Origin of the sequence: Nocardioides sp. URHA0032, assembly GCF_000620645.1 — a bacterium.
GTDB lineage: Bacteria > Actinomycetota > Actinomycetes > Propionibacteriales > Nocardioidaceae > Nocardioides.
Map to the genome: position 1 here is coordinate 393,467 of NZ_KK211159.1, position 115,343 is coordinate 508,809.

The window sequence follows — 115,343 nt, forward strand, 5'->3', positions numbered from 1 at the left end:
ACCGACGCGGACGGGGTCGACAACGCGGTGGACAACTGCCCGGCTGTGGCCAACGGCGGCCAGGCTGACGCCGACGGTGATGGGGTCGGGAACGCCTGTGACTCCACCCCGACCGGCAACCCCCAGTGCGCGGACGGAGCCGACAACGACGGAGACGGGTACACCGACTACCCCGCCGACCCCGGTTGCGCCTCGGTCTCCGACGACACCGAGTCGCCCAATCCGAGCAACGCGCCGAGCTGCGACGGCCGTCGGGCCACCGTGTACGTCGCGAACGGGAGGATCGTCGGCGGACCGGACTCCGGCCAGGCCTACACCGGTACCCTGCGCGGAACCGCTGGTGCGGACGTCATCAGGGCGACCGCGAGGGCTGACACGGTGGTGGCGGGCAGCGGCAACGACTCGGTGTGCGCTTCGGGGGGTGCCGACACCGTCCTCGGCGAGGCAGATGCTGACCGGCTGTTCGGCGGAGGCGGGAACGACAACGTCTCCGGCGGCACCGGCGCCGACAGGCTGCAAGGCGCAGCTGGGAACGACACGCTGACCGGGGGAGATGGTCCTGACCGCTTCATCGGCGGCAGTGGCACCGACACCGCCACGGACTACAGCCGTGCGCAAGGAGACACCCTCACCAGCGTCCCCTAGGCATTGCCCACTCCTGGCTCTCGTCCGGAGGGGACCTGCCGGACGGCGCGCACGCTCCGCGGCAGATCCGCCCTTCGAGACCACGTGCGTGATGCCGCCGGCGCTCCCGCGACGGAGTTCGGCTGGGACGTCGGCCGCCGGTGGTCCTCCTCGCGGGGTCGGCCGGATGAGCTCGAGGCCAGGGGATGGATGGCCGTGGGTTTCCGGCCCTGGGTGGTGGCGACCGAAAGGCAGCAAACGGAACGGTGGGCGGGTGGTCGGCGCCGGCCCCCGGCCTGCGGATCCGATGGCCGCGCCGGCTGTTGAAAGCGGCTCGGAATCGTGACCTGTTCGTTACCCAGGACCCTGTGGAACAAGGGGTTCTGGGCCTCTCAGTGTCGGTGGCCGGTGCTTGAGTAGAGCCATGACAGCGATGGCCACACCTCGGCACCGGGTCTCGGTCGCGGTTGCGCAGATGCGTGACCTGGCTGGCTCGGTGACCGATGCGTCGGTGTGGTCCATGGACGCCGCGGAGACCACCACGACGCTGATCCAGCTGGCCCGGTTGAAGGCGCAGGTGGCCGAGCTCGAGGCCCGGGTCGGCGAGCACGCCGACGACGAGACCGTGGACGCGTGGGCGCACCGGACCCGGCAGACCAAGCCCGCGGTGCTCGGCCAAGTGCGGCTCGGCCAGGCGCTGGTGGCTCGGGGCCATGTCCGCGACGCGCTGGCCGCGGGTGACCTGGTGGTCGAGCAGGCGCGGGTGATCGTCGCCGCCCTGGACCAGCTGCCCGGGGACCTCGACCCGGCCCTGGTCGACCGGGCGGAGCGGCACCTGGTGGCCGCCGGACGGGAGCACACCGCCCCGACGTTGCGGATCCTGGGCAAGCGGCTGATGGACGTGGTGGCACCGGAGCTGGCCGATGAGTACGAGGCCCGGCAGCTCGCACGGGAAGAGAGTGACGCGCTGCTGGCTACCACGTTCACGATGGTCGACGACGGGCACGGCAAGTGCCACGGGAAGTTCACCGTCCCGTCCTTGCACGGTGCCGCGCTGAAGAAGATGCTGCTCGCGATCGCCGCCCCCAAACGGCAGGAACGTCCAGAACCCGGGGTTCCGCTGCGCCCCGGACCCGAACGCCGGGGTCGGGCTTTCTGCGAGCTCATCGAGCGCTACCCGGCCGACCAGCTCCCGCAGACCGGCGGAGTGTCCGCGACCGTGGTGGTCACCATGACGCTCGACAGCCTGCTCGGGAAGCTCGAGCAGGCCGCGCTCCTGGACACCGGGGAGCGGATCACCGCGGCCACCGCCCGCCGGCTGGCCTGCGAGGCCGGGATCATCCCCGCCGTGCTCGGCGGAGCCTCGGAGGTCCTCGACCTGGGCCGCGCCCGCCGGTTCCACACCAAGGCCCAACGGGTCGCGATCGGCCTCCGCGACAAGGGCTGCACCGAACCCGGCTGCGACTGGCCGCCGGCGATGTGCCACGTGCATCACGACATCCCCTGGAGCCGAGGCGGACCCACCGACGTCGAGCACGGCCGGCTCCTCTGCCCGAAACACCACACCAGGTTCCACCGACAAACCTAGGCCGACCGGCCCGACGAAGCACCACCACAGACCCGCCGACGGGCGCGGTCCCGCCTGCGAGCACCCAATGCCGCGAACCGCGCGGAATGCGGCTTGATCCGGATGCTTTGTGCGCGCCCTACTCAACATCGGCGAGGCACCAGAAGGAGCGCTGTGGAATGTTCCGAGGCATCGGTCACCGGGGATTAGGCGTAGCGGCCGCATCATGACAGTCCAACCGAGACGCTCGCTCGGCCCGTTGCCTCACTGGGGCCCTGTCCTGGCCATGGCGCTGACCCTCTTGGTGGCTGCCGCCGCGGCATACGTCTGCGCGGGCTACCAGGCGGCTCATCAACTCACCGCGTGTCAACGGGTCGCCTCGCACCAACCGATGGACAGCTCGACCGTGCCACCACCCTCAGGTGAGGACGTACTGCAGTGTCTTGGCACTGACCAAGTCGCGGGGGTCGGATGGTCCGGGTGAAAGGCGCCAAGCTCCGCTCATCGGCTGCGTGCGTCCGACGTGCAACCCGACTCGCCACCACCGACGAGCGGGAAGTTCACTGGCGACGGGCCCGAAGGACGTAGGTGCCTCCTTCGACGTCCACGATCCCGCCGTGGCGTTCGATCGACTCCCGCAACGCTGACCTGAGGCGATGGAGGATCTCCGGTCGGAGTCGGCGGTGATCAGCGAAGGTCGCGACGAGGTCAGCCCACTGGCCACCGGTCAGGCGGCGCTGCCAGCGGTACGTGCGTGGCGCGGACGCGGTGAAGGCGGGGTGGCTGGTGAACGGATCGGGAGCGTCGGGGACCCCGCCGGGGTCGCCACCGATCACCGTGGCGGCCGGAGCGAGGTCGGCGTAGATCGCCCGGAACTCGGTGAGCAGGTCCGCGGGGACCACGTGGTAGTTCCAGAACCTCGCCAGCCGGCCGCCGGGCTCGAGCAGCCGTGCAGCCTTCTCCAAGCCAGGGACGGGATCGATCCAGTGCCAGGCGTGTCCGCACGTGATGAGGTCGAATCGGCGTCCCGCGTCGTCCCAGTCCTCGAACCGGCCGATCTCGACCGTGATGCCGTGCTGTCGGGCGACCGCCGCCATGCGGGGGTCGGGGTCGACGCCGAGGACCGGTACTCGTCTGCGCGCGAGCTCGACGGCCACCTTCCCGGTGCCACATCCCACGTCGAGCGCCGCGATCACCGGGACGACGACGAGGTCGTCGAGGAGGGCCGCGGGGTAGCCGGACCGCGACCGGTCGTACGCGGACGCGTCCACCCCGAACGACAGTGCTCGGTCGCGCTCCGGGTGCAGGTCCTCCAGCGGCACACCTCCAGTCTGGCCCTCGGCAGTCGAGGACGTCCCGCCCGAGGGTCGTGGGAGCTAGGCTCGTGTCCGGAGCCGAAGGCCCAGGAGGTGTCTCATGAAGATCGAGTTCATCGCCAGTGTCGCCGTCATCACGCCCACACCGTCGGAGAGCCGACGGCTGTACATGGACGCGCTCGGTCTGCCGCTCAAACAGCTCGATGGCGAGTACTTCGCCAGCGAGGAGATCGGCGGTTGCAAGCACTTCGGGGTGTGGCCGCTCGAACAGGCCGCCCAGGCGTGCTTCGGCCAGAGCTCATGGCCCGATGACGTAGCGGTGCCACAGGTGAGCCTGGAGTTCGAGGTGGCGAACGCCGACGCAGTCGCCGCGGGTGCTGATGAGCTCCGAGCGAGTGGATACGAGCTGCTGCACGACGCACGTGAGGAGCCGTGGGGTCAGACAGTCGCCCGTCTGATCTCGCCCGAAGGCACCGTGGTCGGGTTGTCGTACGCGCCGTCGCTGCACGGATAGCAGCACCCGTTCAAGCCCCTCCATCAGCGGTGGAGGCAGCCCCGTGGATCACGGTGACGAGCTGGTCCCGGCTGGGCCCGGGGGCGTACGACGGCCGCCAACCCGATTCGTAGACAGCTCGAGCCAGCGGCTCGGCCGGTTGGAGACAGGTCGGGAGTGCGGTCATGGCCCAGTAGGGTTCGGCGTACTCGTTGATCCGGGGGTCGGCCTGGGCCGCCTCGCAGATGCGCTCGGTCGTCAACGGGCCGGTCAGGTCGAGCGCCGCACCTTGCCAGCGCGCCACTGCATCGGTGTCGATGGCGATGTGGTCCTCGACCCAGGGCCGGACGAACTCGTCGCACCACGCGCCGAACGGGTGGACGAGGGAGCCGGGATCGGCGCCGTCGTCCATCAGCTCCAGGAGGGCGTCGACCTGCGAGAACGCCATCGCAACCCCGCGTCCGCGGGTGGGGGTCGTCGTTGCCACGGCATCGCCGACCGAGACCAGCCCGGCGAGCCGGCGCTGCGATCGGTAGACGTTGCGCAGGGCGCCGCCCACCATCACCGGGCTGGTCGGCCTCGCTCGGTCGGGGTCGGTCCAGACGGCGAGCGCGGGAACGGCGCGGCAGGCCTGGTCGAACACGGCGTCGAGCCGAAGCGGCTTCAACGCGTCGTCCGCGGTCGGGCAGACGAAGAGCACGGAGAAGTGTCCGGCCTCGTGCAGGAACACCAGGACCTGGTAGCCGTCGTAGCTGTTGAAGCTGCCGAGCGGATTGTCCATGGGACCCGGTTCGGCTCCGGGCAGCAGCTGGTAGGTGCGGTCGACGTAGGTCAGCCCGCACAGGCCCTCCAGCTCCGGATCGGTCGTCCGATCGATCCGGCTCGAGCGACCCGACGCATCAACCACGAGGTCCGCCGTCAGTGGGACCTTGTCGACCACGGCACCCGTGACCCGCCCGCCGTCGGCGAGCAGCCCGTCGACGTGTCCGGTGCGAAGCGTCAGCCCGGGCGTGTCCGAGGCGGTGCTGCGAAGGGCTCGCTCCAGGACTGAACGACGCGAGCGGTTGCCGATGGTCCGGGTGCCCGCACCCGGGACCTCGACGACCATCGGCTCGGCGCCGGCGCCCGTCCACGCGTCGTACGCCGCAGCCCACCGTCGCTGCAACACGTCGGCCACCTGCGGCCGGAACCCGTGGGCATGCTCGAACTGCATGACTCCGCGGCGCCGCCAGGTGCCGTCCGCGGACGGACCGGGGTCGCGGTCTACCGAGGTGACGTCGTGCCCGCGCTCCGCCAGCGCCGCGCCGACCAGCATTCCGGTCGGCCCGGAGCCGAGGACGAGGACCTTCATGTCGAACCACGGTCCGCCTCGGGCCGCGGGGTGTCAACGCGATTCGGACCGAGTGCGCGCCGCCGCTCTCGGGATCGACTCCCGCCAGGTCCGCCGCGAGACCTCGTCCCCGTCCAGCGTGGCAACCGTCTCGATCTCCACGCCGTAGCCGGACCCGGTGACCGCGACATCCATCGTGGACACCACCTGCACGGCAACGCCCGGCCACGTCAGGTCGTACGTCGTGACCGCGTGGGCGGTCTGCTCCCAGGTACGCCGGTCCACGGTCACCTCGCCGCGGTAGTCCTCGCGGGCCCAGCCGTCGTACGGCGTGTCGTAGTCGGCGACGGTGTGCGTCCGGGCGGTGGTGGTCCGGCGCAGGACGTCGTCCTCGATCGACCATCCGACGCCGTGCATCGACTCCGACGAGTGCTCGGCACCCGGCGTGAACGTGGGCACCGGGAAGGAGCCCGCCAGCAGCGGCAGGGAGACCGAGCCGGCATGGACGGTCAGCGTGACGGGGGCGGGCGGTGCGATGGTGTTCGGCCAGTCCGAGCCGGCGACGCTGACGCGGAGGCGGTTGCCGGGGGACCACTGGAAGGCGCAGGCGTCCAGGTCGAGCTCGACGTCGTACTCCTGGCCGGGCACGAGCGACGCCGGCCGGCCGTGCACCCCGTCGCGGAAGGCCAGGTCGAGGGTGCCGCGGGTGACCAGGGCGGAGGTGCCGTCGGGGAAGACGTCGCACAGCTTGACCGAGAGCGAGGCGACGGGCTGGTCGACGCTGATCCGGAGCACCGCGCGGGGCTGGCCGACCACGGGGTCGTGCGGGGGTGCGGTGTCCCAGGTCAGTGACCGGGCGTCGTCGAGGCGCTGGTCGCCGGACTGGCCCCAGGGCAGGTGGCCGGCACAGTCGATCCAGGCGGCGGTCCCCGTGTCGGGTACGACGGTCAGCACGGACGGGCCGGGCAGCGACACCGACCACGGCCGCGTCGGCGGGACCGACGGCAGCGAGAGCCAGTAGCCCTCGTGCAGGTCCAGGTCGGGCTCGGGCCCGGTCGACGTGCGGACGAACACGTCGCAGCCGGATGTGAAGCCGGAGGTGGAGTCGGAGGTGGAGCCGCGCAGCCAGCGGTCGAACCAGGCCGCCATCTCGACGTCCAGGTCGATCCGGGGCCCGGGCATCGCGACCTTCGGGTCGGCGTGGGCCCACGGCCCCGCGAGCAGGCGGTGCGGCACGCCGGAGGCAGCGAGCGCGGCGACGGTGCGGAAGGAGTTGTTCCGGTAGCCGTCCGCCCAGCCGGCGACCAGCATCGTGGGGACGTCGATCCGGTCGTAGCCGTCGCCGGCGGCGCCGAGGCGCACCGACCCGCCGCGCCAGTAGTCGCCGTGCGCGTTCTCCCGAAGCCAGGTCAGCACCCACGGCTCGTTGGTCGCGAGCCGCCGCGACCACTCGTCCCGCCACCCGTCGCCCCACACGGCGGGCACGGGTGGCAGCACGCACATCGGCGTCATGTAGTGGTTGTAGTCGACGAGGTCGACCAGCTTCAGCGCACCGCCGCGCCAGTGCACGTCGTCGGTCCACCGGTCGTCGCTGCTGTAGATCGCGAACACCGCACCCAGCGCCGGCGGCCGCTCGCAGGCGAGCTGCAGTGAGTTGAAGCCGGAGTACGACGTGCCGAACATGCCCACTCGCCCGTTGCACCAGTCCTGTGCCGCGAGCCAGGCGATCACCTCGGCCAGGTCCGCCTGCTCCTCGGGCGGGTACTCGTCGGTCGCGTCTCCCGACGACGACCCGGTGCCGCGGACGTCGACCCGGCAGACCGCGAACCCGAACCGGTCGCGGAGGTCCTCGTAGCCGGCGGCGTACGACGAGGTCAGGTCGTCCTTGCGGTACGGCAGCGCCTCGAGCAGGCACGGCTGCGGGCCGGTGGCCGGGTCGGGCAGGTAGAGCGTCGCCGCGAGCTCGACGCCGTCCCGCACCCGGATCCGGACCTCCCGGGATGACGCGGTCATGCGAGCATCGCCAGGACGTCGGGGGAGTGCAGCGACTCGCTGGTGTTGCCGTCGCGGCCGACCGTGGTGGGCGCGGTGAACATCGAGTTCAGGACGGCCTCCTCGGCGGCCTCGACGACCGCGGCGAACAGCGGGTCGAGGGCGCGGCCGCCGAGTGGCGTATCGTCCAGCGCCTGCTCGCGGTCCATCCGCAGCCCGAGGCCGAGACCCAGGAAGATCTCGCCGCTGCCGTGGTGCGCCACCGACCCGGCGCGGGCCAGCCCGAGCCCGACCCGGCGGGCCAGCCGGGCGCACGCGGCGCCGTCGACCGGCGCATCGGTCACCACGAGCCCGATGCAGGAACCCGCCGGCCGGGCGGGCGCGGACGGCGCCGGCGGCAGCCGCCGGCCCACGGGTACGCCGATCACCACCAGGTCCTCACGCGCGCCGAAGTTCGTCAGCAGCAGCACGGCCACGGTGTGGCCGCCCACGACCCGCGACGACGTGCCGATGCCGCCCTTGAAGCCGAGGCACGTCATGCCGGTCCCGGCACCGACCGCGCCCTCGTCCGGAGCGGACGACGAGCCGCGCGAGGCGAGCGCCGCGTCGTGCGCGGCGACGACGTCGGAGGAGGTCACGTGCATCCGGCGGCAGTCGTTGAGGAACGAGTCGTCGCACTCGCCGACGACCGGGATCACCACGTCGTCCGCGACGCCGCCGTCGCGGTCGAGCTCGATCTGGCACGCGGCGTCGTACACGCGGCCGAGCTGCATGGTCGAGGTCAGGTAGACCGGCGTCTCCGCCGCCGCCCACTCGGCGGCGGTGATGAACCCGGTGCACTCGCCCGCGCCGTTCAGCACCGCGCCGCCGGCGGGGACCGGCCGACGGTACGCGTCCTCGGCGAGCAGCAGGCAGCTGACGCCGGTGCGCGCGACCACCGGGTCGTCGCGCCACACGGTCGCGTGCCCGAGCCCGACGCCGGCGACGTCGAGGACCGAGTTCGTCGGGCCGGTGGGCAGCACGCCGACCCGGATCCCCAGCTCCCGTGCGCGCGGCATGCCGACATCCTGCCGGAGCCCCGCGCGAACGGGTGGGATGCTGACGCCGTGCGCATCCCCGTGGTCTGGTCGCCGGCGACCAGGAAGCACGTGCCGGAGCACGAGGTCTGGGTCGGCGTGCCGACGCCCGGCACCGAGCTCCCCGAGCGCGTCGACGTCATCCTCGCCGCCCTGCAGGCGCACCCGCTGCACCAGGCGACCCCGCACGACGACCGGCTCCTGACCGCCGTCCACGACGAGGCGCTGCTGGAGTTCCTCGCGACCGCCGCCGACGACTGGGCCCGCGGTCCGTACGACGAGCTGGTCGGCCAGGACCGCGTCGTGCCGTACTTCTTCCCGACCGACGCGCTGCTCGCCGGCATGCCCCCGACACCGCCGGCGGCGCTGCACGGCAGGGCCGGCGTGTACTGCTACGACACGATGACGCTGGTCGGACCCGGCACCTGGGAGGCCGCCCGCGCGGCCGTCGACGTGGCGCTCACCGCGGTCGACCTCGTGACCGCGGGGGAGCGGGCGGCGTACGCGCTCTGCCGTCCGCCCGGCCACCACGTCACGCCGCGCGGGTACGGCGGCTCGTGCTACCTCAACAACGCGGCGGTCGCCGCCGAGGCGCTACGCGCCGCCGGCCACGAGCGGGTCGCAGTCGTCGACCTCGACGCGCACCACGGCAACGGCACGCAGGCGGTGTTCTGGGAGCGTCCCGACGTCCGGTACGGCTCGCTGCACGTCGACCCCGCCGCGGGCTGGTTCCCGCACGTGTTCGGCCACGCGACCGAGACCGGCGCGGGCGCGGGAGCGGGTACGACGCGCAACCTCCCGCTGCCCGAGGGCACCGGTGACGACCGCTGGGTCGGGTCCGTCGGCGAGCTCGCGGACTGGGCGTCCGACTGCGACGCGCTGGTCGTCTCGCTCGGGGTCGACGCCGCCGGTGACGACCCCGAGAGCCCGCTCCAGGTCACCGCGGACGGCTTCCGCGCCGCCGGGCGGCTGCTCGGGGCGCTCGGCGTGCCCAGCGTGCTGGTCCAGGAGGGCGGCTACGACCTCATGAGCATGGGCGGGCTGGTCGCGGCGTACCTCGACGGCCACGCCGGCTGATCGCCACGCACCCGGACCCGACCTGGGACGGTGTCCGGTACGTACTGGGTAGGGTGCGTGCACGGGGGAAAGGGTTCGATGAGATTCAGGTACCGGCCGTTCCAGGCCGCCGTGATCGGGTTGCTCGCTGCCCTGATCACGGCCTGCGCCGCGTTCGCCCCGCTGTACGACCGCGCGATGCGCCAGGCGCTCTCCGACATCGTCATCGACCAGACCCCGCCGGCGCTGAGCGGTCTCCAGGCGTCCGCCGCCTACACCCAGCAGGGCGGCTTCGGCTTCCACGAGCAGGCTCCGCCGCCGCCCCCGGACGTGGTGCTCTCGAAGATCCCGCCCGATCTGCGTGCCCACTACCGCGACCCGATCGCCGGCTACACCGCCGCGGTCACGAAGAACCCGGCCGGGCCCGCCGACCCGGGCTCGAACCTGGTCTGGCGCGACGGCGAGTGCGAGCACCTCGAGCTCGTCGACGGCGTGTGTCCCTCCCGACCCGGCGAGATCGTCGTCAGCGAGGCCGACGTCGACAACTTCGGGTTCACGACAGGCACCACGTTCACGGTCGCCGGCATCCCCAGGAACGCCGAGGGCGGCGGGCACGCAACGCCGACGAACGTCCACCTGACCGTCACCGGTGTCTACCGCCAGGTGCCGAGCGACTACTGGTTCGGACTGCTGCTCACCGGTCGCTCGGGTACGACGGACCCGCTGCCGCCGAACCACCTCCAGGCCGACGTCTGGCTCACGTCCCGGAAGACGTTCGAGTCCCGCAGGCTCCCGACGTTCCCGCAGGAGACGTCGACCGTCGCCCTCCCGCTGGACCGGGAAGCCGTCGGCGTCGACGACCTGCTCACCATCGGGACCGCGATCGACGAGCTCGAGAAGCACCCGAGCGCGATCTCGGGCGCCACGGTCACGTACCTGTCGGGCATGTCCGACCTGGCCCAGAACGTGCGCGACCAGACCGACCAGTCCCGGGTCACCGTCCCCCTGCTCATGGCCCAGCTCGGCCTGCTCGCGGTCGTCGTCCTCTGGCTGGTGCTGCTCGCCGTCACGGAGCAACGACGTCCGGAGGTGGCACTGGCCCGCCTGCGCGGCCGCGGACGTCGCGGTGCCCGCAGGCTCCTGGCCGGCGAGCTGCTGCCGGTGGCGCTGGCCGGAGTGGTCCCCGGCGTGCTGCTCGCCCTGCTCGGCACCTGGTTCGCCCGTACGGCCGTGCTGCCCGGCGATGCGCCGTTCGAGCTCCGCACACCCCTGCTGTACGCCGTCCTGATCGCGGTCGGCGTGCTCACGCTGGTCACGGTCCTCGCGGTCGTGCGGGTCTCCCGCGAGCCGGTCGTCACGCTGCTGCGCCGGGTCCCTCCCCGGCGTACCGGCTGGAGCCTGGGCGTCGCCGACGCGCTGGTGATCGCCGGCTGCGGCGGCGTGGTCGTCGTCTTCGCGACCGGGGGCCTCGACGGCCCGATCGCCCTCGCGGCGCCCGGCCTGCTGGCCATCGTGGTCGGGCTGGTGCTCGCGCACCTGACCACCCCGACCGCCGCACTCGTCGGCGGTCGCCTGCTCCGGGGCGGCCGGGTGCGGGCGGGCGTGAGCGTGGTCGACGCGGCCCGCAGTCCCGCGACCCGCCGGATCGTCGCGATCGTGACCCTGGCGACCGCCCTGTCGGTCTTCTCCGCCGACGCGCTGCTGGTCGGCGACCGCAACCGCGCGTCCGCGGCCGAGCAGCAGGCCGGCGCTCCGGTCGTCGCCGAGGTGACCGGCGTCGACGTGCTCGCGGTCCGCGCAGCGCTCGCCGACGTCGACCCCGACGGCACGCTCGCCACCCCGGTCGTCCGCACCGTCCCCGCGAACAACACCGCACGGGTGACCGTGGCGGTGATCCCGGACCAGTTCCGGCGGATCGCGCTGTTCCCCGGTGGGGGCCCGTCGGACGAGGTGTGGAAGCGGTTGCGCGCGCCCGACACCGCGCCGATCGCACTCACCGGCGAGCACGTGGACCTGACCCTGACCGACAGCTCCCTGCGGTCCCAGCGGGTCGGCGGCGACCCGCAGCCGATCACCTTCGGCGTCGACCTGGAGGTCGTCGACACCGGCGAGACGCTGCACGTCGCGCTCGGCGACATCCCGAAGCCCGCGAAGACCGTGCACCTGAGCAGCGACGTCAGCTGCAGCGCCGGATGCAACCTGACCGGCATCTGGCTCGGCACCCTGCCCGGCGCCACGATGAGTGGCCACGCAACGGTCGGCGCCCTGACCACCGGCGACGACTCGATCCCCCTCGGGCCATCGGGTCAGTGGAACGGCTTCCAGGACGCCAGCGAGGGCAGCATCCAGGCGGACGAGGGCAGCAGCCCCGACGACTTCGTCCTGCGGGTGGACGGCCGGGGTGCGTCCCAGCTGAGCATGTCGCAGGCATGGGTACCCGGCCAGCTGCCGGCGCTGGTCGCGGGCTCGTTGCCCCCGGGCAGCGCCGAGAACCGGTTCACCCTCAGCGGGCTCGACGGCGAGGACCAGCCCGCAGCACGCGCGGGCACCATCGAGCGGGTGCCCGCGGCGGCGCCGCAGACCTCGGTCGTCAACCTCGACCTGGCCGAGCGCGGCACCGAGCTGGCGCCGACCGACCGGGTCTCGGTCTGGCTGGCGAACGAGGACCCGGCCCTCCTCGCCGAGGTCCGCGACGCGCTCGCCGACCACCACGTCCGGATGGCCGCGATCCGCAAGCTCTCCGACGTCCGCGAGTCGTACGACGAGTCCGCTGCCGCCTGGAGCCTCCAGCTGGCGGCCTTGATCGGCGCCGCCGCGCTGCTGATCGCGCTGCTCGTGCTCGTCGTGAGCGCGGTGAGCAGCTGGCGGTTCCGCACCCGCGACCTCGCGGCGCTGCGGATGGCCGGCGTCCCCCGCCGCTCGATCGACCGGATGTCGGTGGTCGCCCAGCTGCCCGCGGTCGTGATCGGCGTGGTCGCCGGCACCGCCGTGGGGCTGTACGGCGCCCAGCTCGCGCTGCCGATCGTGCCGCTGTTCGCCGAGGACCCGCTGGTCTCGACGCTGGACCTCGACGTCGCGTGGGGCGCGGTGCTGGTCGCGGCGCTCGCCGCGCTGGTCGTGCTCGGCCTGGGTGCCGTGCTGATCGGCCGCGCGATGGCGCGGCGCTCGGAGCTCCGAATCCTGAGGGAGGGCGCTCTGTGACTGTGACGTCTGCCGTAACCACCACGGGCATGCGAGTGAGTACTTCCAGACTTGTTCACATCTACCGGTCCGAGGGGCACGAGGTGGCGGCGCTGTCGGGTGTCGACCTGGACGTGCCGGCGGGCGGCATGGTCGGCCTGCTCGGACCGTCGGGTGCCGGCAAGTCGACGCTGCTGAACCTCCTCGCCGGGGTGTTCCGGCCCAGCGCCGGCAAGATCTTCGTCGGGGGCCTGGAGCTGTCGGCGGCGTCGGACCGGCAGCTGGACGGGATGCGCGCCCAGGACGTGTCGTTGATGCTCCAGGGCGCGCACCGCAACCTGCTGCCGTACTACACGCCGTACGAGAACGTCCGGTTCGCCCAGGGCGCGGCCCGCCGGGCCGGCAAGGACGTCCCGGATCCGGACGAGGTCCTGGACCAGGTCGGGCTGGCCGACGACGCCCACGAGCCGCTCGCCTCGCTGACGCCGGGACACCTCCAGCTGGCGGCGCTCGCCGTCGCCATGGCCCCGCGGCCCGGGCTGCTGCTCGCCGACGAGCCGACCAGCCAGCTCGACCATCCCGCCCGGGACCGGGTGCTGGAGCGGATGTCGGTCGTGAACCGCGAGCTCGGCACCACGGTCGTGCTCGTCACGCACGACCCCGACGTGGCGGCGTACCTCCCGCGCACGATCACGATCCGCGACGGCCGGGTCGGCGGCGAGGGGCGCAGCGGCGAGGAGTACGCCGTGATCACGCCGGACGGCTTCCTGCCGTTGCCGCTGCACATCCGCGAGGAGCTCGCCCCGGGCACGCTGGTCCGGTTCCACCGCAACGAGGACGGCGACTTCGTCCTGCTCACCGAGGAGGGCCACCACCATGGATGAGCTGCGCGCCGAGGCCGTCCGGGTGGAGTACGCCGACCTGGTGGCGGTCCGGGACGTCGACCTGGTCGTGCACCCGGGCCAGCTGATCTCGGTCACCGGGCCCTCCGGCGCAGGCAAGTCGTCGCTGCTGTGGGCCCTCGCGGGCGCGCTGCGGCCGGCCGCGGGGCGGGTGCTGCTCGCCGACGAGCCGCTGGGGAACCGCGAGCAGGCGGCCGCGCGCGGGGTCGCGCTGGTGCCGCAGGGCAACGGGCTGGCCTCCTCGCTGACCGCGGCGGAGAACGTGCTGGTGCCGCTGCTGTCGGGCGGGGTCGCGGCCGACGAGGCGTACCGGCGTACCGGCGAGGCGCTGACGCTGGTCGGCCTCGAGGAGTCCGGCAACCACCTGATCGAGGAGCTCTCGGGCGGCCAGCAGCAGCGGGTGGCGCTGGCGCGGGCGTTCGCGGCGCAGGCCACCGTCCTGCTCGCCGACGAGCCGACGAGCGACCTGGACGCCGCGAACCGGGAGCGCGCCGTGGCCGCGCTGCGCGCCGAGGCGGACCGCGGCGCGATCGTGGTGATGGCCACGCACGACCCCGAGGCGGCCGAGCAGACCGACGCGGAGCTGCACCTCGACGAGGGCGTCGCGACCTGGGTGCGGACGCCGGTCTAGCCCGGAGTCAGCCCCGGAGCGGCATCTCCTGGCCGTCGCACGTCATCACGGGAGCGTCGGCGCCGGTCAGGATGACCACGCACTCGGTGTTCTTGCCGTCGACCTTCCACTGCGTCGCGCTGCCGAGCGGGGCGCCCCAGGCCTGCACCTTCACGTCGTACTTGGCGAGCACCGCCTGGCGCTTCTCCACCTCCCACTGGCTGCTCACCCGGCCCATCAGCACCAGCGCGGCGACGAACGCCACGCCGGAGAGGACCAGGAGCAGCACCCCGAGCCGCGGCCTGGAGATCACGAACGCCCCGACCGTGAGGCCGAGCAGGAGGAAGCCGCCGACGGTCGCGGCGAGCAGGAGGGTCTCGGAGTGGCTCATCAGCGCTGAATCTACTTCAAGCCGGTTCCCAGTCGGCCCCAAGTCCCCCCGCGCAGAGTGCTCCCACCGATCACCATCACCTCTGAGCAGGGAGCAGCACCGTGAACCGCATCCTCTACCGCCTCGGTCGCAGCACCGCGGCGCACCCGTGGCGGACGATCTCCGCCTGGATCGCCGCCGTGGTCGTCGCGTTCGTCGCTGCGGGGGCCTTCGGGGGCGCCTTCCACGACGACTACAACGTCGAGGGCGCCCGCGCCCAGACCGGCGTCGAGCAGCTCCGCGCGCACGTCCCCGACGGGGGCGGTGCCACCGCACAGGTCGTCGTGCACGACCGGTCGGGCGGCAGTCTCGACGCGGGCGACCTGGACGCGCTCGTCCAGCGCCTCGGCGGCGTCGACCACGTCTCCTACGTGTCGACCCCGCGGATGTCCGAGGACGGCGACACCGCCCTCGTCACGCTGACGTACGACGTCCCGACGACGGACGCCGACCTGGTCGGCGCGAACGGCTACGACCCGCTCGAGGACGCGATCGCGCCGTTGCGCGACACCGGCGTCCAGGCCGAGCTCGGCGGTGAGCTGCCGAGCCAGAGCGAGTCCACCATGAAGGGCACCGGCGAGCTCGTCGGCGTGATCGCGGCGCTGGTGATCCTCGTCGTCGCGTTCGGGTCGGTCGTGGCCGCCGGCCTTCCGCTCGCGGTGGCTCTGCTCGGCCTCGGCGTGGGCTCGTCCGGCGTCGCCCTGCTCGCGGCCACCACGGACGTCAGCACCGCCGCCCCGACGGTCGCCACGATGGTCGGCCTGGGCGTCGGCATCGACTACGCCCTGCTGCTGGTGACCCGGCACGTCGAGTTCCTCGGCGAGGGCCTGCACAAGCACGAGGCCGCCGGCCGCGCGATGGCCACCGCCGGCCGCTCGGTCGTCTTCGCCTCGGTCACCGTGCTGATCTCCCTGATGGGCCTCAAGCTCGGTGGCCTCCCGGTCTACGCGACGTTCGGCTACGCCACCGCGATCACCGTCGTCTCCGTGCTGGCCGCCGCCGTGACCCTCGTGCCGGCGCTCTGCGGGCTGGCCGGCCACCGGCTGCTCCCGCGGCGTACCCGCAAGGGGCGGACCCGTGCCGAGAGGATGCCGCTCACCGCCCGCTGGGCGCGCCGTGTGGTCAGGCGTCCCGTGGTCGCCGCGCTCGCCGCGCTGATGCTGCTCCTCCTGCTCGCCGCCCCGGTCCTCGGGATGCGCACCTGGCCGCAGGACGGCAGCAGCGCCGGTCCCGACACCTCGACCCGCAAGGCCTACGACCTGATCGACGCCGAGTACGGCGCCGGCGCGAACGGGCCGTTCACGATCGTCGTCGACACGGCGCAGGCCGACCCGGCGGCCGTCGCCGCCACGGTGGCGGACGTGCCCGGCATCGTCGGCGTCACCCGGCCGGTCACCACGCCCGACGGCGCGATCAGCGTCTTCGATGCGGAGCCGGCGTTCGGCCCGGCCGACGAGCGCATCCCCGGCCTCGTCGCGGCGGTCCGCGCGGACCTGCCCGCGGGCGTCGAGGTCACCGGCGAGACGCCGTTCTTCTCCGACATCGTCGACCTGCTCGGCGCGCGGCTGTGGCTGGTCGTGAGCTTCGTGGTGGGCGTCTCGGTGCTGCTGCTCGCGATGATGTTCCGATCGGTCGTCGTCCCGGTGAAGGCCGCCGTGATGAACCTGCTGTCGATCGCGGCGTCGTACGGCGTCCTGGTGATGATCTTCCAGTGGGGCTGGGGCGGCAGCGCGCTCGGCGTCGACCACGCCGTCCCGGTGTCGAGCTGGATCCCGATCCTCAACTTCGCCATCCTGTTCGGCCTGTCGATGGACTACGAGGTGTTCCTGCTCTCGCGGATCCGCGAGGACTGGCTGCGCACCGGCGACGCCCGGGGCAGCGTGGAGCGCGGCCTGGGCGCGACCGGCCGGGTCATCACCTCGGCCGCCGCGATCATGGTGGTCGTGTTCCTCGGGTTCTCGACCGAAGCGGACACGGTGGTCAAGCAGCTCGGCTTCGGCATGGCCGTCGCGATCGTGCTCGACGCGACCGTCGTGCGGATGGTCCTGGTCCCCGCGACCATGACGCTGCTCGGGAAGTGGAACTGGTGGCTGCCGGCCCGGCTGGACCGCCTGCTCCCGACCGTGCCGGCCGAGACGGAGGAGTCCGAGGAGCTGTGGTCCGAGCTCGACGCCCGCGAGTCCGAGGTGGTCGTCCGATGACGACCCAGCCCACCACCTGGCCCCGGCAGCTCAGGCTGCCGGGCCAGGCGGCGGCCCCCGAGGGTCCGATCGACATGCAGACGATGTACCTGATGCACCACGCGTTCCGCCGCGACCTGGACGCGTTCGCCGGGGCCGTGCGGAGCACGCCGGCGGGCGACCGGCGTACCTGGAAGGCGCTCGCGGACCGGTGGGAGCTCTTCGCCGCCGTGCTGCACAAGCACCACCTGGCGGAGGACGACCACATCTGGCCCGCGCTGGTCCAGCTCGGGACGCTCGAGGACATCGCGGTGCTCGAGGCCATGGAGTCCGAGCACGGCGAGATCGACCCGCTCCTGGAGTCGTGTGCCGCGGGCTTCCGCCGGCTCGCGCGGCGCGCCGACGAGGACGCCCGCGCGGCGCTCGCCGTCCGGGTCTGCGCCGCGCGGGAGTCGCTGCGCCGGCACCTCGCCCACGAGGAGACCGAGGCGATCGCGATCATCCAGCGCCTCATCGACACCGCGCGCTGGGCCGAGATCGAGGCAGGGATCGGCAAGGGCGCCTCCCTGCGCGAGGCCGTCCGGACGGTGCCGTGGGTCGGGTACGGCGTCCCGCGGGAGGCCCTGGAGCGCGTCCTCCGCGACGTGCCCACGCCGTTCCGGGTGATCTGGTCGCTCACCCGTCGGGGCTTCGCGCGCCGGGAGGCCCGGACGTTCCGGTTCGCCTGAGCGTGTGCTCGGGTGGTGCGCGCCCAGACCGACGCTCAGAAGCCGAACGTCGCTCGCTCGCGGCGGACCCAGTCCGCAGCGAGCGGCACGTCCCAGGCGTCGCAGAGCTCCAGCGCGCGGTCGGCGTGCCTGGTGGCGAGGTCGTCCTCACCGGTCGCGTGCGCGGCCATCGCGAGGAACATGTCGATCGGGCCGATCGCGGTGCCGGAGCCGGCACAGGCGGGGCGGCCGGCGAGGTCGCTGAGCAGCTGGTACGCCGTCGCGGCGAGCTCGGCGTCGCCCAGGTAGCAGGCGGTCTCGGCGCCCATGCTCCAGGCCATGGGGGAGTACCAGGTGTTGCTGTCCATGGCCGCGGTGACGTCGTCGCGGTGCGCGTCGTACCAAGTGCGGGCGTCGTCGACGTGGCCGGTGCGGCACTGGATGGCGACGATCGAGGTGGCGATGGGGAGGAACGTCTGGCCCTCCATCGACAGCATCGCGGCGGCGAGCTCCTCGTCGCGGCCCTGCCACAGCAGCAGCATGAGCAGCGCCCCGGCGACCGACTCGGCGTACCCGGTGATCGAGACGACCTCGCCGATGCCCCGCATGTGCTCGATGAGCTTCTCGACCTCGTCGAACCGGCCGCGCATCGCGCACCACGACACCTCGAGGGAGTCGAGCACCAGCTGCGCGTAGATGTGTCGCAGCCGGTCCGCCTCGGCGCGGCCGGCGGCGATCGCGTCGTCCATGATCGCGAGCTCGCCGAGCTCGCCGGCGGCGACCGCTTGAAGGGTGAGCGCCGAGGCCAGGCTGACGCCGTCGCCGAGCTCGCGGGCGATGGCGACCGCCTCGGTCGTGAGGTCGAGGCGCCACCGTGCGGTGCCGCCGCGCCAGACGGCGATGGCGGCGTTCAGGCACGCGTCGAGCGTCAGCTCGGGGTCGCCGATGCGGTGCGCCATCGCGACCGCTTCGTCGGCGAGCGCCTCCCGCTCCTGCGGGGTCGAGCCGTAGTAGATCTCGCCGGCCAGCGCCAGCATGGTCCGGCAGCGCCGCGGGTCGTCACCCGGCGGGAGCCGGTCCAGCGCCCGGCGCAGGGCGTCGACCACCAGCGGGTCGACCTCGGCGTGCGCGGCCGCCTGCCACAGCGCGCCCGTGCTGGTCATGACTCCCGCGAGGATCAGCAGCTCCAGGTCGCCGAGGTCGTCGGCCACCTCGACCGCCTCGTGGGTGACGCCACGCAGCTCGATCCAGCGACCCGCCCGGCGCAGCACGTCGGCGAGGTCGGTGAGCAGATCGAAGCGGGCGTAGTCGTCCGATCCGGGGTCGGCGTCCTGGGCGCGGAGCGCGTGCTCGAGCATCTCCAGCGCCTCGACGTACGCGAACACCTCGGTCGCGCTCCGCGCCGCGGCCTGGGCCGCCGGCCAGGCGTCGCCGAGGTGGCGGGGCCCGGCGGCGAGCCAGTGCCGGGCGGTCTCGGCCTCGTGGCCGGCCCGGCCGTCGAAGGCAGCAGCCGCGCGGGCGTGCACCCGTGCGCGCCGGGACGCGGGCAGGCCGGAGAGCACGGTGTCGCGGACCAGCGCGTGGGTGAACCGGAACCGGTCCACGCCGTCCTCGTCCACCAGGCCCGCGGCGAGGGCCGGGTCGAGCGCGTCGAGCACGGCGTCCTCGTCCGTGCCGGCGGTGGCGGCGAGGGTGCCGAGCTCGAAGATCCGGCCGATCACGCTCGCGGACCGCAGCACCTCCCGGGTCTCGTCGGACAGCGTCGCGAGCCGGCGCGACAGCACCTCGTGCACGGCCGCCGGCGGCTGGGCCTCGGACAGCAGCGCGCCGAGGTCCCCGCGGTCGCGGGCCAGCCGGGCGTACTCGACGAGGAAGAACGGGTTGCCCTCGGTACGCCGCCGCAGCGCCTCGGTCTCCTCCGCGGTCGGCTCCGCCTCGGAGATCTGACCGAACAGCTGCGCGGTCGCCGCCGCCGAGATGCCGCGCAGCTGGAGCCGGAGCGCGTGCTTGCGAGCCAGCGCCTCGGCGACCTCGGCGAGCGCCCCGTCCGGTGGCGGGTGCTCGCGCCAGGTGGTGACGACCAGCAGCCGCGGCCCCGGCCCCTCGGCGACGGCAGCCTCGGTCAGCAGCCGGAGCACCCGCAGGCTGGAGGTGTCCGCCCAGTGCAGGTCGTCGATCACGAGCATCAGCGGGCCGGCCGTGGCCGCGGCCAGGACCCGGTCCACCACGACCTCCCAGGCCTGGAACGCCGCGCCGCTGTCGGCGTCCGCGCCACCACTGGGCAGCTCGGAGCCGAGCCGCTCCAGGACCGTCGCCCACGGCCACAGCGCCGGTGCACCGTCGTCCTGGGAGCACCGGCCCCAGGCGATGGACATGCCCTGCTCCGCGGCGTACGTCGCCGCCTCGATGGTCAGCCGGCTCTTGCCGATGCCGGGGTCGCCCGTGAGCGCGGCGAACGCCGGCGCGCCGCCGGTGCCCGCGACGGTGCTGTCCACCAGCCCCTTGAGGGCCGCGAGCTCGTCGTCGCGGCCGGCCAGAGACCAGCCCCACAAGGTCGGGAACGGCAGGGGCGCGGCCTCCTCGGTCGCCGCGGGCGGGGGCGCGGGCGCCGGCTCGGGGACCGGCGTCCCGGTCTCCTGACGCAGCACCGCGGTCTGCACCGCCCGGAGCTCCGGGCCGGGCTCGAGGCCCAGCTCCTCGTCGAGCACGTCGCGCACCTGGCGGAGCACCGCCAGGGCGTCCGCCTGCCGGCCCGACCCGGCGAGGGCGAGGGCCCGGAGCGCCCAGGCCCGCTCGCGGAGCGGGTGCTCCCGGGTGAGCGCGTCCAGCGCGGCGGCGACGGTGGCGTGCAGGCCGAGCAGCAGGCCCAGGGCGGCGTGGTCCTCGCTCGCGAGCACCCGCAGCTCCTCGAGCCGGGCGCGCTCCGCCTCGGCCGCCGGGGAGTCGCCGAGGTCGGCGTACGGCACGCCGCGCCAGAGCGCGAGGGCGTCCTCGAGGGCGCGGTGCAGCGCGTCCAGGCCGCCGGCGTCCGCTGCGCCTGGATGCAGTGCCCGGCCGCGGCAGAGCGCGTCGGCCAGGGGAGCGACCGCCGTGTGGGCGGACGCGACCGCCGCCTCGAACGCGGTGGCGTCCAGGTCCGCCTCGGGGAGCCGCAGCGCGTAGCCGGGTTGCTCGGTCACCAGCAGGGTGCCGCCGCCGCGCGCGGTCCGGTCCGGCTCGAGTGCCCGGCGCAGCCCGGCGACGTACCCCTGCATGGTGCCGGAGACGCCCGGCGGCGGCGTGCCGTTCCAGACCACGTCGGCGAGGGTGTCGACCGCGACCGCGCGGCCGCGGTGCAGTGCCAGGACGGCGAGCAGGGCGCGCTGCTTGGGACCGCCGAGGCCGACCGGGCCGGAGGAGTCGGAGGCCACGGTCGTGCCGAGCACGCCGATCCGCATGCGGGAAGGATAGGGGCGCTCAGCGCAGCGTGTCCGCGGAACCGATCCGCCACACGGCCAGGCCGCGGACGCCGTACTCACGGGCGAGCGCGACGCGCCTCGCGTACGACCTGCGGTCGGACCACCAGAGCCGGGTGCCGTTCGAGAGCGTCGCGGTCCACTCGCCGGGGCCCGGACGCCAGTGGGCGGTGGCGCCGTCCCGGTGCACCAGGGCGCGCGCACCGCGGTCGGTGACGGCGTGGCCGGTGCCGCGCCGCGGCCAGGTGTAGCCGTAGCCGGCCACCCCGAGCTGCACCCGGCCCGCCGGTACGACGGAGAGCAGCGCGTCGAGCGCGTCGCGCTGCCAGCCCAGGGCGCCGACCGGTCCGGGTCCGGACCAGGGGCCGTGCAGGTCGTAGGTCATCACGTCGACGACGTCCGCCGCCGCGGCGAGGCCGGCCAGGCGATAGCCGCGGTCGCGGTACGCCCGGACCGACGTGGCCGCGCTGATGTCGATCGACACGGTCCGCTCGGCCGGCATCGCGTCCTGCAGCTCCTCGACGAGCCGCACGAGCCCGTCGCCGTCGGCGGCCCGGACCCGCTCCAGGTCGACGTTGACACCGTCCCAGCCCTGGTCGGCGACGAACCCGGCCAGCCGGCTGGCGACGCGATGGATCCGCGCGTCGCTCGAGAGCAGCCGGTGCAGCCGGACCGGGTCGAAGTCACCGCTCCGGTTGCTGTAGTTGCTGACCAGCAGCTCGGCGGCCAGCCCGTGCCGGTGCGCGGTCGCCAGCAAGCGCTCGTGGTCCCGTCCGGGGCGCGCGACGCCACCGCCGGACGCCGTGACCGACACGCCGGCGACGCTCAGGGTCGTCAGCCCGCCGGCGTTCCGCGCGACCACCGTGCTGCCGGTGCCCAGGAGGACCCACCCGGTCACCTCGAGCCCGTCGGGCACCCGCGCGGCGGCCGGCGCGGCGGGGGAGAGCAGGGCCAGGGCGAGGACCAGGGCCACGAGGCGCATGCCGCTAGCGTGACACGTGTGCAGCGGTTCGCGTCCGTCATCCTCGTCGACCCCCGCGGCTGGCTGCTCCTCCAGGAACGCGACGAGCTCGCGGCCATCGCCCCGGAGAAGTGGGGGCTGGTCGGCGGGCACGTCGAGCCCGGCGAGGAGTTCGAGACGGCGGCGTACCGCGAGCTCGCCGAGGAGACCGGCATCGACCTGCCCGCCGGTGCGCTGACGCTCTGGCGGGAGCCGCGGCGCTACGGAGCGTCGTTCTCAATCTGGTACGCCGGGGTCGACCTCACCGACACGGACGTGGTGGTCGGGGAGGGGCGCCAGATCGTCTTCGTCGACCCGGCCGCGATGCTCGGTCTCGACCTCACCGACCTCGCGCGCTGGATGCTCCCGGAGTTCGTCGCGTCCGCGCAGTACCGCGACCTGCGTGAGGAACTCCTCGGTTGACCGGTGGCCTCGACCCGGGCGTGTTCGCGCTGGTCTTCCTCGCCGTGCTGCTCGGCTCGACCGTGCAGGCGGTGGTCGGCCTCGGCATCGGGCTGGTCGCGGCCCCGGTGATCACGCTGCTCGCGCCGCAGCTGATGCCGGGCGTGCTGATCTCGCTGGCGTTCGTGCTGCCGATCATCACGCTGGTCGAGGAGCGCCGCGACATCCACTGGTTCGGCCTCACCTGGTCACTCCCGTCCCGGGTGCTCGGCACCGGCATCGGGGTCTGGGTGGTCGCGACGTTCTCCGCCGACCAGCTCGGTGTGTTCATCGGGACGATCGTGCTGCTCGCGGTGCTGCTGACCTGGCACGCCGTCGAGGTCCCGGTCAACCGCGGCACGCTCGGCGCCGCCGGGTTCGTCGGCGGCGTCACCGGGACGGCGACGTCGATCGGCGGGCCGCCGTTCGCGCTGCTCTACCAGCACCGGCCGCCGCGCCAGATCCGCACGACGATGGCCGTGTACTTCGTGGTCGGCGCCGCGATCAGCCTGATCGGTCTCACGCTCTCGGGCGAGCTGCACCGCCACCAGGTCGCGGTCGCGGGCCTGCTGCTGCCCGCGATCGTGCTGGGCGTGGTCGCCGGCGCGCCGCTGCGGCGGCTGCTCCCCACCCACCGGGTGCGTGGCGCCGTGCTGCTCGTCTCGGGCGCGTCGGCAGTGGTGCTGGTGGTCCGCTCGCTGCTCTGATGGGCCGTCGGCGACCCCGGCGTCGTCCTTCAGGACGGGTGGCCGGCGTCACACCAGCTCGGGGTGGAGGTTGCCCTCGTACTTCCAGTCGTCCTCAGCCGGGTCGTAGTGGCCGAGCTTCTCGGTGCGTTGCAGGACCTTGCCCGACCGGTACAGGAGTCGTCCGCGGTGGATGGGGTCGCCGTACTCGAGCTCCGTGCGCTGCCACTTCGCCTCGTCGGTCGACCACAACGTGCGCGCGTGGCTCGCCTTCGTGACCGACATCTCGTAGTAGTCGAGCTCGGTCGTCCCGTCCGCGAAGACCTGACCGACCAGGAAGTTGAAGGCATACCTGAAGATCGACCCGTGGCTGATCTGGACCGGACCTCGGGCGTGCGGTCGGATCACCGTGGTGTCGTGCACCTCTCCGGAGAAGTAGAAGTCCGCTCCCTCATCGACGAGCGCCCGGTACAGCGGCGAGTTCCGGCCTTCGGGCGCGTGCAGGTTGCCCGTCGCCAGCGTCCGGTACGGAGCTATCAACGGGATGTGGCCCTGGACGACGACCACGCGTCCCTGCCGCTTCGCGGCCCGGACGGTCCGGCGCACCCACTCGAGCTGCTTCCCGAAGACGCCGAGGCGTACACCGCCCGGCGTCCGGGTGAAGACGTCGACCGTGATGACGCGCAGCTTCGGTCCGATGTCGACGGCGTACGCCGTCGACTCAGCGGCGCTGCGGGTCGGACGCATCCCGAAGCGGGGGTGCCCGCCGCGCGTCTTCGTGAAGTGGTCGGCCCACACTGCCTTTGCATGTGGAACGAGGTAGTACCGGTTGTCCGGCTCACCCTCGTGCTGCCCTGCCAGGATCCGTCCGCCGGGGGACCAGCGGTCGTTGAGCGGCCCGCTCCGGTCATCCATCAGCTCGTGGTCGCCGACCGCCGGAAGCAGCCGGAGGCCGCGACTGCGGAACATCTCGCGATAGTGACCGTAGTAGACGCCACCGGCAGCGGTGATGGCCTCGCGACACCGCCGGAGGCTGTCGGCGTCGGTCCCCTGGCTGACCTCGCCGAACAGGCGTCGATCCGTCGTGTCCAGGTTCCACCGGCCCTCGACCAGGTCGCCGGCGACGAGCACCGCCTGCGGATCGTGGGACGCCAGCGCGCCCAGGCACTTGTCGATCGCGAGCTCCCATGACTCGTTGATCGAGTTCGGACCACCGTCCCATGTCGGCAACGTCGTCAGGTCACCGACGTCCCCGTTGAACAGGTCGGGGGTCGAGACGAAGGTCGCGACGGGTGCCCCGCCGGGGCGAGTGGCCGAACCGGAAGGTCGTGCCTGGTCGCACCCGACGCAGGCGGCCGGGACCGCCAACCCGGACGCCAGGAGGCGTCGCCGCGAAATCACCCTGAGAGACCCATCGTCAGAACATCGGGCGGACCGCCCGCCGATCGAGCATAACGGCGATCGCATGGCGGGCCGTGCAGGTGCCGGACACTCGCCCCGCCTCGCGATCAGCCGGGCAGGCGCTCGCCGCCAACAGCTGGAGCTCAGCTGCTTGAGCCGGGGTCCGCTGGCTGCTCTGATGACCCCATGAGCGACCTCACCGTCATCCCTGTCCCCGGCTCCGGCGCGGAGGACGTCGTCGTGGCCGCCGACGGTTCGGTGTACACCGGCACCGAGGACGGCAGCATCTTCCGGGTCTCGCAGGACGCGGGCCGGGTCGACCGGGTCGCGCACACCGGGGGCCGCCCGCTCGGCATCGAGATCGACCTCGACGGCCGGCTGCTGGTCTGTGACGCGCACCGGGGCGTGCTCCGTGTCGACGTCCGCACCGGCGGCGTCGAGGCCGTGACCGACCGGATCGGTCGAGCGCCGATGATGTTCTGTAACAACGCCGCCATCGCCTCCGACGGGACCGTGTGGTTCTCCGACTCGTCGCTGAAGTTCGGGATCGAGCAGTGGAAGGACGACTTCGTCCAGGACACCCGCACCGGCCGGCTCGCACGGATGGGCGAGGACGGCGTGCCCGAGGTGGTCATCGACGGGCTGGCGTTCGCCAACGGGGTCGCGCTGGCCGCCGACGAGTCGTACGTCGCCGTCGCCGAGACCGGGGCGCGCACGGTGGTCCGGTGGTGGCTGACCGGGCCGAAGGCGGGCACCCGCGACTTCCTGGTCACCGACCTGCCGGGCTACCCCGACAACATCGCGCGGGGGAGCGACGGGCTCGTCTGGGTCTCGATCGCCAGCCCCCGCGACCCGGTCGTCGAGCGGCTCCAGCGCTCGCCGGGGCGCGTGCGCCGCGCGGTGACGAGGATCCCCGAGCGGCTCCAGCCCAAGCCGAAGCGGACCGTCCGGGCGCAGGCGTACGACGACGCCGGCACGCTCGTCCACGACCTCGACCTGCCCGGCACGGACTACCACATGGTCACCGGCGTGCGGGAGCACGACGGCCGGGTCTGGCTCGGCAGCCTGCACGAGCCCGCGGTCGCGGTCGTCGACCTCTGAGCCCGTAGACTCAGCCACCATGGGCACCCTGGACTCGATCACGTCGCCACGCGACCTGCGCGACCTCGACGATGCGCAGCTGGACGCGCTCGCGAGCGAGATCCGGGACTTCCTGATCACCACGTGCGCGCGCACCGGCGGCCACATCGGCCCGAACCTCGGCGTGGTCGAGCTGACGCTGGCGCTGCACCGCACCTTCGACTCCCCGCGCGACCGGATCGTGTTCGACACCGGTCACCAGGCCTACGTCCACAAGCTGCTCACCGGGCGCCAGGCCGGCTTCGAGAAGCTGCGCCAGCAGGGCGGGGTCAGCGGCTACCCCAGCCAGGCGGAGTCCGACCACGACGTCGTCGAGAACTCCCACGCCTCCACCGCCCTCAGCTACGCCGACGGACTCGCGAAGGCGTACACGATCCGCGGCGAGGACCGGCACGTCGTCGCCGTGGTCGGGGACGGCGCGCTCACCGGCGGCATGGCCTGGGAGGCGCTGAACAACATCGCGGTGGCCAGCGACAGCAAGCTGGTGATCGTGGTCAACGACAACGGCCGCTCGTACACCCCGACGATCGGTGGCCTCGCGAACGCGTTGACCGCCCTGCGCACCAACCCGCGCTACGAGCACGTGCTCGACATGGTCAAGCGCCGCCTGAACGCCGTGCCCGGGGTCGGGCCCGCGGCGTACGACGCCCTCCATGCGATGAAGAAGGGCCTCAAGGACGCCCTCGCGCCGCAGGGACTCTTCGAGGACCTCGGCCTCAAGTACGTCGGCCCGGTCGACGGCCACGACCGCGCCGCGATGGAGCAGGTGCTCGCGCAGGCCAAGCGTTTCAACGGCCCGGTGATCGTGCACGCGCTGACCCGCAAGGGCTACGGCTACGACCCGGCGGAGCGGCACGAGGCCGACCAGTTCCACGGTCCGGGCCCGTTCGACGTGCAGACCGGCGCGGAGAAGCCGAAGGGCCGCATCTGGACCGACCACTTCGCCGACGCGATCGTCGAGATCGGCCACCGCCGTCCCGACGTCGTCGGGATGACGGCGGCGATGATGCACCCGGTCGGCCTCGACAAGTTCCAGGCCACCTTCCCGGGGCGCACCTTCGACGTCGGCATCGCCGAGCAGCACGCCGCGACGTCCGCGGCCGGCCTCGCGATGGGCGGCCTGCACCCGGTGGTCGCGCTCTACGCGACCTTCCTCAACCGCGCGTTCGACCAGGTGCTGATGGACGTCGCGTTGCACAAGTGCGGCGTGACCTTCGTCCTGGACCGCTCCGGCGTGACCGGAGACGACGGCGCGAGCCACAACGGCATGTGGGACATGTCCATCCTCCAGGTGGTGCCGGGGCTGCGGCTGGCCGCGCCGCGGGACGCGACCCGGTTGCGCGAGCTGCTCGGGGAGGCCGTCGACGTCGAGGACGCACCGACCGTGGTGCGGTTCCCGAAGGGCCCGCCGCCCGCGGACATCGACGCTGTCGGCAAGGCCGGCGGCTGTGACGTGCTGGTGCGCAACGGACCGAAGGACGTGCTCGTGGTCGCGGTCGGGGCGATGGCGACCGTGGCCGTCGGCGTCGCCGAGCGGCTCGTCGCCCAGGGAATCGGCGTCACCGTCGTCGACCCGCGCTGGGTCAAGCCGGTCGACCCGGCGATCCTCGACCTCGCCCGTGAGCACCGGCTCGTCGTCAGCATCGAGGACAACGGCGAGACCGGCGGCTGTGGTGCGGTTCTGCTCCAGACGCTCAACGCGGCCGGCGTGCACACGCCGTTCCGCCTCCACGGCATCCCCCAGGAGTTCCTCGGTCACGCCAAGCGCGACGCGATCCTCGAGCGGATCGGCCTGACCCCCCAGGCCCTGGCGCTCGGCATCGTGGAGGACATGACCTCCCTCGCAGAAGGTCGTTCTCCGATCGATGTCGAGCAGATCACCTAGCCTCGTCCTCGCCGCGGCCCTGGTGGTCGCGGCGCTCGCGGGCTGCTCCTCGGGCGACGACTCCGAGGACCCCAGCGCGCCACCGCACGACGTCGCCAAGGCGATCGGCCGCGCCCTCGACTCGCGTGCCCGCGTCGTACGCCGCGCCGACGACGCGGCGTTCACGCGCCTGGTGGGCGGCGACCGCGCGTTCCGGGACGCCCAGCGCACCTGGTTCGGCAACCTCACCCAGCTGCCGATCGCGAGGCTCCGCTACCACGTCGACCCCGGCACCCTGGTCCGCGACGGGGACAGCTACTCGGTCACCGCGGCCGAGGTGCTCCAGCTCGACGGGTACGACGACGCGCCCGTGAGCAGCGCGGAACGCTTCGAGTTCCGGGCCGCCGACCGGCACCCCGGACGGTTCCTGCTGATCGCTGTCGACCCCAGCGACCCGCAGCCGTGGGACCTCGGGCCGGTGCAGGTGCAGCAGGGCAGCGGCATCCTCGGCGTCTTCGACGCCGGCAGCGTCGACGCGGCGCCGGCCCTGATCTCGTCCGTCGAGAGCGCGATCGCGTCCGTGTCCGCTCAGGTGCCGTACGACTGGAGCCGCTCGGTGGTGCTCTACGCGCTGTCCGACCCGACGTTCCTCGACGGCCTGCACGACGTGCCGGGTGACGACCCCGAGGACCTCGACGCGGTGGCGTTCCCGGTCGGCGGCAGCACCCGCTTCGCGCTGAACCCGCGGATGCTCGACCAGCCGGGTCGCGAGCGGGACCGGCTGGTCCGCCACGAGCTCACGCACGTCGCCGTCGGCACCCGTGACGACCGGGTGCCCGTCTGGCTCTCCGAGGGCCTCGCCGAGTACGTGTCCGTCCGGCCGCTCCCTCCGCAGGACCGCCGGATCCCCGAGGCGGCCGTCGTGGCCGCCGAGAACGGCGCCGCCGACCTGCCCGACGACGCCTCCTTCAACGACCAGGACTCCGAGGCCCACTACGGGCTGTCCTGGTGGGCGGTGGAGTACCTCGCGGACGCGTACGGCGAGGACGCGCCCTGGCGGCTGCTCGACGCGATGGGACGACCCGGCGCCGACCCGGACGACGTGCTGCGCGAGCAGCTCGGCACGAGCACGCACCAGCTCGCGGAGCACGCCGACCAGCTGATCCTCCAGCTCTACGACCCCAGCGGCTGACGGGGTTTCGGCGCCGCGACCCGGGGACAACGCCTACTTGTGGGCGTGCACGTGGAGCTTGACCGCCTTGGCCGACGACCGCTTGACCGTGCCGCTCCCCAGGAAGGTCGCGTGCACCTTGAAGGCACCCGCGTGCTTGAGGCGGGGGAGCCGCAGCGTCGTGGTCCCGTGCTCACTCCTCGAGAGCTTCGTGACGACCCGCCGGCCGGCGACCCGGACCGCGATCCGGCCGGCCACGTCGGAGACGTACGGGCTGGCGACCTTCACCTTGAGGGTGGCCCGCTTCGACGGCGTGACCTTGCCCTTGCCCAGGCTCGCCTTGGTCGACGAGACCACCGTGCCCTGCCGAGCGAGTGCGATCGTGCCGAGGTCGCGGATGCGGCCGGCGGCACGAGAGGCCGGACGGAACATGACGGGTAGCCCGTTGCCGTACTTCTTCATCCGGAACGGGTCGCCGTCCTCCTGACCGTTGACGGTGGAGAAGGTGATCACGAAGGCGTGGTCGCTGGGGACCTCGAGCAGGAAGAACCCGTGCAGCGACGCCGGGTCGTTCGGGTCGCCGCCGTAGGTGAGGGCCGAGGCGGCCGGCGCCGTGGCGGAGGCGTCGTTCGCCCACGCCTCCACGTTGACGTTGTCCTGGCCGGTCGCTGCCTGGTCGGTGATGACTCCCTCGATCCAGGTCATGCCGTCCGGCGGCGTCGCCGGGTCGTCGCGGTGGGCGGCACCACCGATGGCGGCCGCGCGCTGGCCCATGGTGGGCGATGCCAATGCGGACTGGGCGATCAGCGCCACTGCCGTCGCGACCACCATGAGCAGCGGGACGCTCCTCACCGGCCAGCGACGGACGGAGGTCCGGCCTGACGGTGACTCGTCCGGTTCGTACATCTGGGTTCCTCCTTCGTCGGCGCCGTGCAGCCACGGCGACACCTCCCTGGACGGACGTGCCCGTGTCGGTACTCGTCCGCAGTCACCACGATTCGCGAACGCGGCCGTGCGGGCATCGCTGCCAGCGGCCGCCCGTCGCCCCTGCTAGCAGGAAGCGGCGTCTGCCGGGTCCAGGGGGTCGACCGATGACCAGGTGAGCTCCGACTCGATCTCCTTGAGCCAGGTGTAGGCGTCCTCGGCCCGCAACCGCCGTGCCGGGTCCTTGTCGAGGAGCCCATCGACCACCTGACCCAGCGGAGCTCCGCCGAGGGCGGGATCGGGGGAGTCGTGCAGGACGGCGAACGTCGTGGCCACGGGATCCCCGGCCTGGAAGGGGCGGACGCCCTCGACCGCGTAGTAGAGGGTCGACCCCAGTGCGAACAGGTCCGACGCTGGAGTCCGCACGCCGCTCCGGACCACCTCGGGGGCTGTGTGGGCAGGACTGCCCACGACGTACCCTCCGTCCTGCCACGCGCGCGACCCGCTCCCGATGGCGAGCCCGAAGTCGGTGAGCACCGGTCTCCCGGACGCGGTCAGGTGGACGTTGCCCGGCTTGACGTCGCCGTGGACCAACCCGCAGCCGTGCACCGCCTGCAGCGCCTCGAGCAGGCGGAGGCCGAGGTCGACCGCATGCGTCACCGAGAGGGGACCCCGCCACTGGACGGTCTCGGCCAGTGTGTGCCCGGTCAGCGCCTCCATGACGATCCACCGGCGGCCGCCGTCGGTCACGAGGTCGTGGACCTGCACCACGCCCGGGTGGCTGATCGCGCACGCTGCGCGGGCCTCGCGCAGCTGGGGATCGTCCGCACCGTCTCCCGTGCAGACGCGGCTTCGCATGGACTCCTTGAGGGCGACGGTGCGTGCGAGGACGCAGTCGACGGCCAGCCACACGGCTCCCATCCCGCCCCGGCCCAGGAGCCGGAGGATGCGGTACCGCCCCGCGACGAGCCGTCCCGAACGGTCCTCGTCCGGGATGTCGCGACTCGGCAGGACGTCCACGTCGTACGCCGTCATGCTGCTCAGCGTCACCCGAGGAGGTCCGCTCGTCTGCGCGGTCAGCGGCCGGACGGCGGTGGGGGTGGCGCACCGCGCGACCTACCGGCCAGCACCACGCGATGGGCCATACTGGATCATGGACAGCCCGCTCGAGAGACCGCTCCGAGTGGTGCTCGCCGATGACGACGTCCTGCTCCGTTCCGGTATCGCCAGCCTCCTGAAGAGGCCGCGGTTCGACGTGGTCGGGGAGGCGGGCGATGCAGCGGGGCTGCTGATGCTGGTCCGGGAGCGGCGGCCCGACCTGGTGGTGGTCGACGTGCGGATGCCACCCACGCAGACCGTGGAGGGGCTCGTGGCGGCCGCGACCATCCGCGAGGAGCTGCCCGGGATCGCCATCGTGGTGCTGTCCGCGCACGTCGACGTCGAGCACGCCATGACGTTGCTGTCGACCGGCCGCAGCATCGGCTATCTCCTGAAGAGCCGGGTCGTCGGCGTGGAGGACTTCCTGGACAGCCTGGTCCGCGTGGCGCACGGCGCCTCGGTGGTCGACACGGCGCTGGTGCAGGAGCTGATCGCGGCGCGCGGGCGCACGGACCCGCTGGGATCGCTGAGCCCACGCGAGCGCGAGGTGCTCGCCCTGATGGCCCAGGGGCGCTCGAACCTCGGCATCGCGCAGGCGCTGTGGGTGACCGAGGGGACCGTCGAGAAGCACGTGCGCAGCATCCTCACGAAGCTGGACCTCGACGAGGCGCCCGTCGACCACCGGCGGGTGCTCGCCGTGCTCGCCTTCCTCAGCTCAACGTGAGCGCAGCGCTGCCGGCGGCCGCTCACCGCCGCCGAACACGGCCTGCATGCTCGCCTGCGTCCGCGTCACCACCTGCTGCGCGCGGGTGAGCGTCGTGCGCCCACGTGAGGTCAGCAGGCTGCCGTCGAGCTGTGCCCCGATGGCCGAGACCTCCGCGTCGTAGCTGGGCAGGGTGTCCGACAGCCCGTCGACGTAGTCGTCGCGCTTGCCCGGCTTCAGCGCGATCACCTTGCCCAGCATCGTGTCCCGGCAGGCCACGACCTGGATGGTCGCGCGGGAGAGCGGCTTCTGCACCGCCTGCCCGTGCGGGTCGGCGAACAACGGGACGAGCGCCGTCACGACCCGGTGCTCCAGGCCCGCCACCTTGAGCACCGCACCCGGCCCCGGTGGCTCGTCGGACTCGGGGTCGCTCGGCGGGCGCCCGATGAGGGCCGTCGCCGTCGCGTGGGCGTTCTGCGCCTGACGGCGCACCACCCTCAGGTCGCGCGCGGCGGACTGCGCGCGTCCCGCGCCGATGTCGGTGAGGGCCTTCGCCAGCGCGGCCTTCGCCTTCGCGACGGCAGCCTTCGGGTCCGAGGCCGCCGTGCCCGGCACGCAGGACGGGTCGGTCGTCGTCGCCGCGCTCGCGGCGGCCGGGGCGGCCAGGGCTGCGCCCTGCGCGGGCACCGCGCCGAGGACCAGACCGAGGACCGGACCGAGGACCAGACCGAGGACCGCGCCGATCTCGCGTTGCTTCATGGTGATCTCCTCTCAGGATCCACCTAGCGTCCGTCCCGGGAGCGGGCCTGTCGGCGCCGCCAGCGGGAAGGGGTGACTACCGGGTAGCCGGTAGGCCCGGTACCGGCTGGCCGGAAGGTTTGCCGGGCTGGGAAAGAACCCCGGCTGCTTTCGTTGTCGGTGCGAAAGGGCGCCGGTACTTTCGCACCGCATGAGGGGTCACCTCACCGTGGACGAGGCGGCCCGCGCCCTCGGCACGAGCCCCCAGACCGTCCGGACGCTGCTGCGCACGAGCCAGCTCCAGGGGAGCAAGCGCGCTTGGGGCTCCCGGTACGTCTGGGAGGTGAGCGACGAGGGGCTGGAGACGTTCCTCGCGCGCTACGGCCGGCTGGACGGCGTCCGTCGCCGTGGGCCGGTGGCGCCGGCAGCCCTGGTCCTGCGGGACGAGCGGGCGCTCGTGCCGCTGGTACCGGACGGGGAGCCGGAGCCGGAGCCAGAGCCGGAGGAGCCGGAGGAGCCGCCCGATCTCCGCCCGCTGCTGCTCCGCCCTCGCGCCCGGGCGACCGCGATGGTCGTGGTGCTCGGACCCGTGCTGCTCGTCACGTACGTCGTCATGCGGACGCTGCCGGACGTCCTCTGGTTCCGCGAGGTCGGGCAGAGTGAGGTGTTCACCCGGACGCTGGTCGCCCGGTTCGAGTTCCGCCTCCTCGTCCTGGTCCCCGTCGCGTTGTTCACCGGCGCCAACCTCGCCGTCGCGCTCCGCGGCGCGCCGCCGACGTACCGATGGGTCGTGCGGATCGGGCGGCTGGCGGCGCCCCTCGTGATCGGCGGGATGTTCGCGTCGGCGGTGGACGGACGCTGGCAGACCTTCGTGCTCTGGAGGCACCGGCAGACGTTCGGGGTCGCGGACCCGGTGCACGGCAAGGACGTCGGGTTCTTCGTGTTCTCCCTCCCGTTCGAGCGGCTGGTCGTCGACCTGTTGCTGTGGCTGGTCGTGGTCGCCGCGGCCTGCGTCGCGATCGCGTACAGCGTGCGCGGGAAGCTCAGCTGGCGGCGCCGGCGACTGACGCTCGATGCCCAGCAGCACCTGGCGTTCCTGGCAGCGGCGTTCCTCCTGACGATCGCCTGGCGACTGCACCTGCAGACCTACCTCCTGGAGCTGCAGCAGCCCTCACCCGACGACTCGGACTCCTTCGCGGGGGCCGACTACGTGGACGTGCACGTGCGGATGCCCGGACTCACGAACCTGTCGATGCTGGCGGTCGTGCTCGCCTTCGCGTGCCTGGCTGCGCCGCTGGTGGCACGCCGCGGCCGCCGTCGGAGGGCGCGGGTCATGGTGGGGGTACCTCTCGTCCTCCTCGTGGCCGGCTCCATGCTGATCGCGTTGGTGGTCCCGCCCGTGGTGCAGCGGTTCGTCGTCGATCCCAACCCGCTCCTGCGTGAGCAGGCGCTGGTCGCGCAGTCGATCGCGGGGACCCGGGCCGGGCTCGGGCTCGACGGCCTGGATGCGCGGACCTACGCGCCCACCCACCGGTTCACGGCGGCCGACTTCGGCGCACTCAGCCCGCGCCTGCGCAACGTGCAGACCTGGGACAACGACCTGCTCGGGTCGCGGATGCGCGAGCTCGTGACCGACACGCCCTACTTCCGCCCGGAGGACGAGGCCCTCGACGTCGTCAGGAGGGACGGACGACGGCAGCCGACGGTGGTGAGCACCCGTGAGCTCGACCTGGCGGGGGTGCCGGAGAACGGCGGGACCTGGGAGAACGACCGGCTCGCGTACACCCACGGCTCGGGCCTGATCCGCTTCTCGGCGACGCAGACGGGCGAGGACCGCGGGCCGCGGCTGCTCGCGGGCGGCGTCGGGCTGTCCCAGCCGCGCATCTACTTCGGAGACTTCGCGCCCGTGGCCGGGGGTGTCCAGGACGCCTCCTGGGTGCTGGCCGACACCCGCCGGGCGGAGGTCGACGGACACTCGGCCGCAACGCCGGGAGGTGCGTCGTACCACTACACCGGGACCGGTGGGATCGCCATGTCCAGCTGGGTCCGCCGGGCGGCGTTCGCCGCAGCGCTCGGCAGCAAGCAGATCCTGCTGTCCGACGACATCACGCCGGAGTCGCGCATCCTCCTGCACCGCGACGTCCACGACCGCCTGGACACCCTGGCTCCCTTCATCCACTGGGACTCCAGCGCCGTCCCCCTGACCAGCGACGGACACATCGAGTTCGTCGTCGACGGCTACACGACGAGCTCGTACTACCCCTTTGCGCAGAGGTTCCAGATCGGCGATGCCGCCGTGAGCTACGCGCGCGCGTCGGTCCGCGCGACGGTCGACGCGTTCTCGGGGCGCGTGCGCCTCTACCTGGTGGATCCCGACGACCCGGTCGTCCGGGCCTGGGCCGCCGCGTACCCGTCGCTGTTCCTGCCGGCGGACGCCATGCCCCAGGACCTGCAGGACCGGTTGCGCTACCCGACCCAGCTCTTCACCGCGCAGGCCACCGCGTACGAGACCTACCACGCCCTCGATCCGGGGGTGTTCACGAGCGACTCCGACGCGTGGTCCCGACCGATCGCCCTGTCCGGCCCGATCGAGGTGGCCAGCGGCGTCGACTTCGACCAGTCGGACGAGGACGACCTCCGGCTGACCATGCAGCCGTCGTACTCGTTCTCGTCCCCGCCGGGCGCGACCGAGCCCGGACTGGCGCTCACGACCTACTACGTGCCGAGCCAGGGGCAGAACCTGGTGGCGACGCTCACCGGCTGGATCGATCCGTCGGGCCGTCCGCGCCTGACGGCGACGACGCTCCCGCGCGATCCCGTCACCCTCGGCCCCGCCCAGGTGAGCCGGCTGGTCTTCGCCACCCCGCGGGTCAGGAACCTCCTGGGACTGCGGAACCTCGAGGTCCGGGACCTGGACAAGTCCTCGATCGACTCGGTGATCCTCGGACGGCCGCACCTGTTGCTCCTGCCCGGTGGTGTCCTGCAGACGCAGAGCCTGTACGAAGGCTCCCGGGGACCGGGCGCGGCCCGGCTGCTGGGCGTCACGGCGTACATCGACGGACATGCCGGCCTGGGCCCGGACATCGTCAGTGCTGTCCGGCAGGCACTGAACGAACCGCCGGTCGTCGAGCTGCGCAGGCCGCGGGACCCGGCCACGGTGCACCAGTCCGTCCCGATCTCCTTCGACGTCGGGAACGCGGCGCGGGAGACCGTGACCGTCACCTCGCCTGCCGGCCGGGAACAGTTCCGGCGGCACCTGGCCAACGGAACGGGCACGATCCGGTGGACGCCGTCGGCCGCGGGCTGGGCGCACCTGAAGGTGTCGGTCATCGGCCTCGACGAGACCGTCGTCACCGACTCGGCGTCGGTCCGGGTCCTGGGGCACCCACCGTCGGTCCGCTTCCTGGGGAGCCCGGGACGGGCCGAGGTGGGCGATGCCGTCCGGGTGCCCTTCCGCATCCTGTTCGGCCACCGTGCGGTCGTGACCGTCTCCACCCGGTCCGGGATCGCGTTCGAGCGACGGTACGACCTCACCGACGGGCGGGGGGTCGTGTCGTGGACACCCGACGTGCCGGGCCGCGCGACCATCCGCATCCGAGCGCGTGGACAGCAGGACCAGGCGACCACCGTGACGCTGCGGCTCCTGGTCCACGAGCCCCAGGGTGCCGTCGCGCCCCCGCCCGTCCAGCTCCTCCACGTGCCACAGCACCCGACCGTGGGTGTCGCCGGCAGCTATGCGTTCGGGGCCGCCGGCTGCAGCACCGCCCTCGTCGAGATCGAGGGACCGAGCGACGACGTGCCGACCTGGCGGTTCCCCTGCCCGGTCGGTCGCGCCGAGTTCGCCTGGACGCCGGCCCTGCCGGGCCACTACCGGCTCACGACATCGTCGCGCGCGGGCGGCGGACTGACGTCGACCCAGACCCTGCGCATCGACGTGGCGGCCACGCCGGATCCGCAGCCCGGACCGACAGCACTGGAGGACGGCCGTGCCGAGACCTGACCAGCGTCGAGTCGTGCGTCCGCACACGGAGGCGCCATGGGTGCGACACCTGATGACGGCGTCGGGGTGTGCCGGCCTCGGGGTGGCGGTGCACCTCGCGGGGCCCTTCCTCCCCGTCCTGCTGACGACCGCCGGGCTCGGTGCGGGGCTGATCGGGGCGTCCTTCCTGCTGGCGTGGGCGGCGGACGCCGGGGAGGCGGTCTTCTCCGGCGGACTCGTCCTCGCCGCGGTGGCGCTCGTCGGCGTCCTGCCCGAGCTCACCATCGAGGTGCACTTCGCCTTCATCCAGCGGGCGGACCTCGTCACCGCGAACCTGACCGGCGCGACCCGGCTCCTGCTCACCGGCGCCATCGCACTTCCGCTCCTCGTCGCGTTCAACGCCCAGCGCCGGGGCCACACTCCACCGCCGGCCGTCCGGGTGGCGGGACATCGACGTCTGGAGCTGGGGATCCTGCTCGTCACCGCGGTCTTCGCGGTCCAGATCATCGTCCGGGGCAGCCTGTCCGTGCTCGACGGCGTCGTCCTCCTCGGTCTGTACGTGTGGTACGCCCGCCGCGTCCAGGGCTCTCCCGACGAGGAGCCGGCCGTCGCCGGGGTGCCGGCGGGCCTGCTGTCGCTCCCGCCGTCCTACCGGCGTCCTGCGGTCGCCGCGCTGATCATCGGGGCGGCCCTCGTCGTCGTCACGATCGCGAGCCCGTTCACCCATGCGCTGCTCCTGACCGGCTCGTCGATCGGTGTCGACCCCTACGTGATGATCCAGCTCGTGGTGCCGGTCGCCACCGAGGCGCCCGAGGTGATCGTCGTCGCGGTCCTGGTGGCCAACCGGCGGCCCGCGCAGGGTCTCGCGCTCTTCCTGGCGTCGTCGGTGAGTCAGTGGACGCTGGGCCTCGGCTCGCTGCCGATCGCGTACCTGGCGGGAGGAGGCGGGTTCTCGCTGCCCCTGGCCGGGCGCGAGCAGCTCGAGCTGGCGCTCACCGGCGCGGTGACGCTCTTCGTCGTCGCGGCGCTCGCGACGTTGCGGCCGGCGCGTGTCGACGCGCTCCTCGCCGCGGGCGTCTACGCCGCGGAGGTGGTGTGGCCGACCACTCCGGTCCGGTTCGCCGGGACCTTCGTGCTGGCCGTCTTCGCGCTGAACCTGCTCCTGGCGCGTCGCCGCCGGCTGCGTGGGCTCCTGCGGGCCGCGTTCGGCAGGGCGCACGCCGCCCCGCCGGCCGGCTGAGGGGCCGCGTCGCTCTCAGGCGGCGAACGGCAGGGTCGCGCGGATCGTGGTCCCCTCACCGGGACGGCTCGACACCGCGATGCTCCCGCCGAGGATCTCGACGCGGTCCCTCAGCCCGATGAGCCCGGAGCCTCGCGTCGGGTCGGCTCCGCCGACGCCGTCGTCGCGGACGGCGACCACGACGGCCCGGTCCCGGACCTCCGCCTCCACCCGCACCAGCGATGCTCCGGAGTGCTTCGCCGCGTTGGTGAGCGCCTCGGAGACGAGGTAGTAGGCCCCGACCTCCACGGGTTCGGGCGCCCGTTGTTCCAGGTGCGCGTTCACCTCCACCGGCAACGGGGACCACCGGGCGAGCGCCTTCAGCGCGGGCTCCAGGCCACCCTCGGAGAGGACGGCGGGATGGAGCCCGCGGGTGAGCCTGCGGAGCTCCTCGAGGATCTCGACCAGGTCGGCGCTGATCCGGCCCAACCGCGAGCGCAGCTCGGTCAGCTCGGGCGGGGTGACCTCCACCGCCCCGTGGACCTCGAGGCCGAGCGAGACCAGTCGTTGCTGCGCGCCGTCGTGCAGGTCCCGCTCGATCCGCTTCCGGACGGCGACCTCGTCGACGGGGGCGGCGCTGGCTTCCACATCACGTCGTCCGATGGTCCCGAGCTGAACGGTCATTCCGGCCACCCGCTGTTCAGGATGACCTCCACGAAGTCCTCCCGCGCGAACGTCGGGTCGTAGTGCTCGAGGACGTCCGCGTTCGGCGTCCCGAAGGTGCTGGCCGGCCGCTGGCGCATGCCGGCGGTGAACGCCGCCAGGATGCGCCGCTTGAAGTCCGGCCGGGGATGCACGGCGACGACCGCCTCCCGGGCCTCGGCAGCGAGGAGCTCGAGACCGATCCCGAGCACGTCGGTCTCCACGCCGGCGGTGACCAGGGCGACCTCGGGTTCGAGGAACTCGGGGATGCCGGGGGTGGTGTGGAGGGCGATGCCGAGCCAGACCCTGCGGGCGAGGGCAGCGTCGACGCCGCGCTCGACGAGGAAGTCGCGGGCGGTGTCGGCGCTGTCGACCTCGAACCGCGCCGACGAGGTGCTGCGGTAGGGCTCGGTCAGCCCGACGTCGTGGAACATCGCCCCGGCGTAGAGGAGCTCCAGATCGGGCTCCAGGCCACGCCGGCGGCCGTGCAGCGCACCGAAGAAGTAGACCCGGCGCGAGTGATCGAACAGGAGGTCGTCCTCGACCTCGCGCACGTACTCGGTGATGTCCCGGGTCAGGGGCGTGTCGGGAACCGGGGGGCCGGCGACGCCGTCAGCTGCGTGAGTGACCACGGCGGTACTCCTCTGGGGGTGGTGGTTCGGCAACGATCGCCGCCGGGCACCAGCCGTCGCATCCGCCACTGGCCAGCCTCACGTACGCATCTACGTCAGTCGTCCGATACCGGATCCGTCCGCCGACGGGCAGCGTTCCCCTCATGGGAGATCGTGAGCACCGGAGCCCGCTGACGGGCCGGGACAGTGAGAAGGCCTTCCTGGACCAGCTGGTCGCCGACGTCCGGTCCGGGGCCAGCCGATCACTGGTCGTCCACGGCGAGGCGGGCGTGGGCAAGACCGCCCTGCTGGAGTACGTCGCCGCCCGCGGTGCCGACGGCAGGCTGGTGCGCGCCTCGGGCGTGCAGTCGGAGATGGAGCTCCCCTTCGCGGCCCTGCACCAGCTGTGCGGTTCGATGCTCGGAAACCTCGACCGCCTCTCGGGCCCCCAGCGCGACGCGCTCGCGACCGCGTTCGGACTGGCGGCGGGCCCGCCGCCGGACCGGTTCCTCGTCGGGCTCGCCACGCTCGGCGTGCTCGCGGAGGAGGCGGCCCAGGGCCCGTTGCTCTGCCTCGTCGACGACCACCAGTGGCTCGACCAGGAGTCCCGTCAGGTCCTGGCCTTCGTCGCCCGGCGTCTCGGGGCCGAGTCGATCGGCCTCGTCTTCGCAGCGCGCGTGCTGGACGACGAGCTGTCGGGCCTTCCGCAGCTGCCGGTCGACGGGCTCGAGGAGCCGGATGCGCGCGCACTCCTGGACTCGGTGCTGACCGGCTCGCTGGACGAACGGGTGCGCAACCAGATCGTGACCGAGACCCGCGGCAACCCCCTCGCCCTGCTGGAGCTGCCGCGGGGCCGCACGGCCGACGACCTGGCGGGCGGGTTCGCGATCCCCCACGGCAGCGGGATCGCAAGGACGGTCGAGAACGACTTCCGCCGTCGGATCAGGGCGCTGCCGGACGACACCCGCCGACTCCTCGTGCTCGCGTCGGCGGACCCGACCGGGGACTCCGGGCTCGTGTGGCGGGGAGCCCGGCACCTGGGCATCAGGGGAGACGCCGCGTCGGCTGCTGCCGACCACGGGCTGGCCGAGTTCGACAGCCGGGTCAGGTTCCGTCACCCGCTGGCGCGGTCGGTGAGCTACTGGTCGGCACCGGCTGCGGAGCGCCAGACCGCGCACCGCGCGCTGGCGGAGGAGACGGACCGGGCCGCGGACCCGGACCGCTACAGCTGGCACCTCGCGCACGCCACGCCGGGCCCCGACGAGGAGGTCGCCGACGAGCTGGAGCGATCCGCTGCGCGGGCCGGGGCCCGGGGCGGCCTGGCCGCGGCGGCGGCGTTCCTCCAGCGATCAGTGGCTCTGACGATCGATCCGAGGAAGCGCGCCCAGCGGGCGCTGACCGCGGCCGTGGCCCAGTTCCAGGCCGGCGCGTTCGCGGCCACCACCGAGCTGCTCGACCTGGCGGAGGCAGGCCCCCTCGAGGAGCCCGAGAAGGCCCAGATCAGCCTGATCCGCGCCCAGCTGGCCTTCGTCCTCCACCGCGGTGGGGAGGCGCCGGCACTCCTGCTCGCCGCAGCCGTGGAGCTCGAGGCCATCGACCCCGGGTCCGCACGGGTGGTGTACCTCGGTGCCCTGAACGCGGCGACCTTCGCCGGCCGGGCAGCGACCGCGCGCGGAACCGTCCGGGAGGTGGCCCGGACGGCGGGCGTCGCAGCGCGGTCGGGGGACCCGACCGAGCCGACCGACTGGCTGCTCCTGGCACTCACGGCGAACTTCAACGAGGGGTACGCCGAGGGCGTCCCGCACTTCCGCCAGGCGCTGGCGTCGTTCGGTTCCGACACGATGACGCCGGACCAGGAGCTGCGGCTGCTGTGGCCGATCAGCTCCGCGGCCCTGCACCTGTGGGAGGACGACCAGTGGTTGACGCTGTCCCGCCGCTACGTGGACCTCGCGCACGCCACGGGCGCCCTGAGCGAGCTGCCCCTGGCACTCAGCACCCGCGCGATGGTGCTGCTGTTCGCGGGCGACCTGACCACCGCGGCTGCGCTGGTCGAGGAGCAGGAGACCGTCACCAGCGCCACCGGGAGCCAGCTCGCGCCGTACAGCGCGATGTGCCTCGCCGCGATGCGCGGCCAGGACGAGACGGCGGAGCGGCTGGTCGAGCTGACCGGCCGCGATGCGGTCGCCAAGGGCGAGGGCATCAGCATCGCCGTGGGGGAGTGGACGCGAGCGGTGCTGTACAACGGCCAGGGCCGGTACGCCGAGGCGGCCGCGGCGGCCCGGGAGGCGCTGTACCACCAGGAGTACCCGGAGCTGCGCTACCCGGGCATCGCCAACTGGGCGGCGGCCGAGCTCATCGAGGCCGCGTGCCGCTGCGGCGACGATGCCCAGGCCGCGGAGGCGGTGGAGTGGCTCACCGAGATGACCTCAGCCAGTGGCACGCCGTGGGCACTCGGCGTGCAGGCGCGGTCGCGTGCGCTCGTGAGCAGCGGGAAGGCGGCGGACGCCGCCTTCCTGGAGGCGATCTCCTGGCTCGAGCACACCCAGGTGCGGGCCGAGCTCGCGCGGACCCACCTCGTGTACGGCGAGTGGCTCCGCCGTGGGCGCCGCCGCACGGAGGCGCGGGAGCACCTGCGGACTGCGCACGAGGCCTTGGACGCCATGGGCATGGAGTCGTTCGCAGCCCGAGCCCGGCGTGAGCTCCTGGCCACCGGCGAGACAGCACGCCGGCGCTCCGCGCCCGCCACCCAGGAGCTGACGCCCCAGGAGGTCCTGATCGCCCAGCTCGCGCGCGAGGGCCTCTCGAACCCGGAGATCGGGAGCCGCCTGTTCATCAGTGCCCGGACGGTCCAGTACCACCTGCGGAAGGTCTTCGCGAAGGTCGGCATCACCTCCCGCAGCCAGCTCGACCGCGTCGAGCTCACGAGCTGAACCCCCGGTCCTCCGTCGCCGGACGAGATGGCTGTCCGGTGGCGGATGCGAAGCAACAGGCGTCCGGGACAGCGTGGTTCCCCGAACCGGTGGGAGCCGGACAGAGGAAGGAAGGAGTCGTCGCATGCGTGACCACGTGGAGGGCTCGAACACGATGAGACCGGACCGGACCCTCGCCGCAGGGCCGGACCCCGCTCGCCTGTGGGTCGCCCGGATCGCCCTGCTGGCGCTGGCCGCAGCCGGTCTCTACCAGGGACTGTGGGCGCAGCTCGCGCCGCAGTCCTTCTTCCAGGACTTCCCGAACGGGATGGGCTGGGTCGCGACCGAGGGACCGTACAACGAGCACCTCGTCCGGGACATCGGAGGGCTCGTCAACGGCATGGCCGTGGTGGCGCTGGTGGCCGCGTGGCGGCCGTCCCGTCCGTTGTTCCTGGCCGCCGGCCTCGGGTGGCTGGTGTACAGCGTCCCGCACTTCGTCTTCCATCTCAGCCACCCGCTCGACGACTCCTCGATGCAGGCACTCAACGTCGTCGTCCTGGTGACGGAGATCCTGCTCCCGCTGCTCGGCCTCCTCGGCGCGACCGCCTCGGCACGGGAGACGAGATGACCACGATGACCGCGGTCCGGGCGCACCGTCGCGGCGGACCGGAGCAGCTGGTCCTCGAGGAGGCCCCGCGGCCGGAGCCCGCAGCCGGTGAGGTCCTGGTCGCCGTGCATGCCGCGTCGATCACGCCGGACGAGCTGACCTGGGACGCCACCTGGACGGACGCGATGCTCCCGGGTGGGCGGGACCGGACCCCGATCATCCCGTCGCACGAGTTCTCGGGCGCGGTGGTGAAGCTGGGTGCGGGCGTCCGTGCGCCGCTGCTGGCCGAAGCCGTCTACGGCCTGATCCCGTTCGTCCGGGACGGCGCCGCCGCGGAGTACGTCAGCGTCCCGGCGGAGGTGCTCGCGACCAGGCCGGCCAGTGTCGACGACGAGCAGGCCCGGCGCGCCGCACTCGACCGGTCGGTCTGGGCCAGGGCGTAGGCGGCGGACTGCGCGGCGCGCGCCTGGACGGACACGTCCTCGGCCTCCAGCTCGAGCCGGCCACCGGCCTCGACCACCCAGTCGAAGCTGCCGGCGTTCACGCTGATCTGCAGGGCCCAGAGCAGCCGCTCCTCGCGGTCGGACCGGTCGGGGCTCAGCTCGGAGGCTCGCGCCATCAGCCGCCCCGCCTCGGCGCTCGCTCCTCGACGGGTCGCCAGCGACGAGGCGGTGACGAGCGCCCGGGCCACGTCCTCGTCCGGCACCACCGTTGCCTCGGCGCGGTGCCAGGCAGCACGCTCGACGTCGTCCTCGTAGGCGGCGGCCAGCGCGGCGTGGGCCGCCATCCGGTCGGTCGTGGTCGCGAGACCGCCCACCGCGGCGGCCACGAGCGGATGCCGGAAGGTCACGACGTGGTCGACCACGGTGACGAGACCGGCCGCCTCGGCCGGCGCCAGCGCCGCGACGAGCTCGGCGGGGTCCGTGGTCCGGCCCAGGACCGCGAGATCGCCGACACCGGTCGCCGCCAGGAGGAGCGCCGACCGGGTGGCGGCCGGCAGCTCGGCCACCTGTTCTCTGAACGCCGTCTCGACGCTCGACGGGGCCGTCTCGCCGGCGCCGTCGGAGGCGGCTCGACCGAGCTCGAGCAGCGCGAGCGGGTTCCCGGCGGCTCGCTCGATCACCCACGCCGGCGGGCTGGCGAAGCCGGCCCGCCGGAGCAGTACCCGCGCGTCGCGGTCGGTCAACCCGGGCAGCGCCAGGTGCGTGTGGTGCCGCAGCGGTGCGGGCGGGACGTCCGCGCGGGTCGCGGCGAGGACGGAGATGTCCGACCCCGCCAGCCGGTTCGCGACGAAGCCGAGCACCGACAGCGTGCTGTCGTCACACCACTGCAGGTCGTCGGCGACGAGGACGACGGGCCGCGACTCACTGACCTGCTCGAGCCAGGCGAGGACGTCGAGCCGGAGCCGCAGGGGGTCCACGACCGTGGCCCGGTCCGGGTCAGGCACGACGTGGTCGAGGACCTCCTCGGCGTCGGGCGCGCTGGCGAGCAGGTCGACGAGGACGCCGAACGCCAGGTCGCGGTCGCTCTCGTACCCGGTCATGCGCAGCACGAGCCAGCCGTCGGCCGCCAGGGCACGCGCGGCCACCGTCAGCACCGAGGTCTTCCCCGAGCCCGGCAGGCCCGTGAGCACGACCGTCCGGTCGCCGGCGGCGAGCAGGTCACGCACGGCGACCAGGACCGGGTCCCTCCCCACGAGGCCGTCGAGCTCGCCAGCCCAGAATCCGCTCCCGTACGGGCTCACCCATGCACCATAGGTCGCGAAGCTCGCTTCGTGGAGGGTCGGCGTCGACGGACGCGACGTGCGGCTCGCCTACCGGCCGGCGCCGTGGTCGGTGATCTCGGCTGTCGCCGGCCACTGGGTGGAACGGAACAGCCACACCAGGGGCGGGAGCACGACGACGACGGCGAGACCGACCGCGACCAGCAGGCCGACGAGCGTCGCGCGTGCGCCCGCTCCCTGCTCGATGGTGACCTCGTCGACCAGCAGCCACGGGTACTGCCCGAGGCCCCAGCCCAGCAGCACGGACCCGACCGCGAGCACGGCGGCGACCCGGGCGGCGGCGTACCGGTGCCGGACGAGCAGCACGAGCGTGGCGACACCGGCCAGCCCGGACAGCGCGACGAGCGGAGCGGCGCGGCCGGTGAGGCCGTCGGCCAGGGTCGGCGCGTCGTGGAGGATCGGGACCAGGGCCGCGAAGACCAGCGCACCCGTGGCCACGCCGACGCCCACGGTCCGCCGGCGGAGCGTCCGTGCCAGCGCGACGCGTCCGGCCCGGGCGGCGTCCGCCGTCAGGAAGACGCCCGCGAGGAAGGCGCAGGTCCCGACCGCGATCGCACCGCCGAAGAGCGACGTCGCGTTCAGCCAGGAGTGCCAGCGGTCGCCGTACCCCTCGGCGGGCACCCGGCCGGAGGCGATCGCACCGGCGATGGTCCCGAGGAAGAACGGCGCGAGCAGGGACGAGGCGGCGAAGACAGCGCCGAAGACCCGCGCCTGGCCGAGGGTGCCGGAGTACTTGCGGAACGCGAACGCCGCCCCCCGCAGCACGATGCCGAGCAGCGCGAGCAGGAACGGTACGAAGAGCGTCGTGGTTGCTGCGGCGAACGTCTCCGGGAAGCCGGTCCACCAGGTCACGAGCACGTAGACCAGCCACACGTGGTTGGCCTCCCAGACCGGCCCGATGCTCTCGTCCACCTGGGTCCGGACCGCGGCGCCGCGGGCGCTGCCCCCGGCGGTGAGGTCGAACCAGCCGGTGCCGAAGTCGGCGCCGCCGAACAGCCCGTACGCCAGCACCCCGGCGAAGAGCGCCGCGGCCACGAGCTCGGGGAGGCTCACCGTGGAACCTCCTCCGGTCCGTACGGACTCGGCAGGTGCTCCTCGCCGGCCCGCCAGCGCCGCGCCATCGAACGCAGCACGACGTACGCCGCGACGGTCATGCCGAGGTACAGCAGGCAGGCACCCGCGAAGCTCCACCAGATGCCGGGGTTGTCGGTCGCCGCGTCAGGGGTGCGCAGCACGTGCCACACGGTCCACGGCTGCCGCCCGACCTCGGTGGCGACCCACCCGCTCTCCAGGGCCAGGACTGCCAAGGGCCCGGCCAGCACGGCTCCCAGCAGCACCGGTCGGTGGGCGAGCGGGTCCCGGCCCCGCCAGCGGGCGATCCAGAAGACGACCACGGCGACCGCGAGCAGCGTGCCGATCCCGACCATGGTCTGGAAGGCCACGTGGGTGACGTTCACCGGCGGCCAGTCCTCCCGCGGCACCGTGTCGAGCCCGGCGACCGGCTTGCGGAAGGAGCCGCGCGCGATGAACGACCCCCAGCGGGGGATCGCCAGGTAGAAGCGCGGGTCGCCGTCGACGAGCAGCCCGCCCATGCGCAGCGGTGCGGGCTGCTCGGTGGTGGTGGCCAGCTCGAACGCCGCGAGCTTCGCCGGCTGCGTCTCCCCGAGCCGCATCCCGAGCACGTGGCCGATCACCGGCTGCACGACCGCGGCCACCGAGGCGAACCCGAAGGGCACCGTGAAGCCGAGCCGGTGGTGGTCGTCGCGGCGGCCACGGAGCATGCCGGCGGCGTAGACGGCGGCGACGACGAAGCCGACCACCATGAACGCTCCCACCCACATGTGGGCGAAGCTCAGGACGGTGCCGCTGCTGAACAGGACCGCCCACGGGTCGACGTCCGTGACCTGGCCGTCGACGACCCGGAACCCGGTGGGCATGTTCATCCAGGCGTTCACCGAGATCACGCAGTAGCTGCCGACGATCCCGGCGACCGCCATCGGGAGCAGCAGCAGGAGGTGCCGTCGCGGCGGCATCCGGTCCCAGCCGTAGAGGTAGAGACCGAGGAAGATCGCCTCGACGAAGAACGACAACCCCTCGAACGCGAACGGAAGGCCGAGCACGTCGCCGTACGGCCCCATCAGCCCGGGCCAGAGCAGCCCCATCTCGAAGCTGAGCACGGTGCCGGACACCGCCCCGATCGCGAACAGCACCGCGGCGACCTTCGACCATCGCCGTGCCAGCCGCAGGGCGACGGCGTCGTCGCGGACCACGCCGCGCCGGTGGACGACGAAGATCATCGTGGGGAACGCGACACCGAAGCAGGCCAGCACGATGTGCCAGCCCAGCGAGACGGCCATCTGCTCGCGCGCCGGTAGCAGGCCGGCGGGGTCGGCGGTGAGCGCACCGAGCAACAGGTCCGGCATGCGCGGCCGGTACCCGACTCACGTCCTCCCACGCGCGTGCTCGCGCGCCGCTGCGGGCACCGTCACGTCATGGCTGACCAGCTCGACGCCTACCGCCACAAGCGGGACTTCGCACGTACCCCCGAGCCCGCGGGAGAGGTCGCGGCCGACGGTGCGGGACGGAGGTTCGTCGTCCAGCGACACCGGGCGAGCCGCCTGCACTACGACCTGCGGTTCGAGATCGACGGCGTCCTGGTCAGCTGGGCGGTCCCGAAGGGACCGACGCTCGACCCCGCGGCCCGCCGCTTGGCGGTGCACGTCGAGGACCACCCGGTGGAGTACCTCCACTTCGAGGGCGTGATCCCGTCGGGGGAGTACGGCGGGGGCGACGTGATCGTGTGGGACACCGGCACCTGGGAACCCGTGCACACCGCGGACCCGGGCGCCGCCGTGCGGTCCGGCGAGCTGCACGCGGAGGTGCACGGCGAGAAGCTGCACGGCCGCCTGGTCCTGGTCCGCCGCGGCGAGGGTGAGGAGTGGATGCTCCTGCACAAGCACGACGCGCACGCCGTCGACGGCTGGGATCCGGAGGACCACCCCCGCTCGGTGCTCAGCGGTCGCACCAACGAGGAGGTCGAGGCGGATCCGGACCGGCTCTGGCGGTCCGACGCTCCGGCCGCGGAGGCGAGCGTGTCGCTGCTCCCCGAGCCGCTGCCGGACGCCGCCATCGACGCCCTCGGGGCGCTTGGACACCAGGGCACGTGGGAGGTCTTCGGCCGCCGGGTGAAGGTCACCAACCTCGACAAGGTGCTGTTCGGGGGAGACCCGCCGATCACCAAGCGGGAGCTGCTCGCCTACACCGCACGGATCGCGCCGTACGCGCTGCCGTACCTGGAGGGGCGCCCGCTGAACATGCACCGCTACCCCGACGGCGCCGACGGCAAGGGGTTCTGGCACAAGCAGCGCCCGGAGCACGCTCCTGAGTGGCTGAGGTGCTGGGAGAACCCCGATGCGGACGAGGGCGAGACGACGGCGTACGTCGTGCCGGACGAGCCGGCCGCACTCGTCTGGGTCGCCAACTTCGGGGCGCTCGAGTGGCACCCGTGGACCTCGCGCGCCGAGGCCCCGCACGAGCCGACGTACGCCCTCGTCGACCTGGACCCGGGGGAGCGGACCAGCTGGGACGAGCTGCTGGTGCTGGCGCGGCTGCACCGCACGGCGCTGGAGCACCTCGGTGTGGCGGCGCGACCGAAGGTCACCGGGCGGCGCGGGATCCAGGTGTGGATCCCGCTCGTCGCGGGCTACACGTTCGACGACACCCGGGCCTGGGTCGAGAAGCTGTCGCGGACGGTCGGGAAGGTCGTCCCCGAGCTGGTGAGCTGGAAGTGGGAGGTCAAGGCGCGCCGGGGCCTGGCGCGGCTCGACTACACGCAGAACGCGATCAACAAGACGCTGGTGGCGCCGTACTCGCCGCGGCCGGCAGCCGGCGCCCCGGTCTCGGTGCCGATCGGGTGGGACGAGCTCGACGACCCGGACCTCCGGCCCGACCGGTGGACCATCCGGACGGTCCTGGACCGGCTCGCCGATCGCGGCGACCCGTTCCGGGCGCTGCTCGGCGCCGCCCAGGAACTGCCCGAGATCAACTGAGCAGTGCTCCCTACCGCGACCCGGTCGCCCGGAGCCTGGTGGAGATCGGCTCGAGCGCGATGACCAGCTCGCCGAGCTCGCCCTCGTCGAGCCCGGCGTACGGCGGCTCCGCCAGCGCGTCGGTCAGGGCCTCGATCCGCTCCTTGGTCGCACGCCCGGCTCCGGTGAGGTGGCCGGAGGCATCGACGAGGCCGCGGTCGCGCAGCCCGCCCATGACCGTGGCCAGCCTGGCTCGGGGGAGGTGGTGGATGCGGCCGAACGACTCCGCCGGGTGGATGCCCATCTCGAGGGCGCTGAGCACGTGGGCCTCGGTACCGCCGATCCGCTCCGACACCAGGGCCACGATGTGGCCGTCCCCGCGGTGTTCGCGCAGCATGTTGGCGGCGTGCCACAGCCGGGCCACGGGCTCCTCGGGCACCGGCAGCGCGCGCAGGCCGGCGTACATCACGCGTCCCTCGGTCGGCGCGCTCGTCGAGGCCCGGGCGAGGAGGTCGCCGGCCCGGGCGAACCCGGCGGTCTCCACGAGGTCGCCCAGGATTCGGCGCAGTGCCGTCACGCAGCCCTGCTCGCGCGCGGCGTGCGCTGCCGCCGGCGTGGTCGTGTCCCAGACCCGGGGGATGTGGCGGGCCGCCTCGCCGTCGGCGAAGTTGTAGAAGGCCGCATGGACCACCTCGGCGGGGACCAGTCCGAGCGGCGCCGCGCGACCGGCGAAGTAGCCGTCCCAGTAGTTGTCGAAGCCGAGCGCCGCCATCGAGTCGTTCGGCTCCTCGGAGAAGAAGTTGACCAGCGAGATCGGCTCGGTGAGGTCGTACAGCCGCCTGGCAACGGGCTCTCGGTGCTGCATCCTCGTCGTCTCCTGTGCTCGTGGTGGCCGTCTGTCACGAGTACCACGAACAGGTCGAACCCGATACGACAGCTACCCGCGTCGTACGGCGAGGGCCGCCACGTCGTCGTCGCGGGTCGGGTCGCGCACCTCGTCGACCACGGCCTCCAGCCAGGTGTCGAGGGCGGGGGCGTCGATCCGCCGGCACGCGTCGACCAGGCGGTCCATGCCGGCGTCGGTGTCCTCACCGCGCCGTTCGACGAGCCCGTCGGTGAACAGCAGGGCGACGTCGCCCGGGTCGAACGGGACGGTCACGACGTTGCGGGCACCGCCGCCGGCGCCGAGGAGCATGGTCTCCGCATGGGTGACCACCTCGATCGAGCCGCCGGGGCGCAGCAGCAGCGGGGCGGGGTGCCCCGCACTGATCAGCTCCAGGGTGCCGGCGGCCGGGTCGGCGAGGGCGTAGGCGATCGTGACGAGGTGCTCGAGGTCGAGCCGGTCGAAGACCAGGTCGAGGCCGGTCAGCACCGACTCCGGCGCCGGGTCGAGCGCGATGAGGGTGCGGATCGCCGACCGCATCTGCGCCATCACCGAGGCGGCCTGCACGCCCCGGCCCATCACGTCGCCGACGAACGCCGCGATCCGGCCGCCGCCGAGGTCGACCACGTCGTAGAAGTCACCGCCGGCGTCGGTGCGCCCGGAGGGCTGGTAGACGACCGCGGTCTCCCAGCCGGCCAGCCGCGGCAGCCGTTCGGGCAGCACGGCGTGCTGGAGTCGCAGCGCGACGTCGCGGACCTCGGAGTGCAGCTGGGCGTTGTCGATCGCGATCGCCGCCCGCCTCGCCAGGTCCTCGGCGAACGCCAGGTCGTCGGCGTCGAAGCGCCGGCTGCCCTCGCCGGCGACCCAGGTGACCACGCCGAGCGCGCGGTCCCCGGCGATGAGCGGGCAGGACATCATGCTGCGCGGCGCGACGTCCCGCAGCAGCCGGAGGTGCTCGTCGTCGACCGCCCGAGCCTCGAGCATCTCGTCGGTGATGTCGGGCACCAGCACCGACTGGCCGGTGCGCAGCACCTCGCCGGGGCTGGCGTACGCGTCCGGCTCGGGCGGGTAGTCGGTCTGCAGCCGGTCGACCAGGTCGCCCTGCCCGGTGTCGGCGTGCGCGAACGCGATCGTGCGCAGCCGGCCGTCCTCCGCCACCACCACCGCGCACCAGTCCGCGAACCAGGGCACCGCGGCCTCGGCCACGGCGGCGAGGGTCGTCTCGTAGTCGAGGTCGCCCGAGAGCCGGACCGTGGCCTCGGCGAGGAACGCCAGCTTCGTCTCGCGGTCGTGGGCGGCTGCCTGCGCCTGGATCCGGTCGATCGCGTGGGCGCACATCTCGGAGAGCAGCGTGAGGAACGCGAGCTCCGGGGCGTCGAACCGACGCCGGCCCGGGAACGACATGGTCACCGCGCCGAGCTCTCGGTCGCCGACCACGAGCGGCAGGCACACCATCGACCGCTCCCCGGTGGCCGCGCGCTCGAGGTCCGGGTAGCGCGCGGCGATCTCGTCGCGCCCGTGCAGCACGAGGACCCGGCGGTTGCGGAGGCACTCGGCGGCCGGCGTCCGGCTGGCACGGGGGAACGACGTCCAGCGGTCGGCCACCCCCGGCGTACCGCCCTTGATCGCGACCAGGGTCAGCGTCTCGTCGTCGACGACCAGGGAGATCGAGCCGACCGTCGCGCCGGCGGCGTCGGTCATCTCGTCGGTGACGACGCGCGCGACGTCCTGAAGGGTGCGGGCGGCGAGCAGGTCGGTGCTGACGTTCGCGAGCCGGTTCAGTCGTCGGGTCAGGATGCGCGCGTGCTGGGTGTCCTCCGCGAGCAGCAGCACGCCGGTCACCCGCTTCCCGTCGTACACGGGCGACCACGACGTCGCGAGTTCGCGGACGTGCTGCCCGGAGCACCGGGCGGAGAGCTCGCCGCTCCACGTGGCACCCATGAGCACCCGTGCCGAGATCTCCTCGGCCGCGCCGACCTCGGCCTCCTCGAACAGCCGCTCCCGCAGCATCGACCCGACCAGGTCGTCGGGCCCCGAGCCGAACAGGGCGGTCGCGGCGCGGTTGGCGTAGACGATCCGCCCGGTGTCGTCGGCCGCCAGGGCGGCGACCATCAGGTCATCGAGCAGCTCCGCGGACGGTTGCCACGCCATGGGCCGATGCTCCCATGCAGCGGGGTACCGCGGAGCGGTTCCGCACAGGATCAGACCACGCGGACCGGGGTCCGTCGCGTGGTGAAGTCCCAGACCCGCTTCGACAGCTCCCGACTCAGCCGGATGCAGCCGTGCGACGACGCCAGATTCGTGCCGAGGAGCCAGTCGGCGTGGATCTGCCTGCCGGTGGCCTTGGACCGGGGGATCCGGTGGAAGCCGATCCCGCACGGCGCGAACCGCACGAAGTCGTCCAGCCAGACGTCGCCGCCGGTCGACTGGTTGAGCTTGATCCGCGCAGCCCGGCCGCAGTAGGAGCCGACGCCGTACGAGCCCCGGTGCAGCACGGAAGGGTTGTCGACCATCGGACCCTGGTCCGCCACGCCGCCCTTCGGGCCGACCAGCCAGACCCAGTTCTGGTGCTGCGAGACCACGATCCGCCGTCCGGACCCGGAGTGACCGGGGACCGGGCGCACGTCGCACCGCGGCGCGTCCTCGTCGGCCAGGCGCTGCCGGGTCCGGGCGTCCAGGTGGCCGCTCTGCCGCACGCCCTCGCGGGACTGGAACCGGATCACCGCCGACCGGGTCCACTGCCCGACCTCGCCGTCCGCCGGGCCGGCGTGGCAGCCCAGGTGGTTGAGCCGCTGCTGCGCCGTCACGACCCAGTCCGGCGCCGCGGACGCCGGCGACGGCGCGGTGGAGGCGAGCAGGAGGGCGGCCAGGAAGGCGATGGCGCGGTGCACGACCTCATGGTGCCAACTTCCTCTACGGTGTGCACACCAGTGCTCGGGACGGAGGCGCCGATGGAGGGTGCGGGCGAGAACGCCGACCTGTGGCGGCTCATGCTCCAGCACTCGCCGATCGGCATGGCCGTCGTCGACCTGGGCGGCCGCCTGGTGATGGTGAACCGGGCGCTGGCGGAGATGCTCGGGTACGACGAGGCCGGGCTCTCCCGGCAGGGCTTCCAGGAGCTCACCCACGCCGACGACCTGGACGCGGACCTCGCGCTCTTCCACCAGGCGCTGGCCGGGGAGATCGACTCCTACCGGATCCGCAAGCGCTACCTGCACTCCGCGGGACACGTGGTCTGGGGGGACCTGTCGGTCGCCCTGGTGCGGACCGCGGACGGCGAGCCCCTGCACTTCATCTCCCAGATCCTCGACGTCACCGCGCAGCAGGAGTACGAGGAGCGTCTCGAGGCGGCCCGCGCGGAGCTCGAGGCGATCTTCGAGACGGTGAACGTGGGACTCCTGCTGATCGGACCGGACGGCACCTACCGGCGGATGAACAAGCGGCACGCGCAGAGCATCCACGTCCCGTTCCCCGACGGCCACGACGGGGCGGCGGGTCAGCTCGGCCACGTGTACCACCTCGACGGCAAGACGCTGATGACGCGCGAGGAGATGCCGTCGTACCGCGCCACGCAGGGCGAGGAGTTCGACGACTACACGTACTGGGTGGGCGCTGACCCGGCGACCCGGCAGGCGTACTCGACCTCGGCCCGGCAGATGTGGGGTCCGGACGGCGAGCGGCTGGGCGCGGCGCTGGCGTACCAGCAGATCACCGAGCTGGTGCGCGCCATCCAGGTCAAGGACGAGTTCGTCGCGTCCGTCTCCCACGAGCTGCGGACGCCACTGACGTCGGTGCTCGGGCACCTGGAGCTGCTCGGGGAGCACCCCGAGCTCACCGAGCAGGTCGCGGCCCGGCTCCGCGTCGTGCAGCGCAACGCGCTCCGTCTCCAGGGGCTGTTGTCCGACCTGCTCCTCATCGGCCAGGTCGCCGACGGCACGCTGGAGCTCCAGCCCGCGCCGCTCGACCTGACCGCCGTGGTGACCGAGGCCGTCGAGGCCGCTCGCGTCTCCGCGGACCGCGGCGGCGTGGCGGTCCGCGTCGACATGCCCGAGCGGGTGCCCGTGGTGGCCGACGGGCAGCGGCTGCGGCAGGTCGTCGACAACCTGCTGTCGAACGCCGTCAAGTACAGCCGCGCCGGTGGCTCGGTCGAGGTGACCGTGCGGCAGGCGGGGGAGGGCGTCGAGCTCGACGTCACCGACACCGGCATCGGCATCGCCGAGGACGAGGTCGACCAGGTGTTCGGCCGCTTCTTCCGCGGCGGCGAGGCCGTCGCGCGACACCTGCCGGGCACCGGCCTCGGGCTGAGCATCGTCGCCTCGATCGTGGGCGCGCACGGGGGCTCGGTCGAGGTCGAGAGCGAGCTCGGCAGGGGCACGACGTTCCGCGTGACCCTGCCGGGCCCACCCGCGTCGACCTAGTGGAAGCTGCCGAGGCCCTCGCGCTCGAGCAGCATGGTCAGGCCGCCGTTCCAGAACGAGAAGCCGGCCCCGGTGATCATCGCCAGGTCCAGGTCCTCGGCCGCCGCGACGACACCCTCGTCGAGCATCCGGCGGGCCTCGTCGGCGAGGCCGGTGAGGACGCGGGTGCGCACCTCCGCCTGCCCGAGCACCATCGGGTCGGCGGGAGTCTCCAGCAGCGCCTCGACCTCGGGGTCGAGGGCGCCGTCCGGGCCGTAGTACGACGACTTCCGCGCCGCCACCACGCGCTCGAGGGCGGGCGAGACGTAGAAGCGGTCCGGGAACGCTGCGTGCAGCGTCTCCACGTTGTGGAGCGCGATCGCCGGGCCCACGAGCGCGAGCAGCTGATGAGGCGGCATCGGCGCGACGCCCGCGAAGGCGCCGTCGACGACCGGCACCGGCGTGCCCTCGTCGACGATCCGGCCGACCTCGCTCATGAACCGGCCCAGCAGCCTGTTGACGATGAACGACGGGCTGTCGTTGACCAGGATCGTCGTCTTCTTCAGCGCCTTGCCGGTCGCGAACGCGGTCGCCAGCGTGGCGTCGTCGGTCCGCTCGCCCCTGACGATCTCCAGCAGCGGCATCACCGCGACCGGGTTGAAGAAGTGGAAGCCCACGACCCGCTCGGGGTGCTCGAGGTCCGCCGCCATCTCCGTGATCGAGAGCGACGAGGTGTTGGTCGCGAGGATGCACGCGGGGGAGACGGCCTTCTCGACGTCGGCGAACACCGACTTCTTGACCGACATCTCCTCGAAGACCGCCTCGATGACGAAGTCCGCGTCCCCGAAGACCTCGCCCTTGTCGACGGCGCCGGTCACGAGTGACCTGTGCCGGTTCGCCTTGTCGGCGTTGATCCTGCCCTTGGCGAGCAGCTTGTCGATCTCGGCGTGCACGTAGCCGACGCCCTTGTCGACGCGCTCCTGGTCCAGGTCGGTCAGCACGACCGGCACCTCCAGGCGGCGTACGAACAACAGCGCCAGCTGCGAGGCCATCAGGCCGGCACCGACGATCCCGACCTTGGTGACCGGGCGGGCCAGTGCCCGGTCGGGCGCACCCGCGGGCCGCTTGGCGCGCTTCTGGACGAGGTCGAAGGCGTACAGCGACGCGATCAGCTCCGGCGTGTGCGACATCGCCTCCAGGGCGTCGTCCTCCCGCGCGAAGCCGGCGTCGCGGTCGCCGTCGCGGGCGGCGTCGATCAGCTCGACGGCCTGGAGCGCCGCCGGGCTCGCGCCACCTGTCCGTGACTGCACGAGGCCCCGGGCCCGCTCGATCGCGGCGTCCCACCCGGCGCCGCGATCGATCTCGGCGTGCTGGACGACCAGCTCGCCGCTGAGCACCGCATCGGCCCAGAGCAGCGACTGCTCCAGGAAGTCGGCCCCGGAGAACACGGCGTCGGCGAGACCGGCCTCGTACGCCGCCTCGCCGTTCAGCGTCCTGCCGTTGTTGAGCGGGTTCTCCAGGATCACCGTCACGGCCGCGTCGGCGCCCAGCAGGTTCGGCACCAGGAAGGCGCCGCCCCAGCCCGGGACGAGCCCGAGCATGACCTCGGGCAGCCCCAGCGCGGGCGCGCTGTCCATCACCGTGCGGTAGGTGCAGTGCAGCGCGACCTCGAGGCCGCCGCCCAGCGCGAGGCCGTTGATGAAGCCGAACGACGGCTTGCCACCCTCGCCGAGCTTGCGGAACACGTGGTGACCGAGCTCGGCGACGACGCGCACGCTGTCGGGCCCGCCGCCGGCGACCGAGGTCAGGTCGGCACCGGCCGCCAGGATGAACGGCTTGCCGGTGACCGCGACCGCGACGACCTCGTGGTCCGCGAGCGCGGCGTCGATCGCGTCGTTCAGGGCGAGCAGCGACCGCGGGCCGAACGTGTTCGGCTTCGTGTGGTCCTCGCCGTTGTCCAGCGTGATCAGGCCGAGCACGCCGGAGCGCGGGAGGCGGACCTTGCGCAGGTGCGCCTGCGTCACACGCTCGGCGTCGGAGGAGATCTCCTGGGCGCGGGCGAGCAGCTTCTCGATCGCCATGTCAGGCCACCTCTCCGGTCCAGTGCGGGTTCTCCCAGATCACGGTGCCGCCCATGCCGATGCCGACGCACATGGTGGTCAGGCCGTAGCGCACCTCGGGGCGCTCCTCGAACGCCTTCGCGAGCTGCGTCATCAGCCGGACTCCCGAGGACGCCAGGGGGTGGCCCATCGCGATCGCGCCGCCGTACGGGTTCACCCGGGCGTCGTCGTCGGCGATGCCGAAGTGCTCCAGGAACGCCAGCACCTGCACGGCGAACGCCTCGTTGACCTCGAAGGCGCCGATGTCGTCGATCCTCAGGCCGGCGTGCTCGAGGGCCTTCTCGGTGGCCGGGATCGGGCCGGCGCCCATCACCTCGGGCTCGACGCCCACGAAGCCGTACGACACGAGCCGCATCTTGACCGGCAGGCCGAGCTCACGCGCGGTCTCCTCGTCGGCGAGCAGCGCCGCGGTCGCGCCGTCGTTGATGCCGGCGGCGTTGCCGGCGGTCACCTTGCCGTGCGGCCGGAACGGCGTCTTCAGGGTCGCGAGCGACTCCATGGTCGTGTCCGGGCGCATCGGCTCGTCGCTGACCGCCAGGCCCCAGCCGAGCTCCTCGGAGCGGGTCGCCACCGGCACCAGGTCGGGCTGGAGCTTGCCGGCGTCGTACGCCGCGGCGGTCCTCTGCTGGGACCGCACGGCGTAGGCGTCCACGCGCTCCCGGGTGATCGTCGGGTAGCGGTCGTGCAGGTTCTCGGCGGTCCTGCCCATCACGAGCGCGTCCGGGTCGACGAGCCGCTCGGACATGATCCGCGGGTTCGGGTCGACGCCCTCACCCATCGGGTGCCGGCCCATGTGCTCGACGCCGCCGGCGATCGCGACGTCGTACGCGCCGAAGGCGATGCCGGACGCGGTGGTCGTGACTGCGGTCATCGCGCCGGCGCACATCCGGTCGATCGCGTAGCCCGGGACGCTCTGCGGCAGCCCGGACAGCAGCGCGGCGGTGCGGCCGATGGTCAGGCCCTGGTCGCCGATCTGGGTGGTGGCGGCGACCGCGACCTCGTCGACGCGCTCCGGCGGCAGCGACGGGTTGCGCCGCAGCAGCTCACGGATGCACTTGATGACGAGGTCGTCGGCACGGGTCTCGGCGTACTGGCCCTTGGCCTTGCCGAACGGCGTGCGCACGCCGTCGACGAAGACGACCTCTCGCAGCTGACGGGACACTCTGGTCTCCTTGGGGTCGGGATCGCGGTCAGGTTACCCTGCGGTAACTACACGATCACCCGGTGCCCGTGTGACGTCGCCCTCGCCACTACGCTGTCCCGCATGCCCGACCGCCTGGTCCACATCGTCGACCACGTCCCCGAGCTCGACGACCTCTCGTCCCTGACGATGGTGCTCGTGCTCGACGGCTTCCTCGACGCGGGCAACGCCGCGAGCCGGGCCGCGCAGCACCTCGTCGACCTCTCCGACGGCCGGGTGGTGGCGACCTTCGACGTGGACGAGCTGCACGACTACCGGGCCCGCCGACCGCCGATGTCCTTCGTGCGCGACCACTACGCGTCGTACGACGCGCCACGGCTGGTCGTGCGGCTGCTCGACGACGCCGGCGGTACGCCGTACCTGCTGCTGCAGGGGCCGGAGCCGGACACCCGGTGGGAGGCGTTCTGCCTGGCGGTGCGGGAGGTGGTGGAGCGCTTCGGCGTCACCCGCGTGGTCGGGATGGGGTCGGTCCCGATGGCGGTGCCGCACACCCGCCCGATCGCGATCACCCACCACGCCAACAACCCGGGCCTGCTCACCGGCGAGAGCCCGTGGCGCGGGGAGCTGCGGATCCCCAGCAGCGCGCAGTCCCTCCTCGAGGTCCGGCTGGGGGAGTGGGGCCACGACGCGATGGGCTTCGTCGCGCACGTGCCGCACTACCTCGCGCAGATGGACTACCCGCGCGCGTCCGCCGCGCTGCTGGAGCAGGTCGAGATCGCCGGCCGGCTCACCATCGACCTGTCCGGCCTGCGCGCCGAGGCCGAGGACCGGGAGGCGGAGATCGCCCGTTACCTGTCCGCGAACGAGGAGGTGGGCGAGATCGTCGAGGCGCTGGAGCGGCAGTACGACGCGTTCGAGCGCGCGGAGGAGAGCGGGTCCGGCCTGCTCGCCCAGGAGCAGCGGTTGCCGACCGGCGAGGAGCTCGGCAAGGAGTTCGAGCGGTTCCTCGCCGGCCTCGACGGACCGGACACGGCCGCCGAGGACGAGGACTGATGCCGCGCGACGCCGACGAGCTGCTCGCGCTGCTCGATCTCGAGACGATCGACGACGACCTGTTCCGGGGCGCCCAGATGCCGACCACGCGGCCGATCGTCTTCGGCGGCCAGGTCGCCGCGCAGGCGCTGGTCGCCGCGTCGCGGACCGTCGAGACGCCGTACGCCGTCCACTCCCTGCACTCCTACTTCCTCCAGCCGGGCGACCCCTCGGTGCCGACGATCTACGACGTGGAGAACCTGCGCGACGGCCGGTCGTTCGTGACCCGGCGGGTGATCGCGCAGCAGCACGGCCGGCCGATCTACGCGCAGACCCTGAACTTCCACAAGCCCGAGTCCGGCTACGAGCACGAGGAGCCGATGCCCGCGGTGCCCTCGCCCGAGGAGTCGCGCCCGGTCGGCCGGCGCGCGCACGGCGAGGAGCACGCCGACGAGTGGGACGTCGCCGAGATCCGGCGGATCGACGAGCTGGAGGACGACCCCACGCGGCCGGCCCGGCAGCGGGTCTGGCTGCGGGTCTCCTCGGAGCTCCCGGAGGACCCGTTCTGGCACGCGGCGGCCTTCACCTACCTCTCCGACATGACGCTGACCGGCGCCGCGCTCTCCGCGCACGGCCTCAGCTTCGGCTCCGGCGAGGTGTTCGTGGCGTCGCTCGACCACACGATCTGGTTCCACCGGCCGTTCCGCGCCGACGACTGGTGGCTCTACGACCAGACGTCGCCCGCGGCCTCCAACGGCCGGGGCCTGGTGCTCGCCAACGTGTTCAGCCGTGGGGGCCGGCTCGTCGCCTCGGTCGCACAGGAAGCCGTGATCCGGAAGGTGCGCTCGTGAACCCCACCGAGGAGCTCGTCCGCCTGCTCGACCTGGAGGAGCTCGACACCGACCTGTTCCGCGGTCACCAACCGGAGACGCAACGGGCCCGCGTGTACGGGGGCCAGGTCGCCGCGCAGGCATTGGTCGCCGCCGTACGCACCGTGCCGCCCGAGTTCAGCGTCCACTCGCTGCACTCCTACTTCCTGCTCGGCGGCGACTACGGCGTCCCGATCGTCTACGACGTCGAGCGGCCGCGCGACGGCCGGTCGTTCGTCACCCGGCGCGTGGTCGCGCGGCAGCACGGCCGGCCGATCTACTACCAGTCGCTGAACTTCCAGCGCCCTGAGGAGGGCTGGGAGCACCAGGACGCGATGCCGCCGGTGGGCGCGCCCGAGACCGGCCTCGACCTGGTGGAGGTGATGCGCCAGGGCGGGAACGCCGAGGCGGACGCGCTCGGCAAGGAGTGGGGCTCGCTGGACGTGCGCTGGCTCGGCAACACCCGCTACGGGCTGGAGCCGGACGGCGGTCACGTCTCTCAGGCACGGATGTGGATCCGGCTGCGCGAGGGCCTCCCGGACGACCCGTCGGTGCACACGGCGGCGTTCACCTACGCCAGCGACGTCAGCCTGCTCGGCTCCACCCTCGCCGCCCACGGTGGCAACCCGGCGAGGACGCAGATGGCCTCGCTGGACCACACGATCTGGTTCCACCAGCCGTTCCGCGCCGACGAGTGGTGGCTCTACGACCAGTGGTCGCCGTCCGCCCAGGGCGCACGGGGGCTGGCGTTCGGCAAGGTCTTCACCCAGGACGGCTCGCTCGTGGCGACCGTCGCCCAGGAGGGGCTGATCCGCCCGCGCCACGACGGGTACGAGGGGCCGGGTCAGGCCTAGCCGGCTCCCGCGATGCCGGCCAGGATCGTCAGGCCCGCGACGCCCAGCCCGAGGAGACCGACGACGATGGTCGCGCCGCCGAGGTGACGGGCGGTGCCGAGGGGTGCGGCGAGCGCGCGACGGGCCAGCACGAGGGCGCCCGCGGCCAGCACCGCCTGGGCGATGCCGCTCAGGATCACGGTGTCGCTGAGCGCGCTGGAGCCGTTCCGGTTGAGCCACGCCTGCACGGCCAGCAGCCAGGTGCCGTTGCTCAGCATGCTGAGGCCCGCGATCACCAGGCCGGCGATGCCGGCCGCGGTGGGCGTGAGCCAGTCGCTCTGGGACGGCTGCTGCGGTTCGGACATGTCTTCTCCCCGTGATCGACGCCCTGGGCCGGTGAGGCTACTCGACGTGACGCCAGAGGCACGCGCCGTCGGGGCAGGCCGCGACCAGCCACAGCGAGTCCGTGGTCTGCGCGACGGAGATGACCGCGGCGGACGGCAGGCCGAGTCGCGTCCAGCGCCCCGACTCCTCGACCAGGACCTGGCCGCCGCCGGCCGGATCGCTCACGGCGACGGCGAAGCGTCCGGCCGCGTGGCTCGTGGCGACCCGCACCGGTGCCGGCCCGGCAGGCACGGCCGGAGGACCGGCCACGGTGACACCACCGCTCGCCGAGAGTCGCCAGGCGGCGAGGTGGTCTCCGGCGTACCCGCCGATGAGGCAGCCGCCCTCCGGGTCGCACGCGACGGAGCCGGCCTCGGCCGGGTCGTCCCCGTCGGCGGGCAGCAGGGTCCTGGTCCAGGGGCCGTCATCCGTCGGTGAGGTCCAGATCGCCGGCCTGGTGCGCACGCCGTCGCGGAAGGTCGTGACCGAGCCGGCGATCACGACGCCACGGCCGCGGACCGAGGCGCCGTGCGCGGCCGGCTGGGCGCCGTCGCTCGCGGCCAGCGGGCCTGACGATGGCCGGCGTAGCCAGGTCCGGTCGCCGTACTCCCAGATCGCGACGTCCAGCCCCGAGCCCTCGTCGCTGACGCGCGAGCCGACGAGCAGCGGCGGCCCGCCGGCGGGCGTGACGATGCCGACGATGCCCCCGGAGCTGGGGCCGCCGAACGTCTCGAAGTCCTGCACGTCCTCGCGCAGCCCGTCGGGCGCCGACCCCGACCAGGCCGTCCACCGGGTCATGCCGTGGGCGCCGCCCGACCGTCCGCCGATGGCGAAGAGCCGCTCGTCGGCTGCCGCGATGCCGTGCCAGACGACCCGGCGGCCGTAGTAGCTGGCCGGCGACACCGGCAGCTCGTGCACGTCGCCGCCGTCGACGTCGAGCAGGCGCGGCCCCGGGCGACCGCTGACGTGACCGTCGCTCGCGACCAGCACGGTGTCGCCGGGCCCGGCCGCCAGGAGGGCCGGCCGGAACCCACGCGGCAGCCGGACCTCCGTCCAGGCGGTCGCCGGAGCGGGGGAGTCGGCGGCCGTGCAGGCGGTCGCGAGCACCAGCCCGGCGAGCGCGAGCGGCGCGCGCCCGAGGAGCCGTCTCCTGCTCGTGGGCCACCCCCGTCGTACGTCGATGCGTCCGTCCGGCGGCGATCCTAGCGAGGGCCTGCGGGCCCGAGGCAGGATGGGAGCATGTCGGACTACAACGCCACGATCATCGAGGACTTCCGCGCGAACCACGGCCGGGTCGGCGGGGACTTCGAGGGTGCGCCGCTCCTGCTGCTGCACACCACCGGCGCACGCAGCGGGCAGGAGCGGGTCAACCCGGTGATGTACCTGCGCGACGGCGACCGGTACCTCGTGTTCGCGTCCAAGGGCGGCGCCCCCGACAACCCGGACTGGTACCACAACCTCACGGCCCACCCCGACGCCTCCATCGAGGTCGGCGACGACGTGCTCGAGGTCCGCGCGGAGGAGCTGCCCCGCGCCGAGCGCGACGAGAAGTACGCCCAGCAGGCCGCGCTCTACCCCGGCTTCGCGGACTACGAGCGCAACACCGACCGGGTGATCCCGGTGGTGGCGCTCGTCCCGCGCTGAGGCCCGCGCCGCGGGCGAGCCGATCAGCCGACGCGTGTCGCCGCACCCGCGAGATGCGGCGAGCCGTCCCGCGGGGACGAGAGCGAGAACGCGTGGCCGTCCTCGGTCGCCCGCGAGCCGAACGCCACCGTGCCGGGAAGCACGATCGGCTTCTTGAACGCCACGGCGACGGTGACCGCGTCGGGGAGCCGGTTCTCCAGCGCGCCGACGCACCGGGCCATCGACCACATGCCGTGCGCGATCTGCCGCGGGAACCCGAGTGCCTTCGCGGTCAGCGGGGAGAGGTGGATCGGGTTGTGGTCGCCGGACACCCCGGCGTACCGGCGGCCCAGGTCGCCCGGCAGCTGCCAGGTGATGCCGTGTGCGGGAGCCTCGGGGAACGTCGACCCCCCGGGCGCGTCCTGCGACCCGCGACCACGGCGCAGGAACGTCGAGGTCTCCTCCCACACCAGCTCGCCGCGCGAGTGGACCGCCGTGAGCATGTCGAAGACCTGGCCCTTGGGGTGTGCGCGCAGGTGGTCCGGCCGCGCCGTCACCTGCAGCTGCTCGGTGAGCGCGATCGGCCGGTGCTGGGTGATGGAGTTCTCCACGTGCACCGTGCCGATCGCCGGGAACGGGAACGAGCCCGAGGTCATGATCTGCAGGTGCAGGCCGAACGCCAGCAGGTGCGGGTACGGCAGCGGCAGGGTGTCCTTGCGGGGGAACCCGCACAGGTCGGCGTACCTCCCGACGTGGCTCGCGTCGACGGGTACGTCGTGCCGCACCTCGGAGACGTCCGGGAGCCCGCCGCCGGTCCTGCGGATGCCGGGCAGCAGGTTGACGCCCGGGACGGCCGGCAGCGCGGCCTTGACCAGGGTGGGCAGCACGTCAGGCACCCAGCATCATCTGGCCGCAGACCCGGACCACGTTGCCGTTGACGGCGGTGGAGCCGGGGCTGGCGTACCAGGCGATCGTCTCGGCGACGTCGACGGGCAGGCCGCCCTGCGCCATGGCGTTCAGGCGCTGGCCGACCTCGCGGCTCGCGAACGGCACCGCCGCGGTCATCTGCGTGATGATGAAGCCCGGCGCCACCGCGTTGATCGTGATGCCGCGGTCGAGCTCGTCGGCGAGGGCGTCGACGAGGCCGATCACGCCCGCCTTGGAGGCGGCGTAGTTGGTCTGTCCCACGTTCCCCGCGATGCCGGCGATGGACGCCACCCCGACGATCGAGCCGTTGTCGTTGACCACCTTCTCGTCGAGGAGGTGGCGGGTGATCCGCTCGGGGGCGGTGAGGTTGACCGCGATCACCTGCTCGAACCGGTCACCCTGCTCCGAGCGGGCCATGTTCGCCAGCTTCCGGTCGCGGGTGATGCCGGCGTTGTGCACGACCACGTCGACCCCGCCGTGCTTCTCCCTCAGGTGCCGCGCGATCCGCTGCGGCGCGTCCTTGGCGGTGATGTCGAGCACGAGGTGGTCGCCGTCGAGCTCGGTCATCACGGCCTGGAGCTCGCTGGCCGCCTGCGGTACGTCGACGCCGACGACCGTCGCGCCGTCCCGGTGCAGCACCCGCGCGATCTGCTCGCCGATGCCGCGGCTCGCGCCGGTGACCAGCGCGACGCGGCCCTCGAGCGGGCGCAGCCAGTCACCGACCGCACCGGCGTCCTTGGAGCCGTGCGCGCCGATGCGCACCACCTGGCCCGAGACGTACGCGGACTTCGGCGAGAGCAGGAACGCGAGCGTGCTGTGCACCGCGCCCTCGGCACCCTCGGCGACGTACACGAGCTGGACGGTGCCGCCGCGGCCGATCTCCTTGCCGAGGCTGCGCGTGAAGCCCTCGAGCGCCCGCTGGGCCACCCGCTCGTCGTCCCGGGCCTGGTCCGGTGGCGTGCCGATCACGACGACCCGCGGGCAGCTGTCGAGGCGCCGGAGGAGCGGGGTGAAGAAGTCGCGCAGCTCGACGAGCTGCGCCGACGACGTCAGCCCGGTCGCGTCGAAGACCAGTCCCTTGAATGTGTCGGCACCGGCGTCGTCGGTGACGGCCGCAACGCCGAGCGAGTCGAGGATCCCGACCAGCTCGTCGGCCAGCCGTCCGCGGCCGCCGACCAGGACGGTGCCGTCCACCAGCGCCGCGCCCTCGGCGTACCGCTCGAGCCGGGCGGGCTGGGGGAGGCCCAGCAGCCTGGTCACCTGCTTGCCGATCGCGGACGCGGTGAAGCCCTGGTAGAGATCGCTCATGGTGGGTATGTAACTCCTCGTGTAACTCGGCGTCCACATTTCGTGATCTGCCCCTCATGCACTTCTCTCGTTCCCCCCGCCGAAGGAGGATGAACCCATGCCCACCCCCACATCGGACAGCACTCGCCGCGTCGCCGTCCTCGGCGGCAACCGGATCCCGTTCGCCCGCTCGAACACCGGCTACGCCGACGCCTCCAACCAGGAGATGCTCACCGCTGCGATCGACGGGCTGGTCGAGCGCTTCGGGCTCCAGGGCGAGCGGGTCGGCGAGGTCGTCGCCGGCGCGGTGCTCAAGCACGCGCGCGACTTCAACCTCACCCGCGAGTCGGTGCTGGGCTCGAAGCTCGCGCCCGAGACGCCCGCGATCGACATCCAGCAGGCGTGCGGCACCGGACTCCAAGCCGCCGTCGTGGTCGCCAACGACATCGCGCTCGGCCGGATCGACGCCGGCATCGCCGGCGGCACCGACACCACCTCGGACGCGCCGGTCGCGATCAGCGACAAGCTGCGCAAGAAGCTGATGAAGGTGAACGCCGCTCGGGACACCGCCGGCCGGATCAAGGCGCTCGGTGCCATCCGCCCCGGCGACATCGGCCTGGAGATCCCGCAGAACGGCGAGCCGCGCACCAAGCTCTCCATGGGCGAGCACGCCGCCCTCACCGCGCTGGAGTGGGAGATCACCCGCGAGGCGCAGGACGAGCTGGCGGCCGCGTCGCACCAGCACCTCGCGGCGGCGTACGAGCGCGGCTTCCTGGACGACCAGATCACGCCGTTCCGGGGCGTCGAGCGCGACAACAACCTGCGTGCGGACTCCTCCGTGGAGAAGCTCGCCAAGCTCAGGCCGGTCTTCGGTCGCGGGGAGGCCGCGACGATGACCGCCGGCAACTCCACGCCGCTCACCGACGGCGCATCCGTCGTGCTCCTGTCCTCCGACGAGTGGGCCGAGGAGCACGGGCTCGAGGCGCTGGCGTACCTGGTCGACAGCGAGACCGCCGCGGTCGACTACGTGCACGGCAACGAGGGCCTGCTGATGGCCCCGGCCTACGCCGTCCCGCGGCTGCTCGCCCGCCACGGTCTCACGCTGCAGGACTTCGACTTCTACGAGATCCACGAGGCGTTCGCCTCGCAGGTGCTCGCGACGCTCAAGGCGTGGGAGGACCCGATCTTCTGCAAGGAGCGCCTCGGCCTGGACGCCCCGCTCGGCTCGATCGACCGCTCGAAGCTGAACGTCAACGGCTCCTCGCTCGCCGCGGGCCACCCGTTCGCCGCCACCGGCGGCCGGATCCTCAACGTCGCCGCGAAGCTGCTCGCCGAGAAGGGCTCCGGTCGGGCCCTCATCTCGATCTGCGCAGCCGGAGGCCAGGGCGTCGTGGCGATCCTGGAGCGCTGAGGTCGAGTCAGCGCTCGGCCAGCGCCACCGCGGAGGCGACCAGGTAGTCGCGGACCTGCTCCGGGGAGATCTGGCCGACGGTGGGGATGCCGGGCGCGGCCTCCTTGACGAGGATGCCGACCCGGGCGAGCTGCAGCGCGCCGAGGCCGCTGGCGTAGAGCGTGTTCGCGAGCAGGACCGGGTCCTCGATGCGGAACTCGCCGGCCTCGACGCCGTCCTCGAGCACCTGGGTGAGAAGCGCCAGGCACGAGGAGATGCCGCGGCCGAGCCGGAACAGCGCGCTCTCGGACATCTCGTCGAGCAGGTCGGGGCCGGTGCGCCGCATCAGCGTCTGGGCGCAGTCCACGAACGCCGGGTGCGCGACCCCGTAGTCGACGAACGCCCCGACCATCGCGGTCAGGCGCTGCTCGGCGTCCTCGCTCGATGCCGACGCCTCGGTCAGCGCGACCCGCAGCTCGTCGAGGTACTCGACCAGCGTGAGCGCGAAGAGCTCCTCCTTGCCGGTGAAGTGCCGGTACACGATCGCCCGGTTGATCCCCACCGCTCTCGCGATGTCCTCGATCTGGGCGTCCCGGACGCCGCGCTCGTCGAACAGCGCGCGGGTCGCGGCGATGATGTCCTTCTCCCGCGCCCGGCGCCGGGCGGCAGCGGCGGTACGCCGGCCGTCGGTCTCGGAGGTGCTCACCGGAGAATCGTACGGCTGTGCAACTGTCAGTTGCACGGGTGTGACGGAGTCCGCGTGCATACTGCTGCCATGGGAGTACGCCGCTCCTCGACCGTCGCCGTCGCCGGGCTGCTCGCGCTCCCGGTGCTGATGGTCGGCTGCAGCAGCGGCGAGCCCGACCGACCGGCCCCTGTCGCGCGCGCCACCGGCCTCCCGCACGGGTCGCTCGACCAGCACGACTACGACGCTGCGGTCGCCGCCGCCACGGACGCGCTCGGGGCCGACGACACGATCAGTCGTGCGACCGCGACGGTCCAGACCGGACACGTGGGCGCCGCGAACACCGGTCATCCGTGCCGTTCCGAGCGCCGCCTCGAGGTCGCCCTGGTGGGCGACTTCCCCCACATCGTGACGACCGGGACCGTCGCCGGTGGCGACACGACCGTGCGTGAGGTCGACCTCACGGTCGACCCGCAGTCCGGCGAGACCTGCGTGATCTCGGTCCGGACCGCGGCAGCGAGGCCACCTGTCGGAGCGGCCGTCCTCGACCTCGGCTGACCGGCCCGGTACGCCGCTCAGCCGGTCCGGCGGCCGACCAGGAGGTAGGCCAGCGGGCCGAACGGCTGGACGACGAACGAGAGCACCCACAGCGACTTGCGGCCACGCACCTCGCCGGCCGGTCGCCGCGCGAGGTCACGGCTCGCGGCCGTGGTGAGCACCAGCTCCGCGATCCCACCGGCGATGATCAGCCGCTGCTGCCGCTGGGTGAGGTCGCGCCAGCGCTTCTTCTCCCGTGCCATGCCTCGAGCCTAGGTTCCCGCGAGAAACCCGCGCACCGTGTCGACCGCTGGCGACCAGTCCGTCATCAACCGCCCACACTGGTCTGCAATTCGGCCACTGCGACCTCAGGTCCGGACGCAAGCTGCGAGCGACCCGCCGGCGCGGGGACCGGTCCCTAGAAGTGGCAAGTGGCGGTGACGCGTCCGCTCGGCGTCACCACGAGCTCTCCGGTGGCCTCGAAGCACGGAATGGTCGCCCTGACCGCGGTGTCGAAGCTGTAGCCGTCCGGCAGCCAGCCCCGGGCGACCACGGTCGTGCGTCCGCTGTCGGAGACCACGATCGTGCAGTCGGCGGGGAAGAACTCGTCGACGCCGGGGACGTCTCCCGGCTCGAAGAAGCACTCCTGCTCACCACTGTGGGTGACGTCGGCCGCCGCCGCCGACGGGGACGCGGTCAGGACTACGGACGCCGACGCACCGGCGAGGGCCGATGCGGCGACGAGCGCCAGGCGAGTGTGGGTCTTGGTGCCGATCATGGGGGCCTCCGAGGGACGCGTTGAATCGGGTTCCGCCGAGCGTCGGACCGAGTGGGGATGGGCCCCGCGGCGATCCGGCGGGCGACTTCCACTGCCCCGACGACGCTCCTCCCCGCGACCTGCTGAGTCAACGACACCGGGCAGAAATGACCCGCAAATGGCCTGAAAGTATGGAGGGTAGAGCGGCCGGCTCGGCCGACGCGAGAGCGCCGGATCGCGAGATCCACCGCCGGCCCGGATGCTGTGGCGCGAGGCGGGCCTCGACGGCGTGGACGGGGTGAACCAGTCCACGCTGCGCCGGTGGCGCGACAGGCCACGCCGGTGGCGCGACAGGTGGTGGGTCGAGCACCGGGAGGAGCCGGGCATCGCCAGTCCGGGTGACGGCCGACCTCAGCATCGAGCCCGGCGGACAACTCGCCCAGATTGCACGAGATGTTGCTGCGCTGGTCGTACTCGGCTAGCCGCCGGGTAGGTACGACAGCACGCTGTGGATCGTGTCGATCTCGGAGACCGGCTTGTCGTCGCGGTAGCGCACCACCCGCGCGAACCGCAGCGCCACGCCACCGGGGTAGCGCGTCGAGCGCTGGACGCCGTCGAACGCGATCTCCACCACCTGCTCGGGGCGGACGGTGACGACGTAGCCGTCGGTCGGACCGACGGCGAGCTCGGTGAAGCGCTCGGTCTGCCAGGCGAGCATCTCGTCGGTCATGCCCTTGAAGGTCTTGCCGAGCATCACGAACCCGCCGGTGGCGGGGTCGAGGGCGCCGAGGTGGATGTTGGAGAGCCAGCCCTGCCGCCGCCCGGAGCCCCACTCGATCGCGAGCACGACCAGGTCGAGGGTGTGCACGGGCTTGACCTTGATCCAGGCGGAGCCGCGGCGGCCGGCGTCGTACGGCGCCTGGAGGTCCTTCACCACCACGCCCTCGTGGCCGAAGCCGAGGGTGTCGCGGAGGAACGACTCGGCCTCGTCGGACGAGGCGGTGACCAGCCGGGGGACGCGGTAGCGCTCCGGCACGAGGCGCTCGAGCGCGGCTGCCCGCTCGGAGGCGGGGGCGTCGAGCAGGTCCCGGCCGTCGAGGTGCAGCACGTCGAAGAAGTACGGCGTGACCGCGATCCCTTCGCCCATCGCGGTCCGCGACGCGGTCTCCTGGAACGGCCGCGGCCGACCGGCCTCGTCGAGCGCCAGCGCCTCGCCGTCCAGCACGAACGACGTCGCCGGCAGCGCGAGCGCCACCTCGACCACCTCGGGCAGCCGTGCCGTGATGTCCTCCAGCGACCGGGTGGCGACGAGCACCTCGGAGCCGGACCGGTGCACCTGGATCCGGATGCCGTCGAGCTTCTGGTCGACCGCGACCGGTGCGCCCGATCCGGCCTTCGCCAGGGCGGCCGGCACGTCCGGAGCGCTGGACGCCAGCATCGGCAGCACCGGGCGGAGCACCTCCAGCCCCACCTCGCCGAGCGCGTCGACACCGGCGAACGCGGCCCGCGCAACCGCGACGGTGGAGCCGCCGAGCATCGCGGCCCGGCGCACGGCCCTGAGCGGCACGTCGGCTGCCACCGCCAGGCCCTCCTGGACGAGCGAGTCGAGCGCGCCCTGCCGCACCGCTCCGGTCACGACGCCGCGCAGCCATTGCTGCTCCTCGCCCGTCGCCCGGCCGAGCAGGTCCGCGACCGCCGCTGCCCGCGCCGCCTGGGACCCGGAGCCGGACAGCGCCGCGAGCCGGTCGAACGCCTCGTGCACCTCCACGACGGTGAGCGTCGGCTCGGGAGCGGGCGCCGGCAGGGACGCCAGTCCGCGCCACCCGAGCCCGGTGCGCCGCTGGCGGAGCGTGCCCCCGACGTACGCCGTCACGGTCTCGAGCTCGCCGGGCGAGGCGCGGGCGAGCAGCTCGGCGATCGCCGCGACCTTGGCCTTGCGGGACCGGGTCGCGGCGACGGTGCCGGAGGTGGTGACGACGTCCGCGAGGAGCACGCCCCCATTCAAGAGCACGGCGCCGACAGTAGGGTCGCGCCGTGGGCCGCAAGCAGCGCATCCTCGTGGACGCCGAGCACGCGTTGGAGGCATTGCTCCGCCGCCGGAAGCGGCGCCGACCGCCCGAGAGCTTCCGGATCGAGGCGTACGGCGGGCACGGCGGCCCCGAGGGCGTCGTGGTCCGCGGCCGGGTGCTCGACAACCCGGCGCCCGCGGCGGCGGTCGAGGGCGAGGGGATCGGGGCGGCGGTACGCCGCAGCCTCGGCCAGTTCGCGACCGACGAGCTCGCCGCCGTACCCCTGCGGGTCGCGGTCGGCGACGCGGTCGCCGACGTGGAGACCGACCGCGAGGGTTACTTCCGGGTCGAGCTGCGCCCGTCCAGGCTCGGTGAGCCGTGGGAGCGCGGCCTGGTCGAGCTGCGCGCGGCGTACCGCGGCCTGGAGCCGGGGTTCCGCACGACGACGGCGATCCGGGTGCCGGGCCCCGACGCCCGGTTCGGGGTCGTCTCGGACGTCGACGACACGATCGTGGAGACCGGGGTGCAGCGCCTGGGGGAGATGCTGCTGCAGACGTTCGCCGGGTCCGAGCTGACCCGCACGCCGTTCGAGGGCGCCCCCGACCTGTACCGCGACCTGGCCGACGGCGACCGCAACCCGGTCTTCTACGTGTCGTCGAGCCCGTGGAACCTGCACGCGTTCCTCAGCGGGTTCCTGCGCCACCGGGACTTCCCGATCGGGCCGTTGCTGCTGCGCGACCTGATCGGCGATCACGACGGCCGGGCCCGCAAGCACGAGCGGATCGAGGAGATCCTGCGGCTGCACCCGCAGCTGTCGTTCGTGCTGATCGGCGACTCGGGGGAGAAGGACCCCGCGATCTACGCCGACATCGTGCGGGCGCACCCCGGCCGGGTCAGCGCCGTCTACATCCGGGAGGTGCGTCTCGACCCGGGCGACGGCCGCGTCGAGCAGGTGACCGACGCCTGGGACGCCGACGTGCCGTTCGTGCTGGCCGCCGACAGCGACGCCGTACGCCGGCACGCCGCCTCGATCGGGCTGCTGTGACGAGGCTGCTGCTCGCGGTCGACGCGCCCTCGCTGCTGCACCGCAACCACCACGCCCGCGCCGAGTCCGGGCTGCTCGACCGCGGCGGCCGGCCCGCGTGGGCGCTGCACGGCATGCTCCGGCAGATCCTGGAGGCGATCGACCAGTTCGCGCCGGACGCCGTGCTGTTCGGCCTCGACGATCGGCGGACGTCGATCCGGGAGACGGCGTACCCCGCCTACAAGGCGGGCCGCGCGGAGAAGGACCCGGCCCTCGTCGACCAGCTCGAGCGGGCCGCCGCCCTCCTCGACGCGCTCGGCATGCTCACCGTGACGCCGGCGGGACTGGAGGCCGACGACGTGAACGCCTCCGCGGCCACCTGGGCCGAGGAGCACGGGTGGAGCTGCGTGCTCGTCACCTCCGACCGCGACGCGTTCGCGCACATCAGCGGGTCGACCCAGGTGCTGCGGCTGATCAGCGGCGGCATCAACGGCTCGCCGCTGCTCAACCCGGCGCGGCTGCGGGCGATGTACGGCATCGCCGCCGAGCACTACCTGGAGTACGCCGCCCTGCGCGGCGACGCCAGCGACAACCTGCCCGGTGTGCCCGGGATCGGCGAGAAGATCGCGCCGTTCCTGCTGTCCGAGATGGGCTCGATGCGGGCGGTCTGGGCGGACATCGACCACTGCGGCGGCGCGACCCTGGTGGCGACGCTGGACTCCTACTGCGCGGAGGTCGGCCGCCCGCGCATCGGTGCCTCCGTCCTGAAGAAGCTCGCCACGCCCGCGGCCCGGGAGCGGTTCGAGTTCAACCTGTCGATGATGTCGGGCCGCACGGACCTCGACCTCGGGCTGACCCCGGACCTGCCGGGCAGCCCCGGCCTGCTGCCCCTCGACCCGGACCGGATCGCCCAGGTGGTCGGCTACCTCGGCGTGCCCGCGACGACGGACCTGGCGATGCGGGTGCTCACCAGCCGGCCGGCAAGCTGGTGAAGTCCGGCTCCCGGCCCTCCGCGAACGCGGTCAGGGCCTCGAGGTTCGCCGGCCCGCCCATCAGCTCCGCGAACGCCGCGTTCTCCCGCTCGCGCGCCGCCGCGATGTCGGGCCGCAGCGGCTCGGTCATCGTCCGCTTCACGGCGACCAGCGACGAGATCGGCCTGGCCGCCAGCAGCTCGGCGTGCCGCCGCGCCTCGGGCAGCAGGTCGTCGGGCTCGCAGACCTTCCAGACGAGGCCCATCTCCCGTGCCTCCTGCGCAGAGATCCACTCGGCCGACAGCAGCACCCATGCGGCGGCCTGACGGCCGACCAGCCGCGGCAGCAGGTACGACGAGGCCGCCTCGGGCGCCACGCCCAGGCTGGTGAACGGGCACTTGAGCCGGGCCGTGGTCGACATGAAGGCGAGGTCCGCGAAGCCGAGGATCGTCGTACCGATGCCGAGGCCGACGCCGTTCACCGCGCAGACGAGCGGCTTCGGGAAGTCCGCGAGCGCGTCGACCAGCCCGACGAACCCGTGCTCGCCGGGCACGAACGCGGGGTCGGTCGCGCGGGCGTGCATCTCGAGCAGGTCGGTGCCGGCGCTGAAGCCGCGCCCGTTCCCGGTCAGCAGCACGACGGCGACGTCGGGGTCGTCCGCGGCCGCGCGCAGCGCCTCCGTGGTCGCGTCGTAGAGCTCCTCGTTGAACGCGTTGAGCGCCTCCGGGCGGTCCAGGGTCAGCGTCCGGACCCGGGCCCGGTCCTCGATCTGCAGGGTCATGCCGCCTATCCTCGCGGACGTGGACGGTCGGGTGCGGGAGTGGCGTCCGGACTGGCCCTGCCCGGTCGGCGCCACCCTCGCGACCCACCGCCGCGGGGGCGGCGACCCGACGTACCGCATCGTCGGCGATCAGCACTGGCGCGGCATCGGCACCCCGGCGGGTCCGGCCACGCTCCTCGTGGAGCCCCTCACCAGCGCGGGCGTCGTGCGCGCCGAGGCCTGGGGGCCCGGCGCCGAGTGGGTCCTCGAGTCGGTCCCCGAGCTCCTCGGCGCCGGCGACGACACGACCGGCTTCGACGCGGACCGCCACCCGCTCGTCGCGGAGGCCTGGCGTCGGTACTCGCACTGGCGGATCGGCCGCACCGGTCTGGTCATGGAGGCGCTGACCCCGGCGGTCATCGAGCAGAAGGTGACCGGCCAGGAGGCGTTCGCGGGGTTCCGGATGCTCGTGCACCGGTACGGCGAACGGGCACCCGGCCCGGGCCGCGAGCTGAAGCTCTGGGTGCAGCCCGACGCCGCCACGATCCGCCGGGTCCCCTCCTGGGAGTGGCTGCGGATGCACGTCGACCCGGCCCGCTCGCGCACCCTCGTCGGCGCCGCCCGGGTGGCGGAGTCGCTCGAGCGCACCGTAGGGCTGCCGGGCGACGAGGTCGAGCGCCGGCTGACCAGCCTTCCCGGCATCGGCGCCTGGACGGCCGCCGAGGTGCGCCAGCGCGCCCACGGTGACGCCGACGCGGTGAGCTTCGGCGACTACCACGTGGCGAAGGACCTCGGCTGGGCCGTGGCCGGCCGGGACTTCGACGACGCCGAGATGGCGGAGTTCCTGGAGCCGTGGCGACCGCACCGCGGCCGGGTCCCGGTGCTGCTCGCCCTGGCCGCCGGGCGGCGCCCGCGGCACGGCGCGCGGATGGCGCCGCGCACCCACCTGCCCGCCCGCGTCACGAGGACCTGATGGACCTGACCCCGCTGCGCACGGCCACGCCCGACGAGGCGGCCGCGTTCTTCGCCGACGCCGATGCCGAGGCCCTGGTCGCCGCCGTCACCGGCACCCCGGACGAGGAGCTGCTCGAGCTGATCGGCCGCGACGGGATCCGGCCGGTGGCGATCGAGGGGATCCTCGCGCGGCTGCACGAGTACGCCGTACCGGAGCGGCTCGCCGCTCTGCACGGTACGGTCCGCATCGACCTGGAGCGCCGCGGGAAGCTGCTCGAGAGCCACGTCCTCCGGTTCGCGGGCGGCACCATCGAGCTCACCCGGGCCGACCCGGTCGACGTCGTGCTCCGGACCAGCATCCTGCGGTTCGTCCGGCTCGTGAGCGGCGAGCGCAACGCCGGGCTGGAGTACCTCTCCGGCAAGCTCGACATCGAGGGCGACGCGACGCTCGCGCTGGCGGTCGGCGGCATCTTCCGCGTGCCCGGCAGCGACGTCGTCGCCGTCGACCCGACCGCGCTCGACCCGGTCGACGTGGCGACCGTCCTCGAGGACGCACCGCGCGAGCACCTCGAGAAGGTGATGGCGTCGGGGTTCCGGCCGGTCGTGCTCGGCGAGATCTTCCGGCGCCTGCCCGAGTACGTCGACCAGCACCGGGCCCGCGGCGTCGAGCTGGCCGTGGCCTTCCGGCTGCTCGGCAACCCGTCCGGCGAGGTCGAGCGCTACGTCGTCCGCGTCTCCGACGGGGTCGCGACCGTGACCGAGGGCGAGGAGGGCGAGGAGCGCGACGCCACCGTGACGTGCCAGGCGCACGACTACCTGCGCCTCGCGACCGGCCACCTCAACCCGCTGACCGGCGTGCTCAAGGGACAGCTCAAGGTGAAGGGCGACCGGACCAAGGCGCTCAGGCTCAGCTCGGTGATCGACATCCCGCAGCCGCGCTGACCCTTGACGGCCCGCCACCGGCTGGGTTTGCTCGGGCCATGGGAAGCCCTACGGTGGTCCAGCCGGGCGAGATGCGCCTGGAGGTGGTCGTCGTACCGGTCTCGGACGTCGACCGCGCGAAGAACTTCTACGAGGGCCTCGGGTGGCGCCTCGACGCCGACCTGACGGTCGAGGACGGGTACCACGTGGTGCAGCTGACGCCTCCGGGCTCCGGGTGCTCGATCATCTTCGGCGAGGGGGTCACGACCGCCCCGCCGGGGTCCTACCAGGGCCTCCAGCTGTCGGTGTACGACGTCGACGCGGCGAAGGCGGACCTCGAGTCCAGGGGCGTCGAGGTGACCGGCCCGTTCCACGACGCGACCGGGATCTTCCACCACGCCGGCATGGCCGGCCGCGTCGACGGTCCGGCCCCCGACCACGCTGACTACGGCTCCTTCCTGGCGTTCAGCGACCCCGACGGCAACGGGTGGCTGTGCCAGGAGATCCGCACCCGGCTCCCGGGGCGGTGACCACGATGACGACGTCGTACGACTCGGTCGCCGACCTCGCCGACGCCCTGCGGCGCGCGGCCGCCGCGCACGGTGAGCACGAGGCACGCACCGGCGAGGCGGACGCGAACTGGCCGGACTGGTACGCGCTGTACATGGTGCGCGAGCGCGCCGGCGAAGAGCTGCCGACCTAGGCATTCCGTCCTGCGACAGCAGCTGCGACACCAGGCGAGGTCAGCGCCATGGAGAAGGCAGCAGGGGTCTGACGGACGGAGCGGCGGTGCTCCCGAGCCGGGGACCGCCGCTCCGACCTCTCACCAGTCGTGGTGGTGGTGCCTGAACGGCTGCAGCTCGTGCGCGACCACGTAGCTCCCGACGCCGAGGCCCAGCGCCTTGCCCTGACGGTCCGCGTTGCGGAAGTGCAGGCCGGCCCAGATGCGGGCCTCGACGATCTCGGCGAGCACCTGCGAGAAGCTGTCGAAGCTTCGGACGGTCACGTCCCCTGGTTGCAGGAACGCCGAGATGCTCGTGATCGAGAAGCCGCCGTCGATCCTGTCGCCGAAGTACTTCCACAGGACGCGGACGTTGGCACCGTCGAGGCAGAGGTGCCCCGAAGGGTGCTCGGGGTACGGCGCCGCGATCAGCGGTGCCCAGTCCGGATCCGGGGTGGTGGCCGGGTTGCCGTCCTCCGCGGCGCGATGGATGGCGTTCCAGGGACGCCAGAAGTCCCAGTGGTACTTGTCGTTCCAGCAGCTGATCGCCGCGTCGCCCGCGCTGAGGTTCTGCAGGGCGAGGAGCCGCGCCGTGTCCAGCGCGTCGAGCCCGTTGCGCATCGAGAGCTCGCGGCCGACCTCGTTCCAGCTCCGGACCGGCGTGCTCTGCCACCAACGGGCGATGTAGGTCTGGGTCGTCGTCCGAGTGGTGCTCTCGAGCGCACCGATCTGCTTGACCTCGTTGAACTCAGCCGCATACCTGGCGGTGTCGAGCCCGAGCGGGCCTCGGGTGCGGAACTGCGAGGCCGACTTCAGGACGAACGGCTGCACCCCGCCGACCCACGGCGTCGGGTCCAGGACCGGCAGCCCGGTGGCCGGGTCCGTCAACGGCGACCAGTGCCCGGGGGCGTCGTTGGGAACCCACTGCGAGGGTCCGAACCTACCGTCGCCCGTGCGGGCCGCGATCATGGCCGCGGCGGCGGCCTCGCCGGCGGCGATCCCCGCCTTCTCGGCCCAGCCGTCGGGAACGTCGGCGAGCGCGTCGGCGTACTGCGTCGCCAGTGTGCTGAGCATGGTGGTCCGCGTGGCCTCCGGGAGGTTGGGCACGCCGGCCAGGATGTTGTGGAGCACGCCCGCGCTGGCAGCTGCCACCGCGGCGTCCTCCGAGGCCCACCTCGGGTAGCGCTTCACCAGCAGGTACGGCCGGAAGTGCCGGTGACCGATCGCGTTGACCGCGTCGAAGACCGCGCCCTGGACCATGGCCATGTGGACGGCCGCGGCGGGCGGAGCCCCACCGGCGGGGCCGGGCAGGCTGATCAGCGTGTTGACCGCGATCTCGTCCCACGCTCTGACCGCATCGCCGCTGGCGCTGCTCCCGTGGTCGTGGTCCGTGACGGCCTGGGCGGACGACGCCGACACGCTCGTGAGGGCGAGCGCCGCTGCAGTCATCACCCCGACAAACATCCTGCTCGATCTCATCGCTCCTCCTAGGGGAGTGACGAGGACGCGACGACCCGCGGTGCGCCCTCCGGGTGGTGTCGATCCTTCCCAGTGAAGCCCACGACGACCCGAGCGCGCATCACACCGGTTGACGAGATCGGGACTAGTGCAGGAACGCGCGGGTCAGCGCCGCGTCGAAGGCACGGCCCGGCAGCAGCCGGCGTGCTGCGGGATGACCCGTGCCCCCTTGCCGGACGCGTAGCGGGTGCGCGGACGCCAGGCCGTCGGGCCTTCACGATCGTCCGCGCCGAGGTCGTGGGGCCACTGGACATCAGCCGGATGCGAATGCCGCGGAGGGGAGCGCAGCGTTCCAGGCGGCTGGGCCGGGTCAGGCGTGGGTGGCGAGGAACGCGGAAACCGTCTGGTCTGCGACGGTCAGGTCGACCGGTGCGGTCGGTGGTTCGTTGTGGCTCCACTGCAGCACGTAGTCGGTCACGTCGTCGTTGAGGCAGCTGTCGGGCGGGCAGCCAGCGAGTCAGTGCCCCACTAGACCGGTCAGCAGTGGCGCTCGCATCCGGCGTCGACAGGTGCACGCTCATCGGCTCCGGTAAAGGCTCGCAGTCTCGGACCGCGAATAGGGACACACTCAGTCAGAGCAGCGGCCGCAGGGGCGCGAGGATCGCCTCGGTGAACTTGCGGTGCAGGTCCCGCGCCTCCCACTCGCCGTGGGTGAGCTCGAGGCAGTTCGACTCGTCGGTGCGGAAGATCTCCTCGAGGTTGGCCGCGAAGGCCTCGTCGATCACCTCGATGTTGATCTCGTAATTGCCCTGGAGGCTGAGGCGGTCGACGTTCGCCGTGCCGACCGTCGACCAGGTGCCGTCGATCGTGGAGGTCTTCGCGTGCACCATGGCGTCGCGGAACCGGAAGATCCGCACCCCGGCGTTCAGCAGCTGCGTGAAGTAGCCGCGGGAGATCCAGTCCGCGACGATGTGGTTCGACTTCAGCGGCAGCAGCAGGCGTACGTCGACCCCGCGCCCGGCCGCGTCCTTGATCGCGTCGACGAAGTCCTGATCGGGGCAGAAGTAGGCAGCCGTCAGCCAGATGTTGGTCGACGCGCGGTTGATCGCCTCGATGTACATCGACCGGATGGGGAACATCCACAGCCGCGGCACGTTGCGGTGGAACCGGATCCGCGGCTCCCAGGTGGACGCGGTCTCGAGCAGCAACGGCCGCTCCGACGTCCCGATCCGGCGCCGCCGGTTGAGGTTCCAGAAGTCCGCGAACGCGCGCTTGAGGTCCCAGACGCCCGGGCCGGTGATGCGCACGTGCGTGTCGCGCCACTCGGTGGCGTACGCCGACCCGACGTTGTAGCCGCCGACGAACCCGACCGCGTCGTCGACGACCAGGATCTTGCGGTGGTCGCGGCCGTAGCGGGCGAGGTCGAAGAACTTCCAGCCGGCCGGGTAGACCGGGTAGCGCAGGACCTTCATCGTCGGCGGGAACCGCTTGAACCGCGGCGAGACGACGAGGTTCGCGAACCCGTCGTAGATGACGTAGACCTCGACGCCCCGGTCGGCAGCCGCGGAGAGCGCCGCCTTGAACCGCTCGCCGACCTCGTCGCCCTTCCAGATGTAGGTCTCGAAGAGGATCTGCCGCTGTGCCTGCTCGATGGCGCCGAGCATGGCGTCGTAGAGGTCGCGGCCGTAGGTGTACGTCGTGAGCGTGCCCTCGCCGACCTCGACCTCGTGCGGCGCCGTGACGGGGAACGGCCGCGGCTTCTTGCCGCGGCGGCGGTAGGAGTCGACCAGCGACATCCCGATCGCCAGCGCCAGCTGGACGCCGAAGACGGCCATCAGCGTGCGGCGGAGGATCCGGATCACCCGCGCGGACGGAGAAGGCGTGCGGCGGGTCACGGAGACAATCTAGCCAGACGAGAGGAGCCCCCGCCGGTCGGCGGGGGCCCCTCTGACGACGCTGCCGGTCACTCCTCCGAGCAGGTGACCACGACCGGGATGTTGGTCTTGGGCACGCACAGCGCCCAGATCTTCGTCTTGAAGGGGTGCTGCACGCCGTCGAACTGGACCGACCGGGGCCAGGGGTCCGCCCGCTCCGGAGCGACGCTGTCGGTGCCCCCGTCTACGCTCGGAGTATGCGACCAGTGACGGATCTCGAGCGCCGCGTGGCGCCGTTCAAGGTGGTCTCCGACTACCAGCCGTCGGGCGACCAGCCCACGGCCATCGCGGAGATCTCACGCCGGATCCGGGCCGGCGTCCAGGACGTCGTGCTCCTCGGCGCCACCGGCACCGGCAAGACCGCGACGGTCGCCTGGGTCGCGGAGCAGGTGCAGCGCCCGATCCTGGTCATGCAGCCGAACAAGACGCTCGCCGCGCAGTTCGCCAACGAGCTGCGCCAGCTGTTCCCGGACAACGCCGTCGAGTACTTCGTCTCCTACTACGACTACTACCAGCCCGAGGCCTACGTCCCGCAGACGGACACCTATATCGAGAAGGACTCCTCGATCAACGAGGAGGTGGAGCGGCTGCGCCACTCCGCGACCAACAGCCTGCTCACCCGCCGCGACGTGATCGTGGTCAGCACCGTCTCCTGCATCTACGGCCTCGGCACCCCGCAGGAGTACGTCGACCGGATGATCCGGCTGAAGGTGGGGGAGGAGCACGACCGCGACTCGATCCTGCGCCGGCTCGTCGAGATCCAGTACACCCGCAACGACATGACGTTCACCCGGGGCACGTTCCGGGTGCGCGGCGACACCCTGGAGATCTTCCCGGTCTACGAGGAGCACGCCGTCCGGGTCGAGTTCTTCGGCGACGAGATCGAGCGGCTGATGACGCTGCACCCGCTGACCGGGGAGGTCGTGACGGAGGACCAGGAGCTCTACGTCTTCCCGGCGACCCACTACGTCGCAGGTCCGGAGCGGATGGAGCGCGCCATCCGGGGCATCGAGCTCGAGCTCGAGGACCAGCTCGCGAAGTTCGAGCGCGAGGGCAAGCTGCTGGAGGCGCAGCGGCTGCGGATGCGCACGACCTACGACGTCGAGATGATGCGGCAGGTCGGGTCGTGCTCCGGCATCGAGAACTACTCGATGCACATCGACGGCCGCTCCCGCGGGTCGGCGCCGAACTGTCTGCTCGACTACTTCCCCGAGGACTTCCTGCTCGTCGTCGACGAGTCGCACGTCGCCGTGCCCCAGATCGGCGGCATGTACGAGGGCGACATGTCCCGCAAGCGGAACCTCGTCGACCACGGGTTCCGGCTGCCCAGCGCGATGGACAACCGACCGCTGCGCTGGGAGGAGTTCCTGGACCGGATCGGGCAGACGATCTACCTCTCCGCGACCCCGGGCAACTACGAGCTCGACAAGGTCGGCGGCGACACCGTCGAGCAGATCATCCGGCCGACCGGCCTGGTCGACCCCGAGGTGATCGTGAAGCCGACCAAGGGCCAGATCGACGACCTGATCCACGAGATCAACACCCGGGTGGAGAAGAACGAGCGGGTCCTGGTCACCACGCTGACCAAGAAGATGTCCGAGGACCTCACCGACTACCTCCTCGACGCCGGCATCCGCACCCGGTACCTCCACTCCGAGGTGGACACGCTGAAGCGGATCGAGCTGCTCCGCGACCTGCGGCTGGGGCAGTACGACGTCCTCGTCGGCATCAACCTGCTCAGGGAGGGCCTCGACCTGCCCGAGGTGTCGCTGGTCGCGATCCTGGACGCGGACAAGGAGGGCTTCCTCCGCTCCGACAAGTCGCTGATCCAGACGATCGGCCGCGCGGCGCGCAACGTCTCCGGCCAGGTGCACATGTACGCCGACAGGATCACGCCCTCGATGGAGTCGGCGATCGACGAGACCAACCGGCGCCGGGCCAAGCAGGTCGCCTACAACGAGGCGAACGGCGTCGACCCCCAGCCGCTGCGCAAGAAGATCGCCGACATCACCGACATGCTGGCCCGCGAGGACGAGAGCACCCAGGCGCTGCTCGAGACCTGGCAGCACCAGGACCCGAAGAACCGGAAGGCGCCGGTCCCGGCGCTCTCCCGGCTGGCGGGCGGCGAGGCCGGTCAGCACAGCAAGGACCTCGCCGGGCTGCCGAGCGCGGAGCTCGCCCAGCTGATCCAGGAGCTCACCGACCAGATGAAGGGGGCGGCCGCCGAGCTGCACTTCGAGGTGGCGGCGCGGCTCCGCGACGAGATCTCCGACCTCAAGAAGGAGCTGCGGCAGATGATGGAAGCGGGCGTGAAGTGAGCCGGGTCCGGCAGGTGCAGGTGACCTTCGACTGCGCCGACCCGCGGTCGCTCTCGACGTTCTGGAACGCCACTCTCGGCTACGCCTTCCCGCCGCCCCCGCCCGGCTTCGGTTCCTGGGACGACTTCTCGGCGACCTTGCCCGAGGAGAAGCGCAACATGGCGTCCGCCTCGGTCGATCCCGACGCCGCCGGCCCGCGGCTGTTCTTCCAGCAGGTCCCCGAGGGCAAGACCGTGAAGAACCGCGTCCACCTCGACGTCCGCGCCGCGCCGGGGCTGGAGGGCGACGAGCGGATGGCCGCCCTGGAGGCCGAGGCCGACCGCCTGGTCGCGCTCGGCGCGACCCGGATGAAGCGGTTCGAGCCCGACCCGCCGATGAGCGCCGGCTTCCTGGTCATGCAGGACCCCGAGGGCAACGAGTTCTGCCTCGACTGAACCACCTAGAATCCGCGGAGTGAATCAGCCCCCGACCACCACGGCCCGCGCCTGGTCGGTCTGGGTCGTCGGTCTCCTGGTCTACCTGGTCGCGGTCTTCCACCGGTCCTCGCTCGCGGTGGCCGGCCTCGCGGCCACCGAGCGCTTCGACATCTCGGCCTCGCAGCTGGCGACGTTCACGATGCTCCAGCTGGTCGTGTACGCCGCCATGCAGATCCCGGTCGGGCTCCTGGTCGACCGGTTCGGCTCGCGCAGCGTGCTGCTGTGCGGCACCGTGCTGCTGACCTGCGCGCAGGCCGGGTTCGCGCTGGCCGAGACCTACCCGGAGGCGCTGGTCGCCCGGGTCTTCGTCGGCATGGGCGATGCGATGACGTTCATCTGCGTGCTGCGCCTGGTGAGCAGCTGGTTCCCGGCCCGCCGGATCCCGCTGGTCACCCAGCTGACCGGCACGCTGGGGCAGCTCGGCGCGGTCGGGGCCGCCGTCCCCATGACCTGGGCGCTGGGGCACCTCGGCTGGACCGAGGCGTACCTGATCGCAGCCTCGCTCGGCCTCGCCCTCGCGGTCGCCGTCCTCCTCGTCCTCCACGACTCGCCCACGCACCGCAATCTGCGCGGCCCCTCGCTCTCGCTCGCGGCCGTGCGCGCCAGCCTCGCCGCGTCCTGGGCGCACCCCGGCACCCGCCTGGGGTTCTGGATGCACTTCTCCACGCAGTTCAGCGCCACCGCCCTGAGCCTGCTCTGGGGCTACCCCTTCTTCGTCAAGGGCGAGCTCCAGTCGTCCTCGACGGCAGGCCTGCTGCTGACGCTGATGGTGCTGGCGGTGATGGCCGCGGGCCCGACGCTCGGGTGGCTGGTCGGCAACCACCCGTGGCAGCGCTCGACGATGGTGCTGGGCATCGTCTCCTCGATCGTCGTCGTGTGGACCGCCGTGCTGCTCTGGCCCGGCCACGCGCCGACGCCGCTCCTGGTCGTCCTGGTGATCGTCGTCGGCGTCGGGGGACCGGCCTCGATGATCGGCTTCGACGTCGGCCGCACGTCGAACCCGAAGGAGCGGTTCGCCAGTGCCAGCGGGATCATCAACCAGGGCGGGTTCATCGCCAGCCTCCTGCTGGTGATCGCGATCGGCCTCGTCCTCGACTGGCGTACCCCCGGCTCGAGCACCGACTACACGCCCTCGGGGTTCCGCTGGGCGATGTCCGTGCAGTACGTCCTGTGGGCGGTCGGCCTGTCGCAGGTCTACCGCTACCGGGTGCAGGCCCGCCGCGTCATCAACCGCGCCGAGCTCGAAGAAGGCGCGCGAGCACCGGGGTGAACGCCAGGATCACGAGCAGCCGGAACAGCTGCACCGCCATCACGTAGGTCACGTCCGAGCCGCTGTCCGCGGCCGTGGCGAGCACCGCGAACAGGCCGCCGGGCGTGGTCGCGAGGTACGCCGTCAGCCCGTCGACCGGCGTCAGCCGGGCCAGCACCGCGCCGAGCAGCGCGGTCGCCGCGACCATCGCCGCGATGATGAGCAGGACGACGGGCAGCATCCGCGCGATCGAGGCCAGGCTGGCCCGGGTGAACCGGAGTCCGACCTGGACGCCGATCAGCGCGTAGGCCAGCCACTGCAGGGCGATCGGCACCGCCGGCGCGCCGAGCCAGCCGGTCGCGGTCAGGGCCACCGCCACCGCCAGCGGGCCGAGCAGGGTCGCGGTGCTGATCGGCACCAGCCGGGCGAGCACCATGCCGAGCGCCAGCGCGATCGCGGTGTAGGCGAGGTCCTCGGCCCAGCCCTCGCCGTTCGCCGTGAACGTCCCCAGGCCGTGGTCGGGGTGGAAGACCACCGCGGTCACCAGGGGCATCGAGACGAGCACGACGAACACCCGGAGGTACTGCACGACGGTGACCACGCGGTCGTCGGCGCCGAGGTCGCGCGCGATCGCGACGACGCCGGACGCACCGCCCGCGATCATCGCGAAGGCGCCGGTCACCTCGCTGACGTCGCGCCGGATCGCGAGGGTGCGGCCGGCGAGCAGGCTGATGACGACCGTCGCCGCGGTGACGCCGAGGATCGGCAGCAGCGCCGGGCCCATGTCGGCGAGCGCGGACAGGCTGACCAGGGAGCCGATGGTGATGCCGATCAGCGCCTGGCCCAGCCGGAACGACCACGGCGGCAGCGTGAGCGCGGTCGGCGAGGTCAGCGCGTGCGCCATGCCGCCGAGCAACGAGCCGAACAGCACGGCCGACGGCACCCGCAGCACGGACAGGGCCACGCTGAGGGCGACGGTCACGCCCAGGACGAGCAGCACCGCCTGCAGGGGTGTCCGCTCGCGCCCGGTCATCGCACCTACGCTACGGACGTGACCAACATCGATCTCGGAAGGCCCGTGCAGGGCGATGTCGTCGACCTGATCCTCGATGATCACCGTCGATTCGAGGCGCTGCTGCGGGACCTGCGTGACAGCAGCCAGGACCGCGACGCCGTACGACGAGCCTTCGCCGCCCTGCACGTCGCGCACGCGGAGGCGGAGGAGAGGTTCGTCTACCCGAAGCTGAAGCGGAAGAACGCCGTCGACGACCACGAGGCCGACCACGGCGTCGAGGAGCACGCCGAGGGCAACCAGGCGCTGCTGGGGGTGCTCGAGCTCTCGGGCACCGACACCCAGGCCTTCGACGACGCGGTCGAGGAGCTCGCCCGGCTGGTGAACCACCACCTGACCGAGGAGGAGCTCACCATCCTCAACCCGGCCCGCGAGGCCGTCGGCCCGCAGGTCCGCGCCGACCTCGGCGAGCAGTTCGCCACCGAGCGCAACCGGCAGATCGACGAGGACTGCGGCCGGCTCGAGAACGTCCGCCGGATCGTGGCCGAGGCGCGCCGCACGGGCCTGCTGGACGACGAGGACGGCGACGACTAGATCAGGTCATCGAGGCGGGCGACCAGCGAGTCCCGCACCGCCTGGGTGACGGCGGCGTCGACCCGGCGCTCCAGGTCGTCCTGGTCGTCGAGGTCCGCCAGCACGGCGCGCAGGTCCAGGTCGTCGATCGCGCGGGTCAGCACGTCGTCGGTCTTCAACGCCGCGTCGACCACGGCGCCGGGCAGCGCCCGGATGGCGGCCTCGAGGAACGGGTTGAGCTCGGCGTTGTCGAGCGCGTCGTCCACGAGGTCGGACGCCGGCGGCAGGGTTCCCTCGTCCTTCATCCGCTGGACCGCCGCGAGCAGTCCGTCGTGCAGGGCGTCGACCTGGGCATCGGTGCGCGGCCCGGGCTGGGCGAGCTCCAGCGTCAGCGCCTCGCGGCTGACGCCGAGCGTGCACGCGGCGTCGTCGAGCCCGATGAGCACCAGCCGCTCGGTGAGGCCGTCGATCCCGTCGGCCTGGGAGCTGACGGTCCGCGCGGCGCACGGGTCGGCGCTGTGGAGCGGCTCGAGTCCGCCACCGCCGGCCACGAGCTGGACGGTGAGCACGGCGCCGACCAGCGCGAGGCAGAACGCCGGCAGCCCGTTCACGTCGCGACCTTCCGGCGGGGTGCGACCACGACCAGCAGGGCGAGGAGCGCGAGCCCCGCGCCGATCAGGAACGAGTCGCGGAACGCCCGCGTCGCCGCCCGCTCGACCTGGGCGCCGAGGTCGCGCTCGAGGCGGTCCGCCGCGGGCTGCTGGGCGGGATCGAGGTCGAGCGCAGCGAAGGCCGCGTGCAGGTCCGGGACCCGGCCCTGCTGCGCCCTCAGCTCGCCCCCGAGCGCCTGGGCGACCGCGATCTTGTCCTGCGGGGGCAGGGGCGCGTCGAGCACCAGGGAGGTGATCGCCTCCTGCGCCGGGACCTGGGCGTCCAGCAGGTCCGCGGTGAACACCGGCGTGAGGATGGCGAGCCCGACGACGACGCCCGCGTGCCGGGCGCCGATGGTCCATCCCGCGTGCTTCACGCGCGGCAGCCGCAGCTCCATCGCCTGCGAGGTGAGGTGGTCGACGGTGAGGCCGAGCCCCAGGCCGACCAGCGCCTGCGGCGCCACGGTCCAGAGCAGGTCGGCCGCGGGCAGCAGCGCCAGGCACACCAGCCCGCCGGCGACCAGGAAGCACCCGGACGCCACCTCGACCTCGCGGGACGGCCGGAAGAGGCGCGCGACGGGTCGCGCGGCCAGGGCCGCGAGCGGGACGACGGACACGGCCAGCGCCGCCGTGGCGGGGGACCGGCGCCAGCCCTCGACGAGCAGGAGGACCAGCAGGAACAGCGCCGCGGTCAGGGCGGCCGACAGCAGGGCGAGGGTCAGGTTCGGGCGCAGTGCCGGGCGGTGCCGGTCCGCCGACGGCTGCGGGGGAGCGGACAGCAGCAGCGCGGCCGGGACGGCAAGGATCGCGAAGGGCACCTGCACCACGAAGATCGCCTGCCACGAGAACGCCTGCGTGAGGATGCCGCCCGCGACCGGGCCCGCCGCGGTGCCCACCACGCCTGCGGCCACCCACGTCGCGACGCCGCGACGCTCGCCGTACTCCGCGGCCAGCAGCTCCAGGCAGCCGAGGAGGGCGAACGCGCCACCGACCGCCTGCACGCACCGCGCGCTGACCAGCCCCTCGATGGAGCCAGCACCGGCGCACCACGCCGAGGCGACCGCGAAGACCGCGATGCCCGCCGCGGTCAGCCGCCGCGGCCGGGTCCGGGCCAGGAGCAGCCCCGCCGGCACGGCGACCAGCGCGAGCACCAGGTTGTAGGCGATCAGCACCCACGCGACCTCGCCCACGGTCGTCCGCAGGTGGAACAGGATGGCGGGCAGTGCGAGCGTGACGATCGCGGAGTCGGCCAGGACGAGCGCCACGGTGACCGCGAGCAGCGGGGCGGCGAGGCGGCGCACCCGGCCATCCTGTCAGGTCCGTGCCGGGCCGGTGCCGCGGATTGCAGGCAGCACCAATGTGGAGGCGGCGGATCCGGCGTAGGCAGGGGGAGTCGATCCACTCCCGAGGGCGCATGACCCGCGGGCAACCCGTACAAGGAGCGTGGCATGGGAACCATCACGACGGCTGACGGCACGGAGATCTTCTACAAGGACTGGGGCTCGGGCCAACCGATCGTGTTCAGCCACGGGTGGCCCCTGTCCGCCGACGACTGGGACAACCAGATGCTGTTCTTCGTCCAGCAGGGCTATCGCGTCGTCGCCCACGACCGCCGCGGGCACGGGCGCTCGACGCAGACCGGCGAGGGCCACGACATGGACCACTACGCCGCCGACCTGGCCGCGGTGGTCGACCACCTCGACCTGCACGACGCCGTGCACGTCGGCCACTCCACGGGCGGCGGGGAGGTCACGCGGTACGTCGCCCGCCACGGCGGCGACCGGGTGGCCAAGGCGGTGCTGGTCAGCGCGGTTCCCCCGCTGATGCTCCGGACCGACGCCAACCCCGGCGGGCTCCCGATGGAGGTCTTCGACGGCTACCGGGAGGGTACGGCGACCCAGCGCGCCCAGTTCTACCTCGACGTCGCCTCGGGACCGTTCTACGGCTACAACCGGCCCGGAGCCGAGCCCTCCCAGGGCGTCATCCGGAACTGGTGGCGGCAGGGGATGATGGGCGGCGCGAAGGCCCATTACGACGGCATCAAGGCGTTCTCCGAGACCGACTTCACCGAGGACCTCCGGCAGATCCGGGTCCCGACGCTGGTCATGCACGGCGACGACGACCAGGTCGTGCCGATCGCCGACTCGGCCGAGCTCTCCGTGGAGCTGCTCAGCGACGGCGCGCTCAAGGTGTACCCGGGATTCCCCCACGGGATGTGCACGGTCGATGCCGACGTCATCAACGCCGACCTGCTCGAGTTCGTGAAGTCGTGAGAGCCCGGCGCGGCGGCGTGGCGAGGCTCAGGCCTCCGGCCGGCGAGCGACGACGGCCAGGCTGACGAGCCGCGCGACGACGAGCGCGACGTAGAAGACCCCGGCGACCATCTCGACCATCGCGAAGGATCGGGCGTGCCCGCCGACGGGAACGACGTCGGAGAGCCCGACGCTCGTCAGCGTGCTGAACGACAGGAAGAGCAGCTCGAACCAGCTCCGGTCACCGACGCCGGTCGCGCCGATGAACGAGCCGGGCCAGACGACCTGGCAGGCGGCGAACACGTAGGCGAACCCCCAGGCGACGACCGTGAACGCGGCTCCGGTCGCGAACAGCTCGTCCCGGGTCACCCGGTCGTCGTGGAAGAGGTACCGGATCATCGCGTAGGAGATGTAGAAGTAGAAGGGCGCGTGGAGGAACGCCGAGGTCAGCACGATCGGGTCGCTGTGCGGCTGCCAGGCCTCGAGGATCGTGAGGACCATCGCGGGCGCACCCAGCAGCACGGCGACCCAGGTCAGCGCCGGCGTCGGTCGGACGGCCGCGAGCGCGGCGAGGACGATCCCGAGCTGCACGGTCCCGACCACGGCGCGGCCCCACGCCGTCTGGTCGAGGAACGGGTACGCCAGCACGGCGACGAGCTGGGTGGACATCAGGACCGCGGACGGGTGCGCGCGGACGGTCGCGGCGCGCGTCCGCAGGCTCACCACGGCAGCCAGCCCGGCGGCCGCTGCTGCTTGTCGCGCTGCCGCTCCAGGCGCCGGATCTCGTGGTCGACGATCTCGGTCCGGGACATCGCGGTGCGCACGAGGTTCAGCAGGCTGAAGGCGATCACGAAGGCCGGCCAGAAGAAGTAGGGGTCGAAGCCCCCGTGCCGCCAGGAGGTCGCGAACCAGATCGCGGTGGTGACCAGGCTCGCGCCGAGGAAGGAGAAGGACGCCTCGCGCCGCTTGGTCCGCCAGTGCCGCTCCGCCATCGCCTCGAGGTCGGACCGGGTGGCGTGCGCCAGGCTGGTGCCGGTGGACGGCTGCCGAACGACCAGGTCGCCGAGCAGCGGGTTCAGCTCGCCCAGCACCCGCACCCCGAGCGCCTGCTCGGAGCGCTGCTCGTACTCGTCACGGTCGAGGCGGCCGTCGGCGTACGCCTCGTCGAGGACCTGCTGGACCACGATCCGGTCGTGGTCGGAGGCGCGGATCGGCGCGTAGCGGCTGTCGCGCGGGTCGTGGGTGAACGACGACCAGACCTCCCTGTCCACCTCCACATCGTAGGAGGCGGCCCGGCGGGGCCGGTCCAGCCCACGTTTCGCCCCCGTCACCCCGGGGGAGGACGGTCGTTGACATCGGTGGGAGAACCGGTTCTACCCGGAGTGGACGCTCGTTGCCTGAAACGAGAACACGTTCTACTCTGTGGCAGCTGTCTAGACATGGGCAGCGAACAGGGGAGGTGAGGGATGGCGTTCTCTGCCGTGTCGGTGATCCGGGGACCCGGCGAGATCGCGGCGATGGTCGTCGAGGTCACCAAGCGCATCTTCACGCGCCCCTTCCAGTTCCGGGAGTTCGTGGAGCAGGCGTGGTTCATCACCAGCGTCACCCTCCTGCCGACGATCCTGGTCTCGATCCCGTTCGGAGCGGTCATCTCGCTCCAGGTCGGCAACCTCACCGGGCAGCTCGGCGCCCAGTCGTTCGCCGGCGCCACCGCCGTGCTCGCGACCGTCCGGGAGGCGGCGCCGATCGCGGCCGCCCTGATCATCGCCGGCGCCGCCGGCTCCGCCATCTGCTCCGACATGGGCGCCCGCAAGATCCGCGAGGAGATCGACGCCATGGAGGTCCTCGGCGTCGACCCCCTGGAGCGGCTGGTGGTCCCGCGCGTGGTGGCGACCATGTTCGTCGCCGCGATGATCAACGGCATCGTGATCGCCGCCGGCATCGGCGGCGGCTACTTCTTCACCGTCATCGTCCAGGGCGGCTCCGCCGGCGCCTTCCTCGCGAACTTCACCGTGCTCGCCAGCCTGCCCGACCTCTACATCGCGATGATCAAGGCGGTCGTCTTCGGCTGGCTGGCCGCGATCGTCGGCGCCTACAAGGGCCTGAACGCCGGCGGCGGGCCGAGCGGCGTCGGCCGGGCCGTCAACGAGTCCGTGATCGTGGCGTTCATGCTGCTGTTCTTCCTCAACGCGATCATCACCGCGATCTACTTCCAGGTCGTCCCACCCCCGGGGCTCTGACGACTGACATGGCCAGCATCGGTGAGATGGGCAGCTCCTTCGTCAAGGGACGCCGCGACTCCCTCGAGACGTACGGCGACCAGCTGCTGTTCTACGTCAAGGCGCTGGCGTGGACGCCGCGCGCCATCAAGCGCTACCCGCGCGAGATCGTCAACACGCTGGCCGAGGTCACCTTCGGCGCCGGCGGCCTGAGCCTGATCGCCGGCACCGTGGGCGTGATCGCGTTCCTGGCGTTCTTCGCCGGCACCGAGGTCGGCATCCAGGGCTACGCGTCGCTGAGCCAGATCGGCGTCGCGAAGTTCAGCGCGTTCATCTCGGCGTACTTCAACACCCGGGAGGTGGCGCCGCTGGTCTCGGCGATCGCGCTGGCCGCCACCGTCGGCTGCGGCTACACCGCGCGGCTCGGTGCGATGCGGATCTCCGAGGAGATCGACGCGCTGGAGGTGATGGGCATCCCGTCGCTGCCGTTCCTGGTGACGACCCGGATGATCGCCGCGTTCATCGCGGTGATCCCGCTCTACATCGTCGCGCTGTCCGCGTCGTACCTCTCGCCGCGGCTGATCACCACGATGATCTACGGGCAGTCACCCGGCACGTACGACCACTACTTCCTGCAGTTCCTGCCGCCCGTCGACATGCTCTGGTCGTTCTTCAAGCTGCTGTTCCTCGCGGTCGCGGTGATCCTGGTGCACTGCTACTACGGCTACACCGCCTCCGGCGGCCCCGCCGGGGTCGGCATGGCGGTCGGCCGTGCGATCCGGACCAGCATCGTGACGATCGTGGTCGCGGACTTCTTCCTCAGCTTCGCGATCTGGGGCTCCACCACCACGGTGAGGATCACCGGCTGATGCTGGTGAACGTCTACCACGACAGCCCGCGTGAGCACCGACGGCTGCTGGTCGCGGGCGTCGCCTTCCTGACCGTGATCGCGCTGCTGATCGGTCTCTCCATCGCGGTGTACAACAAGACCTTCTCCCGGGTCACCACGGTCACGATCGAGGCCGACCGGGCGGGCCTCCAGCTCGCGAAGTTCGGCGACGTGCGCGTCAACGGGGCGCTGGTCGGGCAGGTCCGCAAGGTCGACCAGAAGGGCGACCAGGCCCTGATCACCGTCGCGATCGACCCCGACGAGGCCGAGCAGATCCCGGAGAACGTGTCGGTGCAGATCCTGCCGACGACGCTGTTCGGCCAGAAGTTCATCTCGCTCGTCGTGCCTGACGACCCGTCGTCGACCCCGCTCGCGGATGGGGACGTCATCCCCGCCGACCGGGTGGACACCAACGTCGAGCTGAGCCAGGTCCTGAACCGGCTCTTCCCGCTGCTGCGCTCGATCCGGCCCGCGGACCTGAACGCGACGCTCAACGCGCTCTCGACCGCGCTGGCCGGTCGCGGCGAGCAGCTCGGCCGGACGATGGACCAGCTCGACCACTACCTCGGCCAGATCGACGACCACCTGCCGACGCTGCGGACCGACCTGGTCAAGCTCGCGGACGTCGCCCGGACCTACGACAGCGCGGCGCCCGACCTCCTCGGCGTGCTGCGGGACGTGACGATCACCGGCCAGACCGTGATCGACGACAAGCAGCAGCTGAGCACCTTCTTCTCCGACCTCGGCGGGCTCGCCGACACCTCCACCCGAGTGCTGCACGAGAACGCGACCAACCTGATCCGGGTCGGCCAGGTGACCGAGCCGGTGCTGCGGCTCCTCGCGGTCTACTCGCCCGAGCTGCCGTGCCTGATCGAGGGCGCGGCGCGCTACGCACCCCGCCTGGCCCGGACCTTCGAGGGCAACCAGGTCAAGCAGTACATCGAGTTCGGCACCCCGCAGTACCACCCCTACGACCAGCACGACAAGCCGGTGTACGGCGAGGTCGGGCACGGTCCCTGGTGCCTCGGCCTGCCGGACGCACCGGTCCCGGCCCCGCCCGTCGCGCTCAAGCAGGGCAGCGACATCGACGAGCACCCGCCCACGTCGCCGGTGCCGACGCAGCTCGGCCTCAACCGGCCCGGCGCGGACTACTCCGGGTCCGAGGGCGAGCAGCAGATCGTCAACGCGCTGCTCGCCGAGCGGACCGGCCGGGCCGCCGACACGTTCGGCTCGCTCGGTGCGCTGATGTTCGGCCCCCTCCTGCGTGCGGGGGTGGGCGCGAGGTGAGCCGCAACTCGACCACGATCGCCGCCGGCATCAAGCTCGGCATCTTCACGCTCGCCTCAGTGCTGGTCACCGGCCTGCTCGCGGTGATCATGGGCAACTTCGGCTTCGGCGGCCAGACGACGTACCACGCGATCTTCAGCACCGCCTCGATGCTCCAGAAGGGTGACGACGTCCGGGTCGCGGGCGTGAGCGTCGGCGAGGTGAAGGACGTCGAGCACTACGACCGCACCGGGGCACTGGTGACGTTCAAGGTCGCCTCCGACGTGCCGCTGACAACCGCGTCGCACGCGGAGATCCGCTACCTGAACCTCGTCGGCGACCGCTACCTCGCGCTCGAGGAGGGCGCGGACGCCGACGCCGAGCCGCTGGAGGACGGTGGCACGATCCCGATCGCGCAGACCAGACCCGCGCTGGACCTGACGGTGCTGTTCAACGGGTTCCAGCCGCTGTTCCAGGCCCTGAACCCGCAGCAGGTCAACGACCTGAGCATGAACCTCGTGCAGGTGCTCCAGGGCGAGGGCGGGACCGTCCAGGGCCTCCTCGCGAAGACCGCGTCGCTGACCAACACCCTCGCCGACCGCGACCAGCTGATCGGGCACGTCGTCGACAACCTCACCCAGACCCTCCAGACCGTCGACAGCCGGCACCAGCAGCTCAACGACCTGGTGATCGGCCTGAAGAACTGGATGGCCGACCTCGCCCGCGACCGGCACGTCATCGGCTCCTCGATCGACAACATCTCCGACCTGACCGTGGTGGTCGCCGACCTGCTGCGCCAGGGGCGACCGCTGGTGAAGTCCGACGTCGCGAAGCTGCGCCGGCTGGCCACGCTCCTGAACGAGCCGAAGAACCGGGCGAACCTCACCGACCTGCTCGACCGGCTGCCCGAGTCGATGACGGACCAGACCCGGACCGGCACGTACGGCTCCTGGTACAGCTACTACATCTGCGGCTTCAGCGGCCGTATCACGCTGCCGGCCGGGCTCAGTGCGCTGCCGGGCGTCAAGCAGCTGCTGGGCCAGCTCAACCACCTGGACTTCCACTCGACCGCACCGCGCTGCAACGGAGCCACCGCGCCATGAGCATCTCGAGGACGTACAGCCAGGCCCAGATCCTGCGGCTGGGCGCGATCACGGTGGTCGCGATGCTGCTGGTGATGGCGGCGGCCTTCAACCTCTCCCAGTTCCCGGGCTTCAAGGGCGGCACCTACAAGGCGGAGTTCAGCGACGCCAGCGGGCTGCACGTCGGGAACATGGTCCAGGTCGGCGGCATCCGGGTCGGCCGGGTGGACGACGTCAGCCTCGAGGACAGCAACAAGGTGCTGGTCACCTTCGACATCGACAAGGGCGTCGACTTCGGTCCCGAGAGCCGGGCGTCGATCGAGGTGCTGAACCTGCTGGGTGAGAAGTACCTCGACCTCCAGCCTGCGGGGGGCGGGCAGATGCCCGAGAACGACGTGATCCCGCTCGACCGCACCGAGTCGGCCTACGACATCGTCGGGGTCTTCGGCGACCTCACCCAGACCACCGAGCGGATCGACACGGACCAGCTCAAGGACGCGCTCGACGTGGTGGCCGACACGACCAACCACGCGGCGCCGGAGATCGAGTCGAGCTTCCGCGGCATCGCGCGGCTGTCCGAGAGCATCGCCTCGCGCGACGACCAGATCCAGGCACTGCTGACGAGCTCCCAGAGCGTCAGCAAGGTGCTCGCGGCCCGCAGCCAGGACCTGGTCGACCTGATGAAGCACAGCGACCTCGTGCTCCAGGAGGTCAAGCAGCGCAAGCAGGCGATCCACCTGCTGCTCGTGAACGCCCGGCAGCTCGCCATCCAGCTGAAGGGCGTCGCCCGGGACAACCAGGCGCAGATGGCGCCGGCGCTGAAGCAGGTGAACGACCTGCTCGGGCTGCTCAACAGCAAGGACCAGGAGCTGAAGGCGACCCTGCACGCGCTCGGACCGTACGTGTCGATCCTCGGCAACATCATCGGCACCGGCCCCTGGTTCGACGCCTACGCGTCCAACCTGGCCGCGATCCCGACCGGCGAGTTCCAGCCCGGCCCCCTGGAGGGTCAGTGAACGCCCTGAGCAGGGTCAGCGGGCGCGCCATCGCGGTGGCGCTCGCGGTGGTGCTGCTGACCACGACCTACTTCGTGTTCCTCCGCGACGACGCCGAGACGAAGACCGTCACCGCGCACTTCCCGCGCGCCGTGAGCATCTACCAGGGCAGCGACGTCCGCATCCTCGGCGTGAACGTCGGCCGGGTCACCGCGGTGATCCCCGAGGGCAACTCGGTGCGGGTCGACATGGAGTACGACGCGAAGTACCACGTGCCCGCCGATGCCAAGGCGGTCATCGTAACGCCCACCCTGGTCGCCGACCGGTTCGTCCAGCTGACGCCCGCCTACCAGTCCGGGGACGAGCTGATGGCGGACGGTGCGGACATCGCGCTCGCCGACACCGGCGTGCCGGTCGAGCTGGACCGCATCTACGCCAGCCTGCGCGACCTGTCCGAGGCACTCGGGCCCAACGGCGTCAACAAGGACGGCACCCTCGACCACGTGCTGGCCGCCGGCGCGCACGCGCTGGACGGTAAGGGACAGCTCGGCAACCAGATGCTGACCCAGCTCGCGGCCGCCGCGCAGACGTTCGGCAACGGCGCCGGACCGCTCTTCGACACCGTCAGCCGGCTGGCGCAGTTCACGACGACGCTGGCCCGGAACGACCGCTTCGTGCGCGCGTTCATCCAGGACCTCGCCGGCGTCTCCGGCCAGCTCGCGGACGAGCGGACCGAGGTCCAGGGCGCCCTCGCCGCCGTGGCGGACTCGGTCGGCACCGTGAAGAGCTTCGTCCACGACAACCGGGCGCGCCTGGTCGAGAGCGTCGAACGCCTGACCCGCGTGATGAAGACCATCAACTCCGAGCGGTCCAGCATCGAGACCGCGCTCCGCGTCGCCCCGACCGCGATCGGCAACCTGACCCTCGCCTACAACACGAGGACGGGCACCATCGGGTCCCGGATCGGGATCAGCGGCAACGTGTGGGACGCCGACGGGTTCCTCTGCGGGGTCGTGCAGCAGTCCGGGCTGCCGCAGGCCAGTGCCGACCTGGCCTGTCGGCTGTTCAAGCAGCTCCTCGAGCCGGTCGAGGGCCAGCTGCCGACCATCCCGCCGGGCCAGGGCGGGAAGAGCTCCACCTCCGCGTCGACCGGCGGCTACAACCGGGTGCAGGAGTACGCCGCATCGGGCGCCGGGTCCCTCGACTCGCTGATGGGAGGCGGGTCGTGATCCGGCTGCTGCGCACGGGAGTCCTCCTGGTCGTCCTCGCCCTGGTTGCCGGTGCGTGCAAGTTCGACGGCGCCTACGACCTCCCGCTGCCCGGCGGGCCGGTGTCCGACGACAACTCGTTCCAGGTCACGGCGGAGTTCCAGGACATCCTCAACGTCGTACCGAAGTCACCGGTCATGGTCGACGACGTCACCGTCGGCGAGGTGACCGACGTCGAGCGGGTCGGGTGGCACGCCGAGGTCACGCTGCGGATCAAGAACGACGTCGACCTGCCCGACAACGCGGTCGCCGAGATCCGCCAGGTCAGCCTGCTCGGTGAGAAGTACGTCGCGCTCGAGGCGCCCGCGACCGGGGCGACCGGCAAGCTCTCCGAGGGTGACAACATCGATCTGTCGGACACCGGACGCAACCCCGAGGTCGAGGAGGTGCTGGGCGCGCTGTCGTTCCTGCTGAGCGGCGGCGGCGTCGAGCAGCTCGGCACCATCACCCACGAGCTGAACGCGGTGATGGACGGCCGGACCGACCGGCTGCGGCACCTGCTCGGCTCCCTCGACGACGTCGTCGGCACCATCGACGCCCAGAAGGACGACATCCTCGACGCGATGGATGCGGTGGACCACCTCACGGCCACCCTGAACGGCGAGAAGCACACGATCACGAGCGCCCTCGACGTGATGGGCCCGGCCGTCCAGGTGCTGGCCGCGCAGCACGACCAGCTGATCGCCATGCTGACCTCGCTCGACAGGCTCGGGGCGGTCGGCACCCGCGTGATCGGGCGGAGCAAGGAGGACATCCTGAAGTCGCTGGACCACCTGCAGCCTCTGCTGCAGCGGCTGTACGAGGCCGGCGACAAGCTCGCACCCGGCCTCAACCTGCTGGTCAGCTTCCCGTTCCCGAAGGAGGCGTCGGAGATCGTCAAGGGCGACTACGCCAACACCTCGATCCGCGCCGACATCAACCTCGAGAACATCATCCCGAGCGGCCACGACGGCGGCGGCCTCCCGCCGGTGATCCCGGACCCCGCGCAGACCGTCGACGCGGTGACGAGGTGCCTGCAGAGCCTCGACCTCCAGAGCAAGGCGTGCCAGAAGGTGCTCGACAGCGTCGACCTGGTCAAGAAGCTGCAGCAGCAGTGCAAGCGGAAGAAGTACGACGGCAACCCGGTCTGCACGATCGTCGAGGCGCTCCCCGGTGCCGGGGACGGCCCGCTCGGGGGGCTCCTCGGCGGCCTCACCGGCGGCCTGCTCGGCCGGGCCCTCATCGACGGCACGCCGAGCCCCGCTCCGAGCCCGGCGGCCCTCTACGGAGGCACCCCATGAGCCACGGCGTCAAGCTCCGCATCGCGGCGTTCCTCGTCCTCAGCGCGGTCGGGGTGGTCTACATCGCCGGGTCCTACCTCGGCCTGGTCGACCGGGTGCTCGGCCGCGGCATCACGGTGCACGCGACCCTGCCGACCTCCGGCGGCCTGTTCGAGGGCAGCGAGGTGACGTACCGCGGCGTGAAGATCGGCAAGGTCTCGGCGATGAACGCCAAGGCCGACGGCGTCGACCTGACCCTGGCGCTCCAGGACGGCACCGAGCTGCCCGAGGACTCGCCGATGTACGTGCACAACCTGTCGGCGGTGGGGGAGCAGTACCTCGACTTCGAGCCGCCGAACGAGGAGGGGCCGTACGCCGAGGCCGGCTACACCTTCCACGGCGACGCCGACTCGCTCCCCGTCGACGAGGGCGACCTGCTCGTCGAGCTCGACAGGTTCGTGAGCTCGGTCGACAAGGACAACCTGCGGGCCGTCGTCCGCGAGCTCGGCACCATGTTCAACGACACCGGCCGGCCGCTCCAGCACCTGCTGGACAGCGGCAGCGAGTTCGTCCGCCAGGCGTCGGAGCACACGGCCGACACCATCCGGCTGCTCGACCGCGGCGAGCGGGTGCTGAACACGCAGCAGGGGCAGGGCGACAACATCCGGAGCCTGGCGCGGAACCTGCACAGCATCACCAGCGCACTGGCCGCGAGCGACGACGACCTCGACAAGGTCCTCACCGACACCCCGGGCGCCGCGCGGGAGGTCGACGGGCTGCTCGAGGACCTCGAGCCGACCCTGCCGGTGCTGCTGGGCAACGCCGTCAGCGTCAACCAGGTCGTGGTCTCGAACCTCGCGGGCGTCGAGCAGCTCCTCGTGACCTACCCGCGGGTGATCTCGGCGGGCTTCACGGGCACCCCCGGCGACGGCTACGGCCACGTCAACCTCCAGCTCGACAACTCCGTCCCCCCGTGCACCGAGGGTTACAAGCCGCGCAACCGGTGGCGGCCGCCGAGCGACCTCACCGACAGCCCCATCTTCCCGGCGCAATGCGCGAGCGGACCGCCGTACGTGATGCGCGGCCCGAAGCACTCGCCGGAGAACACGCGCACCGGCTCGCCCGGGGCGGTCTACCGGTCGTCGTACGACCCGGCGACGGGTTTCGTGTCGGGTGCCGTCGACGCACAGGGAGACCCCGTACGCTTCGTCGATCAGGGCAACCTGTCGATCCTGGGAGGGGACGCATGGAAGTGGCTGCTGGTCGGCCCGGTGACGAGCCGGTGACCGCTGGCGGTACTCGGGCCCGCCTGGACATCGGTCTCTTCGTGCTGGTGCTCGTCCTCGCCTGCGCGTGTGTGTTCGGCGGCGTGCTCGTCGTCCAGCAGCACCGGGAGAACCAGCGCGCCGCGGTCGAGCAGGAGCGGTACGGCGACGTGCTCGCCGCCGCCCGCGACGAGGTGAAGGCGTTCATCAACATCGACTACCGCAACGCCCAGGAGAGCATCGGGGCGGTCGCGGCGGGAGCGACCGGCGACTTCAAGAAGCAGTACGACAGCTCGACCGACGGCGTCGTGAAGGTCCTCCAGCGCGAGCAGTCGGTCATGGACGGCGACGTGCTCTGGGCCGGCGTCGTCGACGTCGACGCCGACAGCGCGACCGTCCTCGCGGCGACCACCGGCACCGTGGCGAACCGGTCCACCAGGAACCAGCAGGTCGCGCGGTACTTCCGGCTCAAGCTGGACCTCCAGAAGGTCGGTGACCAGTGGCTCACCTCGAACCTGGAGTTCGTCGGATGACGACCTCCGGCGGACTGGGGTCCCGCAACCCGACCGGGCGCCCGCGCAAGATCGCCGGCCAGACCCGCCCGGTCGACGCGCCCGCCGACAAGTCCGTCGACGAGCCCGGGCACCAGCCGGACCACGAGGCGCCCGCGCCGCCGGGACCACCGGAGCCCGGTGCTCCCGGGGCGGAGCAGCCCCGTCGCGGCGGACGGAACCGGACCACGATCGCCCTCCTCGTGGCGGCCGTGGTGCTGGTCGTCGTCGGTGCCCTCGAGCTGGTCTACCTCAACCACGACCCGTCGCCGACCGTGTCGGCGTCCCGGCCGGTCGTCGTGGGTGACGCCACCCGCGGCGAGGCGGTCGAGACGGCGGCGCGCTCGACCGAGGAGATCCTCTCCACGACGTACGAGAACTACGACGACCAGGTCGCGCAGGCGACCGCCAAGATGACCGACTCCTTCGCGAAGCAGTACCAGCAGACTGCCGACGGCATCCGCGACCAGTTCATCGCCAACAAGACGCAGCTCCAGGTGAAGGCCGTGGGGCAGAGCGTCGTGCAGGCGTCCCCGTCGCAGGTGCAGGCGCTGCTGTTCCTCAACCAGTACGTGCAGAAGGTCGAGGACGGGCAGCCGAAGACCGACTTCGCGCAGTACCGGGCGCTGGTGACGGTCGTGCACACCGACCACGGCTGGTTGGTGTCGAGCATCGACACGAAGTGACCGGTGTGCGAAACTAGAACACGTTCCAGTTGAGGCCGGCTTCGGGGAAGGGCAGGATCGCGGCGTGTCCCAGCAGTCAGCAGCGCACACCCACGACACCGACCTCCTCGTCATCGGCGCCGGCCCCACGGGGCTCTTCGCCGCCTACTACGCGGGCTTCCGGGGGATGCGGATCGCGGTCGTCGACTCACTCCCGGAGCTCGGCGGCCAGATCACGGCCATGTACCCGGAGAAGCAGATCCTGGACGTCGCCGGCTTCCCGAGCATCAAGGGCCGCGACCTCGTCGAGGGTCTGGTGAGCCAGGCCGCGACCGGGAGCCCGGCGTACTTCCTCGACCGCACCGCGAGCACCCTCACCGAGCACGAGGAGGGCGTGGTCGTCGGCCTCGACGACGGCACCGAGATCCACGCGAAAGCGGTGCTGATCACCGCCGGGATCGGCAAGTTCAGCCCTCGTCCCCTGCCCGCCGGGGACGGCTGGCTCGGCCGCGGCCTGGAGTTCTTCGTGCCGAGCTTCGCGCCGTACGCCGGCAAGGACGTCGTCATCGTCGGCGGGGGAGACAGCGCCTTCGACTGGGCGCTCCACCTCGAGCCGGTCGCCCACTCGGTGACGCTCGTGCACCGGCGCGACGCGTTCCGCGCGCACCAGCGGACCGTCGAGGCCGTGCGCTCCTCGTCGGTCGAGATCGTCACGAGGGCGGAGGTCTCCGCCCTCAAGGGCAACGGTGTCCTGGAGTCGATCGACATCACCGTCGACGGCGAGGTCACCAACCGCCCGGCCCAGGCGGTCGTCGCCGCCCTCGGTTTCGTCGCCGACCTCGGTCCCCTCCAGCACTGGGGCATCGAGGTCGAGAAGCGGCACGTCGTCGTCGACTCCTCGATGCGCACCAACCTGCAGCGGGTCTTCGCGGCCGGCGACGTCACCGAGTACCCCGGCAAGGTCCGCCTGATCGCCGTGGGCTTCGGCGAGGCCGCCACCGCCGTCAACAACGCCGCGGTCGTCGTCGACCCGAGCGCCCACGTGTTCCCCGGTCACTCCTCGGAAGGAAGCTGAGCATGAAGATCAAGGTCGACTTCGACCTGTGCGAGTCGAACGCCCTGTGCGAGTCGCTCGCGCCCGAGGTGTTCGAGCTGGACGACGACGACTTCCTCCAGCTGCGCACCGAGGAGACGACGCCCGAGAACGTCGATGCCGTGAAGCGGGCCGTCGCGGCCTGCCCGCGCGCCGCCATCTCGCTGGAGGACTGACGTGGGAGACGTGTCCCTGGACGGCAAGGTCGCGGTCGTCACCGGAGCCGGTGCGGGCCTCGGCCGGGCCGAGGCCCTGGCGCTGGCCGACGCCGGGGCGCGGGTCGTGCTGAACGACCTGCCCGGCGGTGCCGACGAGGCCGCCGAGGAGATCCGCTCCCGCGGCGGGGAGGCGACGGTCGTCGCCGGCGACGTGGGGGAGCGGGCGACGGCCGACGCGATGGTCACCGCTGCCGTCGACGGCTTCGGTCGGCTCGACGTGGTCGTCAACAACGCCGGCATCACCCGGGACCGGATGCTCTTCAACATGTCGGACGAGGAGTGGGACCAGGTGGTGCACATCCACCTGCGCGGTCACTTCCTGCTCTCGCGCAACGCGGCGGCGTACTGGCGCGCGCAGGCCAAGGAGTCCGGCCCGGTCGGCGCGGCCGTGGTCAACACCGCCTCCGAGGCGTTCCTCTCCGGACCGCCCGGACAGGCCAACTACGGCGCCGCCAAGGCCGGCATCGCCGCGCTCACCGTCTCGACGGCGCGGGCGCTGGCCAGCAGCGGCGTGCGGGCGAACGCGATCTGCCCGCGCGCCCGGACCGCCATGACCGCGCAGGTCTTCGGCGCGGACGAGTCCGGGCTCGACGTCGACCCCTACTCACCCGACCACGTCGCACCGGTCGTGGCGTACCTCGCCTCCCCGGCGGCGGCGAACATCACCGGCCAGGTCTTCGTCGTGTACGGCGGCATGGTGGCCCTGGTCGCGGCGCCGGTGGTGGAGCAGCGGTTCGACAAGTCCGGCAACCTCTGGACGCTGGACGACCTGGACAAGCAGCTCGGCGGCTACTTCGACGGCCGGGACCCGGCCCAGGGCTTCGCCGCCGACTCGATCATGAAGCTGACGGTGTGAGATGAGCAGGCTCGAGGGCAAGGTCGCTATCGTCACCGGCGGCGCGATGGGACAGGGCGCGGGCATCTGCCGCGCGTTCGTGGCCGAGGGCGCGCGGGTGGTGGTCGCGGACATCGCCAAGGAGCAGGGCCAGGCGCTCGCCGACGAGCTCTGCGAGGTCTCCGGGGGCGCCAACGCCCACTTCGCCCACCACGACGTCAGCGACCAGGCGTCCTGGAGCACCCTGGTCGAGGACGCCAACCAGCGCTTCGGCCCGGTCAACGTGCTCGCGAACAACGCCGGGCTGCTGCGCTTCGGCGAGATCGAGACGATGCCGCTCGACGAGCTCGAGCTGCTGTTCCGGGTGAACCAGCTCGGCTGCTTCCTCGGCATGCAGGCGGTCACGCAGACGATGCGCACGAACGGCGGCGGCTCGATCATCAACGCCTCGTCGGTCGAGGGCCTGGCGGGCATGGCGAACTGCACTGCGTACGCCGCGACCAAGTGGGCGATCCGGGGCATGACCAGGTGCGCGGCGATGGAGCTCGGCCCGAAGCAGATCCGGGTGAACTCCGTGCACCCCGGCATGATCGACACCCCGATGACCCGGGTCCACGGCGGCGACGCCGCGATGGAGTTCGGCGCCTCGAAGGTGCCGCTGCGCCGGGTCGGCCACCCCGAGGACGTCGCACCGCTGTACGTCTTCCTGGCCAGCGACGAGTCGGCGTACATCAACGGCGCCGAGATCTCGATCGACGGCGGCGTCACCGCGACGCACGCGTTCGGCGGCTGAGGTGCCCAACCAGCGCGGCCAGGTCGTCATGTCGGACGACGAGGTCACGGAGTTCCTGGTCCAGCAGCGCTCGTCGACGCTCGCGACCCACGGCCCGCAGGGCCAGATCCACCTGGTCGGCATGTGGTACGCCGTGCTCGACGGCGAGATCTGGTTCGAGACCAAGAAGAAGGCGCAGAAGACCCTCAACCTACGCCGGGACCCGCGCTGCTCGTTCCTCGTCGAGACCGGGCACACCTACGACCAGCTCCGCGGCATCGCGATCGAGGGCGAGGGTGTCGTCGTCGAGGACGAGGACGTCGTCTGGGACGTCTGCCTCAACATCTTCGAGCGCTACAACGGCGAGTACACCGAGGAGATGAAGCCGTTCGTGGAGTTCATGGCGCACAACCGTGCCGCGATCCGCCTCGACCGGCGACGGACCCGCTCCTGGGACCACCGCAAGCTCGGGCTCCCCGTGATGGAGCTCGGCGGATCGACCGCGGCGTACCTGGAGTGAGGGGCCACCGCTAGCCTTCCCCGGTGAGCACGCCGTCCGCCCCTGCGACGTCGGCGCGGCGCGTGCTCGGCGAGGTGGTGCGGTTCCTCCTGGTGGGCGGCCTCGCGACCGTCGTCTCCTTCGTGGGCTTCAACGCCCTCGTCCACGGACTGGCGCTGGGCTCGGCGCCCCTGCACGACCAGCCCCTGACGGCGTTCGTCCTGGTCAACGTGCTGGCGGGCTGCGTGGCGTACGCCGGGATGCGCGCCTGGGCGTTCCGCGATCGCGAGATCGGCGACGCCTCGACCGGGCTCGTGCGGTTCTTCGGGCTCGGCGCGCTCACGATGGCGATCCCCGTGGTCTGCCTCTGGGTCAGCCGGCACGTGCTCGGGCAGGCCGGTCCGATCGCCGACAACCTGGCGGCCAACGTCATCGGCCTCGGCCTCGGCACCGCGACCCGGTTCTGGGTCTTCCGCCGGTTCGTGTTCGACCAGCCGGGCCCCGAGCCCTGCTCGAACGCCGCATGAGCCGCGGGGACCACGTCTACGTACGTCGGCGTCGGCACTACAGCCACCACGGGATCGACTGCGGCGACGGCACGGTCATCCACTACGTCGGCGTACGCCGCTCGATCCGGCGCATCGTCCGGACGTCGTGGACGGAGTTCGCGGCCGGCGACGAGGTCCACGTGCGCTCGTACAAGGTCGGCCTGCCCGCGGACCAGATCGTGGCCAACGCCGAGTCGCTCCTCGGGACGGAGGGCTACCGCCTCGTCACGAACAACTGCGAGCACTTCGCGACCTGGTCGTCGACGGGCGCCAAGGCCAGCAGCCAGGTCCGGAAGTGGGCGGTCGCGGCGCCCGGGGCGGTCGCCTCGGTCGGCGCCGTCGACGCGGTCGGTGGGCACCTGATGGTGCTGGGCTCGCTGAGCATGGGCGTGTACGCGCTGGTGCGGCCGCTGCGGCGTCGCCGGGTCCAGGTCGCCTGACGCCGGCCGCGTCCCGGCCGCATCGGTGGGGGCGTAGGGTCGTGGGACGGAGCCGTTCAGGCTTCCTCTCAGAGAGATTCCCCATGAGCGACAAGTCGCCGCGGCAGAACATGTCCAAGAAGTCCGGGAAGTCCATCAAGGAGAAGCGCGCCGAGAAGCGCGGCAAGGGCGTCGAGGAGACGTTCTCCGACAAGGTCCACCCGGCGAAGAAGAAGTAGTGACGCTGCTGGGACTCGGGGTCATCGGCTCGTCGGCCAAGGAGAACGAGCACCGGCTGCCGCTCCATCCCGAGCACATCCCGCACCTGGACCCCGACCTCCGGGCCCGGATGACGCTCGAGCACGGGTACGGCGCGCGGTTCGGTGTCTCGGACGAGTCCCTCGACGACCACGTCGCCGGGTTCGCGTCGCGCGCCGAGCTGCTGTCGGCCTCCGACGTCGTGCTGCTGCCCAAGCCGCAGCACGCGGACGTCGCCGCCCTGGGTCCGGGTCAGGTGCTGTGGGGCTGGCCGCACTGCGTCCAGGACCGTGAGCTCACGCAGCTCGCGATCGACCGGCGGCTGACCCTGATCGCCTTCGAGGCGATGAACCACTGGACCCGGGACGGCGGAGTCGGCCTGCACGTGTTCCACAAGAACAACGAGCTGGCCGGGTACTGCTCGGTGCTCCACGCGCTCCAGCTCGCGGGCATCACCGGTGACTACGGGCGACGCCTGACGGCGGTGGTGATCGGGTTCGGAGCGACCGCCCGGGGTGCGGTCACCGCGCTCAACGCGCACGGCGTCCACCAGGTCGCCGTGCTGACGAACCGGGGCGTGGCGGCGGTCGGGTCACCGATCCACTCCGTGCTGATCCGCCAGTTCGACCACGAGCCGGACGGCGAGCACCTGAGCCACGTCATCACCGAGCGCGGCCGCGAGCCGCTCGCGGCCTACCTGGCCGAGAACGACGTCGTCGTGAACTGCACCCTCCAGGACCCAGCGCACCCGCTCGTCTACCTCCAGACCGAGGACGTGGACGCGTTCCGTCCCGGCAGCGTGATCGTCGACGTCTCCTGCGACCTGGGGATGGGCTTCAGCTGGGCGCGACCGACGGGCTTCGAGGACCCCACCTTCCTGGTGGGGAACAACGTCCTCTACTACGCGGTGGACCACAGCCCGTCGTACCTGTGGGCCTCGGCGACCTGGGAGAACAGCAACGCACTGATCCCGTTCCTGCGTCCGGTGCTCGAGGGGCCCGCGGCCTGGGACGCGGACGAGACCCTGAGCCGGGCCGTCGAGATCCGGGAGGGCCGGGTGGTCAACCCTGCGATCCTGGCGTACCAGGGCCGGTCCGCGGAGCCTCCGCACGTGCGAGTTGCGGTGCCCGAGTAGCGTCGAGAGCAACCGACCTGTCGGGCCAGTTCGTCGAGCTGCAGGACAGGACTGAAGGGCGGACGTCGTGCCGACGTCACCGACCACCTCCATTCCCGTCGCGACCGTGGAAGGGCGCGTGCCGCTGCGGCTCGAGCTCGACGACGATCCCGTTGGCTTCCTGCACGGCGCCTGGTGGCCCCAGTCCCGCGACCTCCAGCCCGAGGCCGCCGACCTGGTCGACCACTTCCCGGCCGCCGTGGGCAGGATCAATCGCCTGCTGATCTCGCGACCGGACTGGGACAGCCCGGCGGCCGACGGCCGGGCCCTCCGGCGGATCGTTGCGCGGCGCGGGCCGATCAAGGTCGGCTCGTTCCCCAGCGACGACACCCACCTGATGATCCTCACCATGGCCACGGGTCGGCGCCTGCGCCTCGTGGTCGTGCCCAGCGACCTCGACGATGCCGAGGGCGCGCGCCGGATGCGAGCGGTGGCCGAGCACGGCATGCCGGCCGGCACCGACGCCGACTGGGACCGCTGGGACGACGAGACGCCCGCGCACTGAGTGCGAGGCGCGCCTGCCCCCCGACGATTCCGGACACAGCGAGGCGGGAACGTGGCAGCATCGCGCCATGGGAGCGCGGAGGGTGGCGGCTGCGGCCGTCGCGTCGGGATGTGTGCTGGCCGGCCTGCTGACGAGCGGGGCCACCGCGGCAGGTCCCACGACGTACACGATCCGGCCGAGCGTGAACCAGCTCTACGTCCTGGATGCGACGCCGGGCGCGGAGCTCTCGCTGGTGCACGACGGCGCGGTCGTCGGGACCGGCACCGTCGATTCCCTGGGCAGCCTGGCCTGGCGTGAGCTGGAGGCCGGCACCTACTCCGTGCGCGGGGAAGGGACGGAGTCCGGACCTGTCGCCGTCGCCGACTTCGACGGCCCGCCCCCGGCGCAATCGTTCTACGACGGCCAGACGCTGAGCAAGGGCTTCAACTACATCACCACGCGCGACGGGACGACGCTCTCGGCCGAGGTGTCGCTGCCGGGCGGCCCGGGCCCGTTCCCGACGGTCGTCGAGTACTCCGGGTACGACCCGAGCAACCCCGCGAACACGACGTTCGCCCAGCTCTTCAACAGCCTCGGCTTCGCGTACGTCGGGGTGAACGTCCGGGGCACCGGCTGCTCGGGCGGGGCGTTCATGACCTTCGAGCCGGTCCAGAGCGTCGACGGGTACGACGTCATCGAGACGGTGGCCGCCCAGCCCTGGGTCGCCGGCAAGGTCGGCATGGTCGGCATCTCCTACCCGGGCATCGAGCAGCTCTACGTCGCCCGCACCCAGCCGCCGGACCTGGCGGCGATCACTCCGCTGTCGGTCATCGACGACACCTACCGCGGCACGCTGTACCCGGGCGGCATCCTCAACACCGGCTTCGCCGTCCCCTGGGCGGACGACCGGGCCGAGCAGGCGATGCCGTACGGCCAGCAGTGGAGCAAGGACCGGGCGGACGCCGGCGACACGGTCTGCGCCGACAACCAGCGGGTGCGCCTGCAGAACGTCGACCTCGGCAGCATGATCGAGGCGAACCCGTTCTACTCGCCGGAGATCGGCGACCCGATCAGCCCGAGCGTCTGGGCGCACGACATCGACGTCCCGGTCTTCATCGCCGGTGCCTGGCAGGACGAGCAGACCGGCGGCCACTGGCCGGCGCTGCTCGACGACCTCACCGGCTCGCCGCACGTGTACGCCAACCTGGTCAACGGGTCGCACATCGAGTCCCTGAGCCTGGGCATCTTCGGCCGGTACGCCGACTTCCTCGACCTGTACGTCGGGCACCGGGTGCCCGGCACGTCGAAGAACTTCGTCGCCCCGATCCTGGCGCAGTCGCTCACCGGGGTGGGCGGGCTCCAGCTCCCGAAGGGCATCGACTACTCCGGCCTGGACTACGCGCAGGCACTCGCGAAGTACGAGTCGCAGAAGCCGGTCCGGGTCCTCTTCGAGGAAGGCGCCGCAGCCGGGCAGCCGGCCGGTTCGCCGCTGCCGCGGTTCACCCGGACGTTCTCCTCCTGGCCGCTCGAGTCCGTCCGGCCGACGTCGTTCTACCTCTCGGGCCGCAGGCTGGGCGCCGCCCCGCCGAAGGACACCCAGCGGACCGGCCGGCGCAGCTACCGGGCGGACCCGTCGGCACTCCCGGCCACGGACTTCCCGGGCGGCAACATCTGGGCCGCGAACCCGACGTACGACTGGCGGCAGATCCCCGCGGGCAAGGGCCTCGGCTGGATCACGGCACCGTTGAGGAGGACGGTGGTCGCGGTCGGCACCGGGTCGGTGGACCTCTGGGTCCGCTCGTCGGCCCCGGACACCGACCTCGAGGCCACGCTGAGCGAGGTCCGGCCCGACGGCACCGAGGTCTACGTGCAGTCCGGGTGGCTGAGGGTCAGCCATCGCAAGCTGGACCTGACCCGCTCGACCCAGATCTCGCCCGTGCACACGGACCTCGCGTCGGACGCGGCCCCGTTGCCGGCCGGTGTGTGGACCAAGGTGCGGGTCGAGCTGTTCCCGTTCGCCCAACCCTTCCGGAAGGGCTCGCGTATCCGGCTCACGCTGGACGCCCCCGGCGGTGCCAAGCCGCTGTGGGCCTTCGACAGCACCGTCTCCCACGGTGAGCGGGTCCTCGTGGCAGCCGACCGCCGGCACCCGTCGCGCCTGGTCCTGCCGGTCGTCCCGGGCGTGCAGGTGCCCGCAACGGCGCCGGACTGCGCGTCGCTGCGCAGCCAGCCCTGCCGGACCTATCCCGGCTGAGCGGCCGGCGACCTCAGTCGCGCAGCAGCAGCTTGACCGCGACCTCGATCTGCTGACCGGTCTCGGCGGCGTTGGTGCGGCCGGTGACCCAGCCGACGAGCGCCGAGAGCCAGACGTCGCCGATCACGCGGGCGACCTGGACGTCCTCCTCGGTGACCTCGTCGTGACCGGTGGGGTACATCGCGCGGGTCAGCATCGCGGTGAGCAGCATGCCGACCTGGTGGATCTCGGCGGCGACGGAGGAGTCCGCGAACATGAAGGCCCTGGTGAGCGCCTCGGTGAGCTTCGGGTCGCTCTGCATGCCGCGGGTGGTCCGCTTGAGCACGGTGATGACGCGCTCGGCGGTCGTGTCGCCCTCGATCGGCCGGTCGCGGAGCGCCAGCTCGGTGCGCTCGAACTCGCGCTGCAGCGCGGACACCAGGAGGTGGATCTTCGAGGGGAAGTACCGGTACAGCGTGCCGAGGGCGACGTCGGCGCGCTCGGCGACCGCCCGCATCTGCACCGCGTCGAATCCGCCCTGTGACGCGAGCGCGATGGTCGCGTCGAGGATGCGCTTGCGTCGGTCGCGCTGGGCGGCGGAGCCCAGGTCCTCGACCGTCAGCGAGTTGGCGCTGCTCACACGGACCCCCATGGTGGTCTTCGGTTCGGAACTGGTGGCCCGTCGAGTCTAGAGAACCCCCGAGTGTTCCGCTGGTCAGGGCCACTAGGCTAGCAATTCATGGGCTAAAATAGGAACACGTTCCAGTTTGCCGGTACGGCGCGTCCCCCACGCCCGTCGTTCAGCCAGAGCCAGAGAGGGTGCGGATGCGGGTCGCGCTGTTGTCGTACCGGAGCAAGCCCCACTGCGGTGGTCAGGGCATCTACATCCGGCACCTGAGCCGGGAGCTGGTGGCCCTGGGCCACTCCGTGGAGGTGTTCTCCGGCCAGCCGTACCCGGAGCTCGACCCCGGCGTCGAGCTCACCAGGCTGCCGAGCCTGGACCTCTACCGCGAGCCGGACCCGTTCCGGGTGCCGAAGCTCAAGGAGTTCCGGGACCGGATCGACGTCGAGGAGTTCGCGACGATGTGCGCGGCGGGCTTCCCGGAGCCGAAGACGTTCAGCCTGCGTGCGGTCCGCGCGCTGAGGGACCGGGTCGACGACTTCGACATCGTCCACGACAACCAGGTGCTCGGCTACGGCATGCTCGAGATCGAGAAGCTCGGGCTGCCGCTGATCACCACGCTGCACCACCCGATCAGCTACGACCGCCGCATCGACATCGCCTCCACCCGGAACCCGTGGCGGAAGTTCACGCTGCGACGCTGGTACGGCTTCGTGAAGATGCAGGCGAAGGTCGCCCGGCAGGCACGCCGGATCCTGACGCCGTCGCAGACCTCCCGCCGCGACATCGCCCGCGACTTCGGAGTGGACCCGGCGAGGATGCAGGTCATCCTGCTCGGCGTCGACGACGCCTTCGTGCCGCCCACCAAGCCGCGCGTCCCGGGCCGGATCATGGCGATGGCCAGCGCGGACGCGCCGATGAAGGGCATCTCGACGCTGCTCGAGGCGTTCGCCAAGCTGCGCACCGAGCGCGACGTCGAGCTCGTGCTGGTCACCAAGCCGACGCCGGGCGGCCGCACCGAGCAGCTCATCGAGAAGCTCTCGATCGGCGACGCGGTCCGGTTCGTCCACGGCATCAGCGACGCCGAGCTGGTCGAGCTGATGGGCTCGGCGGAGCTGGCGTGCGTGCCGTCGCTGTACGAGGGATTCTCGCTGCCCACGGCCGAGCTGATGGCCTGCGGCACGCCGCTGGTCGTGTCCGACGCGGGCGCCATCCCCGAGGTGGTCGGCCCGGACGGGCTCTGCGCCGACCTGGTCACCCCGGGCGACGTGGGCGAGCTGGAGGCCGCGATCGCCGCGATGCTCGACGACCCGGACCGCCGGGTGCGGTACGGCCTCGCCGGGCGCAAGCGCGTCGAGGAGCTGTTCAGCTGGCGCGCGGTGGCCCAGAAGGTCGCCGCGGCCTACGAAGAAGTGATCGAGGACTACCGAGGAGAACAGCAGTGCTGACCGTTGACTTCGACCGGCTGGGGCTGCGCCCGGGTGACCGCGTGCTCGACATGGGCGCCGGCGGCGGGCGGCACGCCTTCGAGATGTACCGGCGCGGCGCCGACGTGATCGCGTTCGACATGGACGCCGACGAGCTGGCCGGGGTGCTGGAGATCTTCGGCGCGATGAAGGAGCAGGGCGAGGTCCCCGAGGGCGCCCAGGCCGACATCAAGCAGGGCGACGCGCTCGAGCTGCCCTTCGCGGACGGCGAGTTCGACCGGATCGTCGCCGCCGAGGTCCTCGAGCACATCCACGCCGACGTCGACGCGATCAAGGAGCTGGTCCGGGTCCTCCGCCCGGGGGGCACGCTGGCCATCTCGGTGCCGCGGTGGCTGCCCGAGGTCATCAACTGGAAGCTCTCCGACGACTACCACAACGCCGAGGGCGGGCACATCCGGATCTACACCGACCACGAGCTGGTCGACAAGGTGACCAAGGCCGGCCGCTACAACGACGGCACGCCCGGCGCCGCGATGGTCTTCGAGGGCAAGGAGTACGCCCACGGGCTGCACGCGCCGTACTGGTGGATCAAGTGCGCGGTCGGCGTCGACAACGACGACCACCCGGCCGCGAAGGCGTACCACAAGCTCCTGGTCTGGGAGATCATGAAGCAGCCCCGGGCGCTCCGGTACGCCGGCAAGGTCCTCGACCCGCTGATTGGCAAGAGCATGGTCCTGTACTTCCGCAAGCCGGACGTGGCATGAGCCTTCCCTACGTCGAGGGCGTGCTGAGCCCCAGCCAGGTCGCGGACACCGCGGCGTCCATCGCGGCCATGCAGGAGCCGTGCGGGGCCGTCCCGTGGACCGTGGGCGAGCACGTCGACATGTGGAACCACGTCGAGGCCGCGATGGCCATGCTCGTCGGCGGCCAGGTCGAGGCGGCCGAGCGCGCCTACGCGTGGATGCCGGGCCTGCAGCGCGCGGACGGCTCGTTCCCGATGAAGATCGTGGCCGCTGAGCCCGAGGACGAGCGCGGGGACGTCAACATGTCGGCGTACCTCGCCGTCGGCGTCTGGCACCACTGGCTGGTGCGTCGCGACATCGGGTTCGTGCACCGGTACTGGCCGGTCGTGCGGTCGGCGCTGGACTGGGTCGTGGCGCAGCAGGTGTCGTGGGGCGGCATCAACTGGACGCCCACCGAGGACTTCTGCCTGCTCACGGGCAACGCGAGCATCTACCACTCGCTGCGCGCGGGGGTCGCGCTCGCCGACCTGCTCGACGACCCGCAGCCGGAGTGGGAGCTGGCCGGCGGCCGGCTCGGGCACGCCGTGCGCGAGCACCGCGACCTGTTCGAGGACAAGTCCGCGCACTCGATGGACTGGTACTACCCGGTCCTCGGCGGCGCGGTCCGGGGCCGCGACGCGTTCGAGCTGCTCGAGAGCCGGTGGGACGACTTCGTCCGGCCCGGTCTCGGGATCCTCTGCGTCGACACCAACCCGTGGGTGACCGGCGCCGAGACCTGCGAGCTGGCGCTGGCGCTCGACACGCTCGGCGACCACCGGCGCGCGCTGACGCTGCTGAAGGACATGCAGCACCTGCGCGAGGAAGACGGTCGCTACTGGACCGGCTGGGTCTACGACGACCACACCCAGACCGAGGAGCCGCGCGACGTCCACTGGCCGGTGGAGCACACGACGTACACCGCTGCGGCCGTGATCCTGGCGGTGGACGCGCTCGGCGAGGTCGCGGGGCACAGCACGGCCGGCTCGGGGATCATGCGCGGGACCTCGCTGGCGCCGCACTTCTCCGAGCTCGCGCTCGAGTGCGGCTGCCCGTCAGCCGACTCCGTCGCCGGCGTCACCGGCCGTCCGGCGTAGCACCCGCACCGAGCCCAGCGCCTCCACCTCGGTGAACGCACCGCCCTCGAGCGCGCGGAGGAACACGTGGTACGGCGGCTGCCCGCCGTCCGCCGGGTCCGGGAAGACGTCGTGGATCACGAGCAGGCCGCCACGCATGATCCACGGCGCCCAGCCGGAGTAGTCGTTCTGCGCGTGCTCCTCGGCGTGCCCGCCGTCGATGAACAGCAGGGACAGGGGAGTGCGCCAGAGGGCGCTGACCGTCGTCGACCGGCCGACGACCGCGACCACGACGTCCTCCAGCCCGGCACGCGCGATCGTCCGGCGGAAGACCGGCAGCGTGTCCATCAGCCCGGTCTCGTGGTCGACGAGCGAGGTGTCGTGATGCTCCCAGCCGGCCTGGTTCTCCTCCGAGCCGCGGTGGTGATCCACGGTGAACACCGTCCCGCCCACCTCGCGCGCGGCGGCGCCGAGGTAGATCGCGGACTTGCCGCAGTAGGTCCCGACCTCGAGCGCCGGACCGTGGGGGAGGCGCTCGCGGGCGCACCGGTGGAGCAGCAGGCCCTCGTCCCCGGGCATGAAGCCCTTGGCGTCGAGCGCGTGCGGCAGCAGGTCGGCGGGCATCTCGGTCACGGGGCCGGAGTCTAGTAGGATTGGAACACGTTCTAGTTTCGAGGAGCCGCATGTCCATCGGGATCTCCGACGAGCACGTCGAGCTCGCCTCAAGCCTGCGCAAGTGGGCGTCCGACCTGAAGGGCCGCGAGCTGGCTCGTGCGGCCGAGGACGACCCCGGCGAGACGTTCGCGAGCGCCTGGGGCGCGTTGGTGGAGATGGGCGTGCCGGCGATCGGCGTGCCGGAGTCCGCCGGCGGCGGGGGCGGCACGACCCTCGACGTCGCGGTGGCGCTCGAGGCCTGCGCCCACGAGCTCGTCCCCGGGCCGCTGCTCGGGCCGGCGGTCGCCGCCGCACTGCTCGACGGACTGCCGGAGGACGCGGTGGTCGGACTCGTGCTGGGCGAGGTCGTCTGGGACGCGCCGTCGGCGACCCACGTGCTCGCCGAGGTCGACGGCCGGTGGCGGCTGCTGCCCCGCGGCGCCGTCGAGCTGAGCCCGGTCCTCGGGCTGGACCTGTCCCGCCGCTTCGGCGGCCTGCGGGTGCTGGACCCGGCCGCCGGCGACCCCGTGGACGTGACGACCGGGCTGGTCCGGCGTACTGCCGTCACGCTCGCGGCCGCCGAGGCCGCCGGCGTCGCGCGCTGGTGCCTGGCGACCGCGGTGGAGTACGCCAAGGTCCGCGAGCAGTTCGGGCAGAAGATCGGCAGGTTCCAGGCGATCAAGCACCTGTGCGCCGAGATGCTGGAGACCGCCGAGTCGGTGACGGCGACCGCCTGGGACGTCGCGGCCGTGGCCGGGGGAGACGAGGAGCAGTGGGCGTTCGCGGCCGACGTCGCCGCGGCGATCGCCTTCGACGGCGCGGTCGCGGTCGCCAAGGCCTGCATCCAGGTCCTCGGGGGCATCGGCTTCACCTTCGAGCACGACGCGCACCTCTACCTGCGTCGCGCGCTGACGCTCCGGGCGCTGGTCGGCGACCGCGACGAGGCGGCCGAGCGGCTGACCGCCGCGGCGGTCTCGGGCGTACGACGGCGCGTCGAGCTCGACCTGGAGGGACGCGACGAGCCGCTCCGGGCGGAGGTCCGCGAGAACGTCGAGAGGATCGCGGCGCTGCCGGAGGACGAGCAGCGGGCCGCGTTCGTCGAGACCGGGTACCTGGCGCCGCACTGGCCGGCGCCGTACGGCGTCGGTGCGGACCCGGTGGCCCAGATCGTGATCGACCAGGAGCTCGCCCGGGCCGGCGTGGCTCGTCCGGACATCGTGATCGCGGGCTGGGCGGTGCCGACGATCCTGGAGCACGGCACCGACGAGCAGCGGGAGCGGTTCGTGCGGCCCTCGCTGCTCGGCGACCTGGTCTGGTGCCAGCTCTTCTCCGAGCCCGGTGCGGGATCGGACCTGGCGTCGCTCCGCACGAAGGCCGAGAAGGTCGACGGCGGCTGGCGGCTGACCGGCCAGAAGGTCTGGAACTCGGTCGCCGAGCGCGCCGACTGGGGCATCTGCCTCGCCCGCACCAACCCCGAAGCCAAGAAGCACCAGGGGATCACCTACTTCCTCGTGGACATGAGGAACAGCGACGGCATCGAGGTCCGTCCGCTGCGCGAGATCACGGGCAAGGCGCTCTTCAACGAGGTGTTCCTCGACGAGGTCTTCGTGCCCGACGACCTCGTGGTCGGTGACGTGGACGACGGGTGGAAGCTGGCCCGGACCACCCTCGCCAACGAGCGCGTCGCGATGGGCTCGACCCGGCTGAGCCAGAGCGTCGAGCGGGCGGTCGGGATCGCCGGGGACGGGGTCACGGCGGCGCAGCGGGTCCGCGTCGGCCACGCCGTCGCGCTGTCCACCGTCTGCTCGCTGCTGGGGGTGCGCTCGACGATGCGTTCGCTCGCCGGTCAGGGCCCGGGCGCGGAGTCGAGCGTGGCCAAGCTGCTCGGCGTACGGAACCGCCAGGACGGTGCGGAGCTGGTGGTCGAGCTGCACGGGGACCGGATCCTGCTCGACGCCGACGACCGCCTGACGGCCGACGTGTGGGAGCTGCTCAACACCCGGTGCCTGTCGATCGCCGGCGGTACGACGCAGATCCTCCGCAACGTGGCCGGCGAGCGCATCCTGGGGCTCCCACGCTGAACAGTCGGCTGAATGCCGGGCGAAGGACTCGGCCTTCCTCCGTTTTTCCCCCTTATGGGTTGCGCGACAGTTCCGCGACCGGAGTTACGCTGGCCAGACCATGCCGACCGTGCGACCGCTGCGCCTGGCGCTGACAGCGACGCTCACTCTCGTGAGCGTCGCTGTCGTCGTGCACCCGTGGACGAGTCAGCCGTCCGTCCAGCAGGTGACCGGCCCGATCGACACGCTGGTCACGACCGCGGAGCCCTCGTCGCCCGCACTGCCCGCACTGCCGCCGCTCCCGGTGACCGCGGGCGGCCGGGTCGACGCCGCCCGGGACGTGGCCCCGGCGGCCGCGACGCCGTCCGGCGACATCCCGCTCACGGCGATGCTCGCCTACCAGCGCGCGGCGACCGTCGTCGACCAGGTCGACGGCACCTGCGGGCTGTCCTGGACGCTGCTGGCCGGCGTCGGAGGCGTCGAGTCCGACCACGGCCGGTCCGGTGGCGCCGTTCTCGGTGACGACGGCGTCTCGGCCCCGCTGATCCGCGGTGTCGCGCTGAACGGTGCCGGCGATGTCGCCCGGGTGACCGACACCGACGCCGGACGCCTGGACGGCGACCGGCGCTGGGACCGCGCGGTCGGCCCCATGCAGTTCCTCCCCTCGACCTGGACCAGCGTCGGGGTGGACGCCGACGGCGACGGCAAGCGCTCCGCCGACGACCTCGACGACGCCGCTCTCGGTGCCGCGGTGTTCCTCTGCTCCGCGCCCGGCACGCTCGACACCCGAGCCGGTGTCCGGACCGCTCTGCACCGCTACAACCCGTCGGCGGCGTACGTCGCCCGGGTGATGGCGCTCGCGCACGCGTACCGCACCGGCGACTACACGCTCCCCACCCCGTCCGACGGCCCGAGCATCATCGCCCGCGCGGTGGCGCCGCTGCCGACCGCGGGGCACCCCGGAGCCGGCCAGCACGGGCAGCACGCCGCAGGCCAGCAGCACTCCGCCCAGACCGGCAGCGGGCACCAGGGCAACGGTCACCAGACGGAGCCGGCCCCGCAGCCCACGCCCGACCCGACCCCCGACCCGACGCCCGACCCGACCCCCGACCCGACGCCCGACCCGTCCACCGGCCCGGCTCCTCCGACCGAGCTCACGGGCGTGCTGCAGGCCTGCGGCACCGAGGCCGAGCCGGCCTGGTGCGTGGACGACACGGTCCTCGACGTCGGCGACGCCGCCTACCTGGCCGCCCGCGCGCTGGCCGACTTCGACGCCGACGGCACGACCGAGACGAACGCCGACGAGCTCGCCGGACTCGCCGGCGCCGAGGTCACCGTCACGGTCGCCTCGGCCGGCGACGCGCCGGCTGTGCTGCTGGCGCTCGGCGACGACGACTACGTCGTGGCCGAGGACTCCGACCGCGGCCGCTGATCACGCGCGCGCCGCCAGCCGTTCCAGTGCCAGTGCAGGTACCGGTCGATCGCCCGCACCACGTGCGCGCTGCGGATCGACGGGAACACGTCGAAGGCGTGCTGGGCGCCCGGCAGCTCGGCGTACACGACGGTGGCCCCTGACCTCTCGCGCAGCCGCTCCACGAAGAGCCGGGCCTGCTCGACCGACACGAGTGAGTCGTGCGCGCCGTGCAGGACGAAGAAGTCCGGCGCCTCGTCGGTGATCCGCAGCAGGGGGGTCCCGGCCTCGAAGACCTGCGGGGCCTCGGCCCAGGTGCGCCGGACGACCCGGGGTGCCAGGAAGCGGTCCCGCATCTGTTCGGCGCTGCGCAGGCCCGTGGAGCCGGCGAAGTCGTACACGCCGTAGTGCGGGACCGCGACGGCCACGCTGGTGTCCGCCTCCTCGAAGCCGGGCTGGTACCCCGGGTCGTTCGGGGTGACCGCGGCCAGGGCCGCCAGGTGGCCGCCGGCCGAGCCGCCGGTGATGGCGAGGTACTCCGGGTCGCCGCCGTACTCCTCGATGTTCTCGCGGATCCAGGCGATCGCGCGCTTCACGTCGATGATCTGGGCCGGGAACGGGTCCCGGGGCGCGAGGCGGTAGTTGATGGCGACGCACACCCAGCCCTTCGCGGCGAGGTGCTGCATCAGCGGGATGCCCTGCTGGTCCTTGGTGCCGATCGTCCAGGCGCCGCCGTGCACCTGGAGCAGGACCGGCGCGGCCTCCTGCCCGCGACGATCGCCGGCGGCCGGCCGGTAGACGTCGAGCAGGCCGCGCTTGCCGTGCTCGGGCGCGTAGGCGATGTCCTTCTCGACGACCACGTCGGCGTTGCGCATCCGGAACGGGTTCACCAGCTTCCGCCAGGGGGTGGCGAGCTCGGCCGGAGTCGGCAGCTCGTCGAGCTGCTCGGCGTAGTCCGCGCCGATGCCCTCGGCCAGCGCGTCCTCGGCGTCCTTCTGCACGCGGCGGGCCTGGTCGACGAGGTAGGCCTGACCGGCCAGGTTGAGCGCGGCCAGGGCCAGCCCGCCGCGGCCGCGCGGGCGGCGTACGGCGTGCAGGGCGGTGTCGGCGGCCGTCAGCCCGAGCAGGTGGGGGGCGAGCTCGGTGGTGAGCCAGCCGGCCGCGAACGACGGGATGGCGGTGCGGTAGCCGGGCAACGGGCGGATCGCGTTCGCCGTCAGGGCGGCGGTCACGAGCTGGCGGCGCAGGAACGA

The 115,343-nt window shown here is 72.5% G+C and carries 104 protein-coding genes and 1 pseudogene (1 of these 105 cut by a window edge); 65 read left to right on the top strand and 40 right to left on the bottom strand.

Translation table 11 applies throughout. The annotated features are described in order from the left end of the window. A partial coding sequence (locus N538_RS28580) for a calcium-binding protein (protein WP_442937174.1) occupies window positions 1–645 on the top strand: 645 nt, incomplete at its 5' end. Window positions 646–1,048: 403 nt separating this feature from the next. Then, on the top strand, window positions 1,049–2,212 hold the full coding sequence (locus tag N538_RS25780) for an HNH endonuclease signature motif containing protein (protein WP_081790514.1): 1,164 nt from the start codon (window positions 1,049–1,051) through the stop codon (window positions 2,210–2,212). A 539-nt stretch (window positions 2,213–2,751) separates the two neighbouring features. Here the strand turns inward: N538_RS25780 and N538_RS27545 are convergent. Continuing rightward, entirely contained in the window at window positions 2,752–3,513 is a 762-nt protein-coding gene (locus tag N538_RS27545) for a class I SAM-dependent methyltransferase (protein WP_051549341.1), read from the bottom strand. A gap of 94 nt (window positions 3,514–3,607) precedes the next feature. On the opposite strand from N538_RS27545, the gene N538_RS0115635 reads away from it, so the two are divergent. Beyond that, a complete protein-coding gene (locus N538_RS0115635; RefSeq protein WP_028638057.1) occupies window positions 3,608–4,021 on the top strand; it encodes a glyoxalase/bleomycin resistance/dioxygenase family protein in 414 nt (137 codons plus the stop codon). Window positions 4,022–4,031: 10 nt separating this feature from the next. Here N538_RS0115635 and N538_RS25790 read toward each other — a convergent pair whose 3' ends face one another. Genes N538_RS25790 through N538_RS0115650 form a run of 3 tightly spaced genes read right to left on the bottom strand, consistent with a single transcriptional unit; the run spans window position 4,032 to window position 8,380 of the window. Next, window positions 4,032–5,351: an FAD-dependent oxidoreductase gene (locus N538_RS25790; protein ID WP_051549342.1), complete on the bottom strand. Its 1,320-nt coding sequence runs from the start codon at window positions 5,349–5,351 to the stop codon at window positions 4,032–4,034. 33 nt (window positions 5,352–5,384) lie between these two features. After that, window positions 5,385–7,343 carry a CocE/NonD family hydrolase gene (locus N538_RS0115645; protein WP_028638058.1) on the bottom strand — a complete coding sequence of 653 codons (1,959 nt, stop codon included), beginning with the start codon at window positions 7,341–7,343 and terminating at the stop codon, window positions 5,385–5,387. Further along, entirely contained in the window at window positions 7,340–8,380 is a 1,041-nt protein-coding gene (locus N538_RS0115650) for a P1 family peptidase (protein WP_028638059.1), read from the bottom strand. Before N538_RS0115650 ends, N538_RS0115645 begins: the two co-directional genes overlap by 4 nt. Window positions 8,381–8,428: 48 nt before the next feature. On the opposite strand from N538_RS0115650, the gene N538_RS0115655 reads away from it, so the two are divergent. From N538_RS0115655 to N538_RS0115670, 4 genes are all read left to right on the top strand, one after another. Beyond that, the gene (locus N538_RS0115655; RefSeq protein WP_051549343.1) at window positions 8,429–9,475 is read left to right on the top strand and encodes a hypothetical protein; all 1,047 of its coding nucleotides are present in this window, start codon (window positions 8,429–8,431) and stop codon (window positions 9,473–9,475) included. A gap of 78 nt (window positions 9,476–9,553) precedes the next feature. Then, window positions 9,554–12,655: an FtsX-like permease family protein gene (locus N538_RS0115660; protein WP_081790516.1), complete on the top strand. Its 3,102-nt coding sequence runs from the start codon at window positions 9,554–9,556 to the stop codon at window positions 12,653–12,655. Window positions 12,656–12,738: 83 nt separating this feature from the next. Beyond that, window positions 12,739–13,518 (top strand): ABC transporter ATP-binding protein, encoded by a 780-nt coding sequence (locus N538_RS0115665; RefSeq protein WP_231496241.1) that lies wholly within the window; start codon window positions 12,739–12,741, stop codon window positions 13,516–13,518. Beyond that, window positions 13,511–14,167: an ABC transporter ATP-binding protein gene (locus tag N538_RS0115670; RefSeq protein WP_028638063.1), complete on the top strand. Its 657-nt coding sequence runs from the start codon at window positions 13,511–13,513 to the stop codon at window positions 14,165–14,167. Before N538_RS0115665 ends, N538_RS0115670 begins: the two co-directional genes overlap by 8 nt. A 7-nt stretch (window positions 14,168–14,174) precedes the next feature. On the opposite strand, the gene N538_RS0115675 is transcribed toward N538_RS0115670, so the two are convergent. After that, window positions 14,175–14,537, bottom strand: a complete 363-nt coding sequence (locus tag N538_RS0115675) for a hypothetical protein (RefSeq protein ID WP_028638064.1) — start codon at window positions 14,535–14,537, stop codon at window positions 14,175–14,177. 101 nt (window positions 14,538–14,638) lie between these two features. Between N538_RS0115675 and N538_RS0115680 the strand changes: the two genes are divergently transcribed. Beyond that, window positions 14,639–16,777, top strand: coding sequence for an MMPL family transporter (locus tag N538_RS0115680; protein WP_028638065.1), 2,139 nt, complete (start codon window positions 14,639–14,641; stop codon window positions 16,775–16,777). Continuing rightward, the gene (locus N538_RS0115685; RefSeq protein ID WP_028638066.1) at window positions 16,774–17,484 is read left to right on the top strand and encodes a hemerythrin domain-containing protein; all 711 of its coding nucleotides are present in this window, start codon (window positions 16,774–16,776) and stop codon (window positions 17,482–17,484) included. The genes N538_RS0115680 and N538_RS0115685 overlap by 4 nt, the downstream gene beginning before the upstream one ends. Before the next feature lie 35 nt (window positions 17,485–17,519). On the opposite strand, the gene N538_RS0115690 is transcribed toward N538_RS0115685, so the two are convergent. Both N538_RS0115690 and N538_RS0115695 read right to left on the bottom strand, forming a co-directional pair. After that, complete coding sequence (locus tag N538_RS0115690) at window positions 17,520–20,900, bottom strand: BTAD domain-containing putative transcriptional regulator (protein ID WP_028638067.1); 3,381 nt, start codon at window positions 20,898–20,900, stop codon at window positions 17,520–17,522. Window positions 20,901–20,919: 19 nt separating this feature from the next. Next, window positions 20,920–21,900, bottom strand: a complete 981-nt coding sequence (locus N538_RS0115695; protein ID WP_028638068.1) for a glycosyl hydrolase family 18 protein — start codon at window positions 21,898–21,900, stop codon at window positions 20,920–20,922. A gap of 18 nt (window positions 21,901–21,918) precedes the next feature. Here N538_RS0115695 and N538_RS28585 point away from each other — a divergent pair, with 18 nt between their 5' ends. Both N538_RS28585 and N538_RS0115705 read left to right on the top strand, forming a co-directional pair. Then, on the top strand, window positions 21,919–22,341 hold the full coding sequence (locus tag N538_RS28585; protein WP_051549344.1) for an NUDIX domain-containing protein: 423 nt from the start codon (window positions 21,919–21,921) through the stop codon (window positions 22,339–22,341). Next, window positions 22,338–23,066: a sulfite exporter TauE/SafE family protein gene (locus tag N538_RS0115705; protein ID WP_231496242.1), complete on the top strand. Its 729-nt coding sequence runs from the start codon at window positions 22,338–22,340 to the stop codon at window positions 23,064–23,066. Before N538_RS28585 ends, N538_RS0115705 begins: the two co-directional genes overlap by 4 nt. A 48-nt stretch (window positions 23,067–23,114) precedes the next feature. Here the strand turns inward: N538_RS0115705 and N538_RS0115710 are convergent, their stop codons facing one another. Further along, a complete protein-coding gene (locus N538_RS0115710; protein WP_197025361.1) occupies window positions 23,115–24,446 on the bottom strand; it encodes a metallophosphoesterase family protein in 1,332 nt (443 codons plus the stop codon). 186 nt (window positions 24,447–24,632) lie between these two features. Here N538_RS0115710 and N538_RS0115715 point away from each other — a divergent pair, with 186 nt between their 5' ends. From N538_RS0115715 to N538_RS0115725, 3 genes are read left to right on the top strand one after another with little or no spacing between them, the layout of a single operon-like run. Then, window positions 24,633–25,547: an SMP-30/gluconolactonase/LRE family protein gene (locus N538_RS0115715; protein ID WP_028638072.1), complete on the top strand. Its 915-nt coding sequence runs from the start codon at window positions 24,633–24,635 to the stop codon at window positions 25,545–25,547. Between the two features lie 19 nt (window positions 25,548–25,566). After that, window positions 25,567–27,471, top strand: coding sequence for a 1-deoxy-D-xylulose-5-phosphate synthase (gene dxs, locus N538_RS0115720; protein ID WP_028638073.1), 1,905 nt, complete (start codon window positions 25,567–25,569; stop codon window positions 27,469–27,471). Further along, window positions 27,452–28,642, top strand: a complete 1,191-nt coding sequence (locus N538_RS0115725; protein ID WP_155992140.1) for a hypothetical protein — start codon at window positions 27,452–27,454, stop codon at window positions 28,640–28,642. Before dxs ends, N538_RS0115725 begins: the two co-directional genes overlap by 20 nt. Before the next feature lie 33 nt (window positions 28,643–28,675). Here N538_RS0115725 and N538_RS0115730 read toward each other — a convergent pair whose 3' ends face one another. Beyond that, complete coding sequence (locus tag N538_RS0115730) at window positions 28,676–29,527, bottom strand: hypothetical protein (RefSeq protein ID WP_028638075.1); 852 nt, start codon at window positions 29,525–29,527, stop codon at window positions 28,676–28,678. A 144-nt stretch (window positions 29,528–29,671) separates the two neighbouring features. After that, the gene (locus N538_RS25795; RefSeq protein WP_155992142.1) at window positions 29,672–30,580 is read right to left on the bottom strand and encodes a serine/threonine-protein kinase; all 909 of its coding nucleotides are present in this window, start codon (window positions 30,578–30,580) and stop codon (window positions 29,672–29,674) included. A 118-nt stretch (window positions 30,581–30,698) separates the two neighbouring features. Here N538_RS25795 and N538_RS0115740 point away from each other — a divergent pair, with 118 nt between their 5' ends. Continuing rightward, complete coding sequence (locus N538_RS0115740) at window positions 30,699–31,367, top strand: response regulator (RefSeq protein ID WP_036570745.1); 669 nt, start codon at window positions 30,699–30,701, stop codon at window positions 31,365–31,367. Here N538_RS0115740 and N538_RS0115745 read toward each other — a convergent pair. Then, on the bottom strand, window positions 31,359–32,105 hold the full coding sequence (locus N538_RS0115745; RefSeq protein ID WP_028638077.1) for a hypothetical protein: 747 nt from the start codon (window positions 32,103–32,105) through the stop codon (window positions 31,359–31,361). The two genes, N538_RS0115740 and N538_RS0115745, sit on opposite strands and share 9 nt — an antisense overlap. Window positions 32,106–32,295: 190 nt before the next feature. Between N538_RS0115745 and N538_RS25800 the strand changes: the two genes are divergently transcribed. Continuing rightward, window positions 32,296–36,084: a UPF0182 family protein gene (locus N538_RS25800; protein ID WP_081790517.1), complete on the top strand. Its 3,789-nt coding sequence runs from the start codon at window positions 32,296–32,298 to the stop codon at window positions 36,082–36,084. A 13-nt stretch (window positions 36,085–36,097) separates the two neighbouring features. Then, on the top strand, window positions 36,098–37,303 hold the full coding sequence (locus N538_RS0115755) for a hypothetical protein (protein WP_155992144.1): 1,206 nt from the start codon (window positions 36,098–36,100) through the stop codon (window positions 37,301–37,303). A 15-nt stretch (window positions 37,304–37,318) separates the two neighbouring features. On the opposite strand, the gene N538_RS0115760 is transcribed toward N538_RS0115755, so the two are convergent. Then, entirely contained in the window at window positions 37,319–37,966 is a 648-nt protein-coding gene (locus N538_RS0115760) for a sensor histidine kinase (protein WP_081790519.1), read from the bottom strand. Then, window positions 37,963–38,616, bottom strand: coding sequence for an HD domain-containing protein (locus N538_RS0115765; protein ID WP_028638080.1), 654 nt, complete (start codon window positions 38,614–38,616; stop codon window positions 37,963–37,965). Before N538_RS0115765 ends, N538_RS0115760 begins: the two co-directional genes overlap by 4 nt. Before the next feature lie 143 nt (window positions 38,617–38,759). Here N538_RS0115765 and N538_RS0115770 point away from each other — a divergent pair, with 143 nt between their 5' ends. The 3 genes from N538_RS0115770 to N538_RS29725 all read left to right on the top strand — a co-directional run bounded on the left by N538_RS0115770 (window position 38,760) and on the right by N538_RS29725 (window position 42,554). After that, the gene (locus N538_RS0115770) at window positions 38,760–41,525 is read left to right on the top strand and encodes a helix-turn-helix transcriptional regulator (protein WP_081790520.1); all 2,766 of its coding nucleotides are present in this window, start codon (window positions 38,760–38,762) and stop codon (window positions 41,523–41,525) included. Between the two features lie 124 nt (window positions 41,526–41,649). Further along, a complete protein-coding gene (locus N538_RS25805) occupies window positions 41,650–42,132 on the top strand; it encodes a DUF4345 family protein (protein ID WP_051549346.1) in 483 nt (160 codons plus the stop codon). Then, complete coding sequence (locus N538_RS29725; protein WP_442937175.1) at window positions 42,129–42,554, top strand: alcohol dehydrogenase catalytic domain-containing protein; 426 nt, start codon at window positions 42,129–42,131, stop codon at window positions 42,552–42,554. Before N538_RS25805 ends, N538_RS29725 begins: the two co-directional genes overlap by 4 nt. Window positions 42,555–43,399: 845 nt before the next feature. On the opposite strand, the pseudogene N538_RS29730 reads toward N538_RS29725, so the two are convergent. The 3 genes and pseudogenes from N538_RS29730 to N538_RS0115790 form a co-directional block, all read right to left on the bottom strand. Next, window positions 43,400–43,855, bottom strand: a pseudogene (locus N538_RS29730) (AAA family ATPase); the annotation flags it as partial. A 69-nt stretch (window positions 43,856–43,924) separates the two neighbouring features. After that, window positions 43,925–44,947, bottom strand: a complete 1,023-nt coding sequence (locus N538_RS0115785; RefSeq protein ID WP_028638083.1) for a cytochrome d ubiquinol oxidase subunit II — start codon at window positions 44,945–44,947, stop codon at window positions 43,925–43,927. After that, complete coding sequence (locus N538_RS0115790) at window positions 44,944–46,317, bottom strand: cytochrome ubiquinol oxidase subunit I (protein ID WP_197025362.1); 1,374 nt, start codon at window positions 46,315–46,317, stop codon at window positions 44,944–44,946. Before N538_RS0115790 ends, N538_RS0115785 begins: the two co-directional genes overlap by 4 nt. 69 nt (window positions 46,318–46,386) lie before the next feature. On the opposite strand from N538_RS0115790, the gene ligD reads away from it, so the two are divergent. Beyond that, a complete protein-coding gene (gene ligD, locus N538_RS0115795; RefSeq protein ID WP_028638085.1) occupies window positions 46,387–47,943 on the top strand; it encodes a non-homologous end-joining DNA ligase LigD in 1,557 nt (518 codons plus the stop codon). 10 nt (window positions 47,944–47,953) lie between these two features. On the opposite strand, the gene N538_RS0115800 is transcribed toward ligD, so the two are convergent. The 3 genes from N538_RS0115800 to N538_RS0115810 form a co-directional block, all read right to left on the bottom strand. Continuing rightward, complete coding sequence (locus N538_RS0115800) at window positions 47,954–48,787, bottom strand: SCO6745 family protein (protein WP_028638086.1); 834 nt, start codon at window positions 48,785–48,787, stop codon at window positions 47,954–47,956. Between the two features lie 72 nt (window positions 48,788–48,859). Next, window positions 48,860–50,956: a SpoIIE family protein phosphatase gene (locus tag N538_RS0115805; protein ID WP_028638087.1), complete on the bottom strand. Its 2,097-nt coding sequence runs from the start codon at window positions 50,954–50,956 to the stop codon at window positions 48,860–48,862. Window positions 50,957–51,006: 50 nt separating this feature from the next. Then, complete coding sequence (locus tag N538_RS0115810; RefSeq protein WP_028638088.1) at window positions 51,007–51,696, bottom strand: L,D-transpeptidase family protein; 690 nt, start codon at window positions 51,694–51,696, stop codon at window positions 51,007–51,009. Window positions 51,697–51,735: 39 nt separating this feature from the next. On the opposite strand from N538_RS0115810, the gene N538_RS25810 reads away from it, so the two are divergent. Further along, window positions 51,736–53,223, top strand: a complete 1,488-nt coding sequence (locus N538_RS25810; RefSeq protein WP_197025363.1) for a sensor histidine kinase — start codon at window positions 51,736–51,738, stop codon at window positions 53,221–53,223. Here N538_RS25810 and N538_RS0115820 read toward each other — a convergent pair. Both N538_RS0115820 and N538_RS0115825 read right to left on the bottom strand, forming a co-directional pair. Beyond that, complete coding sequence (locus N538_RS0115820) at window positions 53,220–55,283, bottom strand: 3-hydroxyacyl-CoA dehydrogenase NAD-binding domain-containing protein (protein ID WP_028638089.1); 2,064 nt, start codon at window positions 55,281–55,283, stop codon at window positions 53,220–53,222. The genes N538_RS25810 and N538_RS0115820 overlap by 4 nt on opposite strands. A 1-nt stretch (window position 55,284) precedes the next feature. Further along, entirely contained in the window at window positions 55,285–56,484 is a 1,200-nt protein-coding gene (locus N538_RS0115825) for a thiolase family protein (protein ID WP_028638090.1), read from the bottom strand. A gap of 102 nt (window positions 56,485–56,586) precedes the next feature. Between N538_RS0115825 and N538_RS0115830 the strand changes: the two genes are divergently transcribed. The 3 genes from N538_RS0115830 to N538_RS25815 are packed head-to-tail and all read left to right on the top strand — an operon-like array spanning window position 56,587 to window position 59,218. Further along, entirely contained in the window at window positions 56,587–57,516 is a 930-nt protein-coding gene (locus N538_RS0115830; RefSeq protein ID WP_028638091.1) for a proteasome assembly chaperone family protein, read from the top strand. Next, complete coding sequence (locus tag N538_RS0115835) at window positions 57,516–58,346, top strand: acyl-CoA thioesterase (protein ID WP_028638092.1); 831 nt, start codon at window positions 57,516–57,518, stop codon at window positions 58,344–58,346. The genes N538_RS0115830 and N538_RS0115835 overlap by 1 nt, the downstream gene beginning before the upstream one ends. Next, window positions 58,343–59,218: an acyl-CoA thioesterase gene (locus tag N538_RS25815; protein WP_036570752.1), complete on the top strand. Its 876-nt coding sequence runs from the start codon at window positions 58,343–58,345 to the stop codon at window positions 59,216–59,218. The genes N538_RS0115835 and N538_RS25815 overlap by 4 nt, the downstream gene beginning before the upstream one ends. Here the strand turns inward: N538_RS25815 and N538_RS0115845 are convergent. Continuing rightward, window positions 59,215–59,562 (bottom strand): hypothetical protein, encoded by a 348-nt coding sequence (locus N538_RS0115845; protein WP_028638093.1) that lies wholly within the window; start codon window positions 59,560–59,562, stop codon window positions 59,215–59,217. The genes N538_RS25815 and N538_RS0115845 overlap by 4 nt on opposite strands. A gap of 37 nt (window positions 59,563–59,599) precedes the next feature. After that, window positions 59,600–60,688, bottom strand: coding sequence for a hypothetical protein (locus N538_RS27550; protein WP_051549348.1), 1,089 nt, complete (start codon window positions 60,686–60,688; stop codon window positions 59,600–59,602). Between the two features lie 132 nt (window positions 60,689–60,820). On the opposite strand from N538_RS27550, the gene N538_RS0115865 reads away from it, so the two are divergent. Continuing rightward, window positions 60,821–61,225: a nitroreductase family deazaflavin-dependent oxidoreductase gene (locus tag N538_RS0115865; RefSeq protein ID WP_028638094.1), complete on the top strand. Its 405-nt coding sequence runs from the start codon at window positions 60,821–60,823 to the stop codon at window positions 61,223–61,225. Between the two features lie 23 nt (window positions 61,226–61,248). Here the strand turns inward: N538_RS0115865 and N538_RS0115870 are convergent, their stop codons facing one another. Continuing rightward, entirely contained in the window at window positions 61,249–62,100 is an 852-nt protein-coding gene (locus tag N538_RS0115870; RefSeq protein WP_036570755.1) for a MaoC family dehydratase, read from the bottom strand. After that, on the bottom strand, window positions 62,093–63,439 hold the full coding sequence (locus tag N538_RS0115875; protein ID WP_028638096.1) for a 3-oxoacyl-ACP reductase: 1,347 nt from the start codon (window positions 63,437–63,439) through the stop codon (window positions 62,093–62,095). The genes N538_RS0115870 and N538_RS0115875 overlap by 8 nt, the downstream gene beginning before the upstream one ends. Window positions 63,440–63,536: 97 nt before the next feature. Here N538_RS0115875 and N538_RS0115880 point away from each other — a divergent pair, with 97 nt between their 5' ends. Further along, window positions 63,537–64,829, top strand: a complete 1,293-nt coding sequence (locus N538_RS0115880) for an acetyl-CoA C-acetyltransferase (protein WP_028638097.1) — start codon at window positions 63,537–63,539, stop codon at window positions 64,827–64,829. A gap of 7 nt (window positions 64,830–64,836) precedes the next feature. On the opposite strand, the gene N538_RS0115885 is transcribed toward N538_RS0115880, so the two are convergent. Next, window positions 64,837–65,514, bottom strand: coding sequence for a TetR/AcrR family transcriptional regulator (locus N538_RS0115885; RefSeq protein ID WP_028638098.1), 678 nt, complete (start codon window positions 65,512–65,514; stop codon window positions 64,837–64,839). A gap of 69 nt (window positions 65,515–65,583) precedes the next feature. Here N538_RS0115885 and N538_RS0115890 point away from each other — a divergent pair, with 69 nt between their 5' ends. Then, the gene (locus N538_RS0115890) at window positions 65,584–66,051 is read left to right on the top strand and encodes a hypothetical protein (RefSeq protein WP_028638099.1); all 468 of its coding nucleotides are present in this window, start codon (window positions 65,584–65,586) and stop codon (window positions 66,049–66,051) included. Window positions 66,052–66,068: 17 nt separating this feature from the next. Here the strand turns inward: N538_RS0115890 and N538_RS0115895 are convergent, their stop codons facing one another. From N538_RS0115895 to N538_RS0115905, 3 genes are all read right to left on the bottom strand, one after another. After that, the gene (locus tag N538_RS0115895; protein WP_028638100.1) at window positions 66,069–66,293 is read right to left on the bottom strand and encodes a PLDc N-terminal domain-containing protein; all 225 of its coding nucleotides are present in this window, start codon (window positions 66,291–66,293) and stop codon (window positions 66,069–66,071) included. A 155-nt stretch (window positions 66,294–66,448) separates the two neighbouring features. Next, complete coding sequence (locus N538_RS0115900; protein ID WP_028638101.1) at window positions 66,449–66,808, bottom strand: hypothetical protein; 360 nt, start codon at window positions 66,806–66,808, stop codon at window positions 66,449–66,451. A gap of 457 nt (window positions 66,809–67,265) precedes the next feature. Continuing rightward, window positions 67,266–68,780 carry an ATP-dependent DNA ligase gene (locus N538_RS0115905; RefSeq protein WP_028638102.1) on the bottom strand — a complete coding sequence of 505 codons (1,515 nt, stop codon included), beginning with the start codon at window positions 68,778–68,780 and terminating at the stop codon, window positions 67,266–67,268. Window positions 68,781–68,821: 41 nt separating this feature from the next. Here N538_RS0115905 and N538_RS25825 point away from each other — a divergent pair, with 41 nt between their 5' ends. Next, window positions 68,822–69,841 (top strand): App1 family protein, encoded by a 1,020-nt coding sequence (locus N538_RS25825; protein ID WP_036571088.1) that lies wholly within the window; start codon window positions 68,822–68,824, stop codon window positions 69,839–69,841. Continuing rightward, on the top strand, window positions 69,838–70,812 hold the full coding sequence (locus N538_RS0115915; protein WP_028638103.1) for a 5'-3' exonuclease: 975 nt from the start codon (window positions 69,838–69,840) through the stop codon (window positions 70,810–70,812). Before N538_RS25825 ends, N538_RS0115915 begins: the two co-directional genes overlap by 4 nt. Here the strand turns inward: N538_RS0115915 and N538_RS0115920 are convergent. After that, a complete protein-coding gene (locus tag N538_RS0115920) occupies window positions 70,787–71,572 on the bottom strand; it encodes an enoyl-CoA hydratase/isomerase family protein (protein WP_028638104.1) in 786 nt (261 codons plus the stop codon). The two genes, N538_RS0115915 and N538_RS0115920, sit on opposite strands and share 26 nt — an antisense overlap. A 19-nt stretch (window positions 71,573–71,591) precedes the next feature. On the opposite strand from N538_RS0115920, the gene N538_RS0115925 reads away from it, so the two are divergent. Genes N538_RS0115925 through N538_RS29085 form a run of 4 tightly spaced genes read left to right on the top strand, consistent with a single transcriptional unit; the run spans window position 71,592 to window position 74,129 of the window. Beyond that, window positions 71,592–72,524: a DNA-3-methyladenine glycosylase family protein gene (locus N538_RS0115925; RefSeq protein ID WP_036570758.1), complete on the top strand. Its 933-nt coding sequence runs from the start codon at window positions 71,592–71,594 to the stop codon at window positions 72,522–72,524. Continuing rightward, on the top strand, window positions 72,524–73,447 hold the full coding sequence (locus N538_RS0115930; RefSeq protein WP_028638106.1) for an SCP2 sterol-binding domain-containing protein: 924 nt from the start codon (window positions 72,524–72,526) through the stop codon (window positions 73,445–73,447). The genes N538_RS0115925 and N538_RS0115930 overlap by 1 nt, the downstream gene beginning before the upstream one ends. A gap of 38 nt (window positions 73,448–73,485) precedes the next feature. Then, window positions 73,486–73,956 (top strand): VOC family protein, encoded by a 471-nt coding sequence (locus N538_RS0115935; protein WP_028638107.1) that lies wholly within the window; start codon window positions 73,486–73,488, stop codon window positions 73,954–73,956. Then, entirely contained in the window at window positions 73,953–74,129 is a 177-nt protein-coding gene (locus N538_RS29085) for a hypothetical protein (RefSeq protein ID WP_051549349.1), read from the top strand. Before N538_RS0115935 ends, N538_RS29085 begins: the two co-directional genes overlap by 4 nt. Before the next feature lie 120 nt (window positions 74,130–74,249). Here N538_RS29085 and N538_RS25830 read toward each other — a convergent pair whose 3' ends face one another. After that, a complete protein-coding gene (locus N538_RS25830) occupies window positions 74,250–75,596 on the bottom strand; it encodes a vanadium-dependent haloperoxidase (RefSeq protein ID WP_051549350.1) in 1,347 nt (448 codons plus the stop codon). Between the two features lie 641 nt (window positions 75,597–76,237). Beyond that, window positions 76,238–77,500, bottom strand: a complete 1,263-nt coding sequence (locus N538_RS0115955) for a phospholipase D-like domain-containing protein (protein ID WP_036570764.1) — start codon at window positions 77,498–77,500, stop codon at window positions 76,238–76,240. Between the two features lie 236 nt (window positions 77,501–77,736). Between N538_RS0115955 and uvrB the strand changes: the two genes are divergently transcribed. From uvrB to N538_RS0115975, 3 genes are read left to right on the top strand one after another with little or no spacing between them, the layout of a single operon-like run. After that, window positions 77,737–79,857, top strand: a complete 2,121-nt coding sequence (uvrB, locus tag N538_RS0115965) for an excinuclease ABC subunit UvrB (RefSeq protein ID WP_028638110.1) — start codon at window positions 77,737–77,739, stop codon at window positions 79,855–79,857. Next, on the top strand, window positions 79,854–80,291 hold the full coding sequence (locus N538_RS0115970; RefSeq protein WP_028638111.1) for a VOC family protein: 438 nt from the start codon (window positions 79,854–79,856) through the stop codon (window positions 80,289–80,291). Before uvrB ends, N538_RS0115970 begins: the two co-directional genes overlap by 4 nt. A gap of 19 nt (window positions 80,292–80,310) precedes the next feature. Then, window positions 80,311–81,603, top strand: coding sequence for an MFS transporter (locus N538_RS0115975; RefSeq protein WP_036570767.1), 1,293 nt, complete (start codon window positions 80,311–80,313; stop codon window positions 81,601–81,603). Here N538_RS0115975 and N538_RS0115980 read toward each other — a convergent pair. Beyond that, window positions 81,560–82,615, bottom strand: coding sequence for an AbrB family transcriptional regulator (locus tag N538_RS0115980; protein ID WP_028638113.1), 1,056 nt, complete (start codon window positions 82,613–82,615; stop codon window positions 81,560–81,562). The two genes, N538_RS0115975 and N538_RS0115980, sit on opposite strands and share 44 nt — an antisense overlap. 18 nt (window positions 82,616–82,633) lie before the next feature. Here N538_RS0115980 and N538_RS0115985 point away from each other — a divergent pair, with 18 nt between their 5' ends. Next, window positions 82,634–83,188, top strand: coding sequence for a hemerythrin domain-containing protein (locus tag N538_RS0115985; protein WP_028638114.1), 555 nt, complete (start codon window positions 82,634–82,636; stop codon window positions 83,186–83,188). On the opposite strand, the gene N538_RS0115990 is transcribed toward N538_RS0115985, so the two are convergent. Continuing rightward, window positions 83,185–83,778 (bottom strand): hypothetical protein, encoded by a 594-nt coding sequence (locus tag N538_RS0115990; protein ID WP_028638115.1) that lies wholly within the window; start codon window positions 83,776–83,778, stop codon window positions 83,185–83,187. The two genes, N538_RS0115985 and N538_RS0115990, sit on opposite strands and share 4 nt — an antisense overlap. Further along, on the bottom strand, window positions 83,775–85,118 hold the full coding sequence (locus N538_RS0115995) for an MFS transporter (protein WP_028638116.1): 1,344 nt from the start codon (window positions 85,116–85,118) through the stop codon (window positions 83,775–83,777). The genes N538_RS0115990 and N538_RS0115995 overlap by 4 nt, the downstream gene beginning before the upstream one ends. Before the next feature lie 147 nt (window positions 85,119–85,265). Here N538_RS0115995 and N538_RS0116000 point away from each other — a divergent pair, with 147 nt between their 5' ends. After that, window positions 85,266–86,090 (top strand): alpha/beta fold hydrolase, encoded by an 825-nt coding sequence (locus N538_RS0116000; RefSeq protein WP_028638117.1) that lies wholly within the window; start codon window positions 85,266–85,268, stop codon window positions 86,088–86,090. Window positions 86,091–86,117: 27 nt separating this feature from the next. Here N538_RS0116000 and N538_RS0116005 read toward each other — a convergent pair whose 3' ends face one another. Continuing rightward, window positions 86,118–86,792: a potassium channel family protein gene (locus N538_RS0116005; protein WP_231496243.1), complete on the bottom strand. Its 675-nt coding sequence runs from the start codon at window positions 86,790–86,792 to the stop codon at window positions 86,118–86,120. Next, complete coding sequence (locus N538_RS27555; RefSeq protein ID WP_197025365.1) at window positions 86,789–87,340, bottom strand: DUF1707 SHOCT-like domain-containing protein; 552 nt, start codon at window positions 87,338–87,340, stop codon at window positions 86,789–86,791. The genes N538_RS0116005 and N538_RS27555 overlap by 4 nt, the downstream gene beginning before the upstream one ends. 195 nt (window positions 87,341–87,535) lie before the next feature. On the opposite strand from N538_RS27555, the gene N538_RS0116015 reads away from it, so the two are divergent. The 21 genes from N538_RS0116015 to N538_RS0116115 all read left to right on the top strand — a co-directional run bounded on the left by N538_RS0116015 (window position 87,536) and on the right by N538_RS0116115 (window position 106,082). After that, window positions 87,536–88,309 carry an MlaE family ABC transporter permease gene (locus N538_RS0116015; RefSeq protein WP_028638119.1) on the top strand — a complete coding sequence of 258 codons (774 nt, stop codon included), beginning with the start codon at window positions 87,536–87,538 and terminating at the stop codon, window positions 88,307–88,309. Between the two features lie 8 nt (window positions 88,310–88,317). Further along, complete coding sequence (locus N538_RS0116020) at window positions 88,318–89,157, top strand: MlaE family ABC transporter permease (RefSeq protein WP_028638120.1); 840 nt, start codon at window positions 88,318–88,320, stop codon at window positions 89,155–89,157. Then, the gene (locus tag N538_RS0116025; protein ID WP_028638121.1) at window positions 89,157–90,464 is read left to right on the top strand and encodes an MCE family protein; all 1,308 of its coding nucleotides are present in this window, start codon (window positions 89,157–89,159) and stop codon (window positions 90,462–90,464) included. The genes N538_RS0116020 and N538_RS0116025 overlap by 1 nt, the downstream gene beginning before the upstream one ends. Then, window positions 90,461–91,546, top strand: a complete 1,086-nt coding sequence (locus N538_RS25840; protein WP_036570770.1) for an MCE family protein — start codon at window positions 90,461–90,463, stop codon at window positions 91,544–91,546. Before N538_RS0116025 ends, N538_RS25840 begins: the two co-directional genes overlap by 4 nt. Further along, window positions 91,543–92,541: an MCE family protein gene (locus tag N538_RS0116035; protein ID WP_051549353.1), complete on the top strand. Its 999-nt coding sequence runs from the start codon at window positions 91,543–91,545 to the stop codon at window positions 92,539–92,541. Before N538_RS25840 ends, N538_RS0116035 begins: the two co-directional genes overlap by 4 nt. Next, window positions 92,538–93,749 carry an MCE family protein gene (locus tag N538_RS25845; protein ID WP_051549354.1) on the top strand — a complete coding sequence of 404 codons (1,212 nt, stop codon included), beginning with the start codon at window positions 92,538–92,540 and terminating at the stop codon, window positions 93,747–93,749. The genes N538_RS0116035 and N538_RS25845 overlap by 4 nt, the downstream gene beginning before the upstream one ends. Further along, window positions 93,746–95,068 (top strand): MCE family protein, encoded by a 1,323-nt coding sequence (locus tag N538_RS25850; RefSeq protein ID WP_028638123.1) that lies wholly within the window; start codon window positions 93,746–93,748, stop codon window positions 95,066–95,068. Before N538_RS25845 ends, N538_RS25850 begins: the two co-directional genes overlap by 4 nt. After that, window positions 95,065–96,333: an MCE family protein gene (locus N538_RS0116050; protein ID WP_028638124.1), complete on the top strand. Its 1,269-nt coding sequence runs from the start codon at window positions 95,065–95,067 to the stop codon at window positions 96,331–96,333. Before N538_RS25850 ends, N538_RS0116050 begins: the two co-directional genes overlap by 4 nt. Next, a complete protein-coding gene (locus tag N538_RS25855; RefSeq protein ID WP_155992150.1) occupies window positions 96,294–96,845 on the top strand; it encodes a hypothetical protein in 552 nt (183 codons plus the stop codon). The genes N538_RS0116050 and N538_RS25855 overlap by 40 nt, the downstream gene beginning before the upstream one ends. Continuing rightward, window positions 96,842–97,549, top strand: coding sequence for a hypothetical protein (locus N538_RS0116060; RefSeq protein WP_028638125.1), 708 nt, complete (start codon window positions 96,842–96,844; stop codon window positions 97,547–97,549). Before N538_RS25855 ends, N538_RS0116060 begins: the two co-directional genes overlap by 4 nt. A gap of 64 nt (window positions 97,550–97,613) precedes the next feature. After that, window positions 97,614–98,603 carry an NAD(P)/FAD-dependent oxidoreductase gene (locus N538_RS0116065; RefSeq protein WP_028638126.1) on the top strand — a complete coding sequence of 330 codons (990 nt, stop codon included), beginning with the start codon at window positions 97,614–97,616 and terminating at the stop codon, window positions 98,601–98,603. 2 nt (window positions 98,604–98,605) lie between these two features. Beyond that, complete coding sequence (locus N538_RS0116070) at window positions 98,606–98,797, top strand: ferredoxin (RefSeq protein WP_028638127.1); 192 nt, start codon at window positions 98,606–98,608, stop codon at window positions 98,795–98,797. A gap of 1 nt (window position 98,798) precedes the next feature. Beyond that, a complete protein-coding gene (locus N538_RS0116075) occupies window positions 98,799–99,695 on the top strand; it encodes a 3-oxoacyl-ACP reductase (protein WP_231496244.1) in 897 nt (298 codons plus the stop codon). Between the two features lies 1 nt (window position 99,696). Then, the gene (locus N538_RS0116080; protein ID WP_028638129.1) at window positions 99,697–100,467 is read left to right on the top strand and encodes an SDR family NAD(P)-dependent oxidoreductase; all 771 of its coding nucleotides are present in this window, start codon (window positions 99,697–99,699) and stop codon (window positions 100,465–100,467) included. Between the two features lies 1 nt (window position 100,468). Further along, window positions 100,469–100,966 (top strand): pyridoxamine 5'-phosphate oxidase family protein, encoded by a 498-nt coding sequence (locus tag N538_RS0116085; RefSeq protein WP_028638130.1) that lies wholly within the window; start codon window positions 100,469–100,471, stop codon window positions 100,964–100,966. Between the two features lie 23 nt (window positions 100,967–100,989). Next, window positions 100,990–101,472 carry a GtrA family protein gene (locus N538_RS27560; RefSeq protein WP_051549356.1) on the top strand — a complete coding sequence of 161 codons (483 nt, stop codon included), beginning with the start codon at window positions 100,990–100,992 and terminating at the stop codon, window positions 101,470–101,472. Beyond that, complete coding sequence (locus N538_RS25865; RefSeq protein ID WP_051549357.1) at window positions 101,469–101,933, top strand: lecithin retinol acyltransferase family protein; 465 nt, start codon at window positions 101,469–101,471, stop codon at window positions 101,931–101,933. The genes N538_RS27560 and N538_RS25865 overlap by 4 nt, the downstream gene beginning before the upstream one ends. Before the next feature lie 83 nt (window positions 101,934–102,016). Next, window positions 102,017–102,151, top strand: coding sequence for a hypothetical protein (locus N538_RS29550; RefSeq protein ID WP_269320359.1), 135 nt, complete (start codon window positions 102,017–102,019; stop codon window positions 102,149–102,151). Next, entirely contained in the window at window positions 102,151–103,305 is a 1,155-nt protein-coding gene (locus N538_RS0116105) for a N(5)-(carboxyethyl)ornithine synthase (RefSeq protein ID WP_028638131.1), read from the top strand. Before N538_RS29550 ends, N538_RS0116105 begins: the two co-directional genes overlap by 1 nt. Before the next feature lie 106 nt (window positions 103,306–103,411). Continuing rightward, a complete protein-coding gene (locus N538_RS0116110) occupies window positions 103,412–103,849 on the top strand; it encodes a DUF5994 family protein (RefSeq protein WP_155992152.1) in 438 nt (145 codons plus the stop codon). Between the two features lie 67 nt (window positions 103,850–103,916). Then, the gene (locus N538_RS0116115) at window positions 103,917–106,082 is read left to right on the top strand and encodes a CocE/NonD family hydrolase (protein WP_028638133.1); all 2,166 of its coding nucleotides are present in this window, start codon (window positions 103,917–103,919) and stop codon (window positions 106,080–106,082) included. Window positions 106,083–106,095: 13 nt separating this feature from the next. On the opposite strand, the gene N538_RS0116120 is transcribed toward N538_RS0116115, so the two are convergent. Further along, the gene (locus N538_RS0116120; protein WP_231496245.1) at window positions 106,096–106,701 is read right to left on the bottom strand and encodes a TetR family transcriptional regulator; all 606 of its coding nucleotides are present in this window, start codon (window positions 106,699–106,701) and stop codon (window positions 106,096–106,098) included. A gap of 185 nt (window positions 106,702–106,886) precedes the next feature. On the opposite strand from N538_RS0116120, the gene N538_RS0116125 reads away from it, so the two are divergent. The 3 genes from N538_RS0116125 to N538_RS0116135 are packed head-to-tail and all read left to right on the top strand — an operon-like array spanning window position 106,887 to window position 109,986. Beyond that, window positions 106,887–108,131, top strand: coding sequence for a glycosyltransferase family 4 protein (locus tag N538_RS0116125; protein WP_028638135.1), 1,245 nt, complete (start codon window positions 106,887–106,889; stop codon window positions 108,129–108,131). Then, window positions 108,125–108,874 carry a class I SAM-dependent methyltransferase gene (locus N538_RS0116130; protein WP_028638136.1) on the top strand — a complete coding sequence of 250 codons (750 nt, stop codon included), beginning with the start codon at window positions 108,125–108,127 and terminating at the stop codon, window positions 108,872–108,874. Before N538_RS0116125 ends, N538_RS0116130 begins: the two co-directional genes overlap by 7 nt. Continuing rightward, on the top strand, window positions 108,871–109,986 hold the full coding sequence (locus tag N538_RS0116135) for a prenyltransferase (protein WP_028638137.1): 1,116 nt from the start codon (window positions 108,871–108,873) through the stop codon (window positions 109,984–109,986). Before N538_RS0116130 ends, N538_RS0116135 begins: the two co-directional genes overlap by 4 nt. Here N538_RS0116135 and N538_RS0116140 read toward each other — a convergent pair. Continuing rightward, window positions 109,945–110,589 (bottom strand): class I SAM-dependent methyltransferase, encoded by a 645-nt coding sequence (locus tag N538_RS0116140; RefSeq protein ID WP_028638138.1) that lies wholly within the window; start codon window positions 110,587–110,589, stop codon window positions 109,945–109,947. The two genes, N538_RS0116135 and N538_RS0116140, sit on opposite strands and share 42 nt — an antisense overlap. Window positions 110,590–110,648: 59 nt before the next feature. Here N538_RS0116140 and N538_RS0116145 point away from each other — a divergent pair, with 59 nt between their 5' ends. Together N538_RS0116145 and N538_RS27565 are read left to right on the top strand one after the other, a co-directional pair. After that, a complete protein-coding gene (locus N538_RS0116145; protein ID WP_028638139.1) occupies window positions 110,649–112,700 on the top strand; it encodes an acyl-CoA dehydrogenase in 2,052 nt (683 codons plus the stop codon). A 100-nt stretch (window positions 112,701–112,800) separates the two neighbouring features. Continuing rightward, window positions 112,801–114,111 (top strand): lytic transglycosylase domain-containing protein, encoded by a 1,311-nt coding sequence (locus tag N538_RS27565; protein ID WP_051549359.1) that lies wholly within the window; start codon window positions 112,801–112,803, stop codon window positions 114,109–114,111. Here the strand turns inward: N538_RS27565 and N538_RS0116155 are convergent. Further along, window positions 114,075–115,343 carry the 3' portion of an alpha/beta hydrolase gene (locus N538_RS0116155; RefSeq protein ID WP_028638140.1) on the bottom strand. 3 nt of this gene lie beyond the right edge of the window, so 1,269 of the gene's 1,272 nt are visible here — the last part of the coding sequence; its start codon lies beyond the right edge, outside the window; the stop codon is at window positions 114,075–114,077. The two genes, N538_RS27565 and N538_RS0116155, sit on opposite strands and share 37 nt — an antisense overlap.

Coding starts and splice junctions, on each gene's coding strand:
- N538_RS25780 (WP_081790514.1), top strand. CDS start 1,049: ATGACAGCGATGGCCACACCTCGGCACCGGGTCTCGGTCGCGGTTGCG.
- N538_RS0115635 (WP_028638057.1), top strand. CDS start 3,608: ATGAAGATCGAGTTCATCGCCAGTGTCGCCGTCATCACGCCCACACCG.
- N538_RS25790 (WP_051549342.1), bottom strand. CDS start 5,351: ATGAAGGTCCTCGTCCTCGGCTCCGGGCCGACCGGAATGCTGGTCGGC.
- N538_RS0115645 (WP_028638058.1), bottom strand. CDS start 7,343: ATGACCGCGTCATCCCGGGAGGTCCGGATCCGGGTGCGGGACGGCGTC.
- N538_RS0115650 (WP_028638059.1), bottom strand. CDS start 8,380: ATGCCGCGCGCACGGGAGCTGGGGATCCGGGTCGGCGTGCTGCCCACC.
- N538_RS0115660 (WP_081790516.1), top strand. CDS start 9,554: ATGAGATTCAGGTACCGGCCGTTCCAGGCCGCCGTGATCGGGTTGCTC.
- N538_RS0115670 (WP_028638063.1), top strand. CDS start 13,511: ATGGATGAGCTGCGCGCCGAGGCCGTCCGGGTGGAGTACGCCGACCTG.
- N538_RS0115675 (WP_028638064.1), bottom strand. CDS start 14,537: ATGAGCCACTCCGAGACCCTCCTGCTCGCCGCGACCGTCGGCGGCTTC.
- N538_RS0115685 (WP_028638066.1), top strand. CDS start 16,774: ATGACGACCCAGCCCACCACCTGGCCCCGGCAGCTCAGGCTGCCGGGC.
- N538_RS0115690 (WP_028638067.1), bottom strand. CDS start 20,900: ATGCGGATCGGCGTGCTCGGCACGACCGTGGCCTCCGACTCCTCCGGC.
- N538_RS0115695 (WP_028638068.1), bottom strand. CDS start 21,900: ATGCGCCTCGTGGCCCTGGTCCTCGCCCTGGCCCTGCTCTCCCCCGCC.
- N538_RS0115715 (WP_028638072.1), top strand. CDS start 24,633: ATGAGCGACCTCACCGTCATCCCTGTCCCCGGCTCCGGCGCGGAGGAC.
- dxs (WP_028638073.1), top strand. CDS start 25,567: ATGGGCACCCTGGACTCGATCACGTCGCCACGCGACCTGCGCGACCTC.
- N538_RS0115725 (WP_155992140.1), top strand. CDS start 27,452: ATGTCGAGCAGATCACCTAGCCTCGTCCTCGCCGCGGCCCTGGTGGTC.
- N538_RS0115730 (WP_028638075.1), bottom strand. CDS start 29,527: ATGTACGAACCGGACGAGTCACCGTCAGGCCGGACCTCCGTCCGTCGC.
- N538_RS25795 (WP_155992142.1), bottom strand. CDS start 30,580: ATGACGGCGTACGACGTGGACGTCCTGCCGAGTCGCGACATCCCGGAC.
- N538_RS0115740 (WP_036570745.1), top strand. CDS start 30,699: ATGGACAGCCCGCTCGAGAGACCGCTCCGAGTGGTGCTCGCCGATGAC.
- N538_RS0115745 (WP_028638077.1), bottom strand. CDS start 32,105: ATGAAGCAACGCGAGATCGGCGCGGTCCTCGGTCTGGTCCTCGGTCCG.
- N538_RS25800 (WP_081790517.1), top strand. CDS start 32,296: ATGAGGGGTCACCTCACCGTGGACGAGGCGGCCCGCGCCCTCGGCACG.
- N538_RS0115760 (WP_081790519.1), bottom strand. CDS start 37,966: ATGACCGTTCAGCTCGGGACCATCGGACGACGTGATGTGGAAGCCAGC.
- N538_RS0115770 (WP_081790520.1), top strand. CDS start 38,760: ATGGGAGATCGTGAGCACCGGAGCCCGCTGACGGGCCGGGACAGTGAG.
- N538_RS25805 (WP_051549346.1), top strand. CDS start 41,650: ATGCGTGACCACGTGGAGGGCTCGAACACGATGAGACCGGACCGGACC.
- N538_RS29725 (WP_442937175.1), top strand. CDS start 42,129: ATGACCACGATGACCGCGGTCCGGGCGCACCGTCGCGGCGGACCGGAG.
- N538_RS0115790 (WP_197025362.1), bottom strand. CDS start 46,317: ATGCCGGACCTGTTGCTCGGTGCGCTCACCGCCGACCCCGCCGGCCTG.
- ligD (WP_028638085.1), top strand. CDS start 46,387: ATGGCTGACCAGCTCGACGCCTACCGCCACAAGCGGGACTTCGCACGT.
- N538_RS0115800 (WP_028638086.1), bottom strand. CDS start 48,787: ATGCAGCACCGAGAGCCCGTTGCCAGGCGGCTGTACGACCTCACCGAG.
- N538_RS0115805 (WP_028638087.1), bottom strand. CDS start 50,956: ATGGCGTGGCAACCGTCCGCGGAGCTGCTCGATGACCTGATGGTCGCC.
- N538_RS0115820 (WP_028638089.1), bottom strand. CDS start 55,283: ATGGCGATCGAGAAGCTGCTCGCCCGCGCCCAGGAGATCTCCTCCGAC.
- N538_RS0115830 (WP_028638091.1), top strand. CDS start 56,587: ATGCCCGACCGCCTGGTCCACATCGTCGACCACGTCCCCGAGCTCGAC.
- N538_RS0115835 (WP_028638092.1), top strand. CDS start 57,516: ATGCCGCGCGACGCCGACGAGCTGCTCGCGCTGCTCGATCTCGAGACG.
- N538_RS0115845 (WP_028638093.1), bottom strand. CDS start 59,562: ATGTCCGAACCGCAGCAGCCGTCCCAGAGCGACTGGCTCACGCCCACC.
- N538_RS0115865 (WP_028638094.1), top strand. CDS start 60,821: ATGTCGGACTACAACGCCACGATCATCGAGGACTTCCGCGCGAACCAC.
- N538_RS0115875 (WP_028638096.1), bottom strand. CDS start 63,439: ATGAGCGATCTCTACCAGGGCTTCACCGCGTCCGCGATCGGCAAGCAG.
- N538_RS0115880 (WP_028638097.1), top strand. CDS start 63,537: ATGCCCACCCCCACATCGGACAGCACTCGCCGCGTCGCCGTCCTCGGC.
- N538_RS0115890 (WP_028638099.1), top strand. CDS start 65,584: ATGGGAGTACGCCGCTCCTCGACCGTCGCCGTCGCCGGGCTGCTCGCG.
- N538_RS0115895 (WP_028638100.1), bottom strand. CDS start 66,293: ATGGCACGGGAGAAGAAGCGCTGGCGCGACCTCACCCAGCGGCAGCAG.
- N538_RS0115900 (WP_028638101.1), bottom strand. CDS start 66,808: ATGATCGGCACCAAGACCCACACTCGCCTGGCGCTCGTCGCCGCATCG.
- N538_RS0115920 (WP_028638104.1), bottom strand. CDS start 71,572: ATGACCCTGCAGATCGAGGACCGGGCCCGGGTCCGGACGCTGACCCTG.
- N538_RS0115930 (WP_028638106.1), top strand. CDS start 72,524: ATGGACCTGACCCCGCTGCGCACGGCCACGCCCGACGAGGCGGCCGCG.
- N538_RS0115935 (WP_028638107.1), top strand. CDS start 73,486: ATGGGAAGCCCTACGGTGGTCCAGCCGGGCGAGATGCGCCTGGAGGTG.
- N538_RS25830 (WP_051549350.1), bottom strand. CDS start 75,596: ATGACTGCAGCGGCGCTCGCCCTCACGAGCGTGTCGGCGTCGTCCGCC.
- uvrB (WP_028638110.1), top strand. CDS start 77,737: ATGCGACCAGTGACGGATCTCGAGCGCCGCGTGGCGCCGTTCAAGGTG.
- N538_RS0115980 (WP_028638113.1), bottom strand. CDS start 82,615: ATGACCGGGCGCGAGCGGACACCCCTGCAGGCGGTGCTGCTCGTCCTG.
- N538_RS0116000 (WP_028638117.1), top strand. CDS start 85,266: ATGGGAACCATCACGACGGCTGACGGCACGGAGATCTTCTACAAGGAC.
- N538_RS0116015 (WP_028638119.1), top strand. CDS start 87,536: ATGGCGTTCTCTGCCGTGTCGGTGATCCGGGGACCCGGCGAGATCGCG.
- N538_RS0116020 (WP_028638120.1), top strand. CDS start 88,318: ATGGCCAGCATCGGTGAGATGGGCAGCTCCTTCGTCAAGGGACGCCGC.
- N538_RS0116025 (WP_028638121.1), top strand. CDS start 89,157: ATGCTGGTGAACGTCTACCACGACAGCCCGCGTGAGCACCGACGGCTG.
- N538_RS0116035 (WP_051549353.1), top strand. CDS start 91,543: ATGAGCATCTCGAGGACGTACAGCCAGGCCCAGATCCTGCGGCTGGGC.
- N538_RS0116050 (WP_028638124.1), top strand. CDS start 95,065: ATGAGCCACGGCGTCAAGCTCCGCATCGCGGCGTTCCTCGTCCTCAGC.
- N538_RS25855 (WP_155992150.1), top strand. CDS start 96,294: ATGGAAGTGGCTGCTGGTCGGCCCGGTGACGAGCCGGTGACCGCTGGC.
- N538_RS0116060 (WP_028638125.1), top strand. CDS start 96,842: ATGACGACCTCCGGCGGACTGGGGTCCCGCAACCCGACCGGGCGCCCG.
- N538_RS0116070 (WP_028638127.1), top strand. CDS start 98,606: ATGAAGATCAAGGTCGACTTCGACCTGTGCGAGTCGAACGCCCTGTGC.
- N538_RS0116080 (WP_028638129.1), top strand. CDS start 99,697: ATGAGCAGGCTCGAGGGCAAGGTCGCTATCGTCACCGGCGGCGCGATG.
- N538_RS25865 (WP_051549357.1), top strand. CDS start 101,469: ATGAGCCGCGGGGACCACGTCTACGTACGTCGGCGTCGGCACTACAGC.
- N538_RS29550 (WP_269320359.1), top strand. CDS start 102,017: ATGAGCGACAAGTCGCCGCGGCAGAACATGTCCAAGAAGTCCGGGAAG.
- N538_RS0116115 (WP_028638133.1), top strand. CDS start 103,917: ATGGGAGCGCGGAGGGTGGCGGCTGCGGCCGTCGCGTCGGGATGTGTG.
- N538_RS0116125 (WP_028638135.1), top strand. CDS start 106,887: ATGCGGGTCGCGCTGTTGTCGTACCGGAGCAAGCCCCACTGCGGTGGT.
- N538_RS0116135 (WP_028638137.1), top strand. CDS start 108,871: ATGAGCCTTCCCTACGTCGAGGGCGTGCTGAGCCCCAGCCAGGTCGCG.
- N538_RS0116140 (WP_028638138.1), bottom strand. CDS start 110,589: ATGCCCGCCGACCTGCTGCCGCACGCGCTCGACGCCAAGGGCTTCATG.
- N538_RS0116145 (WP_028638139.1), top strand. CDS start 110,649: ATGTCCATCGGGATCTCCGACGAGCACGTCGAGCTCGCCTCAAGCCTG.
- N538_RS27565 (WP_051549359.1), top strand. CDS start 112,801: ATGCCGACCGTGCGACCGCTGCGCCTGGCGCTGACAGCGACGCTCACT.